This window comes from Pedobacter foliorum, assembly GCF_013266735.1.
GTDB classification, from domain to species: Bacteria; Bacteroidota; Bacteroidia; order Sphingobacteriales; family Sphingobacteriaceae; genus Pedobacter; species Pedobacter foliorum.
On record NZ_JABSNU010000009.1, the window covers coordinates 1 to 115,343 of the forward strand.

At 38.0% G+C, this 115,343-nt stretch carries 87 protein-coding genes (1 of these 87 running past the window's edge); 27 read left to right on the forward strand and 60 right to left on the reverse strand.

All coding sequences use genetic code 11. From position 1 onward, the window contains the following. Positions 1-550: 550 nt before the first annotated feature. A complete protein-coding gene (locus HQN83_RS17200; protein WP_173091651.1) occupies positions 551-1,696 on the reverse strand; it encodes an S-methyl thiohydantoin desulfurase domain-containing protein in 1,146 nt (381 codons plus the stop codon). A gap of 99 nt (positions 1,697-1,795) precedes the next feature. On the opposite strand from HQN83_RS17200, the gene HQN83_RS17205 reads away from it, so the two are divergent. After that, positions 1,796-2,455, forward strand: coding sequence for a hypothetical protein (locus HQN83_RS17205; RefSeq protein WP_173091654.1), 660 nt, complete (start codon positions 1,796-1,798; stop codon positions 2,453-2,455). A 66-nt stretch (positions 2,456-2,521) separates the two neighbouring features. On the opposite strand, the gene HQN83_RS17210 is transcribed toward HQN83_RS17205, so the two are convergent. The 17 genes from HQN83_RS17210 to hemA form a co-directional block, all read right to left on the reverse strand. Further along, on the reverse strand, positions 2,522-5,329 hold the full coding sequence (locus HQN83_RS17210) for a hypothetical protein (RefSeq protein WP_173091656.1): 2,808 nt from the start codon (positions 5,327-5,329) through the stop codon (positions 2,522-2,524). A gap of 80 nt (positions 5,330-5,409) precedes the next feature. After that, positions 5,410-5,643: a hypothetical protein gene (locus tag HQN83_RS17215; RefSeq protein ID WP_173091658.1), complete on the reverse strand. Its 234-nt coding sequence runs from the start codon at positions 5,641-5,643 to the stop codon at positions 5,410-5,412. Between the two features lie 27 nt (positions 5,644-5,670). After that, positions 5,671-6,255, reverse strand: a complete 585-nt coding sequence (locus tag HQN83_RS17220; protein WP_173091660.1) for a hypothetical protein — start codon at positions 6,253-6,255, stop codon at positions 5,671-5,673. A 222-nt stretch (positions 6,256-6,477) separates the two neighbouring features. Next, on the reverse strand, positions 6,478-9,318 hold the full coding sequence (locus HQN83_RS17225) for a response regulator (RefSeq protein WP_173091662.1): 2,841 nt from the start codon (positions 9,316-9,318) through the stop codon (positions 6,478-6,480). A 79-nt stretch (positions 9,319-9,397) separates the two neighbouring features. After that, the gene (locus HQN83_RS17230) at positions 9,398-10,396 is read right to left on the reverse strand and encodes an ABC transporter ATP-binding protein (RefSeq protein WP_173091664.1); all 999 of its coding nucleotides are present in this window, start codon (positions 10,394-10,396) and stop codon (positions 9,398-9,400) included. Between the two features lie 451 nt (positions 10,397-10,847). Then, entirely contained in the window at positions 10,848-11,657 is an 810-nt protein-coding gene (locus HQN83_RS17235; RefSeq protein WP_173091666.1) for an outer membrane beta-barrel protein, read from the reverse strand. A gap of 29 nt (positions 11,658-11,686) precedes the next feature. Continuing rightward, positions 11,687-12,400 (reverse strand): hypothetical protein, encoded by a 714-nt coding sequence (locus tag HQN83_RS17240; RefSeq protein WP_173091668.1) that lies wholly within the window; start codon positions 12,398-12,400, stop codon positions 11,687-11,689. Beyond that, on the reverse strand, positions 12,390-12,956 hold the full coding sequence (locus HQN83_RS17245; RefSeq protein ID WP_173091670.1) for an RNA polymerase sigma factor: 567 nt from the start codon (positions 12,954-12,956) through the stop codon (positions 12,390-12,392). The genes HQN83_RS17240 and HQN83_RS17245 overlap by 11 nt, the downstream gene beginning before the upstream one ends. 79 nt (positions 12,957-13,035) lie before the next feature. Continuing rightward, on the reverse strand, positions 13,036-13,584 hold the full coding sequence (hemJ, locus tag HQN83_RS17250; protein ID WP_173091672.1) for a protoporphyrinogen oxidase HemJ: 549 nt from the start codon (positions 13,582-13,584) through the stop codon (positions 13,036-13,038). Between the two features lie 7 nt (positions 13,585-13,591). Further along, positions 13,592-14,614 (reverse strand): uroporphyrinogen decarboxylase, encoded by a 1,023-nt coding sequence (hemE, locus tag HQN83_RS17255; RefSeq protein WP_108203298.1) that lies wholly within the window; start codon positions 14,612-14,614, stop codon positions 13,592-13,594. A 15-nt stretch (positions 14,615-14,629) separates the two neighbouring features. Then, positions 14,630-15,145, reverse strand: a complete 516-nt coding sequence (locus tag HQN83_RS17260) for a hypothetical protein (protein ID WP_173091674.1) — start codon at positions 15,143-15,145, stop codon at positions 14,630-14,632. After that, positions 15,145-15,849, reverse strand: a complete 705-nt coding sequence (locus HQN83_RS17265; RefSeq protein WP_108203296.1) for a response regulator transcription factor — start codon at positions 15,847-15,849, stop codon at positions 15,145-15,147. The genes HQN83_RS17260 and HQN83_RS17265 overlap by 1 nt, the downstream gene beginning before the upstream one ends. Positions 15,850-15,851: 2 nt before the next feature. Continuing rightward, positions 15,852-16,718: a sensor histidine kinase gene (locus tag HQN83_RS17270; protein WP_108203295.1), complete on the reverse strand. Its 867-nt coding sequence runs from the start codon at positions 16,716-16,718 to the stop codon at positions 15,852-15,854. Positions 16,719-16,756: 38 nt separating this feature from the next. Continuing rightward, entirely contained in the window at positions 16,757-18,130 is a 1,374-nt protein-coding gene (gene hemL / locus HQN83_RS17275) for a glutamate-1-semialdehyde 2,1-aminomutase (RefSeq protein WP_108203294.1), read from the reverse strand. Between the two features lies 1 nt (position 18,131). After that, on the reverse strand, positions 18,132-19,100 hold the full coding sequence (gene hemB, locus HQN83_RS17280; RefSeq protein ID WP_173091676.1) for a porphobilinogen synthase: 969 nt from the start codon (positions 19,098-19,100) through the stop codon (positions 18,132-18,134). Positions 19,101-19,108: 8 nt separating this feature from the next. Further along, positions 19,109-20,689: a hydroxymethylbilane synthase gene (hemC, locus tag HQN83_RS17285; RefSeq protein WP_173091678.1), complete on the reverse strand. Its 1,581-nt coding sequence runs from the start codon at positions 20,687-20,689 to the stop codon at positions 19,109-19,111. Between the two features lie 24 nt (positions 20,690-20,713). After that, complete coding sequence (hemA, locus tag HQN83_RS17290; RefSeq protein ID WP_173091680.1) at positions 20,714-21,940, reverse strand: glutamyl-tRNA reductase; 1,227 nt, start codon at positions 21,938-21,940, stop codon at positions 20,714-20,716. A 172-nt stretch (positions 21,941-22,112) separates the two neighbouring features. Here hemA and HQN83_RS17295 point away from each other — a divergent pair, with 172 nt between their 5' ends. Continuing rightward, positions 22,113-22,931: an alpha/beta hydrolase family protein gene (locus HQN83_RS17295; protein WP_173091682.1), complete on the forward strand. Its 819-nt coding sequence runs from the start codon at positions 22,113-22,115 to the stop codon at positions 22,929-22,931. 216 nt (positions 22,932-23,147) lie between these two features. Here the strand turns inward: HQN83_RS17295 and HQN83_RS17300 are convergent, their stop codons facing one another. The 3 genes from HQN83_RS17300 to HQN83_RS17310 form a co-directional block, all read right to left on the reverse strand. After that, positions 23,148-23,663, reverse strand: coding sequence for a DUF2911 domain-containing protein (locus HQN83_RS17300; RefSeq protein WP_173091684.1), 516 nt, complete (start codon positions 23,661-23,663; stop codon positions 23,148-23,150). A 71-nt stretch (positions 23,664-23,734) separates the two neighbouring features. Beyond that, positions 23,735-25,201, reverse strand: coding sequence for a gluconokinase (locus HQN83_RS17305; protein WP_173091686.1), 1,467 nt, complete (start codon positions 25,199-25,201; stop codon positions 23,735-23,737). A gap of 26 nt (positions 25,202-25,227) precedes the next feature. After that, on the reverse strand, positions 25,228-26,226 hold the full coding sequence (locus HQN83_RS17310; protein WP_173091688.1) for a ligand-binding sensor domain-containing protein: 999 nt from the start codon (positions 26,224-26,226) through the stop codon (positions 25,228-25,230). Positions 26,227-26,449: 223 nt separating this feature from the next. On the opposite strand from HQN83_RS17310, the gene HQN83_RS17315 reads away from it, so the two are divergent. Then, positions 26,450-26,635 (forward strand): YtxH domain-containing protein, encoded by a 186-nt coding sequence (locus HQN83_RS17315; RefSeq protein ID WP_173091690.1) that lies wholly within the window; start codon positions 26,450-26,452, stop codon positions 26,633-26,635. Between the two features lie 2 nt (positions 26,636-26,637). Here the strand turns inward: HQN83_RS17315 and HQN83_RS17320 are convergent, their stop codons facing one another. Then, entirely contained in the window at positions 26,638-26,784 is a 147-nt protein-coding gene (locus tag HQN83_RS17320; protein ID WP_173091692.1) for a hypothetical protein, read from the reverse strand. Between the two features lie 336 nt (positions 26,785-27,120). Here HQN83_RS17320 and HQN83_RS17325 point away from each other — a divergent pair, with 336 nt between their 5' ends. The 4 genes from HQN83_RS17325 to arsB are packed head-to-tail and all read left to right on the forward strand — an operon-like array spanning position 27,121 to position 29,564. After that, positions 27,121-27,450 (forward strand): ArsR/SmtB family transcription factor, encoded by a 330-nt coding sequence (locus HQN83_RS17325; protein WP_173091694.1) that lies wholly within the window; start codon positions 27,121-27,123, stop codon positions 27,448-27,450. Positions 27,451-27,505: 55 nt separating this feature from the next. Next, entirely contained in the window at positions 27,506-28,075 is a 570-nt protein-coding gene (locus HQN83_RS17330; protein WP_173091696.1) for a DUF6428 family protein, read from the forward strand. A 7-nt stretch (positions 28,076-28,082) separates the two neighbouring features. Beyond that, positions 28,083-28,496 carry an arsenate reductase ArsC gene (locus HQN83_RS17335; RefSeq protein ID WP_173091698.1) on the forward strand — a complete coding sequence of 138 codons (414 nt, stop codon included), beginning with the start codon at positions 28,083-28,085 and terminating at the stop codon, positions 28,494-28,496. 6 nt (positions 28,497-28,502) lie between these two features. Beyond that, complete coding sequence (gene arsB, locus HQN83_RS17340; protein WP_173091700.1) at positions 28,503-29,564, forward strand: ACR3 family arsenite efflux transporter; 1,062 nt, start codon at positions 28,503-28,505, stop codon at positions 29,562-29,564. Position 29,565: 1 nt separating this feature from the next. Here the strand turns inward: arsB and HQN83_RS17345 are convergent, their stop codons facing one another. Continuing rightward, positions 29,566-30,321, reverse strand: coding sequence for a DeoR/GlpR family DNA-binding transcription regulator (locus HQN83_RS17345; RefSeq protein ID WP_173091702.1), 756 nt, complete (start codon positions 30,319-30,321; stop codon positions 29,566-29,568). Positions 30,322-30,372: 51 nt separating this feature from the next. Here HQN83_RS17345 and nudK point away from each other — a divergent pair, with 51 nt between their 5' ends. Next, positions 30,373-30,957 (forward strand): GDP-mannose pyrophosphatase NudK, encoded by a 585-nt coding sequence (nudK, locus tag HQN83_RS17350; RefSeq protein ID WP_173091704.1) that lies wholly within the window; start codon positions 30,373-30,375, stop codon positions 30,955-30,957. A 9-nt stretch (positions 30,958-30,966) separates the two neighbouring features. Here the strand turns inward: nudK and HQN83_RS17355 are convergent, their stop codons facing one another. From HQN83_RS17355 to HQN83_RS17380, 6 genes are all read right to left on the reverse strand, one after another. Continuing rightward, a complete protein-coding gene (locus HQN83_RS17355) occupies positions 30,967-32,082 on the reverse strand; it encodes a Gfo/Idh/MocA family protein (protein WP_173091706.1) in 1,116 nt (371 codons plus the stop codon). Between the two features lie 23 nt (positions 32,083-32,105). Then, on the reverse strand, positions 32,106-34,103 hold the full coding sequence (gene ispG, locus HQN83_RS17360; protein ID WP_173091708.1) for a (E)-4-hydroxy-3-methylbut-2-enyl-diphosphate synthase: 1,998 nt from the start codon (positions 34,101-34,103) through the stop codon (positions 32,106-32,108). Between the two features lie 49 nt (positions 34,104-34,152). Beyond that, positions 34,153-34,767: an RDD family protein gene (locus HQN83_RS17365; RefSeq protein WP_173091710.1), complete on the reverse strand. Its 615-nt coding sequence runs from the start codon at positions 34,765-34,767 to the stop codon at positions 34,153-34,155. A gap of 196 nt (positions 34,768-34,963) precedes the next feature. Continuing rightward, positions 34,964-35,896 (reverse strand): LiaF transmembrane domain-containing protein, encoded by a 933-nt coding sequence (locus tag HQN83_RS17370; RefSeq protein WP_173091712.1) that lies wholly within the window; start codon positions 35,894-35,896, stop codon positions 34,964-34,966. Between the two features lies 1 nt (position 35,897). After that, on the reverse strand, positions 35,898-36,599 hold the full coding sequence (locus HQN83_RS17375; protein WP_173091714.1) for a PspC domain-containing protein: 702 nt from the start codon (positions 36,597-36,599) through the stop codon (positions 35,898-35,900). Positions 36,600-36,619: 20 nt separating this feature from the next. Next, positions 36,620-37,309 (reverse strand): SDR family NAD(P)-dependent oxidoreductase, encoded by a 690-nt coding sequence (locus HQN83_RS17380; RefSeq protein WP_173091716.1) that lies wholly within the window; start codon positions 37,307-37,309, stop codon positions 36,620-36,622. Positions 37,310-37,468: 159 nt separating this feature from the next. Between HQN83_RS17380 and HQN83_RS17385 the strand changes: the two genes are divergently transcribed. Genes HQN83_RS17385 through HQN83_RS17395 form a run of 3 tightly spaced genes read left to right on the forward strand, consistent with a single transcriptional unit; the run spans position 37,469 to position 39,846 of the window. Next, the gene (locus HQN83_RS17385) at positions 37,469-38,203 is read left to right on the forward strand and encodes an MlaE family ABC transporter permease (protein WP_068890118.1); all 735 of its coding nucleotides are present in this window, start codon (positions 37,469-37,471) and stop codon (positions 38,201-38,203) included. Next, positions 38,200-38,952, forward strand: coding sequence for an ABC transporter ATP-binding protein (locus HQN83_RS17390; RefSeq protein ID WP_173091718.1), 753 nt, complete (start codon positions 38,200-38,202; stop codon positions 38,950-38,952). Before HQN83_RS17385 ends, HQN83_RS17390 begins: the two co-directional genes overlap by 4 nt. A gap of 9 nt (positions 38,953-38,961) precedes the next feature. Further along, positions 38,962-39,846 (forward strand): class I SAM-dependent methyltransferase, encoded by an 885-nt coding sequence (locus HQN83_RS17395; RefSeq protein WP_108203271.1) that lies wholly within the window; start codon positions 38,962-38,964, stop codon positions 39,844-39,846. A 190-nt stretch (positions 39,847-40,036) separates the two neighbouring features. Here the strand turns inward: HQN83_RS17395 and HQN83_RS17400 are convergent, their stop codons facing one another. The 6 genes from HQN83_RS17400 to HQN83_RS17425 form a co-directional block, all read right to left on the reverse strand. Continuing rightward, the gene (locus HQN83_RS17400; protein WP_173091720.1) at positions 40,037-41,065 is read right to left on the reverse strand and encodes a hemin-degrading factor; all 1,029 of its coding nucleotides are present in this window, start codon (positions 41,063-41,065) and stop codon (positions 40,037-40,039) included. 45 nt (positions 41,066-41,110) lie between these two features. After that, complete coding sequence (locus HQN83_RS17405) at positions 41,111-41,893, reverse strand: heme ABC transporter ATP-binding protein (RefSeq protein WP_173091722.1); 783 nt, start codon at positions 41,891-41,893, stop codon at positions 41,111-41,113. Beyond that, a complete protein-coding gene (locus HQN83_RS17410; protein ID WP_317172518.1) occupies positions 41,894-42,940 on the reverse strand; it encodes a FecCD family ABC transporter permease in 1,047 nt (348 codons plus the stop codon). Positions 42,941-42,948: 8 nt separating this feature from the next. Next, on the reverse strand, positions 42,949-43,818 hold the full coding sequence (locus tag HQN83_RS17415) for a heme/hemin ABC transporter substrate-binding protein (protein WP_246254537.1): 870 nt from the start codon (positions 43,816-43,818) through the stop codon (positions 42,949-42,951). Positions 43,819-43,889: 71 nt separating this feature from the next. Further along, a complete protein-coding gene (locus tag HQN83_RS17420) occupies positions 43,890-44,972 on the reverse strand; it encodes an HmuY family protein (protein WP_173091724.1) in 1,083 nt (360 codons plus the stop codon). Positions 44,973-44,999: 27 nt separating this feature from the next. Beyond that, positions 45,000-47,093, reverse strand: a complete 2,094-nt coding sequence (locus HQN83_RS17425; protein WP_173091726.1) for a TonB-dependent receptor plug domain-containing protein — start codon at positions 47,091-47,093, stop codon at positions 45,000-45,002. A gap of 210 nt (positions 47,094-47,303) precedes the next feature. On the opposite strand from HQN83_RS17425, the gene HQN83_RS17430 reads away from it, so the two are divergent. After that, entirely contained in the window at positions 47,304-48,347 is a 1,044-nt protein-coding gene (locus HQN83_RS17430) for a hypothetical protein (RefSeq protein ID WP_173091728.1), read from the forward strand. A 243-nt stretch (positions 48,348-48,590) separates the two neighbouring features. On the opposite strand, the gene HQN83_RS17435 is transcribed toward HQN83_RS17430, so the two are convergent. Beyond that, positions 48,591-49,067 (reverse strand): DUF6702 family protein, encoded by a 477-nt coding sequence (locus tag HQN83_RS17435; RefSeq protein ID WP_173091730.1) that lies wholly within the window; start codon positions 49,065-49,067, stop codon positions 48,591-48,593. A 70-nt stretch (positions 49,068-49,137) separates the two neighbouring features. Between HQN83_RS17435 and HQN83_RS17440 the strand changes: the two genes are divergently transcribed. Both HQN83_RS17440 and HQN83_RS17445 read left to right on the forward strand, forming a co-directional pair. Continuing rightward, positions 49,138-49,725: a HupE/UreJ family protein gene (locus HQN83_RS17440; RefSeq protein WP_173091732.1), complete on the forward strand. Its 588-nt coding sequence runs from the start codon at positions 49,138-49,140 to the stop codon at positions 49,723-49,725. Between the two features lie 4 nt (positions 49,726-49,729). Further along, positions 49,730-52,045, forward strand: a complete 2,316-nt coding sequence (locus HQN83_RS17445) for a M1 family metallopeptidase (protein ID WP_173091734.1) — start codon at positions 49,730-49,732, stop codon at positions 52,043-52,045. Between the two features lie 55 nt (positions 52,046-52,100). Here the strand turns inward: HQN83_RS17445 and HQN83_RS17450 are convergent, their stop codons facing one another. The 4 genes from HQN83_RS17450 to HQN83_RS17465 form a co-directional block, all read right to left on the reverse strand. Further along, entirely contained in the window at positions 52,101-52,538 is a 438-nt protein-coding gene (locus HQN83_RS17450; RefSeq protein ID WP_173091736.1) for a tail fiber domain-containing protein, read from the reverse strand. Positions 52,539-52,590: 52 nt separating this feature from the next. Beyond that, a complete protein-coding gene (locus HQN83_RS17455; protein WP_173091738.1) occupies positions 52,591-52,890 on the reverse strand; it encodes a hypothetical protein in 300 nt (99 codons plus the stop codon). A gap of 138 nt (positions 52,891-53,028) precedes the next feature. Then, positions 53,029-56,181: a DNA gyrase/topoisomerase IV subunit A gene (locus HQN83_RS17460; protein ID WP_173091740.1), complete on the reverse strand. Its 3,153-nt coding sequence runs from the start codon at positions 56,179-56,181 to the stop codon at positions 53,029-53,031. A 149-nt stretch (positions 56,182-56,330) separates the two neighbouring features. Continuing rightward, positions 56,331-56,819, reverse strand: a complete 489-nt coding sequence (locus tag HQN83_RS17465; RefSeq protein ID WP_173091742.1) for a cytidine deaminase — start codon at positions 56,817-56,819, stop codon at positions 56,331-56,333. 170 nt (positions 56,820-56,989) lie between these two features. Here HQN83_RS17465 and HQN83_RS17470 point away from each other — a divergent pair, with 170 nt between their 5' ends. Genes HQN83_RS17470 through HQN83_RS17480 form a run of 3 tightly spaced genes read left to right on the forward strand, consistent with a single transcriptional unit; the run spans position 56,990 to position 65,431 of the window. Further along, positions 56,990-62,101 (forward strand): translocation/assembly module TamB domain-containing protein, encoded by a 5,112-nt coding sequence (locus tag HQN83_RS17470; RefSeq protein ID WP_173091744.1) that lies wholly within the window; start codon positions 56,990-56,992, stop codon positions 62,099-62,101. After that, positions 62,085-64,385, forward strand: coding sequence for a translocation and assembly module lipoprotein TamL (gene tamL / locus HQN83_RS17475; RefSeq protein ID WP_173091746.1), 2,301 nt, complete (start codon positions 62,085-62,087; stop codon positions 64,383-64,385). Before HQN83_RS17470 ends, tamL begins: the two co-directional genes overlap by 17 nt. A gap of 8 nt (positions 64,386-64,393) precedes the next feature. Further along, entirely contained in the window at positions 64,394-65,431 is a 1,038-nt protein-coding gene (locus HQN83_RS17480) for a YihY/virulence factor BrkB family protein (protein WP_173091748.1), read from the forward strand. Between the two features lie 9 nt (positions 65,432-65,440). Here HQN83_RS17480 and HQN83_RS17485 read toward each other — a convergent pair whose 3' ends face one another. Both HQN83_RS17485 and HQN83_RS17490 read right to left on the reverse strand, forming a co-directional pair. After that, positions 65,441-67,561: an ATP-binding protein gene (locus HQN83_RS17485; protein WP_173091750.1), complete on the reverse strand. Its 2,121-nt coding sequence runs from the start codon at positions 67,559-67,561 to the stop codon at positions 65,441-65,443. A gap of 119 nt (positions 67,562-67,680) precedes the next feature. Continuing rightward, positions 67,681-69,582 (reverse strand): DNA topoisomerase IV subunit B, encoded by a 1,902-nt coding sequence (locus HQN83_RS17490; RefSeq protein ID WP_173091752.1) that lies wholly within the window; start codon positions 69,580-69,582, stop codon positions 67,681-67,683. A 131-nt stretch (positions 69,583-69,713) separates the two neighbouring features. On the opposite strand from HQN83_RS17490, the gene HQN83_RS17495 reads away from it, so the two are divergent. The 3 genes from HQN83_RS17495 to HQN83_RS17505 all read left to right on the forward strand — a co-directional run bounded on the left by HQN83_RS17495 (position 69,714) and on the right by HQN83_RS17505 (position 73,873). Then, a complete protein-coding gene (locus HQN83_RS17495) occupies positions 69,714-71,057 on the forward strand; it encodes an APC family permease (RefSeq protein WP_173091754.1) in 1,344 nt (447 codons plus the stop codon). Positions 71,058-71,110: 53 nt separating this feature from the next. Beyond that, positions 71,111-72,460 carry an MFS transporter gene (locus tag HQN83_RS17500; RefSeq protein WP_173091756.1) on the forward strand — a complete coding sequence of 450 codons (1,350 nt, stop codon included), beginning with the start codon at positions 71,111-71,113 and terminating at the stop codon, positions 72,458-72,460. Between the two features lie 108 nt (positions 72,461-72,568). Further along, positions 72,569-73,873 carry a DEAD/DEAH box helicase gene (locus HQN83_RS17505; protein ID WP_173091758.1) on the forward strand — a complete coding sequence of 435 codons (1,305 nt, stop codon included), beginning with the start codon at positions 72,569-72,571 and terminating at the stop codon, positions 73,871-73,873. Between the two features lie 349 nt (positions 73,874-74,222). Here HQN83_RS17505 and HQN83_RS17510 read toward each other — a convergent pair whose 3' ends face one another. The 4 genes from HQN83_RS17510 to HQN83_RS17525 all read right to left on the reverse strand — a co-directional run bounded on the left by HQN83_RS17510 (position 74,223) and on the right by HQN83_RS17525 (position 77,128). Continuing rightward, positions 74,223-74,954, reverse strand: coding sequence for an acyl-CoA desaturase (locus tag HQN83_RS17510; protein ID WP_173091760.1), 732 nt, complete (start codon positions 74,952-74,954; stop codon positions 74,223-74,225). A gap of 66 nt (positions 74,955-75,020) precedes the next feature. Next, positions 75,021-75,518, reverse strand: a complete 498-nt coding sequence (locus tag HQN83_RS17515) for a cupin domain-containing protein (protein ID WP_173091762.1) — start codon at positions 75,516-75,518, stop codon at positions 75,021-75,023. 95 nt (positions 75,519-75,613) lie between these two features. Beyond that, positions 75,614-76,204, reverse strand: a complete 591-nt coding sequence (locus tag HQN83_RS17520; protein ID WP_173091764.1) for a hypothetical protein — start codon at positions 76,202-76,204, stop codon at positions 75,614-75,616. 96 nt (positions 76,205-76,300) lie between these two features. After that, a complete protein-coding gene (locus HQN83_RS17525; protein ID WP_173091766.1) occupies positions 76,301-77,128 on the reverse strand; it encodes an endonuclease/exonuclease/phosphatase family protein in 828 nt (275 codons plus the stop codon). Between the two features lie 157 nt (positions 77,129-77,285). On the opposite strand from HQN83_RS17525, the gene HQN83_RS17530 reads away from it, so the two are divergent. Next, positions 77,286-77,786 carry a DinB family protein gene (locus tag HQN83_RS17530; RefSeq protein ID WP_173091768.1) on the forward strand — a complete coding sequence of 167 codons (501 nt, stop codon included), beginning with the start codon at positions 77,286-77,288 and terminating at the stop codon, positions 77,784-77,786. 79 nt (positions 77,787-77,865) lie between these two features. Here the strand turns inward: HQN83_RS17530 and HQN83_RS17535 are convergent, their stop codons facing one another. Further along, complete coding sequence (locus tag HQN83_RS17535; protein ID WP_173091770.1) at positions 77,866-78,228, reverse strand: response regulator transcription factor; 363 nt, start codon at positions 78,226-78,228, stop codon at positions 77,866-77,868. Positions 78,229-78,488: 260 nt separating this feature from the next. Here HQN83_RS17535 and HQN83_RS17540 point away from each other — a divergent pair, with 260 nt between their 5' ends. The 6 genes from HQN83_RS17540 to HQN83_RS17565 all read left to right on the forward strand — a co-directional run bounded on the left by HQN83_RS17540 (position 78,489) and on the right by HQN83_RS17565 (position 88,250). Then, positions 78,489-79,058 (forward strand): RNA polymerase sigma factor, encoded by a 570-nt coding sequence (locus tag HQN83_RS17540; protein ID WP_173091772.1) that lies wholly within the window; start codon positions 78,489-78,491, stop codon positions 79,056-79,058. Between the two features lie 111 nt (positions 79,059-79,169). Then, positions 79,170-80,324 (forward strand): FecR family protein, encoded by a 1,155-nt coding sequence (locus tag HQN83_RS17545; RefSeq protein WP_173091774.1) that lies wholly within the window; start codon positions 79,170-79,172, stop codon positions 80,322-80,324. Between the two features lie 263 nt (positions 80,325-80,587). Next, entirely contained in the window at positions 80,588-83,935 is a 3,348-nt protein-coding gene (locus HQN83_RS17550; RefSeq protein WP_173091776.1) for a TonB-dependent receptor, read from the forward strand. Between the two features lie 52 nt (positions 83,936-83,987). Next, a complete protein-coding gene (locus tag HQN83_RS17555) occupies positions 83,988-85,874 on the forward strand; it encodes a RagB/SusD family nutrient uptake outer membrane protein (RefSeq protein ID WP_173091778.1) in 1,887 nt (628 codons plus the stop codon). 50 nt (positions 85,875-85,924) lie between these two features. After that, the gene (locus HQN83_RS17560) at positions 85,925-87,112 is read left to right on the forward strand and encodes a DUF5000 domain-containing lipoprotein (RefSeq protein WP_173091780.1); all 1,188 of its coding nucleotides are present in this window, start codon (positions 85,925-85,927) and stop codon (positions 87,110-87,112) included. Positions 87,113-87,143: 31 nt separating this feature from the next. Beyond that, positions 87,144-88,250 carry a DUF4998 domain-containing protein gene (locus tag HQN83_RS17565; protein WP_173091782.1) on the forward strand — a complete coding sequence of 369 codons (1,107 nt, stop codon included), beginning with the start codon at positions 87,144-87,146 and terminating at the stop codon, positions 88,248-88,250. Between the two features lie 81 nt (positions 88,251-88,331). On the opposite strand, the gene HQN83_RS17570 is transcribed toward HQN83_RS17565, so the two are convergent. The 13 genes from HQN83_RS17570 to HQN83_RS17630 all read right to left on the reverse strand — a co-directional run. Further along, positions 88,332-89,651, reverse strand: a complete 1,320-nt coding sequence (locus HQN83_RS17570; RefSeq protein WP_173091784.1) for a DUF3887 domain-containing protein — start codon at positions 89,649-89,651, stop codon at positions 88,332-88,334. 172 nt (positions 89,652-89,823) lie between these two features. Next, a complete protein-coding gene (locus tag HQN83_RS17575; RefSeq protein WP_173091786.1) occupies positions 89,824-91,578 on the reverse strand; it encodes an alpha-L-rhamnosidase-related protein in 1,755 nt (584 codons plus the stop codon). A gap of 23 nt (positions 91,579-91,601) precedes the next feature. Next, the gene (locus HQN83_RS17580; protein ID WP_173091788.1) at positions 91,602-94,421 is read right to left on the reverse strand and encodes a family 78 glycoside hydrolase catalytic domain; all 2,820 of its coding nucleotides are present in this window, start codon (positions 94,419-94,421) and stop codon (positions 91,602-91,604) included. Between the two features lie 72 nt (positions 94,422-94,493). Continuing rightward, complete coding sequence (locus HQN83_RS17585) at positions 94,494-96,299, reverse strand: glycoside hydrolase family 71/99 protein (RefSeq protein WP_173091790.1); 1,806 nt, start codon at positions 96,297-96,299, stop codon at positions 94,494-94,496. Positions 96,300-96,321: 22 nt separating this feature from the next. Continuing rightward, entirely contained in the window at positions 96,322-98,040 is a 1,719-nt protein-coding gene (locus HQN83_RS17590; RefSeq protein ID WP_173091792.1) for a hypothetical protein, read from the reverse strand. A gap of 5 nt (positions 98,041-98,045) precedes the next feature. Then, entirely contained in the window at positions 98,046-99,239 is a 1,194-nt protein-coding gene (locus HQN83_RS17595; RefSeq protein WP_173091794.1) for a glycosyltransferase WbsX family protein, read from the reverse strand. Positions 99,240-99,256: 17 nt separating this feature from the next. Then, positions 99,257-102,532: a glycosyl hydrolase gene (locus tag HQN83_RS17600; RefSeq protein WP_173091795.1), complete on the reverse strand. Its 3,276-nt coding sequence runs from the start codon at positions 102,530-102,532 to the stop codon at positions 99,257-99,259. A gap of 130 nt (positions 102,533-102,662) precedes the next feature. Next, entirely contained in the window at positions 102,663-104,429 is a 1,767-nt protein-coding gene (locus HQN83_RS17605; RefSeq protein WP_173091797.1) for a RagB/SusD family nutrient uptake outer membrane protein, read from the reverse strand. Positions 104,430-104,441: 12 nt separating this feature from the next. Further along, positions 104,442-107,489: a SusC/RagA family TonB-linked outer membrane protein gene (locus tag HQN83_RS17610; RefSeq protein WP_173091799.1), complete on the reverse strand. Its 3,048-nt coding sequence runs from the start codon at positions 107,487-107,489 to the stop codon at positions 104,442-104,444. Positions 107,490-107,537: 48 nt separating this feature from the next. Beyond that, the gene (locus HQN83_RS17615; protein ID WP_173091801.1) at positions 107,538-109,433 is read right to left on the reverse strand and encodes a RagB/SusD family nutrient uptake outer membrane protein; all 1,896 of its coding nucleotides are present in this window, start codon (positions 109,431-109,433) and stop codon (positions 107,538-107,540) included. 18 nt (positions 109,434-109,451) lie between these two features. Next, positions 109,452-112,616: a SusC/RagA family TonB-linked outer membrane protein gene (locus HQN83_RS17620; protein ID WP_173091803.1), complete on the reverse strand. Its 3,165-nt coding sequence runs from the start codon at positions 112,614-112,616 to the stop codon at positions 109,452-109,454. A gap of 59 nt (positions 112,617-112,675) precedes the next feature. Continuing rightward, entirely contained in the window at positions 112,676-114,451 is a 1,776-nt protein-coding gene (locus tag HQN83_RS17625) for a hypothetical protein (protein WP_217277419.1), read from the reverse strand. Between the two features lie 236 nt (positions 114,452-114,687). Next, a protein-coding gene (locus HQN83_RS17630) for a glycoside hydrolase family 127 protein (protein WP_246254538.1) crosses the window boundary here: on the reverse strand, positions 114,688-115,343 show its final stretch. It continues 1,264 nt past the right edge of the window; 656 of the gene's 1,920 nt are visible here — the last part of the coding sequence; the start codon falls outside the window, past its right edge; it ends in the stop codon at positions 114,688-114,690.

Consider the following 115,343-nt stretch of genomic DNA (forward strand, 5'->3'; position numbering starts at 1 on the left):
TGTTGATAATAGGGCTTAAAAACGGGTTTCTTGTTGGCCATATCTACTACTGATTTACATCATAAATGTATGAAAATCAATAAGTTAAATCAAATTTAAAACGAAAAAAAACAACTTAAATCGTTAATAATCAAGACTATAGGAATACGGGTAGACGCAAAAGAGCCCGTATCACGATTTATGATACAGGCTCTTTTTTATGCGCCTATTTTTTAAGATCTATAAACTGAAGGAATTTGCTGCTTTTTGGGTTCTATCTCTCCTTCGACTTTGCTACCTATCTGGTTCGCCCTTTGTTCGGCTGTGGTCGAACGAGGTCCGAACAAGGTCAGTTTAAAGGTGGTGTAAAAGACGACTATATTTTAGGCCGAAAATTAAATCCTTTTAGGACCTGAAACCAAACCAGTACATCGAAAGAACGCTACGAATTCAGTTCATTTTTCAACTAACTGACATTCATTTACGTTGCTAAAATAAATATAAGAAAAATATATTATCACACAAAAAAACACTCCATTAAGTCGCTATTGCTGAACGGATTAAGCATATTTTAAACCGGAGTATGAATTAGGCGAACCAATAGATCAGCCAAACCCTCTTCTACTGACAACTGATACTTTAACTCACCAAAATATGCAAACTCTTGTAATTGTTCTTTAAATAGAAGCAAACGTCCAGGTTGCTTTAAAGCTTCATGGGCATCAATAGCCAGTAAAAATACCTCATCTCCTTGCTTTATTTCAGCATTGGTAATGGCTGAGCCATCTGTTTTGAGATACCCAATGCTTGCAGGAGCCGTTAACATTGGCCCTGGTTGGTTGGAATTGTACAATATAAGACTCTCATTTTGTACCAATACACTAATTGTTGTGTCGCTTAGCACATCATGGATTACTACCTGCGAATAATCAAATGCCCCCTCTTCTTTATTTTGGATACTTTGTACTATACCCTGACCAAGTAGACAAGCTTTTCTTTCATTCACAAAACTCAAACATCCAGCGCCAATTTGAATTCCTTTTTGGAGGCAATCAATTATTTCTCCACAAGCCATAGCATAGCTCAACGAATTCCTCACTGCATATTTTAATAACGAATCTATCCGCGACGGCCATAAAGCCAAACTTCCTGAATTTCCAAATAATGCCAATCCGGTTATAGGACGAAGCATACTATCTAAGTCGGCTACCTTATCAATTTGCAACAAAAGAAAATCACCCTTATCATTCGCTATTACAGCCGGACAGGGTGGTAATTCACTAAATGTAGCAAGTGGTAAAACTGGTACTGCGCGTCCGGCACCATCAATATCCAATACCGGTACACCATAATGCGCCGCTACAACAAACGGCACCATGCAATTCTCCGGTCCCGTTTCTATAGGTAAAACGAAAGCTAAAGAGGCTCCAATTGTTCGTTGCATTTGTAGCGACAATTCATTAAATGCTGTAGCAATTGCCTCATACTGTTTTTCTTCTTGAGCGGAATTTGCACCAATATCGGCAATCACACACCCCATTGCAGAGGATTCAAAAGAATGGTCAAGTGCACTCAACAATTGCACTTTTCCTGAAGGCGCTGTTTCTACGATATATTTAAGTAAAGCATATGCCGCAGCTTTATTGCCGCCACCTCCGCTTCCCAATAATGCCGCTCCTTCAATGATGTGATGAAGTTTTTCGCTACTTATTTCCATAGTCGTAGATAATAATTAATTTCACTAAATTAGTTTCTTACAAATTATACATTTTTCGATAAATGTCTTGCTTTTTCACAAATTTGAATATGACTAATCATGTACGTACTTGTAGATAACAATTGGTACCTGCCTTATCAGGAAATAAAAGATGATTTTCAAACGGGTGACGTTTTATTAGTCCATGGCCGCTACGAATTCAGTATTGCTATTGAAGCAGTTCAGTGGTCGCCCTTTTCTCATGTTGCGATGATTGTGAGGGCAGAAGACATCGGACTTGCAGGTAAAGCTCCTGAATTACTTCTTTGGGAAGCAAATTCTTTGACTAATTTACCCGACGTCATCACAGGACAGGCAAAACCAGGCCCTATGCTAGTTGATTTTGAACAACGTCTTAGCACAACGGCCAAAGATTTTGAAGACGTGAAATTTGCATTCAAACCCCTTTACTTACCAAAAGAAACAGTAATAGGACCTGCATTACAACAATTGATGCCAACCGTTAATCAAGCTGGATTTCCTACTGATGAAGAAATGGCTAGTCGTTTTTTCGACGGGCGTTACCGAGGCATAGCCGCTCCTACCGATGCCTTTTTCTGTAGTGAGCTCTTAGCATATACATTCATGGAAATGGCCATATTGGGAACTAAATATCCAATTAATGCTTACGCACCTAAAGACTTTTCTGATGAGGGGACAGTTCGTTTGCGTCAACGTGCTTATTTCGGAAACGAACGTTTCTTTTACCCGCCATTATAATATTTGCAATTGTGTTTTGATGTTATTGTGATTCTGCCAAAAAGCAAAACCACAATAGTTATAACATCAAATCTCTGAAGAAGAAATATAATTAGTAGGATAACATCCAAACGCAATCTTAGCTACTCCCTTCGTTTTAGGAAGATTGCTAGCTGGATCGATAACTGCATAAATCGAATAGTTAGTTATACTGCCTGTTAAAGGCAAACTTACGGCTTCGAAAACACCTACGGCTGAGCTTCTCGGACCTATTGGATTTAGCTGTATTTGTTTGATAAGGACGCCACCAGCTGCTGGATTCCCATTGTAAATGGCAACTGGCAGTTGATTTGTTGCAGCATAAGTATCATTATGAACAGTAACAAAAACATCTGTCAAAGATGTATTTAGTAGATTTTCGGCAAAATCAATATCCCTGCTAAATTGCTTAAATGAATCAGTTTGACCCCAGGGAAGATAAAAGCACGGATCAGGATTACTGAACTGCTTTGCATACCATAAACTACTATTTGGAATGGTAACGGCGTAATCTACCTTTAAATAATGTCCTGTTTTACTCCAATATACAAATGGCTGAACGGTGTAGGTTTTCTCAAGATCGATGGAATCTGCCGGCATATAGGTCATATTGATGTTAGTCGACTCAGTAAACTCAATATCATGAGTAGAAGTTTTACTTTTCGAATAATCATCATCAAAGTTGTGATCCAGACCAAGACTAAACCCTTGTAGAAAATCAGGAGCAATGTTAAGCGATTGATTGGTTCCGATGTTTAAATCTTGAGTATAAGTTGTTTGAACAGAAGAAGATGTTTCATTGGTCCAGTTAGCATCTACACTAACTTGCAGTCCCGCAACTTCCATTAACATATTACAGAAACTACCGTCCGAGGGATTGTAATCTTGTGGTCCAAGAGCGGAGTAAGACAGTACATCTTGCAGGAAATGAGACGGCTTATACTGTGAATCCAAATCAAGACCCTGGCATATCTTCAAGTCGCCTGTTGATTGCGGAAAAATAACTAAAAGGCATCCCTTTTTACCTGTCTGGTCTATTACCGGATATTCCCAGGTATTGTAAACATTCACATTTAGAATGATAATATCGTCTTTTTGTGTTAATACATTGATGCTGGTAGTTATATCCTCAAGTTTTTCAGTTGACTTACCAAAATCCTGTCCATAAGTGTTAGTCATGGATTGGTTAAGACTCCCCAGCATATCCAGGCCAAAATTTGCGCTTAGGGAATCTGAAGTGGTATAAGTTCGGTTTGTATGTAAAGCAAGCGAAGTTTCATTGCTTTGAGATTTATCAAAACTAGTTTGCACTGAAGATCCAGCATCTTCGAAGTCTTTTAATAATGGTACAACGTTTACTACGGCAATAATTGAATTGACTTGATCTAGTGTGAATGGTTTAGGTGGACCTACTCGGATACTTTTCCCACTATAATCCCCCAAACAAAGCCCCATATTCATATTAAATCCCTTATTGCTATCATAAGCTAAATTCTGGGAAAATACGCCCGGTATTTGGGTTGGTGTGGTATGATAAACAACAGGTAAATTGAGATCAACATCTACCTGAACAACAGCTATACTAGTACGTGCATAGCCTTGTTGCGTCCATAGCGAATAGTCCGTACCGATTGCTGCAATAACAATTCCGATTCCGGTCGAGTTTTCTAAATAAGCAATTTTCAATTTGAAATCTAGGGAAATGAAACTGTAGCTCGAATCGCCATACATATACCCTGTAGATACAAGAGTTGGTTCCAGCGTATTGGCAAAGCTAAATACTTGTAAGACCAGATAGCCCTTAGTACTTTCATTATTTTGAACTGTTCCAACCACCAATTCCTCGATGCCATTGTTATTTAAATCTCCTACTGCTATTCGGATGAAGCCAAAATTAGAGGATTGCTGAGACTGCCACACTTGCTGTAAGATAGGTGCAGGTGACGACTGAAACTGCCAGGTTTGAAGCATAGTCGAGTTGGTACTATTGTTCCAAGCCAACGCAATTCCATCTTGAATAGTAGCAGAAAGGAATGCACCTGCAGCAATATTGAGACAAGAGATTTCTCCATTTATACAGCCCACAGAGGCAGAAGATTGAAGTGCTAATTGATTGTTATCGAATGTATAGACATCTAGGGACAGATTTTTTCCTTCAGCATCCATCTCCCGTTCATAGAAAATTGCAAATTCATCGTTAACCGTTCCTGTAAATACACCAGTTGCAATGTCAAAAATATAATTTCCTGCAAGCTTTGGCCCGGTATAACTAACTGGCGAAATCGGATTCAAATCTGCTGAAAAAGTGCTCGACCAGAATTGAATGTTTCCATCCATATTAACCCAGGCTACCACTAAGTTTGCTATAGTTTCTGGTTGCGTATAACCAATCCATACATTTGAATTCATGCACGCCCCCAATGAAATTGATATCGAGGCCGTTATTGCTCCTCCAGGTTCCTCAGTGTAGTTAGCAATTGTTAAAAATAATTGCTGATCATTTTCTGTATAAACCATAGCAACTTCTTCCTTCCCATCTCCATCCAGGTCGGCTGCACAAAGCGCTACTTTCTTTTCTGTACCAGGATTACCCGTTGATACCTCAATCTCCTGTTGTATTTCAACCTCCGAGCCATTTTGTGTATTGATTAGCGAGGTGCTAAGTGCTACCAAACTTACCTGGTTGTTAACCCCTTGAAATGCGGTCATTATGCCATCAACTTTTACAAGTGTATAATTACCCATTAACGGATCTGCTGTGGGATCATCCTTTAGTATTTTATCCAGGTTGGTGGTTTTACCGACCAAACCCGCTTTGTGTCTTAATATCTTAGAGTTTGTGTGATGCTTAATCATATTTGAATTTTTTAGCAATTAACTATCGGCCGTCAGGATTTTACTCTCCAGGACGGCCGATTCAATTTTAACTGTATGTATTACATAAACCTCACATTTAACACTGTGTCCTCTATGTTATTAAATATTACAGACTCACCGAACAGCTTCACTCTTTTGACCTGAGCCGGGCTTAATGTGGTTTGTTGTGAGGCTCCATTTTGAAAAGTGATTCTAAATGCGCCTATCTGGTTTTGATTTTCCACGACGGTCACTTCAATACTTTGATGTCCCTCTGGAATTTCTAAATTGTGATGTGGTTGAACAAGTGGCATGATATTTTAATTTAAAGGGTGAAAAAATTACCAGTTACTTATCTGGCTGTTAACTGATGAAACAAAATCTTGAAACTGTTGCGAGCTTTGCTGACCGTTCATTAAATCCGATCCAATAGAAATAATTTGCTGCTCGCTGGTACAATACTGATCGATCTGTACAATTTTAAATTCGAGTGTTGGATCATCTCCAACAGCATCCCCTATTTTCATAACATTATTGTTCAGCAGCTGCCAGGTTGTACTACCTGTTGCCCAAAACATATAATATGGCTGAGATGTTGGATTCGTAATTGACGTATCCCACGTACTTTGAAACTGTAACCAAAAATTTGTTGTATAACTATTTCCAAAAGGCACATCCTCTGCACGGGCCATAAACCAAAGGGTCTGGCTCGTACTGCCTAAATTGTAATGTGCATCTGCCCCGTCATCGCCGGGATCATTGGTGCTAAAAAATGGCTGCGCATATTCTACATAGTAGCTTGAAGCACTGTTAGCGTTAATTGATGCAGGAGGATTCCAATCATTCATCTGGTATTGATGTTTGTTGGTCAACGACATTTGAATTGGTGTCGCGTTGTAAATTTTGAGTGTGGCACCTTGTCCCATAACTATAAGGATTAAATTGTTAATTAATCAAGCTTCTGTTTATATAGCTATCATGCTATTTCAGAAGCTCATTTGCTGTATACCAAAGTTGTGGAGAAGATGAAAAAATGGCTGTCAGATATTGGACAATGATTCAATTATATTGGACAATTATGCACGTAAAGCACATATGGCCTCAATATTTGGACATTTCTTCTTAAAAAACGGACAGACTTTGAAAGCCTAATAATTTACTGTTCGCGTTTGTTTAATAAATTCTGAAGGTGTGATCCGATATTGCTCCTTGAAGCACTGACCGAAATACGACACGTTTTCAAAGCCTGACATGTACGCTGCTTCAGAAACAGAGAATCCGGTAGTTAAAAAAGTTGCCGCTTTTTTTAAACGATAATTGCGAATCAGTTCGCTCGACGCCATTTTTGTGAGGCTATTTAATTTACGATTTAACGTTCTCGAGCTCATCGCTAATTTATCAGCCAGATCGGCGATAGAAAAATCGGAATGATCCAGGTATTGATCCAGGATCCCATACAGTTTAACAAGGAATGGATGGGTAATATCTTCCGTCTTAAATTCATTTGCAGCAAATACATGCTTATGATAGTATTCCTGAAGTGTACGTTGATATTTAATTTGGTTGTCGACCCTAAATTTAAGTTCGGAAAGCAAGAAAGGCTTCGTTAAGTAATCATTAGCCCCCATATCTAAACCTTTCAACCTACTATCTATAGTTGATTTAGCCGAAAGCAGAATAATCCCTATATGGCTTGTTAACGGGGAATTCCGTATTAAACCCGCTATTTCATACCCATCTTTTCCCGGCAACATAATATCGGATATGACAATATCGGGCAGATCTTGTTGGATAATGCTCCAGGCTTGTTCGCCATCGGCGCAGGTATTTACTTCGTAGTATGGTCTAAAAAAATTGGCGATGTATTCTGCCAGACCGGAATGGTCGTCAATTATCAATATTGCAGGAAGGTCGCTGGGCCTCTCATCTTCGGTTACGGTCAGCAAAGTACTAGTTTCAGAGATATCTGATCTATTTTCAGATTCTGATTCCTCAATCAATTCAACCGGAAGTATGATGGTAAATGAAGAGCCTATACCTTGCTTACTTTCTACTTGTATGGTCCCATTAAGTAGGGTAACTAGCTCCTTTGTGTAGGAGAGTCCTAGTCCCGTTCCATTTGGATTGAGAAAAGATGTCTCTGAATCCTGATAAAAAGGTTTAAATAAATTAGCCTGCGTTTCATCAGACATCCCTATACCAGAATCCAATAAGGTAAGTTGAAAACAGTTTTTTCGATCAAGTTGCTTAAAATTCACCTTTAGTATTACATTTCCACCATCCGAAGTAAATTTAATGGCATTTGACAAGAGGTTATTTAGAATTTTCTCTAGCTTATCGCCATCAAATAAGCAATAATTATCAGGTACATCTTCCTCAACAAATTTTAGTTTAATGTTCTTACTGGAAGCAAGTGGCTGAAACGAAAGCAGTAATTCATGACTAAATTCTTTGATATCTCCTACCATTTCGGTTTTCGTCATTTTACCAGCATTCGACTTAGATAGGTCCATCATCTGGTTCACCAGACGAAGCAAATGACTCGCATTTCTGTAAACCGTGTTTAGCAGATTTTTCTCTTTACTATCAGTACTAACCCTAAGGAGATATTCTGTAGGAGCCGTTATAAGTGATAGAGGTGTTTTAAATTCATGAGTGATGTTAGAAAAGAACTTAGACTTAAGTGATTCAATTTCTATCTGTTCTTCTGCTTCACGACGGCCAAGTACCATTTGTTCATAAGCGACGTTGGATGTAGCCAGTTCTGTAGCTAAGCGCTCGGACCCAGATAATGCCCCCGTAAAACGAAGTGAAAGAACAATTGCCTGAAGCAAGAGCAAAATCAAAAAAGCAAAGGGCAACAGGAAGCCAGTATTGATTAGCTTAGCCTCATACAATGAATCATTAAGCAGACCAATAAAACAAGCTAAAATACCCAATAAGAGCAGAGCATTATCCAGAGGATTTTCTCGCAGATGTTTGATAAGAAAATAAACTGTAAAGCACCCCATACACACCGCCATGATGATCACAACGATCAGCAAATTGCCATATATTGGATTTGGGCTGAGCCATACCAACCCCGTATATCCTAATCCAACAACCAGAAACATGCGTTTCATAAAAAGAGGGAAGCGCACAAGTTCTGTAGAAGTTAAAAAGTAAACAAAGCCCAATAAACAGATTGGAAAAAGAGTGTACAGAATTTTGAGCCCAAGTGAATAACTAAATTCAGGCATAAAATAAAACAGAAGCGGTGTCATCGAAAAGCAGGCTCTCAATGCAAGGGCCAGGCATAATATGGCAAAAAACAGTGCTGCTTTTTCCTTTCGTCGCATTGCAAATATAGCAAGGTGATAAAGTCCCATTATCAATAAACTTCCCACTAAAAAGGCATCTGCAATAAAAGATTTATCCCTGATATCATTCATCTGCTCCGGGCTACCAAGGGTTATTGGCGACCACATTCCGCTTGATGAAAAATGATAATTGGATAATTGAAGGAGCAAAAAAGCTTTATCTGATTTTGCAGTAAAGTAAACTACTTTTGAAACACTTTTCGGAATCATATTAGAACCGGTGTCTACCTTCCCCATCGCCGCTACGGGTTCACCATCTACAAACAACCTGTAGGCGGAGGGTAATGGCGGCAACAAAAGCGCCAAGTTTTGACCAGCCTTTGGCAACAATATTGTAAGCCCGTAAGTGGCATAACCAAATCCCTTGTTAAAAAAACTAGCGTCAGAATTATACGATGTCCAATTTCCCGGAACTTCTGTGTATTTGCCTACCTCCTTCAATTCTTGCTCACCTACAAGCTTCTTCCAGAGAAAAAGCCATTCACCTGATAATTTTACGGGAGGATCTTGTTGCAGGCGGTATGACTTTAAATTAACAACACCCTTTTCACATAAAGCAGAGTCTTGAGCACTTACTGAATTTATAAGAAGAATAAAAGCAAGGAACAATAAACCGCTAATTCGCTTCATATAAAAATCGATAAGTATTATTTAAACTTCATAAAACTATAAAAATTAACATCAACGAAAGAAACAAAATTATGCCACTTTAGATAGCGTATTCTAAAAAATGATCAATGTTCGCTTGAACATGGTCATTTTTTTTATGCTCTCCTCTGTTCAATTGAATTGCTCTGATTTTCACACCATTTCTTTCCAATAACAACTCTTCGTAGAAGCCTTTGTAATAAACATCTTTAACCTCAAAACGTCTGCTGTTCCACGAACTTTTTAAATCTACCCATTCAGGATAAAATACAACGTTGTCTTTGGTGGCGTTAATACCTAATTTCAAAGCATCCTCTGCACTTAAAACAACAGCATTACCTAATATTTGGGCGGTATAAATATGATCAGGATGGTGATAAATATCTGCTGGCTTTCCTTTCTGTAAAAGCTTACCATCTTTCAGAATTAGTAACTCATCCGATAGGAACAAACCATCCGCAGGATCATGAGAAACCATGATAACAGTAACACCTGTATCAGCAGCGATTCGCTTAATATCAGCGCGTAGCTGGTTTTTCAACAACGCATCAACCTGACTAAAAGGCTCATCTAACAGTAAAACGGAGGTATCACTTACCAGCGCTTTCGCTATGGCTACACGCTGTTGCTCTCCCCCACTCAACTCGGTAATTTTCTTGTCTTTAAGATGCATGATGTGCAAATGCTCCATCATATCCATAGTTTTGGATTGCTTCGATTGTACGTTCGTGTTAGACAGCATGGAAGCAATATTATCATATACCTTGGCGTAGATATTAAGAGAGAAATCCTGAGTGACCATTTTCATTTGCTTATGGCCAGGAATCAGCTGTTCATCAGGACCAAGAATTCTTTTACCCTCAAAAAGTACCTCGCCACTATCCACCTTTAGCAAACCATAAATGCATTTTAATAATGTCGATTTTCCGCTTCCACTCTCTCCAATAATGGCTACAATGTTTCCTCTTTTAATATCAAAGCTAATTTCTTTAACTCCCGAAGCTTGTTCAGTCTGATATTGCTTGGTCAGGTTTTTTACGGTAATGATCTGTTCTTCCACAGTTCAAAGATAATATAAAAGTGGCGGTCATTAAACAAAAAGGCTGTCCAAAAAACTACCATGGTTATTCTGAGTAACATCGTCATTCTGAATTTATTTCAGAATCTCGCACAAGTAAGGCTTTCTTTCTCTTGAGTGATTCTGATACCGGCCTTCGCGGCATGACGAATTACCAATGACAAAGAGGTTATTCTGTTCGTTGTATATAGCGGTCGTCATGCCGCTGAAGAGCGGTATCTCGCACTAGCGAGGCTTCATTTCTCTTGCGGGGTCCTAAAATAAATTCAGGATAACGATCGCTTAAACAAATGTCATTACCACTATTTTGTATTTTTTCCAATCCTAGACTCTCAGAATAACGTGCGTAAACTATAATAAAGTGGCGGTCATTAAACAAAAAAATCCCGCAGTAATTTACCACGGGATTGGTTTTATTTGTGTGTTGTGTGTTTTAATTTAAGCCAACTGTAAGGCCGAATGACATATTCTTTAATCCTTTTTGAGGCTCACTAGCAAACATATCGCTAGCAGAATATTTTGCGAACACTCCGAATGAGCCATAACCTAACCTCAATGTACCACCATAGCGGAACGACTGGAAGTTATAATCATCGCTAACTTTCACCTTACCTCTTTCGTCGCTGATCTGTTTAACTTTTCCATTTAAAAGGAAGCCAACCTCTGGTCCGAATACAAAGTAAAAGCGGTTGCCATGTTCATTCTCTTTAGTGCGCAATTCAAAGTTTAAAGGTATGTGCACATAGCTGCTAGAGAAACGGTTTTTAGAGAAATGTATATCTTCCTGAATATAAGTAAGCTTGTTTTGGTTTTTCTGAATGGTAATATCTTTATTTAATCTGATGTGTGTCCAGTCGAAACCACCTGCCACATAGATTTTAAAATTAGAGTTGAAACGGTAACCCAATTGTAATATATCAAAAGAGAAAGTACTTGTTTTACCACCTCTGTAATCCAGAAAGTCGTTTTCCGGAGACAAAGTAAAGCTTCCGTTATCTATTAGTCTTGAAAACCCCAGATCAACTCTTGTTATTGTTATTCCGCCAATAAAACGACCCTTCGACGTATTGGTTTTTCCTGTAGAATCCTTTTTACCAATACTGATACCAACACCAAGATCCATATCGAACTTTTTCATTTTACGTTCTTTGGTAGTAGTAGTGTCTTGTTGTGCGCTTGCATTTTGAGCTATAGCACCGGTAAGTCCGCTTACAATAAGTGCTGTTAATAATAGACGTTTCATTATATGTGTAGTTTGTGTGTTTGCTAATTCTATTTGTCTGACTTCTTATTAAACTTGATGAACCCTATGTTGATGGATACTAAAGATGAATTGTCATCATTGGTATCAAATTGTATAAGCTTCTTTTCTCTCTTATCTACTTTGTTTACTACGTAATTCACCAGGTCGCCTACATTTCTAATCCCTTTATTTCCCTCCGGTTCAGTTTCAGTAATAACATTGGAATTTTCTACAGGTAGATCTACTTTTGCCAATACTACTTCCTCTTTAGGTGCCTCTTCTTTTGGTTGAACTTTCGCTAATTCCTTAACAACTTCCGGTTGCTTATAAACAGGACGATCGGTTGTTGTATTTGGTTGCAAAGCGGCCAATTCTTTTTCTCTGCGGCTTAATTTTACACGAGGAGCAATAATTAATGGCGTGCTTTCTACTTTATCTGCTACAGCTGAGCTTACATCACTTAATTGCGATGGAGCTTTAGTAACCACAAGAGAACTATCTGACGCAACCCCCTTATTTACCGCGGCTACTGCCTGCAATCTGATTTTTTCTTGTTTTGGCATCAACAGGCCAACTGTTACGGCAATTACAGCTACTGCTGCTGCCATCCAGTAAACCGGTAAACTACGTTTAGGCTTTGGCGACAATTCTTCCGATATACTGTCCCACAAGTTTGCAGAAGGTTGCATTTCCGCCCCATCAAACCTATTCCTAAACAACTGATCAAACTCTTTATCCTGCATGTGTTGCATAATTTATGCCCTCCATTTTTATTATTTCGTCTTTTAATATCGCTCTTGCTCTCGACAATTGCGATTTACTTGCTCCCTCAGAAATCCCCAATGTTTCGGCAATTTCTTTATGAGAATATCCTTCTATGATATACATGTTAAACACCACTCTGTAACCGTCGGCCAGCTTTTGTATCAATTTTAATAAATCCTGCATCCCTAACCTGCTAAAATCAAAACCGGTAGATGGTTGATCATAAGCATCTTCAATAGGAACAACATTTAGAGATCTTAAATTTTTACGATAGCTTTCAATTGCAGTGTTTACCATTACTCTCCTAATCCATCCTTCAAATGCTCCGTCCCCACGGTATTCATTTACTTTCTGGAAAACTTTAATATATCCCATTTGCAATACGTCTTCTGCCTCCATCCTATCTTTCGCATAACGCATACAAACTACCAGCATTTTAGACGCAGTTTGCCTATACAGGGCTTCCTGCATCTTCCGGTTGCCTGCTTTGCATCCTTCTAATAATTCGTTTATACTATATTGCGTCAATTTCATTTGTGTGTTTGGTATATAGTAGATGAGACAACTATATAAAAGGTTGCACGCAATTTAAAAAAAAATAAAGGGAGGAAATTTAGCAGTCGTGCTTTTTGCGGTAATGTTTGTACCACTTTACACCAAGCATAATTACTACAGAGAAAATAATAAGCCCAACAAGGCCGTAAACCCAATCAACAGCACTTTTTAGCACTACGGTGAACACAATAGCCACAAGTAGGATTGTTGCTACCTCATTCCATAACCTAAGGTTAAATGAGCTTATTTTGCATTTGCCATGTTTTAGCTGCTTCATGATATTCTGGCAAATAAAATGATAAATCAGCAGGGCTACTACAAAGCCTAGTTTTACATGAAACCAGGAGGCTTGCAACAAATCAGGTCGTATGCAAACCATTCCTACACCTGCAAGTACAGTAAGTACCATTGCAGGTGTAGTGATGATATTCCAAAGTTTAGCCTCAATCTTTTCGTATTCCTTTTTCAGGATGTTACGCTCAATTTCGGGCCTGTCTTCGGCTTCAGTATGATAAATAAATAAACGGACACTATAGAACAAGCCTGCCATCCAGCTTACAACAAAAATGATGTGAACCGACAGAATGTAGTAATAGTAACTCGCCATCTTTATATTAGTATTTAAAGTCTTTGATTACTTCAATTGCATATTTTACATTGTCGAATGGAATATCCGGCATAATACCATGACCAAGGTTACATATAAATCCGTTCTCTCCGCGCATGCGCTCGAACAAACGATGGATTTCTCTTTTAATAACCGTTTTATCAGCATATAAGATATGTGGATCAAGGTTACCTTGAACAGCAATACCTGCTGGTAAGCTTTTCTTGATATTTAACAAATCAGCATTCCAATCTACAGAAATAACATCTGGCTTTGCTTCAGCCATAATAGGTGCAAATACAGAACTACCTTTACAGAATGAAATTACAGGAATGTCTTTTCTGTTTAAGTTAGCAATGATCTCCTGGATATAACGATGAGAAAACTCTTGATAATCGTTCCAGGATAAAGCCTGAGCCCAGCTATCAAAAATTTGAATAGCATTAACGCCAGCAGCAATTTGAAGGTTCAAATAATCGGCAGTAACTTTCGCTATTTTAGCCAATAGTTTGTGTGCAACCTCTGGTTGATTGTGAATCAACAATTTGGTTGTTTTAAAGTCTTTTGATGAACCACCTTCAACAAGGTAGCTCATAACTGTAAATGGAGCACCAGCAAAACCAATTAAAGGAATGCTTCCGTTTAAACGTTGTTGTATTACTTTGATGGCATCCGCTACATATTGCAAACGATCTAAAACATCAACCTCTAATGCATCTACATCTTTTAATGTACGCACAGGATTAGCGAACTTTGGTCCAACGCCTTGGGTAAAGCTTAAATCTCCGCCCATTGCTTCGCCAGTTACTAAAATATCCGAGAATAAAATAGCAGCATCGATACCAAGTAAATCAACCGGTAACATGGTTACATCAGCAGCAATTTCAGGTGTTTTGCACATTTCAAGGAAGGAGTACTTGTTTTTGATCTCCCAGTATTCAGGCATAAAACGACCAGCCTGACGCATCATCCATACCGGTGGGCGTTCTGTTTGCTTTGAAAATGCTGCATCTAAAAATAACGTGTTCATGTAATTCTAATTTGTTTATAAGCTGTTCGCTTCTATCTCAATCTTGTTAATTATATCTATTGCTTTTGGGGTAGTAGCCAATTCTTTTGCTTTCGCAATATAGGCCCTGCTCCGCTCTCCATCTTTCTTTCTAAGTGCAAGATTAGCCAGATGGATCAATACAAAAGCTTTATCATTTTTTCCACCAAGCGGGAAACGACTTGCTATCTGAAAATGATGTTCTGCAACATCATACTCTTCTTTCTTTAAGGCAATATTAGCACGCATAAACTCGTAATATCCCCTGCGGTTTCTCGCTAGTCTATCCGGATTTGGTACTTCTGCCAAAATGCGTTCTGCTTTTTCATATTCTCCATTCTTAAAATACTTAGAGGCAAGTAGCACAGAACTGTGCTTAAAATGACTCCAAAGTACAAAAGCGAAGAAAAGACCACCTAATGCGGCCAGCTGATATTGCTCATAAAAAAGGCATGCTAAAGCGGCAATAATAAAAATTGCCATCAGTGCATACCTGCCTTTGGTATTATACATTAATGAATATCAGTAAATTTATAACCTACGCCTCTGATAGAGTGAAAATAAACCGGGTTTTTCTGATCTGGCTCAAAATACTTACGGAAGGTTAATATAAAGTTATCGATAGTACGTGTTGATGGATAAACATCGTAGTTCCAAACTGTTTCTAAAATCTGCTCACGTGACACCGCTTCGTTTTTACGCTCAATCAATAATTTCAACAGCATGGTTTCCTTTTTGGTTAAAGGAACAATAACACCATCATCCTGTTTCAATTCAAAAGAGTTAAAATAGATCGTTTTATCACCGATTTTGTAAGAATTAAGTTCTTTCAAATCATCAGCTTTCATGCTGCGTTTAACCAAAATACCAACTCTTAAGATCAGTTCTTCCAAATTAAATGGTTTAACCAAATAATCGTCAGCACCTTTCTTCAGACCCATAACGCGGTCTTCGCTTGTATTTTTAGCCGTTAGGAAAAGAATAGGAACCTCAGTGTTTTCTAAACGAATTGTTTCACAAACCTGGAAACCATCCATTTCCGGAAGCATTACGTCTAAAATGATCAGGTTAAAACGTTCTTCTTTAAAAACCTTTAAAGCCGTTTTACCATCTTTTACCGCATGAACTTTATAACCTTCAAGTTCAAGGTTCAATTTTATTGCATCTAATAAGTGGTCTTCATCCTCAACCAGTAATATTCTTAATTTCTGTGGCATAATCAACTAAATGTTATTTCAAAAATTGCACCCTGCGGTGCGTTATCTTTAACGCTGATGTCAGCGTCATGGCTTTGTAGAACTTCCTTAACAATAAACAGGCCTAAACCTGTTCCTTTCGATTTTCTGACATTCTCATCACCAACACGATAGAATTTATCAAAAATAAGCATCTTTTCAGCGTCAGGGATACCTGGCCCTTTGTCAGTTACCCTTAAAAAAGGATGCCCATCTTTATTTGTCAATTCCACACCAACCTCTGCACAAGGTCCAGAATATTTAACTGCATTTTCAACCAGGTTCGTTACCACAGACGACAGTGCAAACTGATCGCCTACTACTTTAACTCCCGGTTGTATTTTTGGATTTATTAGCTGTTCACAACCACATGAATGGATTTGTAATCTATCAGTGATTCTTGTAACCATTTCCGAAAGGTCAAATTCCTCTTTAGGGAATGAATAAGACCTGTTTTCGATCTTGGTAGCCAGCAGCATATTTTCAACCAAATCATCTAAACGCTCAATATCCTTTAATGAATTATTCAGCAAAGAAGTTTGTCTGGCTTTATCCAGATCACGTTTAACGATAGTTTGTATAGATAATTTTATAGCCGCCAAAGGCGATTTTAACTCATGTGTTACCGAAAGCAAAAAGTTTTGTTGCTGCTCTCTAAGTCTGTCTTCCTTTTTAATGGATTGGTGCAAAAAATACGCGCCAATACACAATAAGAATAGAAATACCGATCCCTCACCCATTACCATAGCCATTCTGGACGGCTGTAGTTTAACTACAAGCGTGCCCCAAGAAATCAATTGCACTAAAGAGTACAATAGCAGGAAGTAAAATATAACGATTGATTTTTTCAAGACAGTTACTAGTTATTTACTATAAATATACCCAAAATTTACTTATTCCTGAAAACAACATCGAGACTATCAAATATTGCTCTCTTTGCTTTTTCAAGCTCTATTTTAGTATGCGCAGCAGACACAAAGCCTACTTCATAACCCGATGGGCCTAGGTAAATACCTCTGTTTAATAGCTCTCTGTGCATTATTTTAAATTTCTCCATGCTTGCCGGATCAATATCCTCAGCACATTGAATTTTATCTTTATCTGTAAAAGCCAACCAGAAAATAGAACCTACATGGAATACTTTTAATTTGTAGTTCCTTGCAGTTGCGAAACGCTGGATGCTTTCTGCAAACTCAGAAGCTTTATTGTTTAAATCTTTATAGAAACCAGAACGCAATAACTCGGTTAACTGAGCAATACCTGCAGCCATAGCAACCGGATTTCCAGATAATGTACCCGCCTGATAAACACCTCCATCTGGAGAGATATGAGACATGATTTCGGCTGATGCACCATACATTCCAACAGGCAAACCACCACCTATAATTTTACCATAGGTAACTATGTCAGGCTTTATGCCATAATGTCCTGCAGCACCTTCAAATCCTAATCTGAAACCAGTGATTACCTCATCGAATATCAGTAATGCTTTATTCTCTTTACAGATATTCTGTAAAAACTGAATGTATTCAGCATCCTGCATTAGTAATCCATTATTAGCAGGAATACCTTCAATAATTACCGCAGCAACTTCATCTTTAAATTGTTCGAATGCTTTTTTCAAAGCTTCGGTATCATTCAAAGGAATTACAATGGTTTCCTGTGCAAATGATTTAGGAACACCTGCGGAGGAAGTTTCGCCAAAAGTAACCAGACCTGAACCTGCTTTTACCAATAACGAATCGCTATGCCCGTGATAGCAACCTTCAAATTTGATGATCTTATCACGACTTGTATATCCACGCGCCAATCTGATAGCCGACATTACTGCTTCGGTACCAGAGCTGGTAAAACGTATTTTTTCTACAAGTTTATTGTTCTTAATAATCAGTTCGGCAAGTTCATTTTCTAATGCTGTAGGAGCGCCAAAGCTCATCCCGTTTTGCATTACTTCTGTAACCTTCTCACGAACTTTAGCATTGTTATGCCCTAGAATTAATGGACCCCAGCTTCCGCAAAAATCTATAAATTGATTTCCATCAGCATCCCATACAAAGCATCCATCGCCTTTTTGAATAAACAATGGTGTTCCGTAAACAGATTTAAAGGCTCTAACAGGAGAGTTTACACCCCCAGGGAAATAGTTTTTAGCCTTCTCGTACAGTTCTGCCGATTTCTCTCTGGAAATATCCGGTTTACTTCCTGTATTTACAGGCATATCACCTTCATTTCCCGAAAACATTTTTTTTAAAGATTCTAACATATTACATCCAATTCTTTTCTACAATATCTCTTATATGGTAAGTTGTTATAATGCTTGCTCCTGCGCGTGCAAATGCATGCATGGTCTCCATCACTACTTTTTGTTCATCTATCCAGCCCTTCTCTGCCGCTGCTTTTACCATAGAGTACTCTCCTGATACATTATAGCATGCTATTGGCACATCGGTATGCTGTTTTAGGTTATGTATTACATCAAGATACGCCAAAGCAGGCTTAACCATCAATACATCTGCTCCCTCACTTTCATCAAGCAACGCTTCTCTTAAAGCCTCGTTACCATTTCTGAAATCCATTTGATAGGCTTTCCTATCTCCTTTGCTTGGTGCACAATCAGCAGCCTCTCTGAAAGGGCCATAATATGCAGAAGCAAATTTTGTAGCATGCGACATGATTGCCGTATTTACAAAACCTGCACCATCAAGTACACTTCGCATTGCTCCAACCCTACCATCCATCATATCAGATGGCGCAAGCATATCAGCACCTGCCTGAGCATGGGTAAGTCCCATTTTGGCAATTACCTCAACAGTTGCATCATTTTGTACGTAATCATTTTCTAATATACCACAATGTCCATGTGTTGTATAAGAACAAACGCAAACATCAGTAACGATATATAAATCATCACCAAAATTTTTCTTAAGTAACCGAACAGCCGAAGGCACTAATGAATGATCATGATATGCAGAATGTGCATCCTCACTTTTCTCATCTCCTACACCAAACAGCATTATTTTGTTTACACCTAATTTAAGGCCCTTTTCAACATCTTTAATCAATGTATCTTCAGAGAAATGGCTGATACCCGGCATTGCATCTAAAGCATGTACAACATTTTTTCCCGGTACAACAAAGTATGGGTAAATGAACATATCTTTCGACAGCCTTGTTTCAGCTACCATTTCCCTAACTACAGGGTTTTTCCTTAATCTACGTGGACGGTGTAACATATCTCTCTCTATTTTATTTCTATTCCAAACACTGCCTCTGCCAATCCGATCTCATCTGGCGAGTAAGGTAAGGTATATTTTAGGCCCATTTCATCAAATTTCTTAGCTGTAGAATTACCAATAGCAATAATTTGTTGTTCCGGTTCTAATAAATTATCTACAAAATAAGCTTCAACATTAGATGGACTGGTAAAAATCAGAACATCAGCATTAGTCCTATCTATATCGTCTTCAAATACAGTTTCATAAATAGGTAAGTCAACAACTTTTGTATCTGGAGTTAAAGCTTTCTGGATGCTTAATAAAGAATCTTGTGCTCTAGGGAATAAAACTGTTGTTCCAGCTACTTCTTTAGCAAAAAGTTCAGCAACCTCATCAATGTCTCCACCTTCACCAACATAATCAGCTAAATAGCCAAACTTCCTTAGTGAATCTTCAGAACCTCTTCCTGCAACGCCAAATTTAACGTGTTTAGGCAGTACCGGTTTTAGATTAAAGAAATAATCTACCGCGTTTCTGCTACTAAAGAAAATCCAGTTTACATGTCTGAAATGATATTGATCTAATACAGTTACAACAGGGAAAGTGCGGATCAATGATCTTGCATCAATCTCTATATTGTGTTTCTTTAAAGCTTTTCTAAAATAATTATGCTCTCCAACCTCTCTTGAAATAAACACCGATGCCGGGAATTTTCTATCTGGAGAAAATCTGCTGACAATTTTTTCAGCTAAACCATCAAGGCTTTCTACTCTGTAAAATAAGCGATCAGGAAAATCTTCGTCGGTTTCAGCTTTAGAAGTCCAAACCTCATATAATCCATCCTCTTTTTTGCAGTAACAACCTAATGGCATATGACAACCGCCTTCAAATAGGTTTAATACCTTACGCTCAATTGCAATTTCTTCTGCAGTTGCCGGATCATGTATTTTTTGAAGCAGGTCAAATAGTTCAGTATCGTTTTCTCTGATCTGAATAGCCAAAGCGCCTTGTGCAGGTGCCGGAACCATTTCTGTAGTATCTATTACCTCTACATGGAACTCCGAAAGGTCTATATTTAAACGGTTCACACCAGCTTTAGCCAGCAGAATCGCATCGTAATCTTCGTCTCTTAATTTTTGGATTCGGGTAGGTACGTTACCCCTTAAATCTTCAATATTCAAATCAGGGCGTAATGCTAATATCTGAGCTTTACGTCTGTTAGATGAAGTACCCACCATTGCACCTGTTTTAAGCGATAGGTTTTGAGTAACATCCACACAGTCTTTTAAAATTAAAAGAAGCTCTGCCGGATCTTCACGTTCTGTAACCGCAGCAATTGTTAATCCTGCCGGATGTACGGTAGGTAAGTCTTTATGAGAGTGTACAGCTATGTCGATGGTTCCACCTAAAAGCTCTTCTTCAAGCTCTTTAGTAAAGAAACCTTTACCTTCAAGTTTATCTAATCTTAGATTTAAAATCTTGTCACCTTGCGTTTTGATGATTTTTAAATCTGCTTCAACGCCAATTCCAGCAAGTTTATCTTTAATGAAGTTGGCTTGCCATAAAGCCAGGTCGCTGCCTCTTGTACCGATAGTAAGTCTTTTCACGTTGATGCTAATTTTTTGGCAAATCTAGCTATTCTTAACCAATATCTCTTTAGCCATAACCATTGGTACACTGATGTATTTCTTTTCCATATAATTCATCACGCGTTCTAGCACCATTCTGGAGTTTTCATCCAGGTTATTGATTTCTTCGGCAAAGATACCATTGATAGCAGTATGCTTAATTTCCTTGATTTTCTGAGGAACGCAACTCATAGCGATCTCAATTTCGCGCTGGCGCAATACCAGTTCAAAATCTTTGATGTTCTGTTCGATGATGTGTTCTGCGTTAACCAGTTCATCATAGCGTTCTTGTATATTTTTGCGGGCAACTTCTTTTAAAGATTCTACCTCTATGAAATGTATTGGGAAGTTTTTCACCACTTCGGGAGCAGTGTCATTAGGGATGGCAAGATCTACAATTACCTTTTTACCGGTATCACCATTTAATAATTTCTTATAGATGGCTTCAGTAATGATAGGTTCTGTAGCGCCGGTACAGGTAATAATTACATCAAATCCCTGATCGTAATTTTCCAGTTCTGAAAGTGGATATGCGGTGCCATTTAAATCTTTGGCCAGAACTTCTGCATGTTCTAAAGTTCTGTTAAACACAGAAAAATTAGAGTATTTGTGTTTTTTAAGGTATTGAGCTATGTTTTTGTTGGTTTCTCCGGCTCCTATGATGAGCAATTTTACATTGCCACACATTTTTAGATCACGAAGTTTACGATAGGCAAGAGATACTATGGAGACGGGATTCTTGGAGATGTTGGTATGTGTATAAACCTCTTTAGCTGTTTTTACCACACGATTCATAATCATCCGCATATAGTCGCCCGTAAATCCGGCAACTCTACATGCCTCATAAGCCTTACGAATCTGAGCAAGGATTTCCTTTTCTCCAACAACCAGACTTTCTAAAGAACATGATGTACGAAGTAAATGATTAAACGCCTCACCCTCTTCATAAACAGAAACATTTTCTATAAACTGATCCATATATTGATCAGGCAATCCCATATCTAGTACGGTAAGAAAATGACGAATAAAATCTTTGTCAACTTTTTCTGCAGCAGTGAATACGAATTCAACACGATTGCACGTTCCAACATAGAATATTTCTTTAACACCTAGCACAGATTGAATGTTTTTCAATCTGTCATCGAGCGTATGCTCACATATCACCAATTTACCTAAAGATTTGAGGTCAATCTGTTTATGCGTAAAAGCAATGATCTTTAAATATTCCAAAATCTATTATCCTGTTTATTTTTAGCGAAACAAAAGTAATAAGACCACCTTGTTCCACTGTCATTATGCTGTAATTAAGAGTTATTTAGAAAGATTTTAAATAATTAGATTCATTTAAACATCCCGACATAAAAATTGTTATATTGGCTAAACACCATAAATGCAGTCATATATGATACGAAAGGGGCAATTTACAATAAAAGGAGCAAACGAAAAAACCATATTTGGTGACACTACATATGACGATAAAAATACAAACATTGGCACCATAATATTTGTTCACGGCTTTAAAGGCTTTAAAGATTGGGGTGCACACAACCTAATTGCTGAATGGTTTGCCAAAAATGGCTACCGTTATGTTAAGTTTAACCTTAGCCACGGCGGAGTAACAGCGCAAAATCTGAATGATGTAACCGATATGGAAGCCTTTGCTGAGAATACATTTAGCAAGGAGCTTTTTGATGTTGCTCAGGTTGTTAACTATGTTTCGAGCACCTACCCCTCCTCTCCTATTTACCTGATTGGACATAGCAGAGGTGGAGGATTATCAATAATAAAAGCCGCAAACGATGCCAGAATCAGTAAATTAATTACATGGTCATCAATAGCTGATTTTTCAAGTCTCTGGAAAAAAGAACAGGAAGAAGAATGGGCTAAAACAGGCAAAATCTATGTAGAAAATGCACGAACAAAAGAAAAGATGCCTTTAAACAGCACTTTGCTAGAAGACTTTAATAAACACGAAGAAGAGTTTAATATTCTTAATGCAGCCAAGCGAATAAGCATTCCTTGGTTAATTCTGCACGGCGATGATGATGTAAATGTGAAATTTAGTGTAGCACAGCAATTGGCACAGAAACAACTGAGTGCAAAAATACAAAAGATTGAAGGAGCCAATCATGTTTATGGAGCATCACATCCGTATACTTCATCAAGCTTACCTGATCACTTACAGCAGGTAGTAGAAAAGACGCTGCAATTTATTAGTTAAGTTCTTTGTGTTTACACACATAACTTCATAAACCACGTCATCCTGAATTTATTTCAGAACCTCTCACAGAATATAAAACCTGCTTAAACGAGATCCTGAAATAAATTCAGGATGACGTGGTGCACAAAACAACGTTTGCATTACAAAACACCATGCATAAAAAAGGGTGTCATCAACATTGATGACACCCCTTCTTCATTCGAATTTCTTTACCGACTACTTAACAGTAAACGGCACTACTACAGTACCCCACAAAAGGCTAACTTTTCCTGATTTTTCAATTTTAAAAGTCATTTTCTCTGTTGCCGAAGCTGCTTTACCAGGTTTTACTTTTACTGATAATGCATCATCTGCTGCATTGTATTCAGTGCCAGACTTATCCCATTTCTTGTTAAAAATGATAGTCCATTCATTTTCTCCAGGAATTGAATGCAAAGCGTATTTACCTTTAGGCAATGCTTTACCTTCAACTTTTACATCTTTACTTACTTCAAATATGGTAGCTTCATTAGCTCCTGTACGCCATACTTTACCATAAGGGGCAATTTCGCCGCCAATTTTACGACCTTTAACTGAAGGCTGACTGTAATTAATACTTACAGTAGCTCCAGATGCAAGGGTTTCTTTTACTGCATCTGGTGGGCTTGCTCTTTTGCTTTTATCTTCCTGAGCAGAACTAGTCATTGCGGTAAACAAACCGACAATTAATGTTAATACAAATATTTTTTTCATACTATTAGGTTTTTACCCCCAAGATAAGAAAATAACTTTAATAAAATAACCACCTTTCATAAAGGCCAATGCTAGTCCCTTTGAGCATTCATGTTGTGAAATTCGTGCATGGTATCCTTTAAGTCAGCATAAAGCTTTTTATAAATGATAAAATTTCTCAAGTAAATTTCTGTGCTTGAAAAGTTCGCCTTAATAGTTTTTAAATCAGTCGCTAACAAATCAGGGTAGTTACCAATTAAACCGAGAGTTTTCATTGCTAATAAAGCAGCACCGACAGCCGAAGCATCTTCAGTTTGTGTAATCACCACATCTTTCCCGGTTATGTCTGCCATTATCTGCATCCAGATTTCTGATTTCACAATTCCTCCACTAATATTGATCTGTTTAACCGGGGCGGAATTTTCTTCAATAGCAACAAGAACATCGTACATGGCATAGCAAATTCCCTCCAGTACAGCTCTCGAAAAATGACCTTTATCATGTGCTAATTTTGCACCAAAAAACACACCGCAGCCTTCGCTATCCCATATTGGTGCGCGATCTCCTGTGAGGTAAGGCAGAAACAGCAAACCATTACTCCCTGCTTTTATTGCTGCAACCTCTGCAAAAAGCTGGTCATAATCGGTTTCTTCTAATTCCTGTTTACTATTGCTTTTTAGCCACCATTGCAAAGCAATACCACCGTTATTTATTGGGCCGCCACATATAAAAGTTTGTTTATCTAAAATGTAGCTAAATGTCATCGCCTTTTCGTTTGGCAAGGGCCTATCACTTGCAATTCGTACAGCACCGCTTGTGCCAATAGTCATAACAGCTATGCCAGGCTTAATACCCCCACTCCCCAGATTGGCCATGCAACCATCACTTGCACCGATTACCACAGGCACACCCGACTCAAGAAATTTCATATAATCTGTTGGTACAGGCTCCGAAAGCAATTCATCGCCTATTCCCGCCATATTCAGTGCATTTTTATGCCAAATTAGCTGATTAACATCAAACAAACCTGTACATGAGGCTATAGAATGATCTATCTTAAATTCTTTGAAAAGCTTATACCAAATGTATTCTTTTATGGAAATGAACTTAGATGTACGAGCAAACAAATCCGGATCATTCTCCTTTAACCAAATGATTTTGCACAAAGGAGACATTGCATGTAGTGGTGTACCGGTTGCCTTATAAATTGACAAGCCAATTTCAGACTGCCTTAGTTTTTTAGCGATTTCGGCACTTCTGTTATCTGCCCAGGTTATCATTGGAGCCAGTGCGGCACCAGTTTCATCAACAGGTATAAGGCTATGCATTGCACTGCTAAGACATATTGCTTTTGGCATATTGCCAACTTCAACGATCATCTCATCCATACTTTTCTTAAAAGCATCCCAGATTTCTTCTGGATTCTGTTCATGAAACCCAGGTTTTGGTGAGTTAAAAGAATAATACTGCTGAACAGCCCCAAACGACTTACCTTCAAGATCGACAGATACGGCCTTTACACTCCCCGTACCGATGTCTATCCCTATAACATAATCCATAATGACAATTTAATACTGCAAGATAATCAATCTCTATAAACAACGAGACCTCCATAAATAGTACCCAACCATTTACCTCCCTTTCTATCAATTGCCATACATTTAATGGGAGAATCAGTATCAGGCGAAGATAAAACAGCACCATTTTTATCACCAAATTGATAAAGATCGAATCCGCCAACCCAAATTCTATCGTTATCTATTGCTACTGCATTTAAGCCCCTTGCCATTTCTGGACCAGCAATCTCATCCCAAATTGTACCATTAAAGCGAATTACCGATTTCTCAGCTGTACCTGTTAATGTAACCAGCACTTGATTCTGTTTATCTATAGCTAAACTATAGGGAAAAGCAGACCTATAACCAAGTTCATCTAACTTAAAAGTGGTCCAGTCATTTTCATCAAATTTTCTAATTCTCCCTTTAAATGCGAAATGATTAAAGGTAGCCAACCATAAGGCGCCATTACGATCTACTTCCATATCGTATATTGCTTCGTCCCCCAATTCATCGTATACCTTCCAATTGTTCCGCTCATCTATGCTTACAAAACCATTGGCTGTTGCTATCCAGGTAATTTTTCGAACCGAATCATAGGTCATACAACTAATACACTCATCAGGTAGAGCACTATTGTACTTTTTATAAACAGTCCATTTCTGATCATGATATTTAGCCAATCCCTTATCAGTGCCAATCCAGACTACCCCATTATTTTCTGTTAAAACCGATGTAATATAAAATGAAGGGAGAGGAGAACTCTGGACATCAAAAACCATCCAATTACTGCCCTCTATTCTCGTCAAGCCGTTAGCAGTACCTACCCACTTAACATTATTGTTATCAATAGAAAGAGCATTTATCTGATTATCGGCAATTTTAGAGTTTGATGCATTATATATCCCCCAACCTTTTGGAGGTTCAAGGCCATCATCAATTACATCCGGATCAGCTACTAAACTCTTCTTTTTACACCCACTCAATAGAAGCGAAAGGATCAAAATAGAGCTTAATAGCCTTTTCATAAATACCGGACTTTATGTTTTTCAGATAAAATGCATTAGGCAAAATTAAACAACCCGGTATTCAATAAATGTGCAGATAAAATCAATATTTCATGAAAGACCATTAGATTCCGGTAACATCAAATACTTATTTTTACGAGTAACTACCAACATGTCAGCGCTTAGCATTCAAACCATTTTCAATTTTGTTTGTTAACCTTAAGTACATTAAAATTTAAAACAAATGGGATTATTTAAAACTGCACTAATAGGAGCCGCCGTATACGGGATAGTTAAATATGTAACTAAAAAAGACATCACCGGTCGTTCAATAGTTGATGACATTAAAGATAAAGCACCCGAATGGATGGAAAAAGCTAAAAACTTAAAAGACGAATTAAAAGTAGAGCTTGAAAAACAACGGCACTAACGTTACTTAGTTTTTTGAGGTACCCAAATAAAATAAACCGGAACTTTCTTAATGTCCTTAGGCATTCCTGTAGATGATTTTCTCCAGCGTTTTTGCAATTCCGATGCAGATAGAGCCCTAAATTCCGGCGTTATTGATATACCCTTCATAAATCAGTAAAATTATATTCATTAAAATTACTAATATTTTTAGTAATCAGGAAGTGTAATTTTCAATATTTTGACAATTAATCCTTGCCACTTTCTTGTATTCACATTAGGGTCATCTCTGCGCAAAGTCCGCACCTAATGCGCACCTCCTGCGCAGCTTGCACACAAATTGGTACTTTCGTGCGCAGAATCTCCGTAGCAGGTGCGCAGAATCTCCGAATAAGCTAACCATCTATTAAAAGCAAGTACACAGTCTTAGAAATGTCAGGATACACTACTTTATTTAAAAAGATTTTGTTTTGCATCTAATACATCGTAATATTGCGATACATAATTATGGGACTTACAAAAACAGAAATATTTACTGAAGAACAAAACCGCTTAGCGGTAATGCTCAAAGCTATGGCCCACCCCGCCCGCATTGCTATTTTGCAACAGATTATTAAAGCCAATGCCTGTATCTGTGGAGATCTGGTTGAAGAACTTGGGCTAGCACAGGCCACTATCTCTCAACATTTAAAAGAGCTGAAAACTGCAGGCATTATTCAGGGGACAATTGAAGGCGTAAGTGTTTGTTACTGCATCAATCCAACAGTATGGAAGGAGCTTCAACAACAACTATCCGGATTCTTTTCAACCTATGAATTAAAGACAAACTGCTGTTAAAAAAATTTGCACCAATCTATCGCAATATTGCAATTAAACAATTAAATAAATTATCATGAATACAACTGAATTAATCAACTGGCAAACATTTAAAAGTAAACTACAGGAAAACCCGGAACTTACTTTACAATTTCAGTACGCAGAAGATAAGTGGGTTGATGCTTCTTATCATATCACTGAAATTAAACAAGCTCCTATCGTATCTGTGGATTGCGGAGGTGTTATGAACACTTGGACTGAAATTATAGTTCAACTTTGGGAACCATCTGTTAGAGATAGTGATAGAGCAATGCAGGTTAAAAAAGCACTCTCTATTGTTGAACTTGTAGAAAAAAGCTTGCCATTAAATCCACTGGCGATAGTAAAGATAGAATTCGGAAACTCTCAGTTTGATACCCGTCAGATGTACCCCGGAGAATTTATCATAGATAATGGAAACTTTATTGTTAACCTGAGCCCTGATTTCACCCAATGCAAAGCCATCAATAGAGGCGGAAGTTGTGGCACTACAGAAACAGGTGAAGAATGCTGTACTCCTGCTGTTAAAGAAGAAAAACCAAAAATACAATTGATAAACTTTGCTGCTGAAGGTGCCACTTGCACTCCAGGTAGCGGTTGCTGCTAATTAAAATATGAAAAAGATACTTGTATTATGTACCGGCAATAGTTGCCGCAGTCAGATTGCTGAAGGCTACCTGAGACACTTTGCCAACAACAAAGCAGAGATTTATAGTGCTGGAATAGAAACGCATGGCGTAAATCCGAAAGCTATTGAGACCATGAAGGAAGATGATATCGACATCTCGTCTCACACTTCTAACAACATCAATGAGTACATGGATATTGATTTTGATTACGTCATCACAGTATGTGACAATGCTAAAGAAAGCTGTCCTTACTTTCCGACTAAAGCTCAGAAATTCCATTACAATTTTCCTGATCCAGCAAAAGCAACAGGAACTGACGAAGAAATCAAAGCCCAATTTAGAACTGTAAGGGAGATGATCAAACAGTATGCACAAACCTTTATAAAAACAAATATCTAATTATCAATGTCCGCTACTAATTGCTTCCCGGCAAGGGAAAGGAGAAAATTAAGCTTCCTCGATCGCTACTTAACCTTATGGATATTCCTTGCTATGGCCGTTGGTATTGGAATAGGATATTTGTTTCCATCCTCATCCACACTTATCAATTCATTTTCCAGCGGAACTACAAATATTCCGCTGGCTATCGGATTGATTCTCATGATGTACCCTCCCCTGGCCAAAGTTAAATATGAAAATATGGGAAGGGTATTTAAAGACACTAAAGTGCTCTCGCTATCCCTAATATTAAACTGGATTATAGGACCGATCCTTATGTTTATTTTAGCTATCGTTTTTTTACACGATTATCCAGAATACATGGTAGGCCTAATTCTTATCGGCCTTGCCAGATGCATTGCGATGGTAGTTGTATGGAACGAGCTTGCAGAGGGTGACAGAGAATATGCCGCTGGTCTGATTGCCTTAAACAGCATTTTTCAGGTTTTACTATACAGTGTATTCGCTTACATCTTTATCACTGTTTTGCCTCCTTTATTTGGATTAAAAGGACTAGAAGTTAATATCACTATTGGCCAAATTGCTGAAAGCGTAGCTATTTATCTCGGGATACCTTTTGCAATGGGTCTTATAACCCGTTATGGATTAATAAAACTAAAAGGGGAAATCTGGTTTCAGACTAAATTTGTCCCGCTCATCTCCCCCATCACCCTTATCGCATTGTTATTCACAATTGTGATCATGTTTAGTCTAAAGGGCGATCTGATCATAAAGATTCCTATGGATGTACTGCGGATAGCAATACCATTGGTTATCTATTTTGCTATCATGTTCATCTTTAGCTTCCTTATGGGTAAATATTTGGGTGCAGATTATGCTAAAAATACGGCAATTGCCTTTACTGCAACCGGCAATAATTTTGAACTGGCAATAGCTGTCGCAATTGGAGTTTTTGGTATCAATTCAGGACAAGCATTTGCAGGAGTAATAGGACCATTAGTTGAGGTCCCGGCTCTCATTGCATTGGTAAATGTTGCTTTTTGGTTTAGGAAAAAGTATTACAAATAAACTATTGCAACACCTTCACTCCTTGCTCCTCAATTTCCATTTTTAAGGTAGGTTCCAGTTGAGTATCGGTAATTAAAAAGTCTATTGTTTTTAGGGCCTCAAATTTAACATAGGCATCTTTTCCAATCTTTGAAGAGTCGGTAAGTAAATAAACCTGCTCCGCATTCCTCAGAAAAGCCTTTGTTATTTGAGACTCTTTCTCACTATGAGCTGTTAAACCATTTTTTACAGACACACCATCCACTCCTACAAAAGCTTTGACAGCATGAAAATTATCAATGTGCTGAACTGCCATATCCCCATGCACAGCTCTACGTTCTTTATCCAGCTCACCTCCAATCAGATTAATGCTAATGCCAGGCACATCTACTAATTCAGCCACTATTGGCAGAGAATTGGTAATGATCTTTAGTCTACTAAGCTTCTTTAAATGGGCGCACATTGCAAATACTGTACTTCCACAATCCATAAATATAGTATCTCCATCTACCACATTCGCAGCTGCCACTTTACCTATTTCTTGCTTGCTCCCTGCGTTGGCAGTTTGTTTTTTATTGAATGCAACCAATGGCAGATTGTCCAGTTTCATTGCACCTCCATGCGTTCGCTGCAACACGCCCTCTTCAGAAAGATCTTGCAAATCCCTTCTAACTGTTGCCGGAGATATTGATAATTTCTCCGAGATCTCCATTACAGATAATGAATCAAACTCATCAAGTATCATTAAAATCTTTTTCTTTCTTTCCAGAAAACTCATATTAATAAATTACATTTGATCAAAAATAATCATTATTAATCACAATCAGTCATGAATAACACTGTAAATATTATTAAAGAAGAAATTTTATCAGATGACTGGTATGTTCTAAAGAAAACCACATTCAATTTCTTGACCAAAAAAGGGATACAGGAAACATTAAGCAGAGAAACCTATGATCGTGGAAACGGAGCTACAATCCTATTGTATAACAGGCTACTACAAACAGTTATTCTCATTAAACAATTCCGCTTTCCTACTTATGTTAATGGCAACGTTACTGGAATGCTCATCGAAACATGCGCCGGTTTACTTGATGAAAATAGTCCGGAGGAAGCCATTCGCAGAGAAACAGAGGAAGAAACTGGTTACGTATTATCCTCTGTTCAAAAAGTATTTGAGGTTTACATGAGCCCAGGTTCGGTTACTGAAAAACTATATTTCTTTATTGCCGAATACACTACGGATATGAAAACAAATGTAGGGGGCGGCGTAGAAGATGAAGATATTGAAGTATTGGAAATACCATTTAATACCGCAATGCAAATGATCACAACAGGCGAGATTAAGGATGGAAAAACGATCATGTTACTTCAACATCTTGCACTTTCAAAAATTATGGAGCAAGCTCCTTAATGAATGAGCTTACAATTTTAGCGGAATCTTTTTACCTGTTTTAGCTGCAAGATAAATAGCTTCTATAATTTTCAGATCCTTTAATCCCTCTTCTCCATTTACAGGTACAATCGGTTCCTTTCCTTCTAAAATAATTCCGGCCATTTCTTCCATTTGTACGGTTTGATGGGTAGTATGTGGCTGTGTTAATTCACCTTTATGTGTACGCCCTTTTATTGGCCCATAGCCGGTAGAAGGTTGCATTTCGGCAAAACCTTTTTCACCTGACAAGAAAAACCTATCAAGGTAATTGATGTTATAGCTCGACAAGTAAGAAGCTACTGCCCCTCCGGGAAATCCCATTTGGAACTGAATAGTTTCATCTACCCCTTCTTTAAATATTTGAGGATTTGTTTTAGTTTCCTGTGCAGTTACCCACATCGGCTCTTCACCAATCATGTATCTGGAGCCATTAATGGCATAAATACCGATATCCATCATTGAACCTCCACCTGCAAGTTGTTTATTCAATCGCCATTGGGTTGGATCACCTATTTTAAAACCACATTGACCCTGAAAAAACATGACTTTTCCGAATTCACCGGCATTCCTCATTCTGATAACCTCTAGTGTTTTAGGTTCAAAATGCATTCTATAACCAACCAGCAATTTCACGTTTGCTTTTTTACAAGCATCAATCATTTCTTGTCCTTCTTTAGGACTTATTGCCATGGGTTTCTCACAAATAACATGTTTTCCAGCTTTAGCAACACGAATTACCTGATCGTGATGCAGCGCGTTGGGAGTTATTACATAAACTGCATCGATATCCGGATTGTCCTTAATCTGGTCAAAGTTCTGATAGTTATAACAGTTCTTCTCTGGAATAGCATACTTGTCCTGCCAGTTCTTAATTTTAGAGGGTGTTCCACTAATAACACCTACCAGTTTAGCTTTTACACAAGACTGCATAGCATCGGCTACACGGCTTCCATAACCGCCTAACCCCATAATGGCAACACGTAATACAGGTCCGTCATAAGTTTCAGGTTCAATTAAACTTTCTGCCCAGCCCGAAAGCGGTACAAAAGGCAAAACAATAGAAGAAAGTCCTAGTTTCTGTAAAAAGTCACGACGTGAATCCATAATTGCGTTATTTAAAACACAATTTACACATTTTTTACTTCTACCCAATTACCATCTTCTCTAATCAATTCAATCAGATCATCAAGTGCACGAGCAGAATTCACATTTTTCTTTACAACCTCTTTTCCACGATATAAGGTGATTTTATCAGGACCAGTACCAACGTATCCGTAATCAGCATCAGCCATTTCGCCGGGACCGTTTACAATACAACCCATAATACCTATTTTGATCCCTTTTAAATGATCGGTACGTGAACGGATAAGTTGAGTAGTTTCCTGAAGGTCGAACAATGTACGTCCGCAGCTTGGACAAGAAATATATTCAGTTTTAGAAATACGAGTACGTGTAGCTTGTAAAATACCAAAACTTGTAGAGTTAATTAATGATAAGCTTATCGCTTCATCCGCACTGATCCATACACCATCACCAAGTCCATCCGTAAATAAAGCGCCCAGATCAGTGGCTGCAAATAGCATCAGATCATCAGCATTAACACCCGGATATTCTCTTTTTATGATAACCGGAACTTGCAGATTATTCTTTATTAAGGATACAAAGAACTCCCTTTGCATTGCCATACCGTGTGCAGCAGTAGTATCTAATACCACAACAACGTTAGGCTGCAACTTAGAAAGGTCTTTATCAGCAGCCTCTTCAGCTTTTATACTAACTAGGTTTAAATGCTCATCTTTAACATCAGCGGCAATATATTCATCAAATAAAAACAAAGGATGACAGTTGTTCTTATCCTTTAAATTTAACCAGGTTTGATAATTGTAAATCTGCTTTAAATTCCCTGGAAAAGAGAATGAAGGCAATGCATCACCAAGATAAACCATATCAGTAGCCTGATCGGCCATGTTATACTTATCTAATCCAGCACTATATTTATAACCAACTGAAGTTAAAAAATAAGGGTCTTTTAAGTTTTCTTTAGATACATCAATCATCACTACAGGATGATGATGACCGCCAATATGTTGTACAGGTTCAGTATGCCTGCGATTGTACTCGTAAGGATTATAAGGAAGGTCTTTAACAGTAATGCTTTCCCGTTGTTCGGCGATATTTGAATTCTCTTCACTTAACAACGCTCTGGTTTCATACCTTAAAGCCAATGCTTTTGCAACCGGAGCTTCAAATTCAGGATCTTCAGTTAGGGAAACTCTAATGGTATCACCCAATCCGTCTTCCAATAATGTTCCGATACCAACTGCCGATTTAATACGACCATCTTCTCCATCACCTGCCTCAGTTACTCCAAGGTGCAAAGGATAATTCATCCCCTCTTTCACCATGGTTTCTACCAATAAACGGTACGCCTGAACCATAATCTGTGTATTACTGGCTTTCATTGAGATTACCAGATTGTAATAATTCTGGTCTTCGCACATGCGGATAAATTCCATTGCCGACTCAACCATCCCTCTCGGTGTATCGCCATAATGGCTCATGATACGATCGGATAATGAGCCGTGGTTAGTACCAATGCGCATTGCCGTTCCATATTCCTTACAGATCTTTACCAGAGGTGTAAATTTCTTGTATATGCGATCCAGCTCAGCCTGATAAGCTTGCTGGGTATATTCAATATTTTCGAAGCGTTTCTTATCTGCGTAATTTCCCGGGTTTACCCTTACCTTTTCAACAATACGGGCCGCAGCTTCAGCAGCATTTGGCGTAAAGTGGATATCGGCAACCAAAGGCACATTATAGCCACGAAACCTTAGTTCTTTTTTAATATTAGCAAGATTATCTGCTTCCTTCATACTTGGAGCAGTAATACGAACGTACTCGCAACCTGAGTTTACCATTCTAATGGTTTGCTCAACCGTACCCAAAGTATCCATGGTATCAGTTGTAGTCATAGATTGGATACGGATTGGATTTAATCCTCCCATAGGGATATCCCCGATACTAACCTCTCTGGTTAGAAACCTTGAATACTGGGTTAAACTGTTACAATACCCGCCTTTTAACTCTTTCTGTAACGTGCTCTGATCAAATACTTTTTCCATGACTTACTAATGTGCTACAAAGATAAAGATTATGTTTATAACTGTAATGTCAGATCAATCGGTCTTTTATAACCAATGTATCAGCCGCCAAATCATGAAAACATTGTTGTTTCTTATTCAGAAAGCTATATAAATAGCCGAAAAAGAATGGTGCTACAGATAATATCTTAGCAGCATTTCGGCCATAGGCGTTGTTTAAACTGATCTTATTTCCACCAAGGTCTGTGACTTTAATATTAAGCAATCGCTTACCAATAGTAGCTTGTTTATCAGATGCTTCAGCTATACTGCTATAAATGAATTTAGCAATAGAGATAAGCGGTAATCCTGCTAATGCTACCATAATGCGCTGAGTTTTCTCTTCTATAAAGATGAAACTTAACAGTACCAGCAATACGTAAGCGAGTGTTAAGAAAAAATAATCTATAACAGAAGCGAGTAAACGCTGATCAAAAGAAGCAAAGTATTGAGGTGCGGTTTTTTGAAATGTAAAACCAAGAAGCTCACGCAGTTCTTGTAACTCGTGAGCTTCTTTATAATCATCCATCCCTGGCTTCCTGATAAAAGTTTCAGGGCGGATATTTAGTGACTTTAATTGTTCTAATTGATATGGGCCTTCCGGCTTTCCGTTTATTACAACGGTATATTCAATTTCATTCTGCATTATTTATCATTTGTTGTCATCCTGAATCAAGATTTGCGAATCGCATTTTATTAACCGTTTAGCTAAAGCAATCGTCATCCTGAATTTATTTCAGGACCTCTCACTTGCCAGGCCACCTTTCTCTTGAGTGATCCTGAAATAAATTCAGGATGACGAATTGGTGAAGGATGACGGACTAGTGTAAGATGACGATCGGTTAATAGCGATTTACCTCAAAGCTACTCAATCCTCCATCTAAATTGATAAATATCTTTTTTACTGATGCTTTATAGTTTGGAGTTTCATAAGTACCATCCTCCAATTTAGTAAATCCGGTAAAGTCTTTTGATGAAAGACCTGTTTTGGTTTTAATCCTGCATCCTGAATTTGTTGGGATTTTAATTTTAACATCTGCTACACCTGTTTTCACATTCACATCTGTGATAGGCAATAAATCTCCAATCTTAATATTCAAAGCTGCTGCACCACCATCAAAAGTGAAAGCGCGTACTTTGTATTCCGAAAGATCGAAATCTACTTCTCCGGCACCCATGCTCATATGAATTTCCCAGGTAGGCTTGATATTTAATTTCATATCAACGTCATTCCCCCCATCACCCATATTCCATTTAGAGTTGCCTTTCATTTTAAAATTAACCGTAGTTACACTATCAGTTTTTTCTGTTTGCAATGAAAAGGTTCCTCCTCTTTTTTGTACATCAGCAGTGATTAAGCTATCCGTTGGACCTTTAAGATCAAAAGATGTTCCGCCGCCAGAGATATTCAAAACAGTTTTGGTAGATGCAGAGTCAGTAAAAGGGTGCGAAAAGCTTAAATGTTCAGATTCATTATTATCAAAATTTACATCTTCTTCAATATGCGAATTCGACCATACTCTATCTTCCGGGGCTTGTCTGCCTTTGTAAAACAGAACGCCTAAAGTAATCACAAGAATCCCGATAGATATCATTCCACCCACCTGTGATTTGTTCTTGTTAAAAAGAATATTTACACCCGCAATGATTAAAAATATTGGCCAGAAACGCCATACATTACGCCAGTAAAAATCGATTATATGAAAGTTCTCTAAAAGGAGTACCCCACCTATAAAAAGCAGTACAATACCCCACATTACTCTATCCAGTTTCATCTTATATATCTTTTTTGGTGAATCTATCGTCTATTTTACTTTCGCCTGTAGCTGGGTTTTCAGGAACATCTGTAGGTGTAGGATTTAACGGTTCAGCTGGGCTATCCTGAGTATTTTGTCTTTTCCACTCTTCCCACGCATCTTTTCTTTTAGATTTAAGAATAAAGCTTACCCCTATTGCAACAAATACCAGTGGCCACAACTTACTTATGCTAAACCAGAAAGGGATAATATTAAACTCGTTCATTAAAAAATACATACCTATTACGAGTAAAAACAGTCCCCCTATTGTTCGGCCAGTATCACTTTTTTGATAAGGCTTAAACTCAGGTTGTTTCTGTTCAGTAGTAAAACCTCCTTCATTTACTGTCGATGAAGTCCAACTTTGCGATTGCGCGGGGTTTGGAGTTTCAACCGGGTTTTGAAAAGGTTGCGAGAACGCATTTGGCGAGTTAAAAGGGTTGTTTTGTGGCCCTTTATAAAAGTCATTAAATTTTGAAAATCTTTTTGCCGGATCGTTATTTACAGGTACTACAATCCACATGATGACATACACCAAAATCCCTGTTCCAACTAAAAAGATGGTTGAGAGTACGAACAATAATCTGATTATCGTCACATCCACCTCCATGTACTCTGCAATTCCAGATGACACACCTGCAATTACTTTCTCATGCTCATTTCTAAATAATCTCTTGTCCATAATATATTTCCTCCTATATTTTAAAACTGTATCGGCTTCATAGTTATCTCATCAACATTTACGCCACTGCTTAAATTTAAAATGGTGTATATGGTATTGGCAATATCTTCTGGTTGTACAAACCGATCAGCTGGGATTTCTGTTCCCTCCCATGATGAGGTTAATGTAGAACCTGGTAGTACGGCCGTTACCTTAACGTTGTATTTTGATAATTCATCCCTAAATACACTATTAAGACTTAGCAATGCCGCTTTAGTTACACTATAGCTACCTGCATTTTCTGCATTTTGTTTACTGGCTACCGAACATATGTTAAAAATATGGCCTGACTGCCTTGTACGCATCATTTTACCAAAAAACTTAGATAGGTAATAAGCTGCATTAAGATTGAGATTTAGTTGCTTTTCAAGCTGATCATCAGCCTCATCAAGTATAGACCCCTGCAAAAACATGCCTGCATTATTCACTAAAACATCAACTTCCGACATTTCATTTTTCACCGCATTGCAGAATGCATACACTTCATCTTTCACAATGCAATCTGCCTGATAAGTAAATACCTTCACCCCGGTATACTTTAGTTCTTCAGCAAAACGCTCCAGTTCGGTCGTACTTCTCGAACACACTGCTAAATCATACCCATTCTCTGCCAGCTTTATTGCAATGGCCTTTCCAATCCCTTTAGTAGCGCCGGTAATAATTGCTTTCATTGTTTAAACATCTTATTTAACACAATAATACAAAAAACCACCACATGGCAAAACATTAATAGGCAAAGATTGGTTAGAAAAAGGGATTAGTACGATTTCAACTTTTTATTGTTTCTTTGTAATAATATTGCACAAATACTTTAGCTAATTTTTCATTGAATGAATTTCACCAATTTTGGCAGGTACCTACTTTTATTGAAAGCGGTATTTAGAAAGCCCGAAAAGTTTAAAATATACTTGAAGGCCATCTTTAAACAAATGGATTTTGTAGGGGTAGGTTCCCTTGGGCTAATCGCCATTATTTCTACTTTTATAGGAGCGGTAATGACATTACAAATTGCCTTCCAGTTGGTTAGTGATTTTATTCCTAAAACCATCATTGGTTCTGTAAACAGAGATTCAAGTATTCTAGAGCTTAGTCCTACCATTACGGCAATTGTTTTGGCAGGTAAAATTGGTTCTGCAATTTCATCTGAAATTGGCACAATGCGTGTAAGTGAGCAGATTGATGCACTAGAGATTATGGGGATTAACTCTCCCGGTTATCTTATCCTACCAAAAATTATAGCAGGTATTACCATGGTTCCGTTATTGGTTATTATGTCAATGTTCTTAAGCATTACTGGCGGATACATTGGTGGTACTTTATCTGGTGCTGTTACTCCTGCCGAATATATTCAGGGTATTACTACTGATTTTAATCCTTATACCATTGTTGTTGCCCTTGTAAAGGCCTTTGTATTTGGTTTTATCATTACCTCTGTTCCTGCATACGAAGGTTTTTATGTAAAAGGCGGTGCGCTTGAAGTAGCGCAGGCAAGTACCAGAGCTGTTGTTGTGAGTTGTATTACTATATTGGCATGTGATTACATTGTAACCCAGTTATTATTATGATCGAGATTAAGGACATACACAAATCATTTGGCAGCAACAAAGTACTACAGGGAATTTCCGGTAAGTTTGAAGCTGGTGTAACTAACCTGATCATTGGTGGTTCCGGTTCCGGTAAAACCACATTACTTAAATGTATGATCGGCCTACACCACCCTGAACAAGGCAGTGTAGAATACGATGGTCGTGAGTTTACTTCAATGAACTTCGAAGAGAAGATAGAGATCAGAAAAGAGATCGGTATGCTTTTCCAAGGTTCTGCATTATTTGATTCAATGACTGTTGAGGAGAACATTATGTTCCCTTTAAATATGTTTACCGAACAGGATCGTAAAGAAAAGCTGGATCGTGTAAACTTCTGTTTGGAACGCGTAAACCTTGAAGGAAAAAACAAACTTTTCCCAGCTGAGCTTTCGGGTGGTATGAAAAAACGTGTGGGTATTGCCCGTGCTATTGCCATGAACCCAAAGTATTTGTTTGTTGATGAACCCAACTCTGGTCTTGATCCGAAAACTTCTATCGTAATTGATGAGTTGATTAAGGAACTTACTGAAGAATACAATACAACAACAATAGTTGTTACCCACGATATGAACTCTGTTATGGGTATCGGCGACTATATTCTTTTCTTGCACGAAGGCAAGAAATTCTGGGAAGGATCTAATAAAGAGATCGCCCATACTGAAATTCAAGAACTAAATGATTTCGTTTTTGCAAGCCGCTTTATGAAGGCTGCAAAAGGAAAGTTTTAATATATAATTATGATAAGCCTGCTAACACCCACGCATTGGAAAGATTATGAGCTGATCGACTGTGGTGATTTTGAAAAATTAGAACGTTTTGGTAATCTGGTATTGTCCAGACCAGAGCCTCAAGCCGTTTGGAAAAAAACCTTGTCTGAAAACGACTGGAAAAAACAAACCCACATCAGATTTAAAGGTCGTTCTGCTACCTCTGGAGAATGGGTTAAAAACTCTGCTCATTTACCTGATCGTTGGAATGTTGAGTATAAAAATGATGATGTAACTATTAACCTGCGTTTGGGATTAACCTCATTTAAACATGTTGGTGTTTTCCCTGAACAAGCGGTAAACTGGGATTATATTTCTTCGTCAATAAAGAAATTTAAAACTCCAAGTCCTAAAGTATTAAACTTGTTTGCCTATACCGGTGCTGCTTCGCTAATTGCGAAAGCTGCCGGAGCAGATACAACTCACGTTGATTCCATTAAACAAGTAGTAAACTGGGCTAATGAAAACCAGGAGCTTTCTAAACTTAAAGATGTGCGTTGGGTAGTTGAGGATGCTTTAAAGTTTGTAAAGAGAGAGCTTAAACGCGGTAAAAAATATAACGGTATTATCTTAGACCCTCCTGCTTTTGGTCATGGGCCAAATGGAGAGAAATGGAAACTGGAAGACCATATTCAGGAAATGATGCAAGATGTAGTGCAGTTATTAGATGAGGAAGAACACTTCCTGATCTTAAACACCTACTCTTTAGGTTTCTCATCAGTTATTGTAGAGAACTTGATTAAAACTTCGTTTCCTCAGGTAAGAAATTTAGAAACTGGAGAATTGTATTTACAGGCTACTTCTGGCATTAAATTGCCATTAGGAGTTTTTGGTAAATTCAATACGTTTAAATAAGCAATTTGCTATCCGCACTACCGTCATCCTGAATTCAACCCTGAATTTAGCATGACGAGGCTACCCTATCATTCGTAGTCTATTTCAGGACGACTGAAGAAAGAAATAAAAAAGACGCCGGGACCTAAACCGGCGTCTCTAAACACACTTAAACCCAGTAACACCTTACTGCTTAAGTTTCTTTCGCTGTTTATGCAATTACAGCTAATTCATTTGCTATCATTCTCCAGTTTTCATTTTCAGGAATACCTGGTTTACGTTTTCCAAAGAACTGAACAATGATATTTCCATCTTTATCAAACACTTCAATACTAGTTACAATACCATCACTTGTTGGCTTTTTAACCAGCCATACATTAGCGATACCATCTTCACGAAGGTGCATGTTAAATTCAGGGTCTAATACATTAAACCACGGACCAGTTTGAACAAGTTTCTTCACTAAACCTGTGTGAATCTGGATACATCCTGCACTTGAAGTAAAGACCATGATCTCCAAATCTGTTTCAGAAGCTTTGGTTAAAATAGCTTTTAGCGAGTCGGTTGTAATTTGTGTAGCATGACCTTCAGGTGCTAAACGCAAACCCTGAGTACGACTCAATCCATAATTTCTTAACAAACCATGAAAATCGTGCGTATCCTTTAATGCCAACCATTCTTTCTTAAATGATTCTGCATCAACTTCCTGATCCGGTTTTTCTACAGCAGCAACTTTCTCAGTAATTATTTCTAATGCAGCAGTCTGATCTTCTGCCGTATATTTTTTAACCAATGCCTCGTAAGCATCAACATCGCTTGTATCTGTTATGTAGATTTTGTGAATAGCCTCACCATCCTTACCAAAAAACTGCAAGCTTTTGCGAGCATTTTCATCAACAGCAAAAGCCGATTTCCATGCATTCATAAATAGCCTTAAATCGATATCAGGATTTACTGCCAATCCCATCATTCCATTAAAGGATACTTTTTTATATATTCCTTTACGCTCATGAACACAAAAGTCATTACGGGTCAAAGCCATTACATAGCCTAAACTTTCAACTTCTTTTAATATTTCCTGGAACTGATCCTGCAAACGGATAGCAGTTGAATTTACAGTTGTTGCAATTAATTCAGCTTCACTAGTACCCAGTTGTTTTGCAGCATCTCTGATACGTACTTTTGGGTTTTCTGTTTTAAATGCTTCCCATTGGCTTTTTAAATCTAATATCTTTTCCATTTTATATTGTTTTAATTAATTCGTTCTATTTTTAAATATTATTCCTTAACTCACACTTGTAGCCGGTATAACCAGCGGACAATTGTAATCTTCACATGCCATAAGCTTTACTTTAATACTAAAAGTCTCATGTATATTATCGCAATTGATAACGTCAATAGGCATCCCCTCGGCAACCTTTTTACCATTTTTAAGCATCAATATCCTATCAGCAAAGCGAGAAGCATAATTGATGTCGTGTAAAATACAGATTACACAATACCCTCTGTCGGCCAGCTTACGTGCCAATACCATAATCTGTTGCTGAAACTGAATATCCAAACCATTTGTTGGCTCATCCAATAACAAACAAGCATTCGGACTATCATAAACCTGCGCAATAACCCTTGCCAATTGAACCCGTTGCTGCTCACCACCTGAAAGCGTATTGTAATCGCGGCCCGACAAATGACTTATCCCTGTATCCTGCATTACTCTCCTTACTACTGAAAAATCATTGGAAGCAGGTTTCTGATCAAAATGTGGATAACGCCCCATCATTACCAATTCATCAACAACAAAAGAAACAGAAATAGTATTGTGTTGAGAAAGCACAGCTCTTGTCTTTGCCAGATCTTCAAGCCTGTAATTCATCAACTCTTTTCCCTTAATAAAAACCTTGCCTGCCGATGGCCGTATTTCTCTGCAAAGCAATTTCATCAAAGTACTTTTACCGGCCCCATTTGCACCCAATATGGCAAGCATTTCTCCAGAGTGAGCCTCAAAGCTCAGCCCATCTACCAGTTTTCTATTCCCAACTTTATACGTTAAATCTTCTACTCGGATCATCTATAGGTTGTTTTTATTTTTCTCAGAGATAATAATATATATAAACACAGGCACACCAATCATGGCAGTTAATATGCCTATTGGAAGTTCTGCAGGAGCAACTATTGTTCTGGCAATAAGGTCGGCGCCAGTTAATAACGCAGCACCAAGCAATGCCGATCCCGGAATTACAAGCCTATGATCAGCTGTAAATGTCATCCTTATAATATGAGGAATAATTAAACCAATAAACCCAATTATTCCGGCCATAGCAACAGAAGCACCAACAGCCATAGTAGCCAAAATAATGATCATCCGTTTAACTACTTTAACATTTACACCCATATGCAAAGCCTGCGGTTCTCCAAGCGCCAATGCATTTAAAGATTTCGCAAAAAAGGGAAGCGTAACAATCGGGATTAAAACAAAGGGCAACAATGCACTCACTGTTTGCCAGCTGGCACCGCCTAAACTTCCAAGATTCCAAAAGGTAATGTTTCGTAATTGTGCATCGGTAGCCATGTAAGTCATCAACCCAATAAACGAGTTTGCAAATGCATTAATTGCCAATCCGGCCAGTAATAAAGTTGTTATAACAGTTTTACCATTCTTCATCGCAATGCGATAAACAATCATTGTGGTAATTCCGGCACCAATAAATGCGGCAATTGACAAAGCGTAAAAGCTTAATGTGCCTGTAAGATTTTTAAAAATGCTAATCTCCAGCACAATCATAATTACTGCAAATAACGTAGCACCCGATGATATACCTATTAAACCGGGTTCTGCAAGTGGATTACGGAATAAGCCTTGAATCGCAGCACCGGAAACACCCAAAGCCGCACCAATAAGCCCACCCAATAATACTCTTGGCAAACGAAGATTAAAAAATACGGATGCCTGTTGCGATGTAAAACCCTGATGATCGGATAACCCAGTATGGTAACTAATCATAGATAACAGTTCAGAAAAACTGATATATACAGCACCAATACAGGAAGAAACCACCATCGTTACAATCAGCACCACTGCAAGCAGTACAATAATATATCCTGTTTTTTTAATCACCCCTGTTGCTATTTAACTACCTCGTTAATTTTGCCTGATAATTCTGTTATTGCCTTTCCTAAACGCAAACCGAAACTGGTAAGCAAAGCACCATCCATGGTAACGAACTTCTTGTTTTTACCAGCATTTGTTTGTGCAATACCCTGAACCGTTTCCAATCCTTGTGCACCACCTAAACTTTGCAAACCATCATCAAACAATAAGATTACATCAGGATTGGCTTTAACCAATGCTTCGGAGGTTAAAGGTTTATATTCAGAAAACCCTGTTACTGCATTTTCTGCACCAGCTAACTGAATTACCTTATCTACCTGTGTACCTAAACCACCAACCATCATTGTTCCTGTACCGCGGGCATAAATAAATAGTACTTTGGCTTTTTTAGTATTGGTAATTTGTTTTTGAGCTGATGCTACTTCTACGTCAAATACTTTAATTAAAGAATCTGCTTTAGCCTGTTGCAATAAACTATCGCCAACAGAACGGATTAAATTTTTAGCACCATCTACAGAGAAATCCTGCTTAAACAATAACAATTTAATTCCGGCAGTTTTAAACTGAGCTGCAAGTTGTGGAGATACTTCTTTCTCAATGCCTACAACAATGTTAGGCTGTAAAGACAAAACACCCTCTACATTGATCTTACTATTGTGACCAACCTTAGGCTTACTTTTTAAGCTTTCCGGATAGCTACTTGTTATATCCGTACCTACTATGTTTTTTTCTAAACCTAGTCCGGCAACAATTTCGCTTACCGTTCCATTTAAAGAAACTATTTTCACACTATCAGGCAATTGTCTTGCTGTATTGTTTTCACTAGTGTTTCTGCATGCACTAAACATGGCAGCGGCCATCGCCAGCATTACTATTTTTTTCATAATCAGTGTTTAAAAAGAGGAGCTTTCTGGGGGCAGAAAGCATCCTCATCTAACCAAACTAAACCAAACGTTTATCCTTTTTTAACTAGTTTATATTCTACTACAGGCTTACCACGAACTCCGCCATCGCTTGCATGAAAACTGTTAAATTTCAATTTATATATATTGCCAGCACCATCTTTTACAATGTAAAACGAATCGGTTTTTACACCTATCGCAGTACCGGTTGTATTTCTCCACTTATCACCAATTGCATCTCTCTTTGCATTAAATGTTACAGCACTAAGGTTCGACTCAGAGAAATTCGCATAACTTACTACCGAAGTTTGAACCTGAGCTACCTGAACACCATTAAGGCTATTGCTGAAAACTATATCAGAAAAGCTGTAAGGGAAAATACCGTCCTGATTTGTACCATAATACATCGTCCAGCTCCATACAAGATCCCAATTGGCTTTCGCAGGCTCAACACTTACCGGTTTACCATCTGTAAGAGAGAAAAAGTTATAGTTTGAATTGGCATCTTTAACAATGTCAACAGATTTAAAAGTAGTTTCCTTTAGCTTAGCATATTGCAAAGTATAGCCATTTGCTTTGCGCAAAATTCTTACTTTGTAAACAGTCTCAGCACTTATTACTGCACTATGACTACCACCAATTGGACTTACCAGATATACTTTATTTTCAGAATCTGTTGAAGAAACAGTTTCAATTGCAGTCTTATTCAAAATATTGGCTTCTCTTGGATCATCAAATTTCTTAAACTCAGTCTCTGCATCAGGGCCTGTTGCACCAAGAGCGATGGTTAAATCAGACACTTTAAAATCTGCCTCAGTTACCGCGTTTAAATCTGTTTTATCTAATTTCTTTGCCGAAGCTCCTGAAGCTCCATTCAAAACAACTTTAAATTCATTGCCCGAATAAAAACCTAAAGCCCAGCTGTTTCGAAGCACTGCAGTTTGCTGTGCACCGCTTAAATCTATATAAACACTGTTAGCAGCACTACTTCCTGCTTCAGCACCTGCTATGCCATTTAATGTTAGTGTTGTGCCATCCGACACCGGAACCTCTACTAGCGGATTTTCATCTTTACTACAAGAAGTAAAGGCGGTGGTAAAACACAATAGGGCAACGAGTTGAGTAAATTTGTTCATGATTTTATACGTGTTATAATTAATAATCTAATTCTTGTTCCAGTTATAGCTTAATCCGACCACATAAGAGCGTCCGTAATTCAAAGGAACCGGGCCACCTGTTGAGTGTGCCGAACCCGTTGCAACCGATGTGCTGCTAATGGTGGTTACATCGAACAGGTTTTTAACTCCTGCATTCAGATTAAGTGATTTAAATATTTTTTTGTTGATCATCAGATCGGCCGTGCTGTAAGAACCTGTTCTTTCAAGACTAACCTGATCAACTCCACCAACTGTATTTAGCTGATAAAAAGGTCTTCTTCCCGAAAACTTATAGGCTAGATTTACAGTGGTACCAATCTTAGAAAATGTATAAGTGATATTGCTATTCACCTCTGGTGTCCATGCAAATTCATCAGACTCCCCTGGCTTTGGTGCATCGGCAACAAAGCGATTGTTAATACCGATGTAAGAAAGCCCCAGGGAAATCTGCAAATCATTAAGCGTTAAAGTGTTTTCAAAAGTTCCTCCGGTTGTTTTGTAGCGGGAAACATTTATAAGGGTAGTAATTGTAGGGTCGCTTGCAGAAAGACCGAAGTCTATTCTATTTCTGAAAGTATTATAAAAGCCACTTACAACCGAGCGGAAATCAACGTTTTCATTATCCGATCTGGTAAAAGTTAACGATCCGGTAAAACTATGCGACTGTTCTGCTTTCAGGTTCTCATTTCCTAAAATAGAATGGCTGGCATCAAAGAAATCATAGTACAACTCACGCAAAGCTGGAGAACGGAAGCCACTTGCATAGCCTAAACGTAAATCGAAATCCTTATTTAACCTGAACTTCGTATTTAGTGATGGAATTACCGGAGGTGCATCGTAAACCGAATTTTTAATAAAACGAGCTCCCGGTCTTATCGTTATGCCATCTGTAACCTTCCATTCAGAAGAGATAAAGAAAGCATAATCATTAATTGAAGGATCTCCTTTAATTCTTGCCCCGCTTGAACCGTCCAGATTAACCTCTATACCAGGTTGAAAAGACAACTGATCCGAAAATCTATACTGAGCTGTTGCACGGATGGATGTAGATTGAAATTTGGCTACATCCTGCTCGCCGGCACCGCCAGACAGCTCTTCTGTTCCTGTAGAATAATCGTGCAGCACGCTTTTGGTTGTACGTTTTAAATTAGAATAGCCCAATATTCCGCTAAGCTGTAATTTATCAGTTAGCTTGTAATCGCCCTGTAATTGCTGTGTATACCTGTTGGTAATGTATTTTTGATTAACCGCTTTAAAAATGTTTGGGTTATAGCCGCCTTTGCTTAAAATAGTCTCATCAGCATAATCCATTCGGTACCATACATTTAACTTATCACTATTATAACCCAGGCGACCATTCCCCAACCATTGCTCTTTAGGCTTCCACCTGTTGATATCAGCTGCAATCTGTGCTGAAGTAGCCAAAGCAGGTGCACTGTTAAAACCGTTAAAATCGTTATGTGTTACTCCTCCAAGAACACTCCAGCCCTTGTTCTGCCAGCTTGCTCCTACATTTTGCAGGTGAGATCCTTTTTTGCGGAAAGGTGAATATTCATCCCCTACTGTTTCCTCTTGCACCCTTGCATTAATGCTTAATATTTCTTTAGCTGCTCTTTTTGTTATGATATTGATTACGCCTGCAAGTGCATCAGTACCATAAGACACTGAAAGTGGCCCTTCAACTATCTCTATACGTTCAATCGAGTTGATGTCAATCTGATTTAAACTTTCTCTGGTATCACCCCTGTCTATCATCGGAACACCATCCAAAAGGATTTTAACATTCCTCCCCGACATCCCCATTAACATCACATCACTTGTTCCAAGTGTCATATCATTAGAAAACCTGAAGCCCAATTCTGTATTTAATACCTGTTGAACATTTGTTGCGGCACGTAAACGAATACGTTCTGAATTAATGATGCGAGTTCTGTAAACTGAATTTCTTAATGATTGAGGTTGATATTCGCCTGTAACCACAACTTCCTTTAGGCAATTAGCTGTTGTATCTCTTTTCAACTCTCTGCCCGCGCGTTTCTCTTGCGCCTGCGTTGTTGAAACGATAAAAAATACAGCCATTAATAGTAAACCAATTCTCATTAAACGATCTATTTAGAATAATTTTAAATAACACCGCAAGTATAAGAACTTATTTAGACTAATTCCAAACAATAAATAGAAATATTTTAATTAACCCTGATAACCAGCTTTTTTATTATACAGGAGAGTGGTATACTTGTAAAAGTTTAATAATGTAAAATGTTACCCAACATTAACATCTTATCTTACCATAAAAAACAAGTATAAAAAATGAAATTATCTCATCTAGCAGGGATGCTTTTAGTCGGAATGGCTTCAGTTGGTGTGTTTATAAGCTGCACCTCGGACGTTAAAAAGGCCAATGGCCAAACAAAAACTGCCCCTGGAGATTCGACAGCATCTGAAACAAAAGAAGATTTGCGCGGACCGATTGATACTGCAAAGTATGATTCAATTATGGCAAAATTAGCCAATGGCGATACCACAGGTAAATGGCCGGTTAAAAAACAACCATATCCATTAGCGGGTGCTATACTTCCATTTAAACGTATTGTTGTTTATTATGGAAACTTACACTCTAAAAAAATGGGTGCTCTTGGAGAATATGCTCCAAAAGAAATGTGGAAAAGACTAGATGCCGAAGTTAAACATTGGGAAAAAGTTGATCCTTCTACTCCGGTACAACCAGGTTTACACTACATTGCTGCTGTAGCAAGTGGTACTCCGGGTAGAGATGGCAAATACATCAACCGTATGGCCAACTCACAGATTGACTCTGTATTAAAGATCGCTAAAATGCGTCCTAATACCATCGTATTTTTAGATTTACAGGTTGCACTTAGTAACATTAAAGCTGAGTTACCTCACATAGAAAAATACTTACAATTACCATTTGTGCATTTAGGCATAGATCCTGAATTCTCTATGAAAGATGGTTCATTACCAGGTAAAAGAATCGGAACTTACGATGCTGCTGATATCAACTATGTTTCTCAGTATTTAACTAACTTGGTAAAGAAATACAACTTGCCTCCAAAAGTATTTGTAGTTCACCGTTTTACAAAAAAGATGGTAACCAATGCGCAGAATATCAAACTTCGTCCGGAAGTTCAAATTGTAATGCACATGGATGGATGGGGTGAGCCAGAACTTAAAAAAGGAACTTACCGTCACTTTATTTTCTCTGAGCCAGTTCAGTTTACAGGTTTCAAATTGTTCTATAAAAATGATTTGAAAAAAGAGCCTAAGCGTTTAATGACTCCAGAAGAATTGATGAAATTGAAACCAGTTCCTGTTTATATTCAATACCAGTAATCGTCTAAAAAAGGCGACTGTATCACCTGAGATACAGTCGCCTTTTTTATACAGTATATTTAATGCCTACCAGCCATATGATAGCTGCTGAAATAAGTACAAATCATCAAAAAATCAACCAGCCCCTACCCACATTTTATTCATCCCAAACTGGACAATCACTGGACGACCACTGGACAATGCCTGGACGACGTCTGGATAATCGTTAAAAAAACCATAACCTAACGCCGAACTTTAACAGGCTCAATAAGAAAATTCTACAGACCTTTCAGGGTTATCAAGTTTGGTGCTTTTTCTCTTCCCATTTACCGTTGCATGAATCATATTGATCTGAGAATCGTGCTGTTCAAAGAGTATGTCGTTTTGAATATTTAGCTTCTGCACACGCTCTACTTTTTCACTTTCGAAATAACACCATGCAGCATCCTCTTCAATCTGATACCCTAAATATTTTAGGGTAAGCAATTTGTTATTAGCCTTAATCTGTAAGTGGTTTTTAACATAGTCAGAGATCAAGCCATCTACCTGCTTACGATCTTTAGGCTTCAGAATATTGATGCTTGTTTTATAGCGCTTATCAAGTGCGCTTTCAAAATCATCAAAAAACACACGAACACTTACCTGTACAGTTTTTGTTTTTGGACTATAATCTACCTCAGTTACGCTAACGTAAAACGGATGAAATATATTTAACCAAAAAAATAAAATAAGTTGTAACATTTTGTATAGGTAGATATAAAATAGAATATTTCTTGCTATTCTGTATTCAAAATTACAACTTTAAACTACAATGCAAGATTTCAAACTCTATTTTGATCTTGGCTGGCACCATATTTTAGATTGGCAGGGCTACGATCATATACTTTTCTTACTTGCTCTTTGTGGTATTTATACCATCTCCGACTGGAAAAGAGTACTAATTTTGGTTACCGCATTTACCGTTGGCCATAGCATTACTTTAGCCTTAAGTGTGTTAAATGTTGTGCATGTAAATTCTGCGCTTATTGAGTTTTTAATCCCTGTTACTATCCTGATAACAGCATTATCCAATATCCTTAATAAAAAGCCTAAACCTAAGGCCATAAGGTTAAAATACACTTTAGCGCTTTTCTTTGGATTGATACACGGTATGGGTTTCTCTAATTACCTGAAAAGTCTGCTTGGCAAAAGCAGCAGCATCGTTGTTGAATTACTGGGCTTTAATTTAGGATTAGAATTTGGTCAGGTGCTGATTGTTGTTGGTGTACTCCTACTTTCATTCATCCTGATTATGATCATAAAAATTAAGCGCTGGGACTGGAATTTCTTCCTTTCATCCGCTATATTTGGTATATCATTTGTAATGGCCGCCGAGCGCGTCCATGCAATCCTTAACTAACAAAATGAAGAAACTTTTACTTCTAGCTACTGCATTAGTTTTTAATGCCGGTGTATATGCACAATCATTAAATAATCCGGGTTCAAATCATGGTAATAAATTTGAACAGCTGGGCACTATGCTTTCCGACCCCAATTATTATCGCTCTGCTTCGGGCGCACCGGGACCAGCCTACTGGCAGCAAAGGGCAGATTATGAGATCAATGCCGAACTGGATGAAAAGAATCTTAAGTTAAATGGATCTGAAACAATCACTTACTATAACAATTCACCTGATCCTTTAAGCTATTTATGGGTGCAGCTTGATGAGAATCAGAATAAAGCTACTAGTGATAACAAGCTTACGCAGACCAGCAAAATAAAAGAGAAAATGACATTGGATGATTTCTCTGATATTATTGGTCGTAATGATGATCTTGGGGTTAAAATCATTAAAATTACTGACGAGAAAGGCACTCCTCTTCCGTATGTAATTAACAATACCATGATGCGAATTGACTTGCCTATGGTACTTAAACCTAAGGAAAAATTTAAGTTAAAGATAACCTGGAATTATAACATCTCTGACCGTAAAATTGTGCACGGAAGAGGTGGTTATGAGTATTTCCCTGAGGATGACAACTACCTGTTTACCATCACACAATGGTTTCCACGCATGGCTGTTTACTCCGATTTTCAGGGGTGGCAGAACAAGCAATTTGAAGGCAGAGGTGAGTTTGCCCTCGTATTTGGAAATTACAAGGTGAACATGACTGTTCCGGCCGACCATGTGGTTGGTGCAACGGGCGAATGTCAGAACTATCCACAGGTTTTAAGTGCAACAAGTTTAAAGCGTTGGAATGAAGCTCAAACAGCAAAAGCTCCTTTGGAAGTTATAAATCTTAGTGAGGCTAAATCGGCCATGACGAAGAAGAGTACTGCAAAAAAGACCTGGACTTATGTGGCTGAAAACGTAAGAGATTTCGCTTGGATATCTTCAAGAAGATTGGTTTGGGATGCCATGGCTACCTATATTGATGGTAAAAAAACAATGGCCATGTCGTATTATGGTCCAGAGGCCTACCCTATTTACAGCAGGTATTCCACTAAGGTTGTTGCCCATACTTTAAAATCCTATTCTAAGCATACTATTCCTTACCCATACCCGGTGGCCATATCGGTTGAGGCTTCTAATGCGATGGAATACCCTATGATTTGTTTTAATCATGGTCGTGCAGAAAAGGATGGTTCATATACTGAGTCGCTTAAATATGGCGTAATCAGTGTGATTATGCACGAGGTTGGCCACAACTTCTTTCCAATGATTGTGAACTCTGACGAAAGACAATGGACCTGGATGGATGAGGGTTTAAATACATTTTGCCAATTTATGGCAGAACAGGAATGGGATAACAATTATCCTTCGCAAAGAGGTCCGGCGCATAAGATTGTTGACTACATGAAAATGCCTAAAGATCAACTGGAGCCTATCATGACTAATTCTGAGAACATCGTGAATTTTGGCCCTAATGCTTATGCTAAACCTGCTACAGCCCTAAATATTTTAAGAGAAACCATAATGGGCAGGGAGCTTTTTGATTATGCTTTTAAAGAATACGCAAAGCGATGGGCTTTTAAACACCCTACCCCTGCAGATATGTTCAGAACATTGGAAGATGCTTCGGCAGTAGACCTTGACTGGTTTTGGAGAGGTTGGTTCTTTGGTACTGATCCTGTAGATATTTCATTGAATAGTGTTCGTTACTATCGCATGAACAGCATGAAACAGGCTACTGAAAATGCGGAGAACAAGAAAGCTTATGATAAAGACAACAAATACCTAAGCAGAGAACGTAATAAGGCTGAGGGTGTAAAGTTCGCTATTGAACAAGACACCAGCTTGCAAGATTATTACAATAAGTTTGATCGCTTTGAGGTTAGTCAAACTGCTGATGAGCAATTCCAGGATTATTATAAATCTTTAGGTGCTGAAGAGAAAAAAATCTATGAGAGCAAAAAGAACTTTTATGAGCTTGATTTTTCTAATCTGGGCGGTTTAGTGATGCCTTTAATTATTGAATGGACATTTAAGGATGGCAGCACTGAAACGGACAGGATTCCTGCTTATGTATGGAGAAAAAACGAGAACAGAATAACCAAGGTTTTTGCTAAGGATAAGGAAGTTGTTTCTGTACAATTGGATCCTAACAGAGAAACAGCTGATATTGATGAAAGCAACAATTCATGGCCAAGAAAAAACCAGGCTACCAGGTTTGAATTGTTTAAGGAGCAAAACCTGCCTACATTAAACCCAATGCAGCAATCTAAAAAACAGAAGTAATTAAAAAGCCATCTCGCGATGGCTTTTTCAAAGATACTAAAACAAAAAAAACTAACTATTTAGACTTCTCTTTCAAGAGGTTTAATTCTTTTTTAAGCAGGTCAATTTGTTCCTGCTGCTCCTTAATTGCGGCTACTAATACCGGAATCAGGTTTTCTGACTGTACTTCGCTATATCTGGCAACTTTTGCATTGTTCTTGCCCTTGTCATATATTTTAGTGGCCTCGTAAACCATAGCCGGGTATTCTGATTGTACGTTACTTGCAAGGAAGCCATACTGCTCGCCAGCAGGTAATTTAAGATGCTTGTACTTCTGTACATCATACTTAAAAGTTACAGGTTCTAAGTTTTTTAAGTGTGCTGTAGAATTAGAGATCTTATCTACGTTAACTTTTAATTCTTGCTCTTCAATTTTTTGTGCATTTACCGACAATGCAGTTGCGCTTAATAAAATGCCTAATACGGCACCTTTTGATACTAAAGGATATCTCATAAAAATAAATTTATTGTGTAATGTGTGAATTTTGATTGTAATATATTTACAATCAGGCTTCTGGAGGGGGGTATGGTAATGAAATCTCTGAGGATACGGTACGCTTTACATAAGTATAATTAACCTTTTTTGAGGTTAATGTATGCGCAAGTTCAACAGTTGGCTGATGAATAAACACATCATCAGTAAGTTCCAGATTTTTTAATTCTTTTTCTTCCTCTGAGGACTCAGAGTCGTGATCGGTTTGATGGATTGCTACTGTTTGTTTATCGTTAGTTACAGGAAATAACGAGGCATGCTTTACCAGCAAAAATGAAAGTAAAATAAGAATGCCCGTCAACTGTTTCAACATAAACTAAGTAGTATCTATCTTTTAATTGTGATCTGTAATCCGACAAATATATTTATCTAAATTAAAATCACGCTATGTTTAAGCAGAAAATGACATAAATTTAATGATGTGAAAATAGCGAAGATCAGGATGTTAGGCTTAAAATAAGCCTAACTGTCCTTTATCATCAATTTCTATATCATTAGGATTTGTGATCTCAAACTTGATTTCCTTTGTTGGAGTTTCGGCTTTTGGTTTAGCTTCAGGTTCCTCTTTAGTTGCTTCCTTTTTAGTCTCCACAGCTTCTTTAGGTTCCGGTTTGGCTTTAGGCTCTTCCTTGGCTGCTTCTTTCTTAGTCTCTACTACTTCCTTAGCCTCAGGCTTTGCTTCTGGCTCTTTTTCAGGTGCTTTTGGAGCTCCCCATGCTTTTTTAGGTTTTCCTTCAGCAACTGGAGCCGCTGCTGGTTTTTCCACTGCTTTTTCCTCAACCTTTTCTACAGGTTCTTCTTTAGGTGCAGGTTTTGTTTCTTTAGCAACAACAAATGGTTTCTTTTCAACAGGCTTCGGTTTTTCTGCAACCTCTTCTACTTTAGCAACAGGTTCCTCTGCTGCTGTTTCAACTTCCGTTTCTTCAGCTTCAGCCTCCGGTTCTTCTGAAGCTTCAATTTCTTCCGGAGCTGCATCTTCTACCTCCTCCGATTCAGTTTCTGTAATAGTTACCTCATCAGTTGATTCAGTAATTTCTTCTTCAGATTGTTCCTCATTAGAAGAAGTCTCTGAGGCAGTAGCCTTACTTTCTAAAACCAGTTCCGCCTCTTCATGATTGGAAATACTCAGGTTTTTCACATCATGTTGGCTCAGTCTGTTTCCGTTAGCCTTTATACCCTTTACATCAATAAACTCTGCCAGCAGAATTTCTAACGTTTCAGGAGTTTGTGTTTTACCTTTAAGTACATCAACGGTTAAAACTGCTTCAGGATTACTAGTTAAGTAAAGGAATTTTGATCCTTGCTCTTCACTAATCAGGTTACCTTTTTTACCTACAGCAATTGGTTCAAATACAAACCTCTTGACAAAATAGTTTTTAGCTTTTCCTTCGTATTGTACAACTGTAAATGGTTTTTCAGGATCAAACTTCTGGATGAGGATCAGGTCAGCATCAAAGTGATTGCTCAATTCGAAAGTACTTAGCTCATACCATCCCTCTTTATGAACCTGTAATATTTTATCGTCGCCATCAAATTCGCCAAGGTATTTACCTCTGCCGTCAACGTTAAGTCTTCTAAGCAGATCATCGTACCATATTTTAAGTCCGGAAAGTGTAGATACGCCTTTGGTTTTTAACAGTACCTTTTTGATAGGATATTTGGATACAATATTACCTTGAGATCCACGCCCTTTAATTGCTATTTCGGCATAATCCAGATCAAACTGAAGCTTTTTAAGCTTGGTATGTGGTTTTAACTGTACGGTAACTACTTCTGCTTCTCCGTTAGGATTTGCAGTAAAGTACAACACTTTAGAGCCTTTACTTCCTTTGGTAAGGTCATATTCTTTATCGCGAGTTACGCCTACTACGGCGAAACGTTTAATGTACGATACCCCACTGGCACCGTCCTTATAGATCATGTTATAGATGGTACGCTCATCGCCCTTTTTAAAGACCTGAGCATGGAGAATTCCTTTACCCACAAAGGTTTTATCAGCTACTTTGGTGATGATGCATTTACCATCTTCTCTGAAAACGATGATTTCATCAATATCAGAACAATCCGCAATAAATTCATCTTTACGCAAACCAGTACCCACAAAACCGTCTTCGCGGTTTAGGTATAATTTTACGTTAGCCAAAGCAACTTTAGAAGCTTCTACCCTATCGAACAAACGAATTTCCGTTTTACGTTCTTTGCCCTTACCGTACTTATCTCTAAGTCTCTGGAACCAGGCAATCGTATAATCAGTTAAATGACGTAGGTGGTTCTTTACAACTTTGATCTCATCAGCTAAAGCTTTCATCTGATCATCCGCCTTTTTAACGTCAAAGCGGGTAATACTACTCATTGGTTTATCAATAAGTTTCTTGAAATCTTCAGGCTGAATCTCTCTGTATAAATCTGGCTTAAATGGCTCGAATAAGCGGTTTAAGACCTCAACAACTATTTCAAAGTTACCAGAGTTCTCGTAGTCTGAGTTTTTGTACATGCCTTCCTGAATGAAGATCTTTAGTAATGAACTAAAGAATATTCTTTCCTGCAATTCATGCAACTTAATTTCCAGCTCCTGTTTTAACAGGTTCTTGGTATTGTGCGTGTTCTCAGTAAGGATATCATTAACACTCAAAAATTGAGGTTTATCATCCTTAATTACGCAAGTATTTGGAGAAATAGAAACCTCGCATGAAGTGAAAGCATACAAGGCATCAATGGTTACATCGGGCGAAATACCGGGCGCAAGGTGGATAACGATCTCCACATGTTGCGCGGTATTGTCTTCAATCTTTTTGATCTTGATTTTACCCTTATCGTTAGCAGATAATACGCTATCAATTACTGAACCTGTTGTTGTACTGTATGGTATCTCGGTTATTACGAGTGTTTTCTTGTCTTTTTCTGTAATTTTTGCCCTTACCCTGATTTTACCTCCACGCATACCTTCGTTATATGCAGAGAAATCGGCCATACCGCCGGTAAAGAAATCAGGAAGGATATTTGGTCTGGTTCCTTTTAATACTTCAATAGAAGCATCAATAAGTTCCAGAAAATTGTGAGGCATAACCTTGGTAGCCAAACCTACCGCAATACCTTCCGCTCCTTGCGCCAATAGTAAAGGAAACTTAACAGGCAGGGTAATAGGCTCGTTGTTACGACCATCATAACTCAATTGCCAAACTGTAGTATCCGGATTAAACACTACTTCGTTTGCAAATTTAGATAAACGCGCTTCGATGTAACGGGCCGCAGCAGCACTATCACCAGTTACCGGATCACCCCAGTTACCCTGGCAATCTATCAGCAGTTCCTTTTGTCCAATTTGTACCATCGCATCGCCAATAGAAGCATCACCATGAGGGTGATATTTCATGGTATTTCCGATAACGTTGGCGGCTTTATTAAAACGTCCATCATCCATCTCTCTTAGAGAGTGCATGATGCGTCGCTGAACCGGTTTTAAACCATCGTTGATGTGGGGAACCGCGCGATCAAGAATTACGTAAGAGGCATAATCGAGGAACCAGTTTTCATAAAGCCCGTTGATAGGGATTATAGTATGCTTGCTTTCTTCGTTTATGTTGTTTTCTATTTCGTCGCTCATCAAAAAAGGATTGGATTTTGTAAATATAAGGGTTGGAATGAAATATTAGGAACAGAAGTTTTTAACAGTTCTTAGTTAATAACCTATGTTTTTGGGCTTAATTGACTAGGTTTTCATGATTTTTGGGCATTATTTCATTAATTGACGTTTTATCTTTCCAATCGTTCTTCAACAAATACAAAAGGTAATAGATTTTTAATTCCTTTTACTTTTATTATTTCGCCTCCGATACAGTAAAAAAGCACTTCAATTTCTTGCTTTTGTCTCTGTTCAAACTCGGCCATTACCTGTAAACATGCACCGCATGAGGTAATCGGTTTTTGGATTACAAAGTTACTGCTTTTTGCAGTAATTGCCATTGTTTGAACTGCTAAATCCGGATAAGCAGCCCCCACTGTAAACAGGGCAACACGCTCTGCACAAAGTCCGGATGGATAAGCTACATTTTCTTGATTACTACCCAAAACTATTTGCTTATTACTTAATTTTAAAGCTGCCCCAACCTTAAAATTGGAGTAAGGTGAATATGATGATTTTAATGCCTCCTCGGCCTTTAAACATAGTTCCTGATCTGACGCACTTAGCTCATTTAAGGACTTAAAAGTTTGATAGCTAACAACGAAGTTTTTCTGATCCATATTTAAACATACGTATTTTTATAACAATAGGTTAACAACAATTTTATCACTTGATTTAAACAATTTAATTATTTAGATTGTAGATATAAGTAAGAAGCCTAATTTTGATGCCAGTGGCATGGTTTTAGTATTGAAACCACAGAGTAAAAACCCTATAAAACGCATTTCAATTGAATATATATATTCGTAAAAGTCTTAAAATCATACTTTGGACAATCGCAAGCATCATTCTGCTGGTTGTCCTTATTGCACTTTCCCTGAATATTCCGGCAGTACAAAATTTTGTTAAAGACAAAGCAATAAGCTATTTAAAGAATAAAACTCAAACCGAGGTAAGTCTGGAGAGTATAAAAATAGCACTGCCAAAGGATGTGGTATTGAACAAGTTTTATATTGAAGATAAAAAGGGCGACACACTACTTTACGCACAAAAACTTTCTGTCGACATTAACTTATTTCAGCTTTTGAATAATAAAGTGGAGATCAATGACATTTCATTGCAAAAAATAAGAGCCAATGTTACCCGCATAAACCCAGACACTGCATTCAATTTTTCTTTCCTGTTAGATGCTTTTATCTCTGAACAGAAAAAGCCGGAAGAAGAGGTCGCAAAGGATACCACATCGACCCTGAAGTTTTCTATTGATAAAGTGTCTTTTGAAGACATAGGTATCGTTTATCGTGATGATGTTGCAGGCAATGATGTGAAGTTACATCTGGGTGAGTTTACTGCGAAGATTAAAGATTTTGACATGGATAAGCAACACTATGTGATCAAATCTTTAGCCTTAAACAACACTTCATTAAAATATTTACAACAGAAACCGCTTACACAGTTACAGGCTCATATAGAGAATAGCCTGGATACGGCTAAAGCAGAATCGGGCAAATTGCCACTGGTAGAGATACAGGATTTTGCTTTTAATAATATCAAAATAGGATTCGACGATAGGATTTCGGGCATGAATGCTGATGTTGATTTGAACAAGCTGGCCTTAACTCAGCTGTTTGTTGACCTTACCAATAGCAATTATAAAATTGAGGATGCTAAGCTGAATGACACTAAAATTGATTTCAGCTCGCTAACCAATAAGGCCAATGTAAATGTTAATGAGCTATCGTTAACCAAGCTTTTAGCCGATGTTAAAAATGGCAAGTACAAGGTTAATGATGCAAAGCTTAACAAATCAAATATCCTTTTTGCGTTAAAACCTGTTGAGCCTACTAAAGAAACAAAAACGGATACTGCGGAAAAATCTTCGCCCCTATCGTTATTGGTCGACAATATAAGCTTAGCAGAAAACAATGTGCAGTTTGATAATCTTGGCGCCAAGCCCACAAAGGGAATGGATTTCAATCATTTAAAATTTACCGATCTAACCTTGCTTGCGGAGGCACTTTCGTATAGCGATACAGGCATAAAAATAAACGTTAAAGAAGGGTTGTTTAAAGAGAAAAGTGGTTTTCAGTTGTCTAAACTAAGAGGTGATGTTGTTTATTCTGACAAGGCAATTAAGGTGAATAACTTCTTATTGCAAACACCTAACACTACGATAGAAAACGTTACAGAATTAAACTACACCTCTCTTGAGGATTTAACAAAACATCCTGAAAGGGTAAAGCTTTCTGTAGTGGTTAAAAACACAACTATTGGTTTAAGAGATGCCTTTTACTTTAGTGATGCTGTGCCTGAAAACTACAAGAATGAGAAGATAAAAGTTAATGCCAATGTGAGTGGCTACATGAATAATTTGGTTATTCCCAGGCTACAAATCTCGGGGTTAAAAAGCACAAACATTGATGTTAGCGGAAGGATAAAAGGACTCCCAGACATGAACAAGGCTTACTTTGATATGAATATCAAAAGGTTTGCCATGACTAAAAAGGATCTCTTGGTAGTTATTCCTAAAAAAACTTTGCCTTCCAACATTGAGTTGCCAAATGTGATTATTGCAAACGGAAAGTTTACTGGCTCAATGACCAATTTCAACACTGGTTTTAACATCAATACGGATATGGGATCGGCTAAGTTATTGGCCAATATGAAAGGTCCGAAAGGAAAGGAAAGTTATGTTGCCAATGTAGACCTGAATAATTTTAATGTAGGCAAGCTGCTTAAACAACAGGCTCAATTGGGTAAAATTACAGCTAAAGCGAGTGTTAAAGGAACCGGACTTGATCCTAAAACTTTATCAGCACAGTTTAAAGCACAATTGGTAAGTGCATACTATAACAAGTACACTTATAAAGACCTCTTTTTAACCGGCGATTTTAAACAGCAGAAACTGAATTTAAAAGGCAATATGGCTGATACCAATTTGAATTTTGATTTAACAACAGCTGTAAATATTGCAGGCAAATATCCGGCAGTAAAAGCCGTTATGGACTTAAAACAGGTTGATTTACAGAAACTACACTTTAGTCCAGGTGAATTTAAGGTAGCGGGAACAATTAATGCTGATGTAAAAACTGCTGATCCGGATTACCTGAATGGTGACATTTTTGTAAATGGCTTGCAGGTAGTTAAGGATGGTCAGCGTTTTAATGTAGACACCATTATTGTACATTCTGAAGCAAGTGAAACTCATAACATGCTTACACTGAAGTCTGAGTTTCTGCGGGCTAAAATAGATGGTAAATATCAGCTTACCAATATCGGTAGCGCCGTAATTAACCAGATCAATAAATACTATCAATTTGGAGAGGTTACTAAAATCCCCGATCAACGATTTAGATTCTATGTGAATTTCTACAACCCTAAGATCCTTCAAAACTTTGTACCGGAACTAACCACCTTCGCCCCTGCCAGAATGAATGGTTTAATTGATACCCAGAAGGATAGTTTGCTAATGAATGCTTCTTTCCCTCAAATAGTTTATGGAGGTTTTAGGATTGATAGCTCGAAATTGAATGTAAACAATACGGATCAGAAACTTAATTATAAGCTACAGATAAAAAGCTTCCAAAGTTCTGCAGCTAATTTGTTTAACAGTGAGATCAGCGGTGATGCCGTAAACAACAACCTTGCTTTAAATATCTATTTAAGAGACAGTAAGCGAAAAGACAAATATGTTTTGGGTGGTAATTTCAAATCCATTAGTAAAGATTTTCGCTTTAGCTTCGATCCTCAAAAGCTATTGCTCAACTATGAAAAATGGGCTATAGCTCCTCAAAATTATATCCAGTTTGGTCAGTCGGGTATTATAGCCAGTCAGTTTAACCTGAGCAAGGGCAATCAGCTTTTAGGGATTAATAGCACTGATACTGTTGCCAATTCTCCTTTGAAAGTAGAGTTTAAAGATTTTAAAATAGAAACGCTTACAAAGTTTGCTGAGCAGGACAGCTCTTTGGTTGGCGGTACTATTAATGGCACTGTTGATGCAAAGGAACTGATGGATACGCCTAAGTTTGAGGCGAACTTAACAATAGACCATCTAAGGTATTTAAAAGATGAGTTTGGTACTTTAAGAGTGGCGGTAAACAACAATACGGAGAATGCTTACGAAACAAATATTGCATTATCTGGGGTACATGAGTTACGGGTCAATGGGTTTTACTACACTTCTCCGCAGAGCGCGCTTGACCTTACTTTAAACATTGATAAGATAGACCTTAAGGCCATAGAAAGCGTATCCATGGGGCAGATAAAGCATGGCTCAGGTATCGTGTCTGGTGAACTATCAGTAAAGGGACCATTGGATGCACCTAAAATTTTAGGGGATATTAAATTTAATCAGGCCGCATTTACGGCAACCTATGTGAATTCTTACTTCAGAATGCCAAATGAGACCATAAGTTTTACTGATAAGGGAGTGAACTTTAACAAGTTTACGATTATCGATTCTTTAAATCAAAAAGCTGTTATCACAGGTGGTATCCTCACTACTGACTATAAGGATTTCTCGTTCAACATGGACATCAGAACCAACAACTTTAGGTTAATGAATTCTACTGCTGCTGATAACGACATGATATACGGTACTGTTTATGTTACGAGTACCATTAAAGTTCGTGGAGATTTAAACCAGCCTGATGTGGACATGGATGTTAGAGTAGAAGATAAAACGAAGTTCTTCTTTGCGATGCCTCCCGATGATCCGTCGATTATTGATCAGGAAGGTATTGTACAGTTTACAGATTTTAGTGCTCCCCCATTTAATGGCAAAAAGGCCTTAAGTGTAAATGATTCTATAAGTAAACCTCCGATTAAAGGGCTTAATTTAAGTGCCACTATTAATATTGATGAAAATGCAGAATTGAATGTTGTTGTAGATCCAACTAACGGTGACGCTTTAAAAGTTAGAGGGCAAGCATCTTTAACAGCAACGATGGATCCTAGTGGCAAGACCAGTTTAACTGGACGATACCAGGTATCTGATGGTAGTTACAACCTAACTGTTGGGCCTGTTAAAAAAGACTTTAAGCTACAACAAGGAAGTAGCATTGTGTGGACAGGTGATCCAATGGAGGCCAATGTAAACTTAACGGCATTGTATGAAGTAAATACTGCTCCAATAGATTTGATAGGCGATCCAACGCAATATGAAGCTAAGACAAAGCTTCCGTTCCAGGTTTACCTTATGATGACTGGCGAATTGTTAAAACCGAGTATCAAATTCAGATTAGATTTACCGGAAAATGAGCGGGGCGCAGTTAATGGTCAGGTGTATGCCAAATTACAGAATGTAAACACAAATGAAAGTGAGCTAAACAAACAGGTATTTGCGCTATTGGCGCTTAACAGATTTATTGCGGATAATCCATTCCAAAGTTTGGCTGGTGGTACAAGTGTTTCTTCCATTGCCCGCTCAAGTGTTAGTAAACTGTTAACTGAACAGCTGAATAATCTTGCTTCTGATTTGATTAAGGGTGTGGATATAAACTTTGGTTTAAATTCATCTGAAGATTACTCAGCATCGGGTAGTAAATCGCAAAAAACAGATCTGGAGATTGGTCTATCTAAAAAACTTTTGAATGATCGATTAATTGTTACTGTTGGTAGTTCTTTCGGACTAGAAGGGCCTCAGCAGCAAGGTCAGAATACTACCAATATTGCAGGAAATGTTAATGTAGAGTATCTACTTTCGAGTGATGGCAGATACAGATTGAGGGCTTACAGACGCAACCAGAACGAGGGTGTAATTGAAGGGCAGATTATTGAAACAGGGCTTGGTTTTGCATTGGTGGTTGATTACAATAAATTCAGAGAGGTTTTCCAGAATTTCTCTAAAAAGAAAAGATTTAGAAATGAAGAGAGGCGTAAAAATGAGACAACAAATTAAATCCAGCTTATTTATACTTGCGTGTTTAGTTTTTGGCGCCTGTAGTAGTACCAAAAACCTTAAACCCGGAGAGATTTTATATACCGGCGCAGATATTAACATCAACCCTGATTCAACAGCAAAAATTGAGAATCAGAAAGAGGTTAAGGATATCTTGCTTGGTAAAACAAGGCCTAACCCCAATAAGTCGATTTTAGGAGTAAAGTTTAAACTTGCCATGTATAACCTTGCCGGTGAGCCTAAAAAACCAAAAGGGATTAGGCATTGGTTACGCACAAAAGTTGGCGAACCACCGGTACTTTTAAGTGAGGTTAAAATACCATACAACAATGCCGTACTTAAAAGCTATTTGCTTAGTCAGGGCTATCTGCAATCTGAAGTAAATGGAGACACCGTTGTTAAAGGAAAAAAGGGAAAAGCACTTTACACTGTAGTTACCGGTGAAAGGTATAAGATAAATAGTGTTGAATTTCCGAAAGACAGTACCGGTGTCGTTGCCGCAATCAATCAGAATAAAGACAAAACTCTATTAAAGGTTGGCGACAACTATGATCTGGAGACTTATAAAAATGAACGAATCAGGATAGACAACGATTTAAAGGAACGTGGATATTTTTACTTTAGTCCGGACTATTTAATTTTACAAGTAGACAGTACAGTTGGAAAGCATCTGGTAGACATCAGGATAAAAGTAAAAGACATTGCTCCTGATGCCGGCTTGAAACCTTATACCATTGAGAAGATTAACATCTACCCTAATTACTCTTTAAGAAGGGATAGCGCAATAAGGCACTCGATTCCTGAAGTGTATAAGGATTTCAATATTTATGATTCGCGCCATACTTATAAATCGGGGTTATTTGACCGTTTGGTATTCTTTAAAAAAGATGAAACTTACAATAGACGCGATCATAACCAATCTTTAAACAGAATGGTTAACATAGGAGTTTTCCAGAATGTAAAGGCAGAGTTTTTGCCAGTTGATAGTTTTAGAAACAACAAACTAAACCTAAATATTTTCCTTACCCCATTAAAGAAAAACTCTCTTTCGTTTTCTCTTACAGGAACAAGTAAGTCCAATAACTTTGTTGGATCGGAAGCCAAGTTAACACAAACTACCCGTAACCTTTTTAGAGGTGGAGAGCAGTTAGATATAAGTGTGAGTGGTGGTTTTGAAACTCAGGTAAGCGGGCAGACAAGTGGATTAAACTCTTATTCTTTTACTACTGAGGCAAAACTTACTTTCCCAAGGTTTATCCTTCCCTTCTTTGATTTCAATAGTACCAATGCGTTTATACCTAAAACTGTTGCTTCATTATCTTACCAATCTTTAAACAGAGGATCTTTGTATAGCTTGAATTCAATTAAAGGAGAGTTTGGATATATTTGGAAAGAAAACTTGTATAAAGAACATACGTTTAATCCGATCTCCATCAATTACGTAACATCTAGTGTAACAAATGACACAGCTAAAAGAGACAGCTTATACCTTGCCAACCCTGGTTTGAAAAACAATCTGGAAAGCCAATTCATTATAGGAAGTAATTATAACTTCACTTTTACCAACCAGATGGAAGATTTTAGAAGAAATAACATCTACTTCAATGGAAGTTTGGAAACCGGAGGAAACGTTTGGGGTATGTTTGCAGGTAAAAATAAAGAGGGCAAAAAAACAGTACTTGGCATTCCAATTAATCAATTTATAAGAGTTGAAGCTGATTTTAGAGATTATTATAAAATCACAAAGCGACTTATCTGGGCAAGTCGTTTAAATCTTGGCTATGGTTATGGCTATGGAAACAGTACATCTATTCCATTTGTGCGCCAGTTCTTTGCCGGTGGTAGTAATGACATCAGGGCATTCCCTGCCAGATCATTAGGCCCGGGTTCGTTTAAGCAAAAGGATATAACTAACGGCCTTACAGACCAAAGTGGAGATGTAAAGGCAATGATCAACACCGAATTACGTTTTAAACTATTTAGTGTTCTGTACGGAGCATTATTTGCAGACGCCGGTAACGTGTGGTTAAGAAAAGAAGATCCTGATAGGCCGGGGTCTGGATTTAATTTTAAAGATGCACTTGACGAAATTGCAGTAGGTACAGGTGCTGGTCTTCGAGTTGACGCCTCAATCTTTGTGATCCGCTTAGATGTAGCATTCCCTATCAGAAAACCTTATCTTGAACCAGGAAATCGTTGGGTAATAGATCAGGTAGATTTTGGAAGCAGTGCCTGGCGCAAAGAAAACTTAATTTATAACATAGGTATTGGATATCCTTTTTAGTATTAATTATGACATTTTTAAAAAAAGCTATTCACTTTGTTAAGGCAACAACGCATTTATTTATAGCTGCCGGAAAAGGGTTTATGGAAGATAGGGTAATGAAGCTGAGCGCTGCACTAGCCTACTACACCATCTTTTCTCTTACTCCTCTTATCATCATTATCATTGCCGCAGCCAGTCTGTTTTTAGGTGGCGACATTGCTCATACGGTGGAGTATGCTGCTGATGGATCGGTTAAAGCATATAAGATGGATCCGAGAGAAGAGCTTTTCTCTGAAATACAAGATTTAGTTGGCCCCGAAGCCACTGCTCAGTTAAAGTCATTTGTAAAACAATCTAACGTTTCTGGCAGAAGTACTCTGGGATTAATTATAGGCATCACCACGCTTATTATTGGTGCCACCGCTATGTTTATAGAGATTCAGGATAGTATTAACCTGATCTGGAAAGTAAAGGCTGTGCCGAAAAAGGGCTGGAAGAAGCTAATTACCAACAGGCTGCTCTCCTTTTCACTAATTGCATCACTAGGATTTTTACTGCTCGTCTCCCTCGTTATAAACAGCGTTGTAGTTGGTATAGGTGACAAGCTTGTGGGCCTTGCCTCTAAGGTTGGGGTTGAAAAGGTATCTGAACTTTTTATGCTAATCCTAACCAATGCCTTAACACTAGCTGTTGTGACCTGCATCTTTGCAATCATCTTTAAAGTGCTGCCAGATGTAGATTTAAAATGGAAACCGGCAATTGTCGGCGCCTTATTTACTGCACTACTTTTCAGCTTGGGCAAATATGTAATTGGAATTTACATTGAAAGAGGCAATCCTGCTTCGGCTTTTGGCGCTGCTAGTTCCATCATTGTAATTCTTCTTTGGATCTATTATACCTCTATCATCTTGTATTTTGGCGCTGAATTTACTCAGGCTTATGCAGAAAGATACGCTAAAGGTATTGCCCCAAGTAAGTATGCAGTGCATACTAAAATTGTAGTAGTGGAAAAAAAGGTGGATGTGTTACCACCTCAACATCCGGAAGATACAAAGATAACCTGACAGGGCTAGTTATATGTATTTAATCATCTGATCCATCAGCTCCTTCTCTAAGAACGGCTTTAATACCAGATCATTCATTCCTGCTTTTAAATAGGCTTCCCTGTTCTCCTGCATTACGTGAGCTGTTATTCCTAAAATTGGAATTCTAGACTTTGTAAAATCTCCATTGTACCTGATTTCGTGTGTAAGCTCTACCCCACCCATTACAGGCATTTGAATGTCAGTTAGAATAATATCGTAATCCTTTTTCTTGTATAATTCCAGTGCTTGCTTTCCATCATAAGCAGAATCGTATTCCATTTTCCACCTTTTCAGTATTGTTTGAACCAGTAGAATGTTCATTTTATTATCGTCGACTAGTAGCACTCTTTTTCCTGCCAATTCCCCAACACCAGACACTCCTACATTAACACGTTGTTCCTGCTCGAATTCTGAAATAAGATAAGGGATTTCAAAACTAAATACTGAACCCTTACCAAGTACACTGCTTACATTTATTTTACCGCCTTGCAGTTCTACTATCTTTTTACAAATTGCCAGCCCTAAGCCTGTTCCCTGAAGCTGTGTTTTAGCGGATGAATAGATTTGTGAAAATTCAAGAAATATTACCTCTAGATCTTCTTTAGCCATGCCTATTCCGGTATCTTCTACTTGTGCTTTTAACACTGCCTGTTTTTTCCCATCTAACACCAACTGAACCCTAAGCGTTATCTTTCCTCTTTTAGTAAATTTAATGGCATTGGTTAACAGATTCATAACAACCTGTTTTAAGCGAAGACGATCGCCAATTAAGTGAACATTTTTATCGATAGATATTTTATTCTCTAAGTGCAACCCCTTGTTCTCAGCAAGAACATTCATACTGTGAAAAACTTCAGCAATCTCTAATTCTGGAGAGAAGGGTTCAGACTCGATATTTATTTTACCAACTTCGTATTTAGAAAAATCAAGAATCTCATTAACCAATTCCAATAGCATTTCTGAGGAATTCCGAATGGCATCTACCTGCTCCTGCTGCTCCTCATTCAGGTCACTCTTGCCAAGTTGCTCAGAAAATCCAACTACTGAATTTAATGGAGTTCTTATCTCATGGCTCATATTAGCAAGGAAACGACTTTTTGAATGTGAATCCTGAGCTGCCAGGCTATTCATACTAATTAACTGGCTTTCATTTTTATAAAGCTTATAAAGATTGTATAGTATAATGATGGCCAAACTAACTAACAATAATGCATCTATTAGTTCCATTCCACTTAATGCCTTAAGTTCTCCTTCAAGCTCTTCTCCTAAGGTTACTCTGCGTTTGCTAATATATTCAATATCATTTCGCTTGAAGTCTTTTAGTACCGTAATGATATCTTGGATCAATTTATTGTTTAAAAGCAAAATCGCTTGTTCGTTAGTCTTTATCTTATTGTTATTAGCATAAAGCTTACGATAATATGCTTCTACTTCGTCCAGTAATTTATTATTGAAATTTGTAACCTCATTTACAACGCCTTCATTTTTAGTTGTCTTAACAATTGTAACTGTACTATCCTTAGAGCCCTTATTGGAAATTGCGTCTGCCAGTCTACCAAAGAATTTTTTACGTGGAGCTATGGCTTGCTTAATGGTATCTACCGTTGCAACTGTTTTAAACTTTTTCTTTATTGAATTGAGGTTAATTTTTGCCTTAGCTCGGTTTTCTTCCAAACCAAGTTTAGAGAATCCGGCGAACAAGCTATCTGTTAACCGCCTAAGTTTCAAATAGCTTTCTGTCTTTAGTTTTTTTTCATTTACAAGGCCTTTTAAATCCTTACGCTTTACATCATTCTCTTCTTGCTTATTCAGGTCATTTAAAAGAAATGAAATTCGTTGAATTCCTTTTGAGAATTGATTGAGGTAATACTTGTCGGCAGTTACCGCATACATACGCGAATTGTTCTCTGCCTGATAGAGAATATAAATGCAGCTATCTACTTCGGAATAGCTCTTTTGAAGAGTTGTTAGTTTCGCAATATCCCCCTTAAGCCCATTAACTTTGTTGTTACGAAGGTATAATAGAAAGGCATAGGTAAATAATGCAATTATTAAAAAGGCTACTACAAAGTAACGAAATGGATCTCTTCTCTTAGCGTTGAACGGCATATGATTTAATTATGCTGTAGTTATAACTACAGGATTTATCAAATAATTATATCAAGAGGGATCTGATTGGAGTACAATAATAAACCAAAAATTTCAAATAACCGATACTTTAATGAATCTTAAGCAACATCTTGTGTTGTTTCGTCAGATTCATCTACTGCAACAACTTCTTCAATAGCCAATTCTTCTATTGTATCTTTTTCTACTCTAAGGTTTCTGATGATATGCTGCTGTCTATCTGGAGTGTTTTTACCCATATAGTACTCCAATAAGTTTTTGATCGTCTGATCTTTAAGGATTACAGGATCTAACCTGATATCCTTACCTATAAATAAGCCAAACTCATCAGGAGAGATTTCACCTAATCCTTTAAATCGGGTAATTTCGGGCTTATTGCCAAGCTTCTCAATTGCACGTTTTCTTTCATCATCGCTATAGCAGTAAATAGTTTCCTTTTTATTACGTACTCTAAACAATGGCGTTTGTAAGATGTAAACATGGCCTGCACGTACAAGATCAGGGAAAAACTGAAGGAAAAAGGTCATCATTAACAGCCTGATGTGCATACCATCCACATCGGCATCCGTAGCGATTACGATGTTGTTATAGTGCAACCCTTCCAAACCATCCTCAATATTTAGCGCATGCTGAAGTAAGTTGAACTCTTCATTTTCATAAACCACTTTTTTAGTAAGCTCATAACAATTTAGGGGTTTACCTTTAAGACTAAAAACAGCCTGGCAATCCACATCTCTGGATTTGGTAATTGAACCTGAAGCAGAATCACCCTCGGTGATAAACAAGGTAGTTTCGTATCTTTTATCGTGGTTACTGTTAAAGTGAACTTTACAGTCTCTAAGTTTCTTGTTGTGTAGGGATGCTTTTTTCGCTCTGTCGTTAGCCAGTTTCTTGATGCCGGCAATATCTTTACGTTCTCTTTCAGATTGTAATATTCTTTTTAGCAATGCATCAGATACATCTGAATGTTTGTGCAGGTAATCATCAAGCTCCTTTTTAACAAAATCGTTAATGAAGGTTCTCACAGAAGGTCCATCTGGCCCCATATTCTGTGACCCAAGCTTGGTTTTAGTCTGCGATTCAAACACAGGCTCTTGCACCCTAACAGAAATAGCAGCTATAATTGACGCCCTGATATCAGAAGCATCATATTCTTTTTTATAGAACTCTCTGATCGTTTTCACTACAGCCTCGCGGAATGCAGCCTGGTGTGTACCACCTTGGGTAGTATGCTGACCATTAACAAAAGAGTGATAATCCTCTCCATATTGCTGGCCGTGAGTCATTGCAATCTCAATATCATTACCTATTAAGTGAATAATGGGATAACGCAATTCTTCGGCTTTATTAAATTTAGAAAGTAAGTCGTATAACCCTCTTTCTGAGAAATATTTTTGATTATTGAAGTTAACAGTAAGCCCTGTATTCAGGAACACATAGTTCCAGATCATGCTTTCTACAAAATCTGGTATATAATGGTAATTTCTGAAAATAGTTTCATCCGGATAAAAAGTAATTGCAGTACCATTACGTTGAGTAGTGTCAATAATGTCGTTTTCTAAAACAACTTCACCTTTAGAGAATTCTACTTTTTTCGTTTTTCCATCACGATAAGATTGAACCACAAAATTAGTAGAAAGTGCATTTACTGCTTTAGTACCCACACCATTTAATCCTACCGATTTTTGGAATGCATTGCTATCGTATTTACCACCGGTATTTATTTTAGAAACACAATCTATTACTTTACCCAATGGAATACCCCTACCGTAATCCCTTACATTCACTTTATGTTCGGATACGGTAATTTCAATTGTCCTGCCAGAGCCCATTACAAACTCATCTATTGAGTTATCCACAATCTCTTTAAGCAAAACATAAATCCCATCATCCTGCGCAGATCCATCACCCAGTTTACCAATGTACATACCGGGACGTAATCTGATGTGCTCTTTCCAGTCGAGGGAGCGTATACTATCTTCGTTATAATTCGGTTCAGCCATAATGTAAGTGAGTATAATGCAAAAATACGATAATGCAGTAAATTTACTCGAATAAGCTGGGGAATCAATTACAAAGTTTCAACAAATGCACATTTTCATGTATATTCAAATAAATTAAATCCAGATTTAATATGCGACCTGAAAAACAGCTCTCCATGCTTGACTTGTCAATGATCGTTGTAAGTCTGGTGATCGGGATGGGCATCTTCCGCACCCCCGTTAACGTGGCAGCAGGAGCGCAAATACCAGAACTGTTTTTCTTAGCTTGGATAGCTGGTGGGTTAATTGCTTTATGTGGAGCCTTAACTTATGCCGAAATTGGATCCCGCTTTCCGGTTACCGGAGGTTACTACAAAATATTCTCTGCATTTTATCATCCTTCCATTGCATTTGCCATCAACTGCATTATAGTAGTTTCAAACGCCGCGTCGGTTGCAGGTGTTTCCATTATTGGGGCTGAATATTTAAGTAAAATCATTTTGCCGCTAGAGATGCAGACGGAGTTTTCGAGGATCGCAATTGCGGCTGTTTCTATTGGCCTGTTTTATTTCATCAACTTATTAGGCTTAAAAGTTAGTTCCAAAGCACAAAACATCCTTTCTTTAGTGAAGATTGGTATGGTGCTAGCATTAATTGGCGCTATATTTATGGGCCCTGCAGCACACTCTGCTCCCTCAGTTTTCAACACATCTACCGGTGCAGCACCCACTTTATTTGATTATGGTAAGGCTTTAGGCATTTGCTTAATTGCAATCTCCTTTACCTTTGGCGGATACCAACAAACTATAAACTTTGGTGGCGAAACAAAATCACCGGGCAAAGTTATACCTCGTGCAATTATTACCGGCTTATCTGTCATTTTTGTACTCTATCTGGCAATTAATTACGCGTATGTAAGAGTTATAGGATTTGAACAGCTAAAAACAGCCGAAAGCATTGCGGCGATACTAGCAGGAAAGATCTTTGGACCAATAGGCTTTACCGTTTTATCCGGTTTAATTTACCTTTCTGTTTTGGGGTATGTAAATGTCAACTTATTAAGCAATCCACGGGCTATGTTTGCCATGGGCGAAGAGAAAGCATTACCGGCAATCTTTACCAAAAAGAATAAAAAAACAGATGTGATGTTCGTAAGCTTAACTGTATTTACCATCATCTCAATAAGCACTTTATTTTATGCCCAAACCTTTGATAAGATTTTAAATTACACTATATTTTTAGATTGTATTGGTATGGCTACTTCGGCCGCCACCATATTCTTTTTAAGGAAGCGGACTGCACACCTTGATAAGAAAACCATTTACAGCATGAGCCTTTATCCGCTAATGCCATTAATATTTATTGCTGCCTATTTGTTCGTGGCAATTAGTATTTATGTTGATGATCCGGAGGCAGCAATAAATGGGCTATTGATATTTGCCTGCTTTATCATTGTATATTTCGTAAACCGATTGTACCGTAAAAACCGAACGTAGAAAGCAGTATAACAACCAGAATTAACAAGCTCAATCCATTACCCTATTATAAGATGCCGATAAAAGAATTACCCTTTAAAAAAGAAATTGCCTACGCAGCAGGAATGATGGGTTGGAGCATCATGACCAACATTATTATTGTAATGCTGCCCTATTTTTATCTCCCACCGAACAACTCAGGACTCACTCCTCTAGTACCTCAGTTATTGGTATTTGGCGCATTTAATATCTTATCGTTAATTGCAGCATCGGGCAGGTTGTTTGACGCGATATACGACCCATTCATAGCCTCTATAAGTGATGCCAGTGAAAACCCTAAAGGCAGACGGATCCCCATTATGAAATATGCTATCATTCCGGCAGTGATATGTTGTTCGCTGGTTTTCTATCCAATGGTTAAGGGCGAAAGCATTACCAACGCCTGGTGGCTTACCGTAGTACTTGCTGGCTTTTTTATTTCAGTAACCACTTATATTATTCCTTACAATGCACTGTTAGCCGAACTGACACATAGTGCCGATCAAAAAGTTAAGCTTTCTACCTTTCAGCAAGTAGGTTTTGTTTTAGGGATGATAATTGGAGCCATGTGCAATAATTATGCAGATCTGATACAGGATGTTTTTAAAATTACTGACAGATCTGAAGCACTGCAATACACCATCTTTTGTCTCAGCATCTTCTCTGGCCTTGTTATGACCTTACCCGTTATGTTTATAGATGAGAAAGAATACACAGATACGAAACCAACTCCTATTGAACTTATACCGGCACTTAAAAACACGTTTAGAAATACCAATTTCAAATATTACCTAATCTCTGATTTCACTTATTACATTGCCTTAAGTATCATATCAAGTGGCTTACTCTTCTTCGTTACCGTGTTGTTGGGTTTGCCGGATTCTGATGGTGGTAAATTTATGGGGATTATGGTAATTTTATCCCTCTTCTTTTATCCTTTTATTAATTATGGGGCTAAAAGATTTGGGAAAAAGCCTCTGGTATTGGTTGCATTTGGCATACTCAGTTTAATATTTGTCACCATCTATTTCTTAGGTGAGTTGCCCTTTTCGCCTGCTGTACAAATGTACATCCTGGTAATTTTTGCTTCCTTCCCTTTGGCCTCTTTGGGTATTTTACCCAATGCAATTTTGGCTGACATTGCACAAAATGACACCAAAGAAACAGGAGAAAATCATGAAGGGATGTTCTTTGCCGTGAAATATCTCTTTGTAAAACTAGGTCAAACTATGGGAATAGCCATCTTCGCTATGCTAACGGTATATGGCAAAGATCCTGGAAATGATTACGGACTGCGTTTAAACGGTGTTGTAGGCTTTGTACTTTGTGTGCTGGCACTTTTGTTTTTTAGTCGCTTTAAAGAAAACAAAGCTTCTGATTTATAACTACATACCTATAAAAGAGTGAGATGAATAAAAGCCGGAAGTTTATATGTACCTTTGCCGTGAGGTGATATTCTTTTGCCTCGTATTATACATTAAAATACAAACACATTGTTATTCGAAGAATTAAACCTGATTGAGCCAATTTTAAAAGCGCTGCAAACAGAAGGTTATACACAACCTACCCCAATACAAGAACAATCTATTCCATCCATACTTCAAAACAGAGATCTGTTAGGGTGTGCTCAAACTGGTACAGGTAAAACTGCCGCGTTTGCTATCCCAATGCTACAGTTACTTAGTAAACCTCACACCAATACAAAAATACACAAGGCGATAAAAGCATTGGTATTAACCCCAACTCGTGAGCTTGCCATACAAATTGAAGAAAGCTTTAAAGCTTACGGAAAAAACCTACCATTAAAACAACTGGTAATATTTGGTGGTGTTGGACAAAAAGCACAAACTGATGCATTACATAGAGGTGTTGATATCCTTGTTGCTACTCCAGGAAGATTATTAGACCTGATGAATCAGGGCTTTATCAACCTGCGCGACATTGAGATATTTGTTCTTGATGAAGCTGACAGAATGCTAGACATGGGTTTCATCCATGACGTAAAGAAAGTTATTGCTAAACTACCTGTTAAAAGACAGACTTTGTTTTTCTCGGCTACCATGCCTAAAGAGATCCAAACTTTAGCTAATACGATCCTTACTGATCCAATTAAAGTTGAAGTTACCCCTGTTTCATCTACAGCAGAGAAGATCCAACAAGAGATTTTCTATGTAGAGAAAAACGACAAGAAAGATTTATTGCACCATATTTTAAAAGATAAAACCATTCAAACTGCATTGGTATTTTCTCGTACAAAACATGGTGCTGATCGTATTGTAAAAGATTTGATTAAAGTAGGCGTTAAAGCCGAAGCCATTCATGGTAATAAATCGCAAAATGCGAGACAACGTGCATTAACCAATTTCAAAGCTAAAACCACACGTATTTTGGTTGCTACTGATATTGCTGCACGTGGTATTGATGTTGATGAATTGACTCACGTAATCAATTACGAACTACCAAATATCCCTGAAACTTATGTACACAGGATTGGTCGTACTGGTCGTGCCGGCTTAAGTGGTATTGCCCTTTCGTTTTGTGATTCAGAAGAGAAAGAATTTTTAGATGATATCGAGAAGTTAATAGGTTTAAAAATTCCTGTTACCGAAGATCATCCTTTTGCGATGAGCTGGCAAAGCCTGATGTCAGGTGCTGCCGCAGCGAAATCAAAAGGAAAAGCTAAACCAGCAAGAGGTCAACGTCCTCCAAGAACAGAGCGTCAACCTAACTTAAGTGGAGCTAAAAGAAATCCAAGCAGTGGAAGCAGACGCTGGAGCGGTAACAAAAAATCAAATTAAGTGATCTGCTCTCGGGCTGGAAAAAATGCCTGAAAAAGGCAATTATTCCTATGCCCTCTATCAGACACTGAATTTGCTGGAAAAATAAAAAAGGGCAGGATCTTACTTACGAAGATCCTGCCCTTTTTTACGAGGTTTATCTTTTATATTGATAGTGATATATCTAATATTATAGCTCTACTGGCTATTTTAATATTATCAATTGCTATCATTTAGTTCAACCTTGTACAACTACTTGTTCAAAGCTACTGTCTTTCCTTCCTTTACTACAAATTCGGTGTCTGGGAGAGGGCCTAGCGTTCGTTTGCGCTTCTTCAGCGCAAATTAATGCAGCCCGAAAACAGATCACTTAATTTGACTTCCTTATCTTAATAATCCTCATCCAGTGCATCATTTTCATGATCGGATAAGTTGGGTCAAACTCAAACCATTTGCTTGCAAAGTTCGGGCTATTAGGTTTTTTGTGGTGGTTGTTTTGAAACAACTCCCCTAACATCAGAAAATCAAGAGGCAAAGAGTTTTTGCTATGATCATTATTATCATGATTCGAATAACCGTATTTATGACCACACCAATTTACGATTGCACCATGAAGAGGTCCCATCAAAAAGTGGATTGGCAACAATAAGAACATCCACCATGCCGTAGCAAAAGTTACATAGAACCAAATGTAAAAGCAGATGAACACTGAACGTGTAATCCATGAGTCCCCTATCTTATCAATAATTGGCCATGAAGGATAGTTATCACGAAACTGCTCTTCAGGCTCATGGTTATACTTTGAATAATTCAGATAAATGTTTTTTGTCTGAATCATCATACCCCAAACATCTTTCACAAAATGTGGAGAATGTGGATCCTTCTCTGTATCACTATAAGCATGGTGCATGCGATGTAAAATCGCATACGCTCTTGGATTTAAAAAAGAAGACCCTTGTGACAAAAAGGTAATTGCATAGAAAAACTTCTCCCAAAAGCCATTCATTTTAAACATCTTATGTGATGCATAGCGATGTAAAAAGAATGTTTGAGAAAATAGCGACAAAAACCAATGCGCCAGAAAAAATATTAAAATTATCATATTAGATATTAACGAGTATTATAGGTGTTTAGATACAATGATGTCATTAAATGACAGGAAGATGCGTTATCTTCCGAAATCGTCCTGAACCCTAACAATATCGCTTTCATCAGATGGGCTAGCCGGATCTGTATGTTGCCAGATTTCTGAAACAATACCCCAATCTTCTAAACCAATTAGACGGTGTCTTTCACCTTGTTTTAATTTAATGCTTTGTCCAGGAGTTAATTGTTTTACGTCTCCTTGTTCGTCAGTATCACTAGTGATTACACCAACAGTACCATTAACTACTCTCCATATTTCAGCACGACGGTGGTGATATTGCCACGATAAACGTGTATTTGGAGCAACTATTAATATTTTAGGGCTTAATTTACCTGAAATTTTAAGATCATCTACATTTAAACCTTCAAAATAAACGTTTGCAAATTGTTGTGCTTGTTCTTCATCAATTACAAAAAAACCTCCCCATGGACGGGTCTCATCACGGTTAACGACATTAAATCCTTCAATCTTTAAGCGTTGTGCAACGCCTTCAAATATTTCTTTTTTTTGATCTGACATTTTATAAGTGGTATATTTTAAATCCCAAACTTACTTAAAAGTGCTTTAGCTTTCATTATCAGAGCTAAAAAAAATCAAAAAAACAGACAAAAGAATTACTCTGCTAGATTATCAATATCTGACAGATCATTATTTAGTTCAATAATTAGGCTATACAGCAGTGAAATATTCTTATCATCTGGATCAAAATTCCCTCTCAACAACTCTGAATATTTATCAATAAATTCATCATACATTTCATCAGGTATTTCTACTTCATCAAGTTTAATTTGACAAGTGGTATGATACAGCAATTGGGAAATAGAAAAATAAACAGCATTTAAGTTATAGAGTAAATCTTTGTAACTTTTACTTTCCCAATCAATAATATAAGCATAATAGTTATCGGAAGCCAGCAGACTGTACTCTTCATTTTCCATTACCTCCATCTCATCAAGGTTATTTATTAGAAAATAAGTCTGAGAGCATTTAACCACCTTATCAATGGAGCTCAATAAAATTCGAACTACCTCATCATCAACAGCCTCTAAAAGCTCCAAATCATCCGGCGAAATAGAATCTGGTTCAATCAAGCCTTTTAAATCCGAAAGATCTTTTTCATAGGCAATCATAAAGCCATTCTTGCAAAGCTCGTTTATAACAAAACTCAAAACATGAGGTACAAGCCCTTTAATGCTATCTTCCAAAATTTTAACTTTTAGATCTTCTTCGTTGAAGTTAATTACATCTCGGCAGATTACAAAATAAAAATTTCGTTAGTTCTTGAGACTAGAATATCACCATTAATACTTATAGGTAACCACAAGTGGGAGATGATCTGAAGCGTGAATATCATTTAATACCTGATGCGACTGTACTTTCAAAGGACTACCTTTTTTTAACATGATAAAATCTATTTCTTCTGTAGGGTCTACATCTGGAATTGTCGGCGCACAATTTTCCTGGCAACTACGTTCAAAATACTGTTCCAATATTTTCATGGCAGGAGTTGTGGCTGTAAGGTTCAAATCTCCGGCAAGAATTGCAGCACCTTTACGATTACCTAAAATTTTATTAATCTCTGCAACCTGTAGCATACGATGTTCATCTTTCAAATCCAGATGTGTACTAGCAAAATCAAGCTTCTTACCATTTGTAAGGGTAACATTAATTACCGCCAGAGAACGAGGCTCAGCATTTAATCCTTCCTTAAAAGGCAAAGTAAACCGCTCTTCTTTATTGATTTTAAATTTCGATAATATGGCAACACCATATCCCCCACCACCGAAATCAATACTTTTTGAAAAGAAACTATGCATCCCTGTTAGTTCTGCAAGTTTTTTCACTTCATCAACATTACCGCTACGACTTGTTAATACATCTAGTTCCTGTAGGGCGACTAAATCTGGTGATTGACTATTTATTACATCGGCTATAGCTTGTAAATCAATGACACCTTCTTTTGCAGGTGGATTACCATGATGAATATTATAGGTCATCACCTTAAGTTCCTTTTCTTTGTTATTAACAGAAAGCGAATCAGTATTATTTTTAGCCGAAACTTTTACTGCAAAAAAACTAAATACTGAACATATCATCAGTGTAGCTAAAGTTGTATGGGAAGATCTCATATTGGTTTGGTTATTATATGTGCCTAAATTAATAAACTATTTATAATAGTTGACATTTTACTAAACACAATAGTCGCATTTCACCCCTAATAATGCCGTATTCGTACCCGTTATTGTTGACTAAATCACGGTAACTTTAAGTATAAACTTAAAACTCATGAAAACAGAAACCTTAAATAAAGTAACCGAAACAACAGACGAATTGTTAAAGCTCATTTCTTCTCTTTCAGAAGAACAGCTCAACAAAGTTCCTTTTGAAGGCAGCTGGACTGCCGGGCAAGTTACAGATCACATTTCGCAATCATTTGGAGGGATAATAGAAACAGTTAATGATAAAGCAGTTCCCACAGAAAGGGACCCTGGTAAAAAGATTGACCTTATTAAAGGTATATTTTTAGACTTTACAACCAAAATGACTTCACCGGATTTTGTTCTTCCTTCTCCACCTCCTCATAAAAAGGAAGTACTGGTTGCAGATCTCAACACAATGAAAGATCAAATTACTGAAGCCATTAAAACGTTGGATTTGACAGAAACTCACATGAATTTTGAAATCCCGGGGTTTGGGAAGTTTACAAGGTTAGAATGGATCAACTTCCTTATTTACCATATGCAAAGGCATACACACCAAATCAAGAACATACAGCAGTTGGTATAAAAAAGGGCTTTTTAAAAAAATCGTCATTCTGAAATAAATTCAGAATGACGTAAAGACGTAATAAAATCGAACCTCGTATTTACTTCGCCAATTGCGAATTAATTCGTTTTACGATGTAATCGATATCAAATGGCTTACTGATATAGTCATTTGCGCCTGCATCTAAACTTTTCTGTTTATTCTGATCATTTGCCGACATCACTATAATTGGGATATGTTTAGTAAATGGGTCACCTTTCAAATCGCTGCAAATATCAGTACCATCACCATCAGGTATCATTACATCTAAAATGAAAAGATCAGGCAAACTATCCTTTAATTTACTTTTAAGTTCTGTAAAGGTCGAGGAAAGCTGTAACTCATAGCCTTCATCTTTAAGTAAAACTCCAATTATATACCTTATATCTTCATCATCTTCAAGGACGTGCACTCTTTTTATCATAACGGGATTCTTATTAATATGGATTTAGTTATTCATAGCAACAATTTGGCCACGCATAATAAGCCGCTATATAATTGTTACGAAAATGATACAGGATACTACAGGTTGCCGAAATAGAAATTATATACTTACTTCAATAAATCTTTAGAATGCACTGCTAAAACAGTAATGCATCCCAATGATTAACAACCAAATATTAACACCATTTACAACAAGGCAATCCATATTGGACAAAAGGGTAAATAATATCTAAACAGCAAATGAAGTCAGGCCTTTTAAATATTGACGATGATAAAATGTTACTTCAGCTCATGCGCGATGATTGTAGAACTGCATTTGACACCCTCTATCAAAAATATTGGAAGCTGGTACTCAACACAGGATACAAAAGGCTAAAGGATCTCAGTAAAGCAGAAGATGTAGCTCAGGATGTTTTTACACAACTCTGGTTAAGGAGAAAAGATGTTGTTGTTAAAAACGTATCGGCCTATCTATTTACAGCTGTTAGAAACTGTACTTTTACACTTTTAGCTAAAGAAAACAGGTACATCCCAATTAATGACCTCCTTCTTGAATTAAAGGCCGACAGAGCGAGTGCAGATGCACAAATATTGCTTAAAGAGTTCATGAAAGCTTATGAAGCAATGGTTGATGCTTTGCCTAATCAACAAAAAACTATTTTTAAAATGCGTTATCATCAGGAACTAACTACAGATGAAATCGCGGTTCAACTACAACTTTCACCAAAAACAGTTCGAAACCATTTAGGACGTGCTATTACTACATTAAGAGCTTCTTTAATGATGGCTTACATCCTTGTATTCTTTTAAGCATAGAGGCATCTATATCTATTAAAAATATTTTTTCATTTCGACTGGGCTAATTTCAATCTCGATAGTCATACTTATAATCAACCATGCTATCTGATGATCTAAAACCCTATGAGCAATTTAGAAAAAGAAAAAATTTTAGAAATTCTAAAGAAACACTATAAGGGTACAACTACCCCTACGGAAGAAGAATTTTTAAATGCTTATTTCAAGATTTTCGAGCACAATTCAGATTATACCAGCGAACTAAACGTTGAAGAAGAGAATAAACTAAATGTCCGGTTAAAAAATAAAATCAATCAAGCAATAGATCAAAATGAAGGCAACTACTCCTCTACTGCAAAAAAACTAAATATAATCTGGCCAGCAATTGCGGCCACCTTAGTCTTTATCACTTTTATAACTTTTTATTCCAACAGAAAGGCTACATATAACAAACCTAATTCCATTGGCAGTACAGCAGCGTTCAATATACCCCCAGGAGGAAATAAAGCAGTATTGACACTTGCAAATGGGTCTAAAATCTTCCTTACAGATGCGGATAATGGAGAAATATCAAATAAGAGTGGTGTTAAGATTATAAAAACCAGAGATGGTGAACTGGTTTATGAAATTACAGGAAAAGTAGAAACAGACACAAAAGCTCTAAACACAATAGAAACCCCACGGGGAGGACAATACAGGATAAACTTACCTGATGGAACAAAGGTTTGGTTAAATGCAGAGTCCTCCCTTAAATTTCCAATCACATTTGAGAGCACTGGCGATAGGTTAGTTGAATTAACTGGAGAAGCCTATTTTGAAGTTGCCCATAATAAAAATCAACCCTTCATTGTTAAAACTTCCAAACAAGAACTCGAAGTTCTCGGAACCACCTTCAACATCAATACTTACGAAAATGAATCATCCACTACTACTACTTTACTGGAAGGCTCAGTAAAAATAACTCACGATAAACAGGTCAGAGTCATTAAAAAAGGGCAACAGGCAAAAGTAAAAGATGAAATAAAAGTAGGACCAGCTCAAGAAGATGCAATAGCCTGGAAAAATGGAATTATATCATTTACAAATGCGGATATCAAAACAATCATGCGTCAGGTTTCCAGATGGTACGATATCAATGTAAACTACGAAGGAGAAATTCCTACCAGACTATTTACCGGAGAAGTATCTCGACAAGCAAATCTTTCAGAGTTAATCGGGATACTGGAAACAAGCAAGATAAGATTCAAGTTCGACAATAAAACCATCACAGTAATGCCTTAACTAAACAATCAACCAAATAATAAACCAAACCAAACCAAATATGAAAAAAAGCTACAATTCCCCCTAATATCCGGTTAACATCAAAAAACCGATAATGCGCTAACATTATCGGCTACACTGTTTTTCAACAGTTGTAGGGATTAACCATTCTTATCTATTGACTGATATTCACTTAAACCCCAACAAACAAAAGTATGGATTTTTATTCTATCTATAGGCCCCACCATGAAAAACACCGGGGCCTATTCAAAATTTTCATGGGTATGAAATTAACAGTATTCTTCGTAATAGTTGTTGGCTGCCTTCAGGTAAATGCTTCAGGGCATGCTCAAACAATTACACTTTCGGCCAAAAATGCACCGCTTGAAAAGATCTTTAAAGAATTGAAAAAGCAAAGTGGCTATTTGTTTTGGTATGAGAATTCATTACTTCGTAACACAAATAACATCGATGTTAACCTTGAAAAGGTAACACTCGATCAAGCCCTTAAAGAATGCTTTAAGGATCAACCGATATTCTATAGCATTATTGGCAAAACCATAGTAATCAAAAGCAAAGAGACTGAAATAAGCAGAAAACTAGAGAAACAAATAAAAGGTATTGTTTCTGATTCTGCAGGGCCTATCCCCGGAGTTTCTATAAAGGTAAAGGAAAAAACAAGTATAGGAACTACAACTGATGGATTTGGCAGGTATTCAATAAGTGTCCCAAGCGAGGAAAGCACCCTTATATTTAGTATGGTTGGCTTTGTAAGCCAGGAAATTAAAGTAAAAAACTTAACAACAATTAATGTTACACTTAAAGCGGCTGACAATACCCTTGATGATGTTGTTGTAGTTGCCTTCGGAACTCAAAAAAAGACGGAAGTAGTTGGTTCAGTAACAACCATTAAAGTAGCTGACCTTAAAGTTCCATCCAGCAATTTAACAACAGCATTGGCTGGTCGGGCTGCCGGGGTAATTGCCTATCAGCGGAGTGGAGAACCAGGACAAGATAACGCCGACTTTTTTGTACGTGGTGTAACGACCTTTGGATACAAAACTTCTCCCTTAATATTAATTGACGGAATGGAATTGACCATCAAAGATCTGGCACGACTACAACCGGATGACATCTCCAGTTTCTCAATTATGAAAGACGCCACCTCCACTGCATTATATGGTGCACGCGGAGCAAACGGTGTAATTCTAGTTACTACAAAACAAGGTAAAGTTGGCAAAGCTAATCTGTCATTACGTTTAGAAAATTCTCTTTCTGCCCCTACTGAAAATGTTGAGCTAGCAGATCCTGTTACCTACATGCAAATGAGTAATGAAGCAATACGTACACGAGATCCGCTCGAAGCAATATTGTATTCGGATGAAAAAATTGCCAATACTGTTAATGGGGCAAATCCTTATGTATATCCGGCAAATGACTGGAAAAAGATCATGTTTAAAGATTACACCATGAATCAGCGTGCAAATCTAAACATAAGTGGTGGTGGCGGTGTCGCTAAATACTTTGTATCTGGATCTTTCAACAAAGACAATGGAATAATGAAGGTTGATCGTCGTAACAATTTTAATTCAAATATCGACCTAAAGAGTTCAACCTTACGTTCAAACGTCACAATTGATGTAACTAAAACAACAGAAATGATTGTTAGGTTAAGTGGAAATTTTGATGACTATACAGGACCTATTGCCGGTGGAGGGGATATGTATAAAATGGTCATGCGATCTAATCCGGTACTTTTCCCAGCCTACTTCCCTCTTGATGAAGATCACAAGTTCGTAAAGCACATCTTGTTTGGAAACTATGATAATGGCCAATACATCAACCCCTATGCAGAAATGACCAAAGGGTATAAAGATTATTCCAGCTCGTTAATGCTTGCCCAGTTAGAGGTAAAACAAGATATGAGTTTTTTAACCCCTGGACTTTCTTTCAGAACCATGCTAAACACAAACCGCAATTCTTACTTTGATGTTAGCCGATTCTATAACCCCTATTGGTATAAACTTGCGGGCTATGATAAGATGACAAACAAATATGGCATCACTCTTATCAACGAAGCAACGGGCACAGAATATCTGGGTTATCAGGAAGGGCCAAAAACTTTGAGTTCTACTTTTTATATGGAATCAATGCTAAACTATAGTCGCAGCTTTAATAAGCACGGACTAAGTGGTTTGCTTGTTTACATGATGCGAGAGAATGTAACTGCGAACGCGAGTAGCCTTCAATTATCATTGCCATTTCGTAATCTTGGAATATCCGGTCGTGCGACATATTCCTATGACAATAGATACTTTGCCGAATTCAACTTTGGTTATAACGGGTCGGAACGTTTTTACGAAAGTAACCGATTCGGTTTTTTCCCATCTGCAGGTTTGGCATGGAGTATTTCAAACGAAAAATTCATGGCACCACTTAAAAACATCTTCTCTAATTTAAAACTGAGAGCAACATATGGCATTATCGGTAATGATGCTATTGGATCACCAAGCGACAGGTTCTTTTATTTATCAAATGTAAATATGAACGATCCCCTAAGGGGAGCTTACTTTGGACGTGATTTCGACAATGGCCAATATTCTACAGGAGTCTCAGTATCAAGATATTCAAATCCGGAAATTACCTGGGAAACTTCAAAACAAAAAAACATAGCTCTGGAAGTTGGCCTATTTAACAAGCTAAATATCATTGCCGAATACTATACCCAGAATCGTAACAACATATTAATGACCCGCGCATCTATCCCTGTTACAATGGGTTTCTCTGCTCCAATACGAGCTAACGTTGGAAAAGCAACCGGAAAAGGAACAGATATTTCATTGGATTATACTGAAACGCTGTCCAATGGATTATGGCTATCGGCAAGGGGTAATCTTACCTATGCTATAAGCAAATTTAAAGTATATGAAGAGCCACAATACGTTGAATCTTACCGCAGTCGAGTTGGACAATCATTATCTCAAAACTACGGTTATATTGCCGAACGTCTATTTGTTGATGATGCAGAAGCAGCAAACTCGCCAAAGCAGAATTTTGGAATTTACGGAGGAGGTGACATAAAGTACACTGATGTAAATCGTGATGGCCAGATTACTGAAGCAGATATGGTTCCAATTGGAAATCCTACAACTCCTGAAATAGTATATGGATTTGGATTTTCAGCCGGATTTAAAGGCATCGATTTCTCTGCATTCTTCCAGGGGTTAGCAAATGAATCTTTCTGGATAGACCCGATAGCGACCGCTCCATTCCAAAATGAGACTCAGGTTTTAAAGGCCTATGCAGATAGTCACTGGTCAGAAGACAGAAGAGATGTTTATTCTTTGTGGCCTAGATTAAGTAACACACTTAATACGAACAATTCGCAAGTTAGCACCTGGTTTATGCGTAATGGATCTTTCTTAAGGTTAAAACAAATAGAACTTGGTTATACACTCCCTCAAAAACTTACGAAAGCAATACATACCACGAACTTCAGAATTTACCTTAACGCGAGCAATCTACTAAACTTTAGCAAGTTCAAACTTTGGGATGTTGAAATGGGTGGAAATGGATTAGGATACCCTGTTCAGAAGGTCTTCAATATAGGATTGAATATCAATTTTAACTAGATAAAAAGGTAATGGTATTGTTCAATTATATAATAAACTAATGATAAAAATCATGAAAAAATATATGCTTTCAGGATTAACCGCACTGATTATGGTTTTGGTGCTGAACTCCTGTAAAAAATATTTAGATGTAGTACCAGACAATGTTGCTACCATAGATAATGCATTTACAATGCGCAGTCAGGCAGAAAAATTTCTGTTTACCTGTTACTCTTACATACCCAGAGAAGGCAATGTTTATGAAGACCCCGCAATGCTTGGCGGAGATGAATTATGGCAAGCGGTAGGCCTTGGAGGGACTTATCCCAATATTGCACGTGGCTTTCAAAATTTGGTGAATCCGTATGGCGATAACTGGGAAACTTATTATAGAGCATTAAGAGACTGCAATATATTCCTAGAGAATATTGATAAAGTGCCTGATTTAAAAGAAACAGAAAAAAGACGCTGGATAGGAGAAGTGAAATTTTTAAAAGCATATTATCATTATTACATGGTAAGGATGTATGGCCCTATTCCTTTAGTCAAAAAGAACTTACCGGTTGATGCAACTGTAAGCCAGGTTCAGGTTTTTCGGGCTCCAGTTGATTCTTGCTTTAATTACATCACAGAATTACTAGATGAGGCCATTCCTTCTTTACCGGAATCAATAGACAACCCAACAAGAGAATTAGGAAGAGTTACGCAATTGATTGCACTATCAGTAAAGGCAAAAGTTCTGGTTACCGCAGCAAGTCCATTATTCAATGGTAATACAGATCAGGCAAGTTTAAAGAACTCCAATGGCACCCAGCTTTTTAGTATAGAAGAATCTAAAGAAAAATGGGATAATGCAGCAAAAGCATGTAAAATAGCCATCGACAAAGCCCATGAACTAGGCCTAAAACTCTACAAATATCAACCAGATTTTCAACAATTTGAACTCTCTGATACGATTGTAACTCAATTGAGTATTCGAAATGCAATTACCCAGAAGTGGAATAGTGAAGTAATATGGGGCAATACCCAGGTTAACACTTCAGATCTGCAAGCTTTAGTTACCCCATTCTTAGATCCAAGATATCTTGATCAGACCGCGACTAAAGGCCTGCATTCGCCGACTTTGAAGATGGCCGAATTATTTTATTCACAACATGGTGTGCCAATTTCTGAAGACCCAACATGGGACTACGCAGGTAGATACAAATTACGTACAGCTATAGCAAAGGAAAAAAAATACATTAGAGAATCAGATGTAACCGCTGCACTAAACTATGATCGGGAACCACGTTTTTATGCTGATTTAGGATTTGATTCAGGAATATGGTATGGCCAGGGAAAGTATGATGATTCCAAGGACAAAGAGCTATTTGCACTGGAGGCTAAATACAGGGAGGCTCAGGGAGCCGGTAAAGCTGGCTATTCAACTTTTACTGGTTATTATGTCAAAAAACTAGTCCATTTTCAAAATGTAGTTACCCAAACAGGGTATTCTGTAACGTCATATCCATGGACAGTAATTAGACTAGCTGACCTTTACCTGCTATATGCTGAAGCGTTGAATGAGTTTTCAGGTCCTAGTCCAGAAGTACATACTTATATCGATAAGGTTCGCGAAAGAGCTGGTCTTAACACTGTACAAGCATCCTGGACACAGTATTCAACAAACCCTGATAAATTTAACTCTCTGATTGGTATGCGCAATATTATTCACCAGGAGCGCTTAATTGAACTCGCTTTTGAAGGCCAACGTTTCTGGGACTTACGTCGTTGGAAAGAAGCATCAAAAGAGCTAAACAGCACCATTACTGGCTGGGACATAAGCCAAAGCAATACTGCAGCTTACTACGTACCAAAGGCAATCTTTAACCAAACGTTCAATGTTAAAGATTACTTCTGGCCCATCAAGGAATCAAATATCACTGTAAACAGAAACCTTAAACAAAACCTTGGCTGGTAGTTTTTAATCAAAATAACAGTACAATTTTTTGAACAATAAAAATTAAAACTATGTATACTAAAATATTTATTACTGCAGTAGCCTTATTGATAGTGATATCTTATGGCTGTAAAAGGGAAGACAGGCTAGATCATATTGATAAAAATGCCCCAGCCCCGGCACAAATAAGCAATGTTATTGTAAAGGCAATACCGGGAGGCGCGTTATTAACCTACAAAATTCCATCCGACCCAAATTTAGCCTATGTAAAAGCAGTTTATGAAATTCAACCGGGGGTTTATCGCGAGGCAAAATCTTCTTTTTATTCGGATACATTATCTCTGGTTGGTTATGGAGATACCAAAAGTCATGAGGTAAAAATCTTTAGCATTGGTAAAAATGAGAAAGCTTCAGATCCTGTTTCTGTAAGTGTTATACCATTAATCCCTCCGGTTATATCAGCTTTCGATGATTTGGATATTGTTGCTGCTTTTGGAGGAGTTAAAGTCCGCTTTAAAAATGAGTCGCAAGCTAAGTTGGCTATCCAAGTTATGGTAGATAGTACAGGATCAGGAACCTGGGCTCCCGTAACCACATTTTACACAGGGGCATTGGAGGGAGCATTCTCTGCACGTGGACTTAAAACAATCAAGAAAAAATTTGCCGTTTACCTGACTGATCGCTGGAATAATAAATCAGATACACTGATCAAAGAGCTAACACCCATATTTGAAGAACTGATCCCAAAAAACAAATTTTCTGCATTACGCTTACCGACCGACACCTACACACCAGCGGATGCCAATTACCCTTTAGAAAAGGTCTATGATGGTAAAATCGGTTGGGCAGGATTATTTGCTTCTGCAAACGGATCAAAAATGCCTCAATGGTTTACATTAGACCTTGGCCAAAAAGTAGTACTAAGCAGATTCAAAGAACATCAACTGGAATCAGAACATTTTTATAACAGTTCTGCGCTAAAATCATTTGAGATGTGGGGATCTAATAATCCTGACGCCGATGGAGGCTGGAACAACTGGACATTGTTAGGCACTTTTAAATCATTTAAGCCTTCTGGTTTACCGTTAGGACAAACAAATCAGGACGATTACAACTACGGATATTTCAATGGAGAAGATTTTGAGTTTGAAACCATTGGCCCAGCCATACGCTATATCCGATTAAAATCAACAGAATCTTATAGCAGTTCGGGACAAATAACCATTTCTGAACTTACCTTTTTTGGTAAAATAGAATAAACAGTTTTATTTATTTAAAGATAATAATACTATGAAATTAATAAATTGGTACCTCTCATTAATATTGGTTTTGTCATTTACATCCTGTAAAAAAATGGATAGCACGTATAGCCAGTACGTAGTTAAAGGTGGAATAACCTATACAGGTAAAGCTAAATCGCCTATGGCTTATTCCGGGCGAAACCGAGTCAAAATTGCCTGGCTCAGAGGAGCAGATCCAAATGTAAACGTTGCAAAGATTTTTTGGAATAACTTTATAGATTCTGTAGTAGTCCCTATTCCCGTTTCCGGCGACACAATTAGTGTAGTTATTAACGATTTACCAGAAAAAGCCTATTCGTTTATTATTAAAACATATAATAACAGAGGTGATTCTTCAATCCCTGTAGAGCTGATCAGTGGTTCTTATGGAGAAAGATACCAATCACAACTATTATCGCGTCCGATTAATCAATTGGCATTAAACAAAGATGATAAGATTGTTATCGATTGGGGGAATGCAGATATTACAAATGGCGCCGTTTATACTGAAATAAAATATACCGACATTTCAGGCACCGCCAAAACAGCACGCATTCCTACCTCCGAAGCAGCTTCCTCTCTTTCAGGGGTAAAATGGGAAATGCCATTTCAATATCGCACAGTTTTTAAGCCGGATTCTTTAACTATTGATGATTTTTATACCGATTATACAACTAGCGGGTTAATATCATTAGATAAACGTGACTGGAAGATTATCGCCTTCTCAACTGAGCACGACAGTGGCACAAATGGTGTAAAAAACTTTATTGATGGTACAGCTGGAACCCGTTGGCACAGTAGAGCAGGAGGTTCAAGCTATCCGCACTATGCTACTATTGACATGGGTGCTGAAAGAACTATCAATCAGTTTGGAGTGTGGAGAACTACTTTCGAAAATGGTGGGGATAACCGGGCACCAAATAAAATTCAATTCTTAACCAGCCTAGATAACATAACATGGACGGATCAGGGGATATTTGATTTTAATCGTTTAATAAATGGGGAACAGACCTTTTTATTACCATTAAAACCAAAAGCAAGATACTTTAAGTTTGTAGGAGTATCAGGCCCTGAAAACAACATGGTTATTGGAGAAATCAGTGCCTACGGATTATAAAACCCTTAGGCCAAAACAATATTAAAACCCCTTATGCTTTCGGTTGCCCACGAGCAGCTAGAAGCATAAGGGATTACTTATCTAAGGCTTAGCCTTTATCCAGGTGGCAATATCCGTTATCAATCCTTCTGAAACATTAACAGGAACCCTGTATTGTTCCATAGTCCCTTTTTCAGTTTGCGGACTCAAAAGATGATTAAGCTCTGGGTACAATTTTACCATTGAACCCTTTTTCTTCCCAATAGCCGCGTTCCATAAATTATAGTCAGTGGTCGAAACCTGAAAATCATTTCCTCCTTGACCAACAAAAATACGCTGTTTGGCTAATTTCTTTGCTGTTGCAACCTGATCATTCAAATTAAGATCAGCCCAATAAGAGGCCGGTAACCCCAATAAAACTGAATCAGGCTTCATTGTACCAAGCTTAGTTATCCTTGTAACATCCAACTCCTTGATTACAGTATCCAAGCTTTTCTTACCTGCCTCGGAAGTATCTTTAGAGAAACTAAACATATATTTATTTTGCTCAACCAGAAGATCTGTAAACTTCCTTGCCGGCGCTGCTAGCATTATAATCCCATTTAAATCCGGTGCCAATGTAGCTATCCTTGGAGCAAGCATCCCTCCCAAACTATGTCCAAGTAAGTAAATTTGTTTCTTATTTACTTCTGGTAAAGTTCTGGCAAGAGCAATTGCACCAAGAGCATCATCCATTACTTCCTCTTTAACAGTAAAAGCTTTTCCAAATTCACCTGAGTAAATCATTGTTCTTTTTACGTAACGAATAGAGGCTATACCTTTTGAAGCCAAACCAACGGCTATATCTTTCAACGGTTTATTTGGGCCAACAGTTTCATCCATATCAGCCGGTCCAGATCCATGAACTAACACCACAACAGGATAGCTTTTAAGCTTTTTAGGTACGGTTAACACCCCGACTAAAGTATGTCCCGGCGTTTTAACGTTTATTTCAGTTTCCTTATACAAGGTAGTATCTGCATATGCAGGGAGTGTATAGGTAGGTGCTGTAGACTTTGGTTGAAGAAAGAAACCAACAATTTTTTCGGCTTTGTTAAATGCTAAAAGAAAGTTCTGGTCCTCATTAGTAAATTTCCCTTCCAATGTAACTACAAAAAACTCCCCTTGAGTTTTACTACTAATTACATCTAACGTTTCAACTTTACCTAATTTTTCTGAAACTTGAGTCCATAGTTTTTTCAAATCCTCTTCAGGAACTTTGGCCTGAAAGGTACTATCCAAATATCCATAAGCTTCGGTATATTTCTGGTCTTCCAGGAGCTTAAAAAAATCTTGCGAACGACCTAATAAATTTAATACGCCTTGTGAGAACGCACTCGTTGTAACAAACAATGCAAAGATTAACAGAATTACTTTCTTCATTTAAATAATAATTGATTTTCAAGCCTTTTGATTTACAGACTCCAAACCAAAGCTAACATTATTTAAGAAAACAAATAACAGCAGAACAACAATTTAGTGTAAGTCCATGTTGAGTCCATGTTTTTACTGAAAAAACATGGACATGACGTTTACTTAAAACTACATTGGAATCCTATTGAATTATTCTTACACCTTTAGGGGCACTTACATCCGTTTTAATTTTGCCGTTGGAAAGTTTAGTGTGTTTAACTTTTAAAACACCATATGGCGTAGGATATGTTCCTTCAACGAATTTTAAATCACCTAAATGTGGCTCTATTTTAATTGCTTTACATCCTGCTTCAACTACTTTTATTCCCAAAACATGTTCTGTTAGCCATGCTGTAGGTCCAGAAGCCCATCCATGACATAAACTATGTCTGAAACCGATATAGCAGTATGCTCCATAATCACCATGCACATCCTTTTTACCTTCAGGTACCAACTCATCAATACGAGAAGCATTTGGGATCCAATCCATATTGAAATCTTCCCAGAAAGTTGTAGCGCCTAAGTCAAGCATTGCACCCCAATATTGGCGGATTACATCGATAGCACCTTGATGATCTCCTGCTTTAGCTTTTGCCTCAAGCATGTAGTATCCATAAAAAGTAGAGAAATTTGCAGCTCCTCCAACAGATAGAACATCTTTATTGGCTTTCTCTGCAGGCATTAAACCGGTAATAGCAAGTAGAGCTGCAGCTTGTTTTGAACCATTAGGATCAGGTACATATTTGCGCATTCTAGCTACAGTTTTGTTGCAAAGGTCTGCTGTTTCTTTATCGCCAACAAGTGTACTTATTTTAGATGCTGCCGACAAGGACCAAACCGTCATGGCTTGTAAACCTGCATGAATTCCTTTTGGATTTTCGCTTGATGGCCAATCCAGAAAGCGAGTTCCATCCAGTTTCTCTTTATTATCGTCGCCAACTTTTGCAACTATTTGCTTTACTAATCCACTTAAATATGACTTCTGTTGCTTCAAGTAATTTAAATCACCATTCTGCATATACCAATCGTAATGAAGGATAATCCACCACATTGAGTATGTGCTTATTCCGTTCATCCAGCCTGGTAATGGCGTAGTTTCTCTGGATAAATCTAAACTTTTAGGAACCACCTCATTGTATCCAAAAACAGAATTAACGGTAGAGATTTCAGGGTGAAGATCTCCAACCCAAACCAGTCTATCACGTTTAATTCCATCCCAAAGGTATTCCTGCATATTTAAGTGTACTGTATAAGCTCCGGTTTCCCAGATTTTATTTAAGCGTTCATCACTACTTTTAAACGAGCCGATATATGGAATATCTCGATACGTAAAAATTGCACGAACTTCTTTCAATTGGAGTTCAGCGTTTTCTTCTTCAAGATCTATACGCACAAAGCGAAATCCGCTTTCAGCTAATTGGATTCTGCCCAACCAGGGAGCCACTGTAGTGAAATCTCTGATTGCATGATCATTGGTTGCTCCTTTTGGACCGCCAACATCCGACATTGCTTCACTCGCAGATTCTCCATAACGTACACGGATCTTAAGAGGAAGGTTCTTTGGCCCCCACATGCCAGTTACAATCTCCAATCCACCTTGCAGTTCTTTACCAAAATCAAGTAGTATGGATGCTTTTTTACCAGAACCATCATTTTTCAAGATTGCCATATTACGGTTGGCTAAATCAGCCTGACTAATTCCCGGTTTCAACAATTGTTCAAGATTACTAGTCTGGCCTTCTTTCCATAAAATCTTTACAGGAGAAACATATTGTCTGGTTAAGGGACTAATACTACCGGCTTTAGCGGTATTGCTAAGTTTCTTACCCGGCTGTGCCTGTATTGCAGTGGCTAGTAAACAAACGGTAAAAAAAGGATATAAAAATTTCTGTAACATGTTTTTAATTTATAATGATCTGTTTAGATTTTCTGTGTTTTAATAGTGTGGTTTCCCGAGGTAAGCTCAAAAGTTCTGAAGCCATCTTTGAGGCCTAAGTCCTTAATATATTTTGATTTGTCTGCTATATCTACAGCTTCTTTTTCTTGTAGCTGAAGTATAGCGGTACAGTTTGGTGGCACATTGATATTCATCACAAGCTGATTTCCTGTACGTTTCCATGCCGTTTTAATTAAACCTGCAGGTGACTGCATATCGGCTTTAGCCCATTCCATTTGAGTAGCCGTTAACAGTGGTGGGCGAACAATGAAACGCTGAAATCCTGGCACTTGAGGATCGCGTTTTATACCAGCAACTCCATCAACATACCATGCACCTGGATACAGATAAGAGCTGTGCAATAGAGAATGTCCCGGCAGGTCTTTTTCCCACATTTCCCAAATGGTGGTTGCATCATTAGCTTTCATATAACCCCAACTTGGATAGTCAGTTTGCGATGTCATCGAATAAATAAGATCGTCTCGCCCTGCATCCCTTAGTACTTTAAAAAGCATTGCACCGCCTGTTATACCCACATTGATGTGCCCTTTACGAACAACCAGAATTTCGTTTTCCAGTCGTTTCATTATTAATGGTTTTAAATCTTGAGGCATTACTTCACCTAATAAAGCCGCAGCCAAATTAGACATCGATTTATCAGAATAGCTATGATCGTCTGCATTGTAAAACTTGGCATGAATTGCTGTGCTAGATACATCAGCTTGATTTTCCCACTGTTCTGCTTCTTTATCTTTATGAAGCACACGGGCAATTTTAGCGGCAGTACGAAGGTTAAACACCCGGTAGCAGTTGTTTAAAAAGACTGTTTGAGGTTTATCGTTGTTCATTCCTTCAGCAGTTGCCCCCGGCCATAACCAATCGCCTAAAAAATCCCATGCTCCGCCAAAGCGAACTAGCATATCATCTTTAGTATTAAGATCTAAAAACGAAAGCCAACCTTTTATCATTTCAAAATTCTTGTCAAGCACTCTTTTATCGCCTTCATGCTGATAAATAAACCAAGGCAAGGAAACTACTATGCCACCCCATGGCGGACCACCACCGCCCATGTAAGTAGGTGCAGTATGCGGCAAAACTCCGTTGTTCATTATACGACCACCCATTATACCTTTGCGGGCAAAGTTTTCATCGTACATATTGCCCACCAGAGATTCTGTCCCCTGCACATCTCTCCAGTCTTCCATCCATTTAGTATAGAACGCCGCCATGTGATAATTGAACATCCCTGTCTCGCAGGTTGCATGTGCATCGCCACCATAACCAAGCCTTTCGCGCTGAGGGCAATCTACAATGTAGCCGCCTATTGATAGGTTCTGAAAAGTCCATTTAATTCTATCATACATCCAGTTTTGCAAAGGATCAGAACATACAAATGTAGTAGCTTCTTTGTAATCGGTACGCACCATCCATCCACGGATATCAGCCAGAGATGGTTTACTTTTTAAACCTTTAATGGTAATCCAACGACCTGAACTATAGTTAAACCGATTATGAAAAGTCCCCTCACCAGTTTTTCCGATAATAAAAGCACTGTGATTGCTAAAGGTGATGTCGGCCTGTTCTCTTTCTGAAAATAGAAATTCAATCTTATCACCTTGTTTACCCTTTACTTTAATCTCCGTCCAACCTGCAAAATTCACACCCATATCAACGCGATAGGTTCCATCGTTTCTTTCTGCAATTCCAATTGGCTTTATTTCATCAAAAACACGATTACCTTCTATTTTTTGAGCAGATAGAATTAGCTTAGGCTGATAAACTATTGCTTTATCCCAGGTTGTTTCATCACAAGCTGTGGTATTCCAATTTGGAACTTCTTTATTCGCATCCCAGATCTCTCCTCCCATTCTGTTAGAATCCCATACACCTAATAATTTATTAGGGCTTTTATGAGTTTTCCAGGTTTCATCTGTACTGATTAGCAGTTCAGGCTTTGATAGTGGTGTGGTATTTTTGCTGGTATAAATTGAGGCCTGAGCAATTACAATTGGGGTATTCGGTCTGTCTTTCACAATGTATGGACCAAAAATAGACCATGATGTACCCAACCAAATGGTAATCACATTTTTGCCTGCTTTTAGTTCCGGAGCAATATCATAAGCAACATAACGCGCCCTTTTCATATGATCGGTTACACTTGGTGCCATAACATCATTCCCTATCTTTTTCCCATTAACATATACTTCATGAAAACCTACAGAAGCTACAAAGATGTTTGCTTTACCCGGTTTTGTTTTAAGCGTAAAGGTTTTTCTAAGCCATGGATCGGAGATGTTACAATCCTGCTGTTTGGGATCAAAAATCTGGTCAGTACCAATCCATTTTGCTTTCCAATCCGTTGGATTAAGTAAACCTGTTGTCCAGTAAGCTATTTTACTCCATGGCGAGATTTTTCCATTTTCGTCCTTAACCGATACTTTCCAGAAATAGTTTTTATCTGATTGAAACGCTTTTCCTTTATAGGTTATCTGTTGCATTTCTGCAGAATTAACCCATCCTGAATCCCATATATCTCCCTTATTTATTTTAAGTCCACTCTCTGTTGAGGCTACGATAATTCTATAAGCAGTTTGCTTTTGTCCAAATGCAGCAGTATCTGTTGCAGTAAGTGTCCAACTTAAACGAGGCTGTAATTCATCTAATCCCTGTGGATTTATGAGATACTCACATCGTGTATTTACCGGAATAACAGAACTTATCTTCTCTATTATTTTGGAGGCGAAAGCTGTCCCCGAAAAACAGAGAAACATCAATGCAATAAATATATTTTTAGTTGGTATCATTGGGAAATATTTGGTCTTTTAAAGTAACACAATTACAGCTTAATGGCAACCTGTACTGTCCAGTATAATATTCTATTCCTTAATATACCTGTAGGCAAACCTTGCATTTGGGGCAGTGTCTCCTTTATCTAACCAATGCATTGCATTTCCATCAATAGGCGAATTGTCAGCCCATTTAAAATCTAAAGTAAACTTGTTCCCGGCAATCCCAAGCTTGTTTTTAGGAATAACCAACTCTAGTTCATTTTTACTGGTTCTGTATTTTATTGCAATAGCCTTACCAAGCTTTCCATCTTTTTTTAGGCTATGCAACGTAGCACGATTATTACTTAAAAGCTTCTGATTTACTACATACTGAAATCCCTCCCAGCCTGCACTGCCAACTCCTTTTACACCGATAAACAAATGCATCCAATCCGGAGAATTACCTGGAGTTAATTCATCCTTTGTTTTTACATAAAAATATACATTCTGTTCGTCTGAGGTAATTCTGGATTCTACAATATCATTACGCCCGGAAGTATTTACATATTCGCTTATTCGACCCCAGCCGGGATGCTTACGATGGAAGGTATCTCCGCTATCATCTTTATACACTGCTGGTATTTTTTTCCAATCCTCAAATTTACCATCGATAGTAACCGAAGCATTGGTTTTGTAAGTGGGTAATTTTCCGGAGCCTTTAAACTTTCTTACATAATCCACTAACTGGTAATAATAATTGTCTTTGGTTACTCCATTTTCAGGTTCTGCATCTCTGCTAAATTCTGCATTATAAAGATCCACAAAATATGTTTCTCCCTTTTCTATGGACTTACCTAAAAAAGTCTTAGATGCACCATCATTAAAGCGCATGGCCACCCATTCATTCCATCCAGTTATAAATACAAACTCAGGATCTACTTCAAGCGCTCTTTTCCATTGTTCTGCAAAATAAAGTCCTTTTTCGGTCGAGAATATTTCAGGTTGTTTGCCATTATGAAAGCTCCTACCAATGTTCGACATAGGGTGTTGTGCAATTGAAACGGCTACTTGCTCAGCTTTATCTTTTGTGTCATGCCAGCCATAAGACTGAGGATAGTGATCAAGCCATGGCCATTTGTCTTTACCATCAGCAAACCATTCCTGCCCTTTACTCCAAGCCCATGAATGTCGGGTAGTAAAGAAGTTGCCAATTTCAGGTGTAACAGCCTCCGGCGGACACAGCAGTAATGGCTTTCCTTTCCACATGAACCAAAGATTGCTGAATAATCCCTTTTTGTAAATCTGTTCGTAAAGATTATTAACCGTTTGTTTTGGCGCACTGTTTACGATAAAAGAAATAGAAGGTGTGCTTAATCCTTCTGCACGCATTTTCATGTAAGTATTTGCTATTTTAGTAAGCTGAGGCAAGTAAATTGCAGCATTGGTTACATCGAGAATAATCACATCAATACCTGCATCCGACAACATTTGTGCATGCTTGCGGATTACCCATTCATCATCTGCAAGGTAGTAACCAAAATAAGGTTCCCCCCAATGGTGAAAAGCATGAATTGGTCCATATTTAGGACCCGTTGGGTTAGCCTTTAACAGTTTAGTAATGTCGTAAGGGCTAACCGTATCTCCCGGTGTTTTAGGCATAATTCCGCCATCTGCAGCACCACCTTTATGTTGATCGTAACCATGAGCGCCCTGCCATATAAAATAGAATATACCTGCATATTTATCTTTACGTATATTTTTATAATTGGCAGGATCAATAGCACGACCAAGCTCATCTTTTGCCACCCATGTATCTGCATTAGAGGAGGAGATTAAATGTTGGGCACTTACCTGAAAAAAAGCAACGCAGAGTATTCCCAATAAACAAATCTTAAATCTTGCCTTTTGCACCATACCTAATTTTTTAAAAACATTATCAATTGGCTGAACTATAAATAAAATTAAAGCGACCTCCAGGTGCTGTGTCACCATTCACATACCAGTCCAATGGGTCACTATCGTCCTGCATATTATCAGACCATTTAAATTCAAAATTGAGCGGTTTGCCTACATTTCTAAGGTAGGTTCTTGGAACAGTAATCATCATTTGATTACCCTTAACCTGGTATTTTAATGTTTGTATATTTTGCCACTCTCCATCCTTATACAGTTGTAAAATGCTTCCGGCTGCAACTCTAAATTCATATCCTTTCCAACCTGTTTTAGCACTTCTGTCTACATCCAGATATAATCTCATCCAATTACTACCTGAATTAGTAGTGATATTGGCAACGGTTTTCACCAAGAAGTAAATGTTTACTTTGTCACGTGCAACCTTCATCTGCTCGAAATCATTTCTACCTGTTGTGTTGGTATAAACAGTAGCAGGCTCTATAGGTGTACCCGAATGATTGCGTTCCTTTGTGTCGCCTGTATAATCTTTATAAATTAATTGTACTGATGCCCAATCACCGAGCCCTCTAATTGTTTTAGGCAAACCAGCCGAAGGATTAGCAGCCACACCTTTATACCTCCTTATATTGCCAACCAATTGCATATAATAATTATCCTTTAAGCCTGCAGTAAGCGAGGGTTCAATATCTCTGCTATATTCAGGACTTGCCTGATCACAAAACCAGGAATGTTCTGGATTATCATCTCTGCTTGGAAATTTTCCCGCTATCCACTCATTCCAACCTGTTACATACACAAAAGGTGTATTTTGTTTTATAGCATAGTCCCATTGCTCCTGAAAATTATAGCCATAAATTACATCTGTTGCAGGATTTCCTGGTGATCCTTTATGATAACTCCTGCCCCAATTGTCCTTATTACCGTAAAATGCAGAGCCTCCCATACCAGCAGTTGGATTAGGATGCTGAGCGACTGAGACATTGATAATTTCTACTTGACCTTTGGCATTCTTGTATGTTTTTTGCGGCCTTACAAATTCAATCCATGGCCAGCTATTTGTTTTTTGAGGTTCATTTGGCCATTGCGACTCTCTATATGTAAAAGCATTCTCGTAATCTTTTCCTTTAGCTTCCGCTGATATGCCAATTATAAGCGGCTTGCCATCCATTAAATACCAGCATTCTGGATGGCGATACGGTGCCTCTGGTTTGTAGAAATTATTATAGGCTTCCTGCATGGTCTCACCCGAAGAAGTGTTGGTATAAAACACAATCTTTGGAGGAATTTTACCCTGAGCACGTACCGCATTCATCGCCTTCATCAATACGTCCGCCTGTTTTGGATAAGTTAAACGGTTTGTTGCATCAATTACAAGAATATCTACACCTGCGTCAGTCAGCAGCTGGATACTTCTTAAATGCACCCAGTAATCATCCGCTTTATAATACCCGTAAATAGGCTTTCCCCAATAATACATCCCTCCACTTCCCCAATATGGATTATCAAAATCATTGAGTACTTCCGGATGAGTATTCACTATTTCACTAAGGTCCCAATACTTACGTGGTGCAGTTTCATGCCATAAAAAATAGAACATGGCAACGGTTTTTTTTCTTGGATTTCCAACCTCGTTATTTTGAGGAAGAATTCTGCCCAGATCATCAGTTCCGGCAAACGGCTGAGCACTTAACGAACCTATACCAATTAGTGTAAATAGTATTATAAGATGAACATACCTCATAAGATTTATTTTTTAACAAATGCCTTTTTTAACACATCAAGATATCCCATTTTATATAATGTATCAGGCTCCAGATAACTTCCTTCCGACCATTCATTCCAGGCGTTGATTGTAATCAATTTGCGTTGTTTTGGATGTTCATCTGCAAATACTTTTGCCTTTGCAACATACTTTGCAAACTTATCTGGAGCAGGGTTATTTATGTAACCGGTTCTATACGGGAACCTTGGATTCGCATCCCAACTTATTGTCAGATTAGGAAAATATGGAATCGTAAAATCTTTACTAAACCCCTGCCACATATTAGTAGACAAATCTGCCCATTTCTCGTAATCTCCATCTGGATTTTGTAAATGTGCCCAACAATAGTTGGTAAGGCTGTTAAAGCCAAAATACTCCATTACCTTATTCTGTGTTTCAATTTTTTCACCAGGCACTCCCGCAATACTCGATGGTAATGCCTGCCAAAGAATCCCTTGTAAATGCAGCCCAGGGAATCCAGCAGCAATGGTTTTTTGTCTGAAGTAATCTAAAGCTTCTTTAGTTTGCTCTGCACCTCCTAATCCGGCAATGAGCGTATGAAGTTCATAGATACAGAATACCGGGGCACCATTAATTTTGTAATAAGCAGGGTTTTTGAAGTACTTCTCTATTACACGATCCACTACGACATTAAACTGCTTACGATCGACACTCCCCTTCCAAATCACAGAATCCTTTTTCGGGTTTTCTCGCTCCCAGTAAGTTGTAGCATCATGATTGGCCCACATAAGGTAAAATTTCATGCGGTTTTTGTTAGCTTTTAAAAACCCTTCATTGATGCAATCTTCAAGGAAGGGTTTCCCCTCGTACCAATACCAATCGAAAATAAATGTATTCACTCCGTGGTCAACAGCGGCAGTGATTTTTTTATCCATATCCTTTGGATTTGCCTCATCAAGATAGCCCCATAATGGAACTTTTGGTTGGGCATGTCCTTTATCTTTCGCTTTTGATTTGTAAATGATTTCCCATTCTCCTTTTTTCTCAGGAAATAAAAACTCAGCTCTGGGTTCATAATGATAGGCAGGCCAATAAAATGCAGCCACATCATATTCCTGAGTAATTTTCTTTTTGATACTGCAAGATTGAAACATGGTAGAAACAACTAGACCTATTCCTAAAAACAAGACTAATCTTTTATAAGAGAATGATTTCATTATGCTTATTGTAAATTTTAGTAAGGATTTATTTCAATTGATACGGGCCCGGTTAACCCTGATGTATGAAGTGGGCTATCGGCATTGTATGGATTGATATAAGTCCAGGTTTTACGCTGATCTTCTGGTAATTTTAAATCGCCAATCAATCGGTTTACCCAGGTATTAACTACTTTTATTTCCAATTTATTTTCTCCTCCCATTACTGCATCAGTAATATCTACCTTATAAGGAGCAGTCCACACGCCACCAACATCTTTACCATTAACTTTTATTTTAGCCAATGCGGTAACTGAGCCAAGGTTTAAGTAAATACGCTGTCCGGATTCAGGTTTCTTCATTTCAAATGAGGTATTGTAAAAGGCGCTTCCAGAATAGTGAGCTATTCTTTTATCAGGATGTTTTGACCAGTCTACCAGAGTTTTAAACACCACAGGTTCTTCAGGGCCTCTTCCTTCTTTATCAAACTTAACAGTCCATGGATCGCTTAGTTTAACAACATTAATCGGCGAAGGGAAATTAACTCTCTTTTCCGTTGACGAATTGGTGAATGGGTTCTTTTTGAAGACCACAAAAGCACTTTCAAACGCATCCAGTTTTAAAGGAACAGATGTGGTAGTTGAAGTTGAGCTATATTCTGGTAGATCACGCATTTTTCCGGTTATGGCATTCCATAATTCAGGAGCTTTTCCAATAACACGGAAAGCTGGATTAATACTTATCGGCTTGTCGCTTTGATTAGAGACAAAATAGATTTCGCCCTCATTAACTTTTCTATGGATAAACAAGGCCAGATCATTATCAACTGTTTTAAAATCAGGAATTACGCCTATCTTATCTAAGGCTTGCTGTAAATCAAACCCAGTCATTACTAAACCCTTACCATATTCATTTGTTTTAATGTTCTCACCATCAATTTTACCCCAGATTTCACCCGCAAGTTTTTTCACTTTCTCATCTGCGGTTGCATAGTTTTCTAAACTAGGTGAGTGTTTTGGTTTTGGGCCCAAAATCACTCCACCTGCTTTTACTAAACTTGCTATTTTTTCCAACAATTCTGGTCTCATGGATTCCAATGCTGGCAATACCAATACACGATAAGACATTCCATCAGGAAGCATAAATTTGCCGTCCTTAACAGATAAACGATTAATAATTACTTCGGCATTTATATAATCAAAAGAATAACCTGCGGGAAGTTTAGGATCTTGTACTCCTGTCATTTTTGGTGCATCCTCGCCAATAAAATAAGCTACATCAGCAACATATTTACCTTGTTGAAGCATAAAATTACAGCGTTTAAGATACTGGATAAACATATCCATATCGTAATACCAGGTATTAAAACGGTTAAATTCATTCCCAAACCAGGCATTAACGCCCGGTTTTCTATCTTCATAAGCCTGTTGAATATAAACGTGCAATAATGTATTGTTGATCCCTTCTGTAAAGAAACGGTCGCCGCGTTGTTTCATCATTGCAGGATACCTTCCAAAGGTATTTCCCGCAGCAGTAAACGACTCTGCTGAAACTTTTGTTTTACCATAAATGTGCGCTGCCGAAGATGCTGCTCTATTTTCGATATTACCAAGTTCTCCCTCACTCCAGAACTCCCCTGCAACCTCATCAGACTGGCCTCCATACTGAAGAAACTCTCCAGGAAAACCCCAATGTCCATAGTTTTCTAGCCATATATTTAAACCATGCTTATGACTTATGTCACGTAATCCACCTACATATTCATAAGCAACATTATCAGCTACAAAACGTCTCAAATCCCATAAGAAACGATCTGATTTATCCTGACTCCCTACCACATGACCATACATAACAGGCATTAATGGCATTGGGTCATAGCCGTAACGTTTTTTAAACTTTCCAATAAAATCATCCGTCCAGTTTTGCCCACCCATCTCATAACTATCCTGAACCGCAACTTTCCATGTTTTACGATCTTCAGCAGGTATACGTCGTTGAATTTCGCCCATAAATGCATCAAAGTGTTTTAACACATGCTCATGGTTCATTTTATCGATCTCTAATCCAGTTCCTTCCGGAGATGCCGGGCCATTTTGAACACCTGTCGGCAACATTCCTGTACGCATAACAATCCATTCGCCCTCCGGCACATCCCATGTAAGCGTTCCATCGGCCGACAAATTTGAGCTGATATCTTTAATTGAACCTTCTTCTACAAGCAAGGCTTTATCCGTTACTTCTTTTTGCTGAGCCCATTGATATTCATGCCAGTATGGAAGTGGCGTTGGGTGCATTTTAGCCAATGTTTTCTCTACAAAGCGTTCAACTTTAGGCACCGATGATATTTCTACTTCAGCAATAGCTGCATCATTTGATTGATTGGTAATCGTTAAGCGGAAAGCCTTTGAGGTTATTGCATCAAATGAAATAATAACAGGGGCAAACTGCGCAAAACCTACATTAAGCGCATTGTTGCTACGATCTAATCTGAACTGTTTTACCTCACGATAAGTACCATTATCCAATGCTTCTATCTTCACATCCATACTCATGTTCTTTTTTGAAGGATGAATAGTTAAGCTTCTGGCAGTATAATTTTCTTTAGCAGTGATGTTAATCACAACAGGTTTACCACCAGGTAATGCAGCCTCTGTCTGCTTATTTTTATCAAGGATATTTCCTATATTTTGAATGGCAGGTTCTGAAGTAATAACAGGTTTTAAATCTGCAATGCTACTTCCATATCCTTTAGGCGCTTTAAAAGCCAGCAACTTTACATCTTGAAAACTGCCTTCAGGTCTTTCAAGTTTTTGCGAAATCTTTGCAGGCCCCTTAAATACTGTTTCTGAAGATGCCAGATAACGCATTGCCTGTTCAGGTTTAACCCATGGACCACCTGATTGGCTCCAGCCCGGACTATTAAACATTCCTATTTCTATACCTAGTTCAGACGCTGTTTTTAAAGCAGTATGGGTAATATCCCACCATTCATCAGAAAACAATTTCACTTTTCCATAAGGCACCTCTCCGGTTAAACCTATATTCCCAATAAAAGCACGATTTATACCTACCGCTTTCATTGCTTTTAAATCGTTTATTACCCCTTGCTTAGAGATATTGTCGGAAATCCAATACCAATAAACACTGGTTTGTATGGTATCTGGAGGAACAATAAAGCCACTCTCAACTTTAGTAAAAGCAATTTCTTTATTTGTACTTGAACAAGCTGCAATAATTAAAATTAATACCGGCAGGACAAAGCGGGCAAGGTGTACCCATACAGGTCCATGAAAAGATCTGATGTTAGAATTCATAAATGGTTTCATTTGGTTGTGTCAATAGTTCTCTTTAAAAAACTATTAGTTAATCTACCAATACTATTAATTATTTTAATAATCAGCAACCTGTACTATACTGCTCTGCATTGTAACTTTTAGGTTGCTATTAATCTAACCAACCTGGGTTCTGCCAATTCTGCCCTGTAAGATTAATCATCTTGTCAACCTCAGCCTGATCTATTGGATACAATAAATATTTAGTAGACCAAGCGTTCCTATCCGCAAATTTGAACCGGCTATAAGTAAGGTTTGAACCTGTTTTGGTAATTCTAATTCCTGTGACTATTTTATCCGTTTGATCCAGAATTTTCCATCTCCGAACATCAAAAAAACGATGCTCTTCAAACGCAAATTCAACACGTCGTTCATTACGATATTTTTTCTCAAATGCCTCTTTAGACATCCCAGAAGAGAAAGCAGGCATACCAGCCCTTGCACGAACAATACTTACAGCCTCACGCGCGCTCATCGTAAGTCCACCTGAAGACACAGAGACATCTGGCCCAGCCGATTGATATGCAGATTCTGCAAAGTTCAAATAAAGTTCTGCCAAGCGAAATAATCTAATAGAACCATCAGCATCATTATTAATTCCAGATTTGTAATTATTAAACTTACGTAGATAATATCCTGTGCGGGTGTGTTTCCTATCGGTTTCTGAAATACCTTCAGTGCCTCCCACAAATGATTCAATTTTCTTTCCATTAGGATCGTTCAGATTCCTTACTGCTCCATTATAGTATATAGACGCATAAAATCTTGGATCGCGACCATTATATGGATTATTTGGATCATAACCGGATGCTGCATTTAAAACAGGCACAAGTTTATTTGCATCGGTATAACTTGTTATTGGGGCCTCACCATTTGCCATCTCATAACTATCAACCAAATCCTGACTTGGACATGGACCAGTTCTCTCTAATCCGGGAGTTGTTGGCATACCAGCCCATTTCCACACCTGCATTTTTGTACCACCCTGATAAATTGTTTCTTTATCTGTTGATCTCTGATCGTTAGATCCGATAAGATTGTAATAAGCATAGGCATTCTGCGCTATATCTGCCCCAGGAGTCTGATTAAACAGTTTATAATCATTTGCCAGACATTGGGCTAGTGCCTCGGCATTTATAGCTGTTGCATCTGCCCAAGTGTATGTGCCATCCGACCATAAGGGGCTCGCCGCGTAGGTTATTGACTGAGACTTAATGGCATAAGCCACTGCACGGGTCATGATTCCGTATTGATTATCATAAATATTCCATGAAAAACCTTCACGTGTTGCCGGATAAGAGAGGGCTTTATCACAGTCTGCCTGGATAAGTTTTACTACGTCTGAAAAGCTTGATTTTTTATCTTTAGAAAAATCATGATTGATATCTAAAGGCTTCTCAAAAATTGGCACACCTCCATAACGTTTAATCAGTTGCAGATAATAAAGTGCACGTAATGTATGTGCCTGTGCTGTCCACGCTCCTTTTTCTGCATCAGTCGCAAATGCAGTTGCTGTTTTTATATTTTCTATAAATACGTTGCACTTACGAATTCCCTCATAAAGCTTTGACCATGGACTTCCATCTGCTGAGTATCGGGGATAAGATGCAGAAGTAATAGATCCGCTATACCAAATTGCATAATTTGATTCCGAAGAATTATCATCAGCATCCTGAGCTTCATCTGTATAAGAGGACCTGTCCATGTATGGAGTCGGGGAAAACCCATAGCATGAATTAAGGTATCCTCTTGTTCTGTTATAGTCGCTGAATATCTGTTCCATAGATATGCGGCCGTCGGTTGGTAAATCTAATTGCTTGTTACAAGAAAAAAATGTTCCTGCAATAATTATGATTATAAATTTTCTATACTTTCTCATTGTAATAATTAGTTAAAAAACAACATTTACGCCTACGTTATACACCCTGTAAACAGGAAAGGAAGTGTAGCCTCCACCTTCCGGACCAAAATCTTTAGATTTCATTTTATCCCAGGTAACCAAATTTTGCCCGCTAAGTAAAAACTTGATTTTGTCCGCAGAGATGGCTTTAGAAAGTGATTTAGGCAGGGTATACGACAATTCCACATTTTTCAGCCTGATGTAGGACCTGTTATATTTATAGTAATCATTCGCTTCGTGGTTTACAGATTTAACCAAAGAAAGTGCAGGCGAGGTAATTAACTCCCCATTATTAAAGCGTTCCTCTGTCCATGCGTTTTGATGTAATGCACCGTATACACCATCAAAATCTGTTTCCCAAACTCCTTGTCCACCAATCATTGAGGAGTACTGGCCAATGCCTTGAAATAAGAAATTAAGGTCAAAGGATTTAAAAGTTATACCGCCCGATATTCCGTAAGTGAGCCTTGGCAAAGCTCCTGTGCCTACTGGAGCTTTGTCTGCTTCGTTGATTAAGCCATCATTGTTTAAATCCTGATACTTAAGGTCTCCCAAACGTGGTGTACCAAATCCATAAACGAGTTTATTATTGCTAAGTTCCTGCTGAGTATTAAAGAAACCATTACCATTACTATAATCAACCAGATAACCAAATCCTTGCCCGTAAGAATATCCTTCCTGCTGAGTTCTATAAGCATAATCGGCATTTCTAAGTGGCTCATTTATCTTGATCACGTTGTTTTTTGCATATCCAAGCAAGCCACCTAATGAAATTTTCAAATTGCTATTAATGGCTTTACTGTAACTGGCAGTTACTTCATAACCTTTATTCTCAAAAATACCTGAGTTCGTTTGCGGATAATAGTTTAGCGGAATTCCCTGATAGGTTGGAATTGCAGAAAAGGCACTCACTACCATATTGTCCATTCGCTCTTTGAACACATCCAAAGAAAAAGAAAAGGCGTTAAATAATCCTAGATCCAAACCGTAGTTCTGTTTTTTAGAAATCTCGGCCTGTATGTAAGGATTCCCGACTTGCCTTTCGTTAATAATATACTGTAGCGAACCAATTGGTCCGCCCCCATTAACGGTTACATTATCAAGATAGGCAAATCGACCTAACCCACTTTGATCATTTGCTGTTTTACCATAAGATGCCCTTAATTTAAGATTGCTTAACCAGGTTGCGTCCTTCATAAAACTTTCGTTTGACACCTCCCATGCAGCCGACACTGCAGGAGTATATATAAAGCGGCTTCCTCTGGCGTATTGTTCTGAACCAGAATACCCTACATCAAATTTAACGTAGTATCTATTATCATAATTGTAGTTTGCTTCTGCTCCTGAACTTACACGATTGTATGGAAGCAATCCTGGAGAACCTGTATCTGCCTTGGTAAGATTTTGAAAGAACATATAAGCCATTCCACTTACATGGTGTTTTCCAAAATCTCTGGCATAATTTAATGCTCCGTTGTAAGTAAGATGATAATAATAAGAATGGCCTTTACTATACGCTAATGGCGTATTATTTTGCTCACCTTTTTTATTAAACACGAGCTCATCAAGATTGCTGGTTCTCATCCAACGTTCGTAGTCCTGAGTTGTACTCAGACTACCTACTGCGTTTGTTTGATAGGCTACTATACCGGTTAGATTTAATCCTTTAGTTAAGAACCCCATATCCAAATCGAGACCGAATTGAGAAGTGATGTTTGTAACAGTATGCCTAACATAACCGGAACGATTAAGCATTCCAAAAGTAGGTGAACCGACTCTTTCGGTAGTAATAACCTTACCATCAGGAGTTAGTGGACCATAAACTGTTGGCGGAATTTGAAACAAACTACCATAGATCGTTGAGTTTCCTGAACCTGGTGTACGTTCTCTTTTTATGTTACCACTTAAACGAATAAATGCTTTAAGATATCGATTAAGGCTCATATCAACATTACTGCGATAGTTAACCCAGACATTATTTGCATTAGGGTTATACTTGTCCTGATCTGTGATAAACTGCCCTCCCTGATGCATGAGGTTGATATTGGAATAGAATTGAACCTTATTATTTCCACCGGTCACATTTACACTAGCTCGCTGCATTGCGGCATAGTCTTTAAAATAACTGTCATACCAGTTGTTATTGGGATACAGGGCATTACCGCCTATACGGTAGTTTTCGATTTGCTGGTCAGTAAATACTTTCCCTTTTCCATCATTAACTGATGCCTGATTTCTAAGCCCTGCATATTCAGCCGCGCTATAGAAAGTCGGCGTAGTTGTTACCTGTTGTATGGACTGATCAAAGCTTGTTTTGATTTTGACGTTACCTTTTATACCGCGTTTGGTGGTAATTACAATTAGTCCGTTTGCACCCTGGATGCCATAAAGTGCTTGCGTAGATCCATCCTTTAAAACAGAAACAGATTCGATCTCATTTGCACTGATGTAATCGAGTGTTTGATTGCTGTTATACGCACATATAATTCCATCAATAATTACAAGTGGTCCGTTACCTCTAGCAGCTGAAAGCCCCCTTATGTAAATATTAGTGTTTGCTCTTGACAGTTCTGAATAGGTTTCTTGTGTGGTTAAACCGGCAAAACGACCGGCAAAAGTTTGGGTAAGATTTGCTACGGGAGATTTTTCAAGTTCCTCGCCGGTAATTGTCGATACCGATCCGGAAATTTCATGTCGTCGTTGTGATGTGTACCCGAGTTGAACCACTTCATCTTTTTTATGCCCATCGGGTTTTAGCTCAACATCAATCTGTGTTTTCCCATCGGCGACTATTTTTTGTGTAGCATATCCGCTGTAAGAAAATATCAAGTGGCTATTTGCATCCAGAATTATGGCATACTCCCCGCTTGCATTTGTAGAAGTCCCTGTTTCCCCATCTGTAGAGTTTATCGTTACACCGGCAAGGGGTCTTCCAAATTCATCCTTCACTACACCTTTCACAGAGACCGATACTTCCTGTGCGCTGACGCCTGTTCCAAAAGAAAGCAAGAGTGCCAGCAGCAATGTTATTTTGATCATTAATTTATGTATCATCTGATTTATCATTGATTCTATTAAAAACTATTACTACCAACCATTACTTTGCCATTTAACCCCTGTAATTGCTTGCAGGCGGTTTGCCTCATCGAGCGGGATAGGTACCCAAAGGAATTTATTTGTATAATTCTTACGCTCATTAATACGAACAGTTCTCCGGCCATAGGTAAAGCTGCCATCCGTAGCTCTTGTGATCTCCATCCCAGTTATCCATTTGTCAGTTTTAGAAAGATCACCTGTTGGCAGAGTCCATCTGCGAACGTCGAAATATCTATTTTCTTCCATAGCCAATTCCACTCTTCGCTCGTTTCTGACCCTAAGTATTAATTGCTCTTTGGACAAACCTGAAGGTATAACAGGCATACCTGCTCTTGCCCTTATTTCGTTAACTGCAGCAATTGCTTCTGGTAATTTATCTGCCTCGGCGGCAGCCTCTGCAAAGTTTAATATTACCTCTCCAAGGCGAAACATTTTCCAGTTAGCACCACCTACCGGATTATCGTTTCCTGAATTTGGATGCAAGAATTTTCTCTCGAAATATCCTGTTCTCGTTGCTTTTCTGGTAGAGGCATGAATACCTGTTTGCGGTTCACCTACATAAGTAGCAATGATTCTTGTTCTGTTACCCATTGGAGCCGGATAGTTTTCAAATGATTCAGGAGCTTCTGCAAAATTCCAGAATGCTTTTCTTTTTGATCCATTGTAATAGATAGAAGCATAAAAACGAGGATCTCTGTTTGCATACGGTTTTTTAGGATCATACGTTTTATTTTCAGAATTGTAGTTCGGCTGCAAATGCTTCTCGTCAAGATATGGGTTTTCCAGATTTAGAACTGGTTTTCCATCAATAGTTTCATAAGCATCCACAAGTTCCTGTGTTGGACAGGTTCCCGATTTATATCCATCCTGCGCACCAATACCATCAATATCCCAAATGTTGCCTTGCCCATCGCGACTTTGAAATATTGTTTCATGATCTACACTTGAGGTGTAGCCCATGTTTTGAGTAAAATACTCATTATAGATGGCAGTTTTTTCGTTCTTATCAGGTCCAAGATATGCATCATCCGAAAGATAGGTTTGTGGATAGTTTACTTTATTATAAAGCTCATAGCCATTTTTTCTTAGATTTTCTAAAGATGTTTTGTTTACCTGATAGGCCTCTTCCCAGTAATTTTTTCCTTCATTATATAATGGACTGGCGGCAAAAAGAATCATTTTTGATTTAATGGCTTCTGCCATCGCTTTATTTACACGGCCGGCTTGCTGATCTTCAGTTATTCTCCACTGCAATTCATCTGTACTGAGAGCTACGTCACAATCTTCCATAATAAACTTAACTACATCATAATAAGTCTCCCTTTTCACTTTCGAAAAATCACCTGAAAAATCGTATGGTTCACGTTCAATAGGTAATGAAGGACCAAACCATTTTAGTAGTTCTGAGTAATAATAGGCCCTTAAAAGATGAGCCTCAGCTTTCCATCGTTTTCTATCTCCATCGCTGCTTACTGTTGCATTGTTTATGCGGCTTATAAATATGGTACAATTACGGATAGCGCTCCAATAGCTGGCCCAATAATTTCCATTCCCGGCATCACCACTTACATTGGTTATTGGATGATTACCTGCAGATGCATTACCATTATACATCCTGCCACTCATCAGCCCTGATTCTGCTTCCGCATCTGTATCCCAGGATTCGTCGCTCCAGTTAACGGGTCCTCTTTGCCAAAAAAAGTATCTGGTTCCTTTTACAGGCATATTTGCATAGCAGGTATTCAAAAAAGCTTTTACCTTTTCGTTATCGGCAAAGATTTCGTCCATGGTGATCTTGCCATCGGGCGCCATATCTAATGCTTTCTTGCACGAACCAAGGAAAAGCATGGAAAGGGTTACTATTAAAACTATATATTTCTTTTTCATAACTTCTTGTATTAGGGATTAGAAAGTAACATTTAAGCCAAAGCTTGCCATTTTGGTTACAGGGTACCCAAGAGGATCATTGTTTTCCGGATCCAGGTGGCCCATTTTTAAGTGATCCCAGGTGTAAAGATTTTGTCCGCTAACGTAGACCCTTAATCTTTGAACCCCTATTTTGCTTAATATTCCCTGAGGAAGCGTATATGCGACCTCAACGTTTCTAAGACGGATAAATGAACGATCCATAATGAAGAAATCATTAGCAGTATGATTGGTATTGTTCAATGTACTTAATGCCGGGTAAGTGATCTTATCGCCATTAGCATATCGCTCAGGAGTCCATGCATTTCTATGGTAATCGAAATAGGTACCCAGTTTTGTAGTTTCATAAACTCCCTGATCTGCATAATTACTAGAGTATTTGCTTACACCCTGCAAGAAAGCGGTAAATTCAAATCCTTTATAGTTAAGGCCTAATGTGAAACCATAGGCAACCCTCGGGATGTTGCTGTAGCCAATCGCAACCTGATCTTTATCATTAATTACACCATCGCCATTAGCATCTACATACTTAAAATCTCCAACCCTTGGCGTACCAAAGCCATAAGTAGTATGGGAAAGGTAATCGTCCAACTCTTGTTTAGAATTAAAATAGCCATTGCCATTACTATAGTCTATTTTATAACCAAGACCTTGACCAAGGGAGTAACCGGTAGAGCGGTATCTGGTTGCATAAGATTCATCGCGGATCTGTTCATCTATAAACTTAACCACGTTATGGTTATATCCATAGTTTCCTTTAACCATTAAAGAAAGGTCTTTGGCAAGTGATTTATTGTAGGTTATCTCAACTTCATATCCCTTATTATCAACCAGTCCCATATTTACTCTTGGAACGTTACCCAACGGAAGACCTTGAAATTCGGGCACAGTATTACGCGAGATCAGGATGTTGCTTCTTTTTTCAATAAAATAATCGAAGTTGGCAGTTAGGTCTCTGAATAACTGAAGATCTACTCCGTAGTTTTGCTTTGCTGCTACTTCCCAGGTAAGATTTGGATTACCCATCAATCCCTGATTGATTCCTCCCCCAAGACTACCAAGCGGCCCACCTCCCACGGTGATGTTACTTTGATATAGAAAACGTGCAGATCCCATTCGATCGTTACCTACTTTACCATAAGATGCACGGAGTTTAAGATTGGTAATTATCTTGTTGTTTTTTAAAAATTGTTCATTACTAATGACCCACCCAACTGAAGCAGCAGGAAAAAATCCAAAACGCTTGCTTGGTGCAAATTGTTCTGAACCATTATATCCCATATTAAATTCTGCCAGATAACGATTGTCATAGCCATATGTAGCTCTGGCAGCCACACCTATCACATTAAAAGGAATCTCACCAGCCGTAGTTTCCCAATAATCACGCTGACCTAATACCATTGCAGTTACGTCATGCTTTTCTGCGAATGTGCGGCTATAGTTAACCGAGGCTTGCATGTTAATGTTGTAACGGGAATCTGCTCCTTTAGATAGAGATAGAAGTTGTTCATCCGGACGTTTAGTTGCATAGCTTAACTGGTCCGTTTCCGGATTCACAACAGCAAGGTAAAGACGTTCGGTTTTCGCCCCTTGAGTAGCAGTTGTAGATTTAGAATCATAAGAAATCATTCCTTTAACACTCAATCCTTTGGTAACGAAACTACCTAAATCCCAATCGAGCCCAAAAGTAGAGTTCAGGTTAGACCTAACTTCGTTGCGGTATCCAAACCTGTTCATAATCTCAAAGGCAGAGCGATCAAGATATCCCGGATCTACTATTTGACCGGGTGCTACTCCAAATCCTGCTATGGTTGTTGGTCCGGGAGTAATCGGAAGAATAGTTTGAGCCTGATACAACAAATCTCTCATCATCCAGTTTGTATCACCCCCGTACAACCATGCCGAAGGCATATTAACTTGTTCAATATAGCTTCCGATATTTAAGAATGACTTTAATGAATTGGTAACTTTATAATCCAGGTTTGCCCTAAAATTAAATCTATCCATCTTTGCTGCAGGGTCATAACCTAATACTGATTTAGGCTCCGTGTTAAGGTTACCGCCCTGATGAAGATATGCCGCATTTATAAAATAAGAAGCTCTTTCTGTCCCCCCGCTCGCGCTGGTATTAATTCTTGTTTGTGGCGAATAACGAGATATAAACTCACGATAATAATCATGATCAGGATACATATATTTTCTTACCGCTGCTTTTTGCGCATAGTCCGGATCATTAGGATTCAAACCTGCCAATGGATTAAGATATTTATCCATGGTTTCCTGACTAAAAGGAAGTGGTGAGATGTTGTCATTTTGAGAAGCTTCATTCCTTAGCTTCATATAATCTATTGAGTGTAACCGTTCAGGCTCCCTAGTAAAAGAAGAGTAACTCTGATCGAAATTAACCGACAGCTCCGGCTTACCTTCTGAACCACGTTTTGTGGTGATCAAAATAACACCATTTGCTCCACGAACACCGAATACTGCTGTTGCAGATGCATCTTTCAAAACTGAAACAGATGCTACCTCACTAGCGTCAATAGTTCTAATATTATCTCGAGGAACTCCGTCAATAAGGATAAGAGGGCTTTTACTGTTAGTTGTTGCGGCACCGCGCAGATACATAGTTGCATCATCACGACCTGGTTGGCCACCACCGGACTGAATAGAAGTTAAGCCTGATAATTTACCCGCCAAGGCATTGGCAAGACTCGCAGACGAGCTTTGCTTAAGTTCCTTAGAAGAAACAGAAGAAACTGCCCCTGTAACCGAAATTTTCTTTTGCTGACCATATCCTACAACTACCACTTCGTCCAATTTCTGATCAGAATTTACCAGAGTTACATTAATTGTTGATTTTCCATTTACAGCGATTTTCTTCTGAACATATCCTATAAAAGCAAAAATTAATACAGCGTTTGATGGCGCTTTAATAGAATAGGCCCCTTTTCCATCAGTTTGGGCACCCACTTTGGATCCCTGAACCATAACTGTAACCCCAGGTAATGGGCCAAGGTCCAGAGAATCCAATACCTTTCCGGATACAGTTATCTGTTCCTGAGAGAAAGCATTAAGTGAACTACATATTGCCAGTAACAGCAACGGAGTCCAATAGAGCTTTAAGAGTAGTCTTTTTTTTCTCATAATGAGCATTTTAGAGATGTTTGAATTAGGTTTATTTTGGCTAGGTTTCAGAAGTGTTTTCATTTACTTTGGCTTTCTGTATATGGATAATTGAATCTTCCCGATGGCGCCACATCCCCGTTAATCAAGAAATCAATGATATCTCCATCAGTCTGCATATTATCAGACCATTTAAATTCAAAATCCAATGTGTTTTTTGTGACTAAGAATGTCCTCGGGATACGAATTTCCAATTGGTTATCTATATACTTATAATCCACCTCTGCAACCTGTTTCCAATTCCATCCTCTTACAGATTTTTCTAAAAATGCTTTTTGACCGGGCATTTTTCTATTCACAATCAAATCATATCCCTCCCACCCTGTTTTTTTATCCTTATCGATATCTATAAACAAGCGCATCCATGCCGGATCTGTATGATCGGTTAGTTTATTCGCTGTTTCCACATAGAAATAAACATACTTATTGTCTCTTGCTACTTTTGCTTTTACGATGTCATTTCGCCCGGTTGTATTTGTATAATGTGTTCCTGCAAAGCCATCAGCATCACGATGTACTGTATTGCCCTTGTGAGCCATAAATTCTGGCTTAACATTTATCCATTCATCAAATTTGCCATCAATACCGATGGTTTTGGCCGCAGACGGTTTTTTTGGAGCAGGCATCCCTTTAAAGCGACGGATGTTGGCAATTAACTGGTAATAATAATTATCCTGATGTCCTCCCTTCATAGGCTCTATATCCCTGCTATGCTCGGTATCGAACTGATCAGGAAAAGCATTTGGTTGATCCTGCCATTTTTCATATCTACCCGCTATCCATTCGTTCCAGCCAGTAACAAATACCAATTCTACATTCTGTTTAAGGGCGTGATCCCATTGCTCCTGAAAATTCAGACCGTACTGATGTGCATCTTTACTTGTGTCCTGTCCATTTTTATCAGTGTAACTTCTGCCAAATGCACCTTTGGCATTCATTGGATTTAGGCCATTTTCTTTAGTCCAGTTTTGCGAAGTACCAACAGTCATTTGTTCAAAACTTCCATCATTGTTTTTCACGAAACCATGTTGAGGATATATCTCCAGCCATCCCCAATGATCTTTACGTTCAGGACCTTTATTGTACACCGGCTGTCCAGGACGGAAGGTAAAAAAGTCCCTAATCACTGGATCAATATTATCCGGGTAAGCCATAATTAAAGGCTTACCTTTCCATTGAAACCACAAATCCTTATAAAGCCCGGGTTTGTACAAATCATTATAAACCTGATCAATAGCACTTTTGCTATCTTTAGAAGCACCAAAGCCCATCATAAAAGCTATTTGTGGGGTACGGATGCCATTTTTTCTTGCTTCTGAAAACACTTCACAAAGAGCCATGTAAGCAGGCTTCCATACAAGATCTCCATTGGTACAATCGAACATAATCATATCAACACCCGCATCTGCCAGCATTTCTGCATGTTTCCAAAGCACCCATTTATCCATATTGATGTAATAACCAAATAGGGGCTCGTTCCAGAAATTCATAATATTTTGAGGCCAGGCAGGATGCTTAAAATCATAAAGCGCATCAGGATGCTTTTGCAAAAAGGCGGTAGTATTATTAGGTTTTAGCTTAGCCTGTGCATAATGCCATGTCCAATAGAACATCCCGACAAACTTGTCACTTTTCTCTTTACCTACTTCACTAAATGTTGGCAATTTTCTGCCTAATGCATCTGTCGCAGGCAGTGCCGCGGTATAATTGGTTAGTGATTTCTGCGGAAAAACATTTGTTACAGCAGCACACAGCACCAATAAAAGACCAGCACAGGATCTGATATTAAAGCTCATAATAAATCTATATTTGGTTAGGCACAATTGTTTTCGGAGAGAAAACAATTAGTTGCTGATCAATACTATTAATAGTTTCATCGAACAGCAACCTGCACTATACTGAATGGCATCCTGCACTCACAGGTTCTTAAAGATTAAATTATAAGCACAGATACGTGCTAAATCCTATTAGGAAGAAAATAAACTATTATAAAAAGAAATACTTTTTTAATATAAATATTCCGTTAATACTATTATTTCTTAACCGGTAACCATACCTGCATTTCCGATTTACCTCTATTTGCCCAGGAATAATATGGAACAGCAGTAACAAATTCATTTTTAACCCCTTCAGCTTTCACCACAACAACACCTCCTAATAGGTCTTTTTGGAAAGATGAGCTGAAAATAGGATTTTTAGGAAGTGAGAGACCTTGCATTTTACTTAAGTTATCAGGTTGCTCAATGCAATAAACCAAAGGCCCTCTTTGAAGGGCAACCTTATTATTATTTTCTTTTATGCTATCAATTGCAGCAATTTGACGAACCTCCATTGGTAGATTTAGTTTTACAACATCTCCCTTTTTCCATTTATTAATAATAACAGCATATCCATCTTTAACAGTGTATTTAGCAGGTTTTCCATTTAAAGTTAAATTGATATTCTTACTCAATTTATCAGCATACTGATAAGTAGAACCAGGTACAGGCTGATTATTTGCCCAGCCCGGAATGCGAATATGCAGAGGAAAACTTATGTGCACCGATGGATCTATAGAGACATTAACCAGACCATCCCATGGGTAATTGGTTTCCTGTTTAATTTTAACACTACCTTTTTTTAAAGGTATAGTGGTGTTACTACCTACAAAAAGATTAACCAGAATTGAGTTATCAGAAGAAGCATAAA

Bases quoted from the DNA above. Each gene is read 5' to 3' on its own strand.
- HQN83_RS17390 (WP_173091718.1), top strand. From the start codon at position 38,200: ATGATCGAGATTAAGGACATACACAAATCATTTGGCAGCAACAAAGTA.
- HQN83_RS17585 (WP_173091790.1), bottom strand. From the start codon at position 96,299: ATGGTGCAAAAGGCAAGATTTAAGATTTGTTTATTGGGAATACTCTGC.
- HQN83_RS17330 (WP_173091696.1), top strand. From the start codon at position 27,506: ATGAATACAACTGAATTAATCAACTGGCAAACATTTAAAAGTAAACTA.
- HQN83_RS17335 (WP_173091698.1), top strand. From the start codon at position 28,083: ATGAAAAAGATACTTGTATTATGTACCGGCAATAGTTGCCGCAGTCAG.
- HQN83_RS17240 (WP_173091668.1), bottom strand. From the start codon at position 12,400: ATGCAGGATAAAGAGTTTGATCAGTTGTTTAGGAATAGGTTTGATGGG.
- HQN83_RS17480 (WP_173091748.1), top strand. From the start codon at position 64,394: ATGACATTTTTAAAAAAAGCTATTCACTTTGTTAAGGCAACAACGCAT.
- HQN83_RS17615 (WP_173091801.1), bottom strand. From the start codon at position 109,433: ATGAAAAAGAAATATATAGTTTTAATAGTAACCCTTTCCATGCTTTTC.
- HQN83_RS17355 (WP_173091706.1), bottom strand. From the start codon at position 32,082: ATGGATTCACGTCGTGACTTTTTACAGAAACTAGGACTTTCTTCTATT.
- HQN83_RS17440 (WP_173091732.1), top strand. From the start codon at position 49,138: ATGCAAGATTTCAAACTCTATTTTGATCTTGGCTGGCACCATATTTTA.
- HQN83_RS17580 (WP_173091788.1), bottom strand. From the start codon at position 94,421: ATGATACCAACTAAAAATATATTTATTGCATTGATGTTTCTCTGTTTT.
- HQN83_RS17460 (WP_173091740.1), bottom strand. From the start codon at position 56,181: ATGAGCGACGAAATAGAAAACAACATAAACGAAGAAAGCAAGCATACT.
- HQN83_RS17560 (WP_173091780.1), top strand. From the start codon at position 85,925: ATGTATACTAAAATATTTATTACTGCAGTAGCCTTATTGATAGTGATA.
- HQN83_RS17400 (WP_173091720.1), bottom strand. From the start codon at position 41,065: ATGGAAAAGATATTAGATTTAAAAAGCCAATGGGAAGCATTTAAAACA.
- HQN83_RS17300 (WP_173091684.1), bottom strand. From the start codon at position 23,663: ATGAAAAAAATATTTGTATTAACATTAATTGTCGGTTTGTTTACCGCA.
- HQN83_RS17555 (WP_173091778.1), top strand. From the start codon at position 83,988: ATGAAAAAATATATGCTTTCAGGATTAACCGCACTGATTATGGTTTTG.
- HQN83_RS17455 (WP_173091738.1), bottom strand. From the start codon at position 52,890: ATGTTGAAACAGTTGACGGGCATTCTTATTTTACTTTCATTTTTGCTG.
- HQN83_RS17445 (WP_173091734.1), top strand. From the start codon at position 49,730: ATGAAGAAACTTTTACTTCTAGCTACTGCATTAGTTTTTAATGCCGGT.
- HQN83_RS17625 (WP_217277419.1), bottom strand. From the start codon at position 114,451: ATGAGCTTTAATATCAGATCCTGTGCTGGTCTTTTATTGGTGCTGTGT.
- HQN83_RS17260 (WP_173091674.1), bottom strand. From the start codon at position 15,145: ATGTATAATACCAAAGGCAGGTATGCACTGATGGCAATTTTTATTATT.
- HQN83_RS17295 (WP_173091682.1), top strand. From the start codon at position 22,113: ATGATACGAAAGGGGCAATTTACAATAAAAGGAGCAAACGAAAAAACC.
- HQN83_RS17500 (WP_173091756.1), top strand. From the start codon at position 71,111: ATGCCGATAAAAGAATTACCCTTTAAAAAAGAAATTGCCTACGCAGCA.
- HQN83_RS17370 (WP_173091712.1), bottom strand. From the start codon at position 35,896: ATGAAACTGGATAGAGTAATGTGGGGTATTGTACTGCTTTTTATAGGT.
- HQN83_RS17620 (WP_173091803.1), bottom strand. From the start codon at position 112,616: ATGAGAAAAAAAAGACTACTCTTAAAGCTCTATTGGACTCCGTTGCTG.
- HQN83_RS17510 (WP_173091760.1), bottom strand. From the start codon at position 74,954: ATGATAATTTTAATATTTTTTCTGGCGCATTGGTTTTTGTCGCTATTT.
- HQN83_RS17420 (WP_173091724.1), bottom strand. From the start codon at position 44,972: ATGAACAAATTTACTCAACTCGTTGCCCTATTGTGTTTTACCACCGCC.
- HQN83_RS17465 (WP_173091742.1), bottom strand. From the start codon at position 56,819: ATGGATCAGAAAAACTTCGTTGTTAGCTATCAAACTTTTAAGTCCTTA.
- hemE (WP_108203298.1), bottom strand. From the start codon at position 14,614: ATGAACACGTTATTTTTAGATGCAGCATTTTCAAAGCAAACAGAACGC.
- HQN83_RS17545 (WP_173091774.1), top strand. From the start codon at position 79,170: ATGAGCAATTTAGAAAAAGAAAAAATTTTAGAAATTCTAAAGAAACAC.
- HQN83_RS17310 (WP_173091688.1), bottom strand. From the start codon at position 26,226: ATGAAAAGGCTATTAAGCTCTATTTTGATCCTTTCGCTTCTATTGAGT.
- HQN83_RS17325 (WP_173091694.1), top strand. From the start codon at position 27,121: ATGGGACTTACAAAAACAGAAATATTTACTGAAGAACAAAACCGCTTA.
- HQN83_RS17320 (WP_173091692.1), bottom strand. From the start codon at position 26,784: ATGAAGGGTATATCAATAACGCCGGAATTTAGGGCTCTATCTGCATCG.
- HQN83_RS17550 (WP_173091776.1), top strand. From the start codon at position 80,588: ATGAAATTAACAGTATTCTTCGTAATAGTTGTTGGCTGCCTTCAGGTA.
- HQN83_RS17565 (WP_173091782.1), top strand. From the start codon at position 87,144: ATGAAATTAATAAATTGGTACCTCTCATTAATATTGGTTTTGTCATTT.
- HQN83_RS17395 (WP_108203271.1), top strand. From the start codon at position 38,962: ATGATAAGCCTGCTAACACCCACGCATTGGAAAGATTATGAGCTGATC.
- HQN83_RS17425 (WP_173091726.1), bottom strand. From the start codon at position 47,093: ATGAGAATTGGTTTACTATTAATGGCTGTATTTTTTATCGTTTCAACA.
- HQN83_RS17405 (WP_173091722.1), bottom strand. From the start codon at position 41,893: ATGATCCGAGTAGAAGATTTAACGTATAAAGTTGGGAATAGAAAACTG.
- HQN83_RS17610 (WP_173091799.1), bottom strand. From the start codon at position 107,489: ATGATCAAAATAACATTGCTGCTGGCACTCTTGCTTTCTTTTGGAACA.
- HQN83_RS17365 (WP_173091710.1), bottom strand. From the start codon at position 34,767: ATGCAGAATGAAATTGAATATACCGTTGTAATAAACGGAAAGCCGGAA.
- HQN83_RS17380 (WP_173091716.1), bottom strand. From the start codon at position 37,309: ATGAAAGCAATTATTACCGGCGCTACTAAAGGGATTGGAAAGGCCATT.
- HQN83_RS17210 (WP_173091656.1), bottom strand. From the start codon at position 5,329: ATGATTAAGCATCACACAAACTCTAAGATATTAAGACACAAAGCGGGT.
- HQN83_RS17575 (WP_173091786.1), bottom strand. From the start codon at position 91,578: ATGTTACAGAAATTTTTATATCCTTTTTTTACCGTTTGTTTACTAGCC.
- HQN83_RS17490 (WP_173091752.1), bottom strand. From the start codon at position 69,582: ATGGCTGAACCGAATTATAACGAAGATAGTATACGCTCCCTCGACTGG.
- HQN83_RS17525 (WP_173091766.1), bottom strand. From the start codon at position 77,128: ATGAGATCTTCCCATACAACTTTAGCTACACTGATGATATGTTCAGTA.
- HQN83_RS17220 (WP_173091660.1), bottom strand. From the start codon at position 6,255: ATGGGACAAGGTGCCACACTCAAAATTTACAACGCGACACCAATTCAA.
- HQN83_RS17600 (WP_173091795.1), bottom strand. From the start codon at position 102,532: ATGAATTCTAACATCAGATCTTTTCATGGACCTGTATGGGTACACCTT.
- HQN83_RS17235 (WP_173091666.1), bottom strand. From the start codon at position 11,657: ATGAAACGTCTATTATTAACAGCACTTATTGTAAGCGGACTTACCGGT.
- hemL (WP_108203294.1), bottom strand. From the start codon at position 18,130: ATGTTAGAATCTTTAAAAAAAATGTTTTCGGGAAATGAAGGTGATATG.
- HQN83_RS17485 (WP_173091750.1), bottom strand. From the start codon at position 67,561: ATGCCGTTCAACGCTAAGAGAAGAGATCCATTTCGTTACTTTGTAGTA.
- HQN83_RS17430 (WP_173091728.1), top strand. From the start codon at position 47,304: ATGAAATTATCTCATCTAGCAGGGATGCTTTTAGTCGGAATGGCTTCA.
- HQN83_RS17495 (WP_173091754.1), top strand. From the start codon at position 69,714: ATGCGACCTGAAAAACAGCTCTCCATGCTTGACTTGTCAATGATCGTT.
- hemB (WP_173091676.1), bottom strand. From the start codon at position 19,100: ATGTTACACCGTCCACGTAGATTAAGGAAAAACCCTGTAGTTAGGGAA.
- HQN83_RS17200 (WP_173091651.1), bottom strand. From the start codon at position 1,696: ATGGAAATAAGTAGCGAAAAACTTCATCACATCATTGAAGGAGCGGCA.
- HQN83_RS17245 (WP_173091670.1), bottom strand. From the start codon at position 12,956: ATGAAATTGACGCAATATAGTATAAACGAATTATTAGAAGGATGCAAA.
- HQN83_RS17535 (WP_173091770.1), bottom strand. From the start codon at position 78,228: ATGATAAAAAGAGTGCACGTCCTTGAAGATGATGAAGATATAAGGTAT.
- HQN83_RS17530 (WP_173091768.1), top strand. From the start codon at position 77,286: ATGAAAACAGAAACCTTAAATAAAGTAACCGAAACAACAGACGAATTG.
- tamL (WP_173091746.1), top strand. From the start codon at position 62,085: ATGAGACAACAAATTAAATCCAGCTTATTTATACTTGCGTGTTTAGTT.
- HQN83_RS17605 (WP_173091797.1), bottom strand. From the start codon at position 104,429: ATGAGAAAGTATAGAAAATTTATAATCATAATTATTGCAGGAACATTT.
- HQN83_RS17415 (WP_246254537.1), bottom strand. From the start codon at position 43,818: ATGAAAAAAATAGTAATGCTGGCGATGGCCGCTGCCATGTTTAGTGCA.
- hemJ (WP_173091672.1), bottom strand. From the start codon at position 13,584: ATGGCGAGTTACTATTACTACATTCTGTCGGTTCACATCATTTTTGTT.
- HQN83_RS17540 (WP_173091772.1), top strand. From the start codon at position 78,489: ATGAAGTCAGGCCTTTTAAATATTGACGATGATAAAATGTTACTTCAG.
- HQN83_RS17435 (WP_173091730.1), bottom strand. From the start codon at position 49,067: ATGTTACAACTTATTTTATTTTTTTGGTTAAATATATTTCATCCGTTT.
- arsB (WP_173091700.1), top strand. From the start codon at position 28,503: ATGTCCGCTACTAATTGCTTCCCGGCAAGGGAAAGGAGAAAATTAAGC.
- HQN83_RS17595 (WP_173091794.1), bottom strand. From the start codon at position 99,239: ATGAAATCATTCTCTTATAAAAGATTAGTCTTGTTTTTAGGAATAGGT.
- HQN83_RS17215 (WP_173091658.1), bottom strand. From the start codon at position 5,643: ATGCCACTTGTTCAACCACATCACAATTTAGAAATTCCAGAGGGACAT.
- HQN83_RS17345 (WP_173091702.1), bottom strand. From the start codon at position 30,321: ATGAGTTTTCTGGAAAGAAAGAAAAAGATTTTAATGATACTTGATGAG.
- HQN83_RS17205 (WP_173091654.1), top strand. From the start codon at position 1,796: ATGTACGTACTTGTAGATAACAATTGGTACCTGCCTTATCAGGAAATA.
- nudK (WP_173091704.1), top strand. From the start codon at position 30,373: ATGAATAACACTGTAAATATTATTAAAGAAGAAATTTTATCAGATGAC.
- HQN83_RS17225 (WP_173091662.1), bottom strand. From the start codon at position 9,318: ATGAAGCGAATTAGCGGTTTATTGTTCCTTGCTTTTATTCTTCTTATA.
- HQN83_RS17315 (WP_173091690.1), top strand. From the start codon at position 26,450: ATGGGATTATTTAAAACTGCACTAATAGGAGCCGCCGTATACGGGATA.
- HQN83_RS17515 (WP_173091762.1), bottom strand. From the start codon at position 75,518: ATGTCAGATCAAAAAAAAGAAATATTTGAAGGCGTTGCACAACGCTTA.
- HQN83_RS17450 (WP_173091736.1), bottom strand. From the start codon at position 52,538: ATGAGATATCCTTTAGTATCAAAAGGTGCCGTATTAGGCATTTTATTA.
- HQN83_RS17570 (WP_173091784.1), bottom strand. From the start codon at position 89,651: ATGAAGAAAGTAATTCTGTTAATCTTTGCATTGTTTGTTACAACGAGT.
- ispG (WP_173091708.1), bottom strand. From the start codon at position 34,103: ATGGAAAAAGTATTTGATCAGAGCACGTTACAGAAAGAGTTAAAAGGC.
- HQN83_RS17375 (WP_173091714.1), bottom strand. From the start codon at position 36,599: ATGGACAAGAGATTATTTAGAAATGAGCATGAGAAAGTAATTGCAGGT.
- HQN83_RS17590 (WP_173091792.1), bottom strand. From the start codon at position 98,040: ATGAGGTATGTTCATCTTATAATACTATTTACACTAATTGGTATAGGT.
- HQN83_RS17265 (WP_108203296.1), bottom strand. From the start codon at position 15,849: ATGCCACAGAAATTAAGAATATTACTGGTTGAGGATGAAGACCACTTA.
- HQN83_RS17385 (WP_068890118.1), top strand. From the start codon at position 37,469: ATGAATTTCACCAATTTTGGCAGGTACCTACTTTTATTGAAAGCGGTA.
- HQN83_RS17305 (WP_173091686.1), bottom strand. From the start codon at position 25,201: ATGGATTATGTTATAGGGATAGACATCGGTACGGGGAGTGTAAAGGCC.